The 115,343-nt window shown below is 54.2% G+C and carries 101 protein-coding genes, 1 tRNA gene and 1 pseudogene (1 of these 103 running past the window's edge); 37 read left to right on the top strand and 66 right to left on the bottom strand.

What is annotated here, in order from left to right; translation table 11 throughout:
• Positions 1-713, top strand: partial view of a LysR family transcriptional regulator gene (locus tag ACT3UM_RS19760; protein WP_498901688.1) — the 3' portion only. It extends 166 nt beyond the left edge of the window; 713 of the gene's 879 nt are visible here — the last part of the coding sequence; its start codon lies off the left edge, out of view; its stop codon occupies positions 711-713.
• A gap of 193 nt (positions 714-906) precedes the next feature.
• Here the strand turns inward: ACT3UM_RS19760 and ACT3UM_RS19755 are convergent, their stop codons facing one another.
• The 4 genes from ACT3UM_RS19755 to ACT3UM_RS19740 all read right to left on the bottom strand — a co-directional run bounded on the left by ACT3UM_RS19755 (position 907) and on the right by ACT3UM_RS19740 (position 6,634).
• Complete coding sequence (locus ACT3UM_RS19755) at positions 907-1,674, bottom strand: hypothetical protein (RefSeq protein ID WP_498901687.1); 768 nt, start codon at positions 1,672-1,674, stop codon at positions 907-909.
• A gap of 94 nt (positions 1,675-1,768) precedes the next feature.
• Positions 1,769-3,121 carry a nucleotide-binding domain-containing protein gene (locus ACT3UM_RS19750; RefSeq protein WP_498901685.1) on the bottom strand — a complete coding sequence of 451 codons (1,353 nt, stop codon included), beginning with the start codon at positions 3,119-3,121 and terminating at the stop codon, positions 1,769-1,771.
• Positions 3,122-3,123: 2 nt separating this feature from the next.
• Entirely contained in the window at positions 3,124-3,663 is a 540-nt protein-coding gene (locus ACT3UM_RS19745) for a Pycsar system effector family protein (protein ID WP_498901683.1), read from the bottom strand.
• Between the two features lie 358 nt (positions 3,664-4,021).
• A complete protein-coding gene (locus ACT3UM_RS19740; RefSeq protein WP_498901681.1) occupies positions 4,022-6,634 on the bottom strand; it encodes an AAA family ATPase in 2,613 nt (870 codons plus the stop codon).
• Between the two features lie 337 nt (positions 6,635-6,971).
• Here ACT3UM_RS19740 and ACT3UM_RS19735 point away from each other — a divergent pair, with 337 nt between their 5' ends.
• Positions 6,972-7,169 (top strand): helix-turn-helix domain-containing protein, encoded by a 198-nt coding sequence (locus ACT3UM_RS19735; protein WP_498901679.1) that lies wholly within the window; start codon positions 6,972-6,974, stop codon positions 7,167-7,169.
• A gap of 176 nt (positions 7,170-7,345) precedes the next feature.
• On the opposite strand, the gene ACT3UM_RS19730 is transcribed toward ACT3UM_RS19735, so the two are convergent.
• Together ACT3UM_RS19730 and ACT3UM_RS19725 are read right to left on the bottom strand one after the other, a co-directional pair.
• Positions 7,346-7,436, bottom strand: a tRNA-Ser gene (locus ACT3UM_RS19730).
• Positions 7,437-7,485: 49 nt separating this feature from the next.
• A complete protein-coding gene (locus ACT3UM_RS19725) occupies positions 7,486-9,192 on the bottom strand; it encodes a potassium/proton antiporter (RefSeq protein WP_498901677.1) in 1,707 nt (568 codons plus the stop codon).
• A gap of 152 nt (positions 9,193-9,344) precedes the next feature.
• On the opposite strand from ACT3UM_RS19725, the gene ACT3UM_RS19720 reads away from it, so the two are divergent.
• The gene (locus tag ACT3UM_RS19720) at positions 9,345-10,511 is read left to right on the top strand and encodes an ABC transporter substrate-binding protein (protein ID WP_498901675.1); all 1,167 of its coding nucleotides are present in this window, start codon (positions 9,345-9,347) and stop codon (positions 10,509-10,511) included.
• A 40-nt stretch (positions 10,512-10,551) separates the two neighbouring features.
• Positions 10,552-11,937, top strand: coding sequence for a 3'-5' exonuclease family protein (locus ACT3UM_RS19715; protein WP_498901673.1), 1,386 nt, complete (start codon positions 10,552-10,554; stop codon positions 11,935-11,937).
• A gap of 35 nt (positions 11,938-11,972) precedes the next feature.
• On the opposite strand, the gene ACT3UM_RS19710 is transcribed toward ACT3UM_RS19715, so the two are convergent.
• The 3 genes from ACT3UM_RS19710 to ACT3UM_RS19700 all read right to left on the bottom strand — a co-directional run bounded on the left by ACT3UM_RS19710 (position 11,973) and on the right by ACT3UM_RS19700 (position 15,598).
• Entirely contained in the window at positions 11,973-12,776 is an 804-nt protein-coding gene (locus ACT3UM_RS19710) for an alpha/beta fold hydrolase (RefSeq protein WP_498901671.1), read from the bottom strand.
• Between the two features lie 41 nt (positions 12,777-12,817).
• The gene (locus tag ACT3UM_RS19705) at positions 12,818-13,486 is read right to left on the bottom strand and encodes a 7-cyano-7-deazaguanine/7-aminomethyl-7-deazaguanine transporter (protein WP_498901669.1); all 669 of its coding nucleotides are present in this window, start codon (positions 13,484-13,486) and stop codon (positions 12,818-12,820) included.
• Positions 13,487-13,672: 186 nt separating this feature from the next.
• The gene (locus tag ACT3UM_RS19700; protein WP_498901667.1) at positions 13,673-15,598 is read right to left on the bottom strand and encodes a propionyl-CoA synthetase; all 1,926 of its coding nucleotides are present in this window, start codon (positions 15,596-15,598) and stop codon (positions 13,673-13,675) included.
• 298 nt (positions 15,599-15,896) lie between these two features.
• Here ACT3UM_RS19700 and ACT3UM_RS19695 point away from each other — a divergent pair, with 298 nt between their 5' ends.
• Entirely contained in the window at positions 15,897-16,217 is a 321-nt protein-coding gene (locus ACT3UM_RS19695; protein ID WP_008956925.1) for an ArsR/SmtB family transcription factor, read from the top strand.
• Between the two features lie 16 nt (positions 16,218-16,233).
• Here ACT3UM_RS19695 and sohB read toward each other — a convergent pair whose 3' ends face one another.
• Complete coding sequence (gene sohB / locus ACT3UM_RS19690) at positions 16,234-17,277, bottom strand: protease SohB (protein ID WP_035579424.1); 1,044 nt, start codon at positions 17,275-17,277, stop codon at positions 16,234-16,236.
• 203 nt (positions 17,278-17,480) lie between these two features.
• Between sohB and ACT3UM_RS19685 the strand changes: the two genes are divergently transcribed.
• Positions 17,481-17,792, top strand: coding sequence for an SCP2 sterol-binding domain-containing protein (locus ACT3UM_RS19685; protein WP_035579427.1), 312 nt, complete (start codon positions 17,481-17,483; stop codon positions 17,790-17,792).
• 25 nt (positions 17,793-17,817) lie between these two features.
• Here the strand turns inward: ACT3UM_RS19685 and nudC are convergent, their stop codons facing one another.
• Genes nudC through ACT3UM_RS19665 form a run of 4 tightly spaced genes read right to left on the bottom strand, consistent with a single transcriptional unit; the run spans position 17,818 to position 20,680 of the window.
• Entirely contained in the window at positions 17,818-18,600 is a 783-nt protein-coding gene (nudC, locus tag ACT3UM_RS19680; RefSeq protein ID WP_498901664.1) for an NAD(+) diphosphatase, read from the bottom strand.
• Positions 18,593-19,330, bottom strand: coding sequence for a DNA polymerase III subunit epsilon (dnaQ, locus tag ACT3UM_RS19675; RefSeq protein WP_144812751.1), 738 nt, complete (start codon positions 19,328-19,330; stop codon positions 18,593-18,595). Before dnaQ ends, nudC begins: the two co-directional genes overlap by 8 nt.
• Positions 19,330-19,800: a ribonuclease HI gene (rnhA, locus tag ACT3UM_RS19670; protein ID WP_035579432.1), complete on the bottom strand. Its 471-nt coding sequence runs from the start codon at positions 19,798-19,800 to the stop codon at positions 19,330-19,332. Before rnhA ends, dnaQ begins: the two co-directional genes overlap by 1 nt.
• Positions 19,793-20,680, bottom strand: coding sequence for a class I SAM-dependent methyltransferase (locus tag ACT3UM_RS19665; RefSeq protein WP_498901662.1), 888 nt, complete (start codon positions 20,678-20,680; stop codon positions 19,793-19,795). The genes rnhA and ACT3UM_RS19665 overlap by 8 nt, the downstream gene beginning before the upstream one ends.
• 111 nt (positions 20,681-20,791) lie before the next feature.
• On the opposite strand from ACT3UM_RS19665, the gene gloB reads away from it, so the two are divergent.
• The 6 genes from gloB to ACT3UM_RS19635 all read left to right on the top strand — a co-directional run bounded on the left by gloB (position 20,792) and on the right by ACT3UM_RS19635 (position 28,632).
• Positions 20,792-21,559: a hydroxyacylglutathione hydrolase gene (gloB, locus tag ACT3UM_RS19660; protein ID WP_498901661.1), complete on the top strand. Its 768-nt coding sequence runs from the start codon at positions 20,792-20,794 to the stop codon at positions 21,557-21,559.
• 30 nt (positions 21,560-21,589) lie between these two features.
• The gene (locus ACT3UM_RS19655) at positions 21,590-22,789 is read left to right on the top strand and encodes a transglycosylase SLT domain-containing protein (protein ID WP_498901659.1); all 1,200 of its coding nucleotides are present in this window, start codon (positions 21,590-21,592) and stop codon (positions 22,787-22,789) included.
• A 43-nt stretch (positions 22,790-22,832) separates the two neighbouring features.
• Positions 22,833-24,827, top strand: coding sequence for an extracellular solute-binding protein (locus tag ACT3UM_RS19650; RefSeq protein ID WP_498901657.1), 1,995 nt, complete (start codon positions 22,833-22,835; stop codon positions 24,825-24,827).
• Between the two features lie 76 nt (positions 24,828-24,903).
• Entirely contained in the window at positions 24,904-25,977 is a 1,074-nt protein-coding gene (locus ACT3UM_RS19645; protein ID WP_498901655.1) for a microcin C ABC transporter permease YejB, read from the top strand.
• Between the two features lie 2 nt (positions 25,978-25,979).
• Positions 25,980-27,056: an ABC transporter permease gene (locus ACT3UM_RS19640; RefSeq protein WP_498901653.1), complete on the top strand. Its 1,077-nt coding sequence runs from the start codon at positions 25,980-25,982 to the stop codon at positions 27,054-27,056.
• A complete protein-coding gene (locus tag ACT3UM_RS19635) occupies positions 27,049-28,632 on the top strand; it encodes an ABC transporter ATP-binding protein (protein ID WP_498901651.1) in 1,584 nt (527 codons plus the stop codon). Before ACT3UM_RS19640 ends, ACT3UM_RS19635 begins: the two co-directional genes overlap by 8 nt.
• 182 nt (positions 28,633-28,814) lie before the next feature.
• Here the strand turns inward: ACT3UM_RS19635 and ACT3UM_RS19630 are convergent, their stop codons facing one another.
• Positions 28,815-29,519 (bottom strand): pseudouridine synthase, encoded by a 705-nt coding sequence (locus ACT3UM_RS19630; RefSeq protein ID WP_035583370.1) that lies wholly within the window; start codon positions 29,517-29,519, stop codon positions 28,815-28,817.
• 2 nt (positions 29,520-29,521) lie between these two features.
• Positions 29,522-30,349, bottom strand: coding sequence for an amidohydrolase (locus tag ACT3UM_RS19625; protein ID WP_498901649.1), 828 nt, complete (start codon positions 30,347-30,349; stop codon positions 29,522-29,524).
• A gap of 72 nt (positions 30,350-30,421) precedes the next feature.
• Here ACT3UM_RS19625 and rarD point away from each other — a divergent pair, with 72 nt between their 5' ends.
• Positions 30,422-31,330: an EamA family transporter RarD gene (gene rarD, locus ACT3UM_RS19620; RefSeq protein WP_498901647.1), complete on the top strand. Its 909-nt coding sequence runs from the start codon at positions 30,422-30,424 to the stop codon at positions 31,328-31,330.
• Here rarD and ACT3UM_RS19615 read toward each other — a convergent pair.
• Complete coding sequence (locus tag ACT3UM_RS19615; RefSeq protein WP_498901645.1) at positions 31,301-32,968, bottom strand: methyl-accepting chemotaxis protein; 1,668 nt, start codon at positions 32,966-32,968, stop codon at positions 31,301-31,303. The two genes, rarD and ACT3UM_RS19615, sit on opposite strands and share 30 nt — an antisense overlap.
• Before the next feature lie 246 nt (positions 32,969-33,214).
• Between ACT3UM_RS19615 and ACT3UM_RS19610 the strand changes: the two genes are divergently transcribed.
• The 7 genes from ACT3UM_RS19610 to ACT3UM_RS19580 all read left to right on the top strand — a co-directional run bounded on the left by ACT3UM_RS19610 (position 33,215) and on the right by ACT3UM_RS19580 (position 42,979).
• A complete protein-coding gene (locus tag ACT3UM_RS19610) occupies positions 33,215-34,915 on the top strand; it encodes a SulP family inorganic anion transporter (protein ID WP_498901643.1) in 1,701 nt (566 codons plus the stop codon).
• Positions 34,916-35,139: 224 nt separating this feature from the next.
• A complete protein-coding gene (locus tag ACT3UM_RS19605) occupies positions 35,140-36,300 on the top strand; it encodes a TAXI family TRAP transporter solute-binding subunit (RefSeq protein WP_498901641.1) in 1,161 nt (386 codons plus the stop codon).
• Between the two features lie 50 nt (positions 36,301-36,350).
• Positions 36,351-38,360 (top strand): TRAP transporter permease, encoded by a 2,010-nt coding sequence (locus ACT3UM_RS19600; protein WP_498901639.1) that lies wholly within the window; start codon positions 36,351-36,353, stop codon positions 38,358-38,360.
• Positions 38,361-38,422: 62 nt separating this feature from the next.
• Positions 38,423-39,835, top strand: a complete 1,413-nt coding sequence (locus ACT3UM_RS19595; RefSeq protein ID WP_498901637.1) for an enoyl-CoA hydratase/isomerase family protein — start codon at positions 38,423-38,425, stop codon at positions 39,833-39,835.
• Complete coding sequence (locus ACT3UM_RS19590) at positions 39,832-41,025, top strand: acyl-CoA dehydrogenase family protein (RefSeq protein WP_498901635.1); 1,194 nt, start codon at positions 39,832-39,834, stop codon at positions 41,023-41,025. Before ACT3UM_RS19595 ends, ACT3UM_RS19590 begins: the two co-directional genes overlap by 4 nt.
• Positions 41,026-41,032: 7 nt before the next feature.
• Positions 41,033-42,151, top strand: coding sequence for an acyl-CoA dehydrogenase family protein (locus ACT3UM_RS19585; RefSeq protein WP_498901633.1), 1,119 nt, complete (start codon positions 41,033-41,035; stop codon positions 42,149-42,151).
• A 48-nt stretch (positions 42,152-42,199) separates the two neighbouring features.
• Positions 42,200-42,979: an enoyl-CoA hydratase/isomerase family protein gene (locus ACT3UM_RS19580; RefSeq protein ID WP_498901631.1), complete on the top strand. Its 780-nt coding sequence runs from the start codon at positions 42,200-42,202 to the stop codon at positions 42,977-42,979.
• Here ACT3UM_RS19580 and ACT3UM_RS19575 read toward each other — a convergent pair.
• The 7 genes from ACT3UM_RS19575 to ACT3UM_RS19545 all read right to left on the bottom strand — a co-directional run bounded on the left by ACT3UM_RS19575 (position 42,961) and on the right by ACT3UM_RS19545 (position 50,629).
• Positions 42,961-43,920, bottom strand: coding sequence for an NAD(P)H-dependent flavin oxidoreductase (locus ACT3UM_RS19575; RefSeq protein ID WP_498901629.1), 960 nt, complete (start codon positions 43,918-43,920; stop codon positions 42,961-42,963). The genes ACT3UM_RS19580 and ACT3UM_RS19575 overlap by 19 nt on opposite strands.
• A 256-nt stretch (positions 43,921-44,176) precedes the next feature.
• Positions 44,177-45,103: an electron transfer flavoprotein subunit alpha/FixB family protein gene (locus tag ACT3UM_RS19570; RefSeq protein ID WP_498901627.1), complete on the bottom strand. Its 927-nt coding sequence runs from the start codon at positions 45,101-45,103 to the stop codon at positions 44,177-44,179.
• Positions 45,104-45,131: 28 nt separating this feature from the next.
• Positions 45,132-45,881, bottom strand: coding sequence for an electron transfer flavoprotein subunit beta/FixA family protein (locus ACT3UM_RS19565; RefSeq protein WP_035555646.1), 750 nt, complete (start codon positions 45,879-45,881; stop codon positions 45,132-45,134).
• A 143-nt stretch (positions 45,882-46,024) separates the two neighbouring features.
• Complete coding sequence (locus ACT3UM_RS19560; RefSeq protein ID WP_339934530.1) at positions 46,025-47,413, bottom strand: hypothetical protein; 1,389 nt, start codon at positions 47,411-47,413, stop codon at positions 46,025-46,027.
• The gene (locus ACT3UM_RS19555) at positions 47,410-47,880 is read right to left on the bottom strand and encodes a PaaI family thioesterase (protein ID WP_498901624.1); all 471 of its coding nucleotides are present in this window, start codon (positions 47,878-47,880) and stop codon (positions 47,410-47,412) included. Before ACT3UM_RS19555 ends, ACT3UM_RS19560 begins: the two co-directional genes overlap by 4 nt.
• Positions 47,877-49,478 carry a class I adenylate-forming enzyme family protein gene (locus ACT3UM_RS19550; RefSeq protein ID WP_498901622.1) on the bottom strand — a complete coding sequence of 534 codons (1,602 nt, stop codon included), beginning with the start codon at positions 49,476-49,478 and terminating at the stop codon, positions 47,877-47,879. The genes ACT3UM_RS19555 and ACT3UM_RS19550 overlap by 4 nt, the downstream gene beginning before the upstream one ends.
• A complete protein-coding gene (locus tag ACT3UM_RS19545; protein WP_498901620.1) occupies positions 49,478-50,629 on the bottom strand; it encodes an acyl-CoA dehydrogenase family protein in 1,152 nt (383 codons plus the stop codon). Before ACT3UM_RS19545 ends, ACT3UM_RS19550 begins: the two co-directional genes overlap by 1 nt.
• 216 nt (positions 50,630-50,845) lie before the next feature.
• On the opposite strand from ACT3UM_RS19545, the gene ACT3UM_RS19540 reads away from it, so the two are divergent.
• From ACT3UM_RS19540 to ACT3UM_RS19510, 7 genes are all read left to right on the top strand, one after another.
• Positions 50,846-52,369 carry a 3-hydroxyacyl-CoA dehydrogenase gene (locus tag ACT3UM_RS19540; protein ID WP_498901619.1) on the top strand — a complete coding sequence of 508 codons (1,524 nt, stop codon included), beginning with the start codon at positions 50,846-50,848 and terminating at the stop codon, positions 52,367-52,369.
• A 30-nt stretch (positions 52,370-52,399) separates the two neighbouring features.
• Positions 52,400-53,608, top strand: a complete 1,209-nt coding sequence (locus tag ACT3UM_RS19535; protein ID WP_498901617.1) for a 3-oxoadipyl-CoA thiolase — start codon at positions 52,400-52,402, stop codon at positions 53,606-53,608.
• Positions 53,609-53,711: 103 nt separating this feature from the next.
• Positions 53,712-54,533 (top strand): IclR family transcriptional regulator, encoded by an 822-nt coding sequence (locus ACT3UM_RS19530; RefSeq protein ID WP_035579488.1) that lies wholly within the window; start codon positions 53,712-53,714, stop codon positions 54,531-54,533.
• A gap of 93 nt (positions 54,534-54,626) precedes the next feature.
• Positions 54,627-55,745, top strand: coding sequence for an MlaE family ABC transporter permease (locus ACT3UM_RS19525; RefSeq protein ID WP_498901614.1), 1,119 nt, complete (start codon positions 54,627-54,629; stop codon positions 55,743-55,745).
• Positions 55,745-56,569: an ABC transporter ATP-binding protein gene (locus ACT3UM_RS19520; protein WP_498901696.1), complete on the top strand. Its 825-nt coding sequence runs from the start codon at positions 55,745-55,747 to the stop codon at positions 56,567-56,569. Before ACT3UM_RS19525 ends, ACT3UM_RS19520 begins: the two co-directional genes overlap by 1 nt.
• Positions 56,570-56,575: 6 nt before the next feature.
• Positions 56,576-57,517 carry an MlaD family protein gene (locus ACT3UM_RS19515; protein WP_498901612.1) on the top strand — a complete coding sequence of 314 codons (942 nt, stop codon included), beginning with the start codon at positions 56,576-56,578 and terminating at the stop codon, positions 57,515-57,517.
• Positions 57,514-58,134 carry an ABC-type transport auxiliary lipoprotein family protein gene (locus ACT3UM_RS19510; RefSeq protein ID WP_498901610.1) on the top strand — a complete coding sequence of 207 codons (621 nt, stop codon included), beginning with the start codon at positions 57,514-57,516 and terminating at the stop codon, positions 58,132-58,134. Before ACT3UM_RS19515 ends, ACT3UM_RS19510 begins: the two co-directional genes overlap by 4 nt.
• A gap of 29 nt (positions 58,135-58,163) precedes the next feature.
• On the opposite strand, the gene ACT3UM_RS19505 is transcribed toward ACT3UM_RS19510, so the two are convergent.
• From ACT3UM_RS19505 to ACT3UM_RS19490, 4 genes are all read right to left on the bottom strand, one after another.
• Positions 58,164-59,339: an HNH endonuclease signature motif containing protein gene (locus tag ACT3UM_RS19505; protein ID WP_498901608.1), complete on the bottom strand. Its 1,176-nt coding sequence runs from the start codon at positions 59,337-59,339 to the stop codon at positions 58,164-58,166.
• Positions 59,336-60,061 (bottom strand): OmpA/MotB family protein, encoded by a 726-nt coding sequence (locus tag ACT3UM_RS19500; RefSeq protein ID WP_498901606.1) that lies wholly within the window; start codon positions 60,059-60,061, stop codon positions 59,336-59,338. The genes ACT3UM_RS19505 and ACT3UM_RS19500 overlap by 4 nt, the downstream gene beginning before the upstream one ends.
• On the bottom strand, positions 60,061-62,040 hold the full coding sequence (locus ACT3UM_RS19495) for a hypothetical protein (protein ID WP_498901604.1): 1,980 nt from the start codon (positions 62,038-62,040) through the stop codon (positions 60,061-60,063). Before ACT3UM_RS19495 ends, ACT3UM_RS19500 begins: the two co-directional genes overlap by 1 nt.
• A gap of 930 nt (positions 62,041-62,970) precedes the next feature.
• Positions 62,971-63,102, bottom strand: coding sequence for a hypothetical protein (locus ACT3UM_RS19490; RefSeq protein WP_498901602.1), 132 nt, complete (start codon positions 63,100-63,102; stop codon positions 62,971-62,973).
• Between the two features lie 125 nt (positions 63,103-63,227).
• Here ACT3UM_RS19490 and ACT3UM_RS19485 point away from each other — a divergent pair.
• Positions 63,228-63,425: pseudogene (locus ACT3UM_RS19485) on the top strand (IS30 family transposase); the annotation flags it as partial.
• 135 nt (positions 63,426-63,560) lie between these two features.
• On the opposite strand, the gene ACT3UM_RS19480 reads toward ACT3UM_RS19485, so the two are convergent.
• The 10 genes from ACT3UM_RS19480 to ACT3UM_RS19435 form a co-directional block, all read right to left on the bottom strand.
• A complete protein-coding gene (locus ACT3UM_RS19480; RefSeq protein ID WP_498901694.1) occupies positions 63,561-65,399 on the bottom strand; it encodes a protein kinase domain-containing protein in 1,839 nt (612 codons plus the stop codon).
• A 65-nt stretch (positions 65,400-65,464) separates the two neighbouring features.
• Positions 65,465-66,739, bottom strand: coding sequence for a 2-oxo acid dehydrogenase subunit E2 (locus tag ACT3UM_RS19475; protein WP_498901600.1), 1,275 nt, complete (start codon positions 66,737-66,739; stop codon positions 65,465-65,467).
• Positions 66,740-66,777: 38 nt separating this feature from the next.
• Positions 66,778-67,755 carry an alpha-ketoacid dehydrogenase subunit beta gene (locus tag ACT3UM_RS19470; RefSeq protein ID WP_009287805.1) on the bottom strand — a complete coding sequence of 326 codons (978 nt, stop codon included), beginning with the start codon at positions 67,753-67,755 and terminating at the stop codon, positions 66,778-66,780.
• 1 nt (position 67,756) lies between these two features.
• Complete coding sequence (locus ACT3UM_RS19465) at positions 67,757-68,959, bottom strand: thiamine pyrophosphate-dependent dehydrogenase E1 component subunit alpha (RefSeq protein ID WP_498901598.1); 1,203 nt, start codon at positions 68,957-68,959, stop codon at positions 67,757-67,759.
• Between the two features lie 182 nt (positions 68,960-69,141).
• Positions 69,142-69,927: an ABC transporter permease gene (locus ACT3UM_RS19460; protein WP_498901596.1), complete on the bottom strand. Its 786-nt coding sequence runs from the start codon at positions 69,925-69,927 to the stop codon at positions 69,142-69,144.
• Positions 69,908-70,870, bottom strand: a complete 963-nt coding sequence (locus tag ACT3UM_RS19455) for an ABC transporter ATP-binding protein (protein WP_498901593.1) — start codon at positions 70,868-70,870, stop codon at positions 69,908-69,910. Before ACT3UM_RS19455 ends, ACT3UM_RS19460 begins: the two co-directional genes overlap by 20 nt.
• Positions 70,867-72,066, bottom strand: a complete 1,200-nt coding sequence (locus ACT3UM_RS19450; protein ID WP_498901591.1) for an ABC transporter permease — start codon at positions 72,064-72,066, stop codon at positions 70,867-70,869. The genes ACT3UM_RS19455 and ACT3UM_RS19450 overlap by 4 nt, the downstream gene beginning before the upstream one ends.
• A 19-nt stretch (positions 72,067-72,085) precedes the next feature.
• The gene (gene osmF / locus ACT3UM_RS19445; RefSeq protein WP_498901589.1) at positions 72,086-73,003 is read right to left on the bottom strand and encodes a glycine betaine ABC transporter substrate-binding protein OsmF; all 918 of its coding nucleotides are present in this window, start codon (positions 73,001-73,003) and stop codon (positions 72,086-72,088) included.
• A 201-nt stretch (positions 73,004-73,204) separates the two neighbouring features.
• On the bottom strand, positions 73,205-74,608 hold the full coding sequence (gene cysS, locus ACT3UM_RS19440) for a cysteine--tRNA ligase (RefSeq protein ID WP_498901587.1): 1,404 nt from the start codon (positions 74,606-74,608) through the stop codon (positions 73,205-73,207).
• A 26-nt stretch (positions 74,609-74,634) separates the two neighbouring features.
• Positions 74,635-76,314: a glutamine--tRNA ligase/YqeY domain fusion protein gene (locus ACT3UM_RS19435; RefSeq protein ID WP_498901692.1), complete on the bottom strand. Its 1,680-nt coding sequence runs from the start codon at positions 76,312-76,314 to the stop codon at positions 74,635-74,637.
• Between the two features lie 181 nt (positions 76,315-76,495).
• Here ACT3UM_RS19435 and ACT3UM_RS19430 point away from each other — a divergent pair, with 181 nt between their 5' ends.
• Positions 76,496-76,996 carry a peptidylprolyl isomerase gene (locus tag ACT3UM_RS19430; protein ID WP_498901585.1) on the top strand — a complete coding sequence of 167 codons (501 nt, stop codon included), beginning with the start codon at positions 76,496-76,498 and terminating at the stop codon, positions 76,994-76,996.
• Positions 76,997-77,009: 13 nt separating this feature from the next.
• Positions 77,010-77,783 (top strand): UDP-2,3-diacylglucosamine diphosphatase, encoded by a 774-nt coding sequence (locus ACT3UM_RS19425; RefSeq protein ID WP_498901583.1) that lies wholly within the window; start codon positions 77,010-77,012, stop codon positions 77,781-77,783.
• Positions 77,784-77,878: 95 nt separating this feature from the next.
• Here ACT3UM_RS19425 and ACT3UM_RS19420 read toward each other — a convergent pair whose 3' ends face one another.
• The 8 genes from ACT3UM_RS19420 to ACT3UM_RS19385 form a co-directional block, all read right to left on the bottom strand.
• Positions 77,879-79,699 carry a SurA N-terminal domain-containing protein gene (locus tag ACT3UM_RS19420; protein WP_498901581.1) on the bottom strand — a complete coding sequence of 607 codons (1,821 nt, stop codon included), beginning with the start codon at positions 79,697-79,699 and terminating at the stop codon, positions 77,879-77,881.
• Between the two features lie 126 nt (positions 79,700-79,825).
• Complete coding sequence (locus ACT3UM_RS19415) at positions 79,826-80,098, bottom strand: non-specific DNA-binding protein Hbs (protein ID WP_035579518.1); 273 nt, start codon at positions 80,096-80,098, stop codon at positions 79,826-79,828.
• Between the two features lie 193 nt (positions 80,099-80,291).
• The gene (gene lon, locus ACT3UM_RS19410) at positions 80,292-82,703 is read right to left on the bottom strand and encodes an endopeptidase La (protein ID WP_498901579.1); all 2,412 of its coding nucleotides are present in this window, start codon (positions 82,701-82,703) and stop codon (positions 80,292-80,294) included.
• A gap of 308 nt (positions 82,704-83,011) precedes the next feature.
• The gene (clpX, locus tag ACT3UM_RS19405; RefSeq protein ID WP_035579522.1) at positions 83,012-84,292 is read right to left on the bottom strand and encodes an ATP-dependent Clp protease ATP-binding subunit ClpX; all 1,281 of its coding nucleotides are present in this window, start codon (positions 84,290-84,292) and stop codon (positions 83,012-83,014) included.
• Positions 84,293-84,366: 74 nt separating this feature from the next.
• A complete protein-coding gene (clpP, locus tag ACT3UM_RS19400) occupies positions 84,367-84,984 on the bottom strand; it encodes an ATP-dependent Clp endopeptidase proteolytic subunit ClpP (RefSeq protein WP_088700269.1) in 618 nt (205 codons plus the stop codon).
• Positions 84,985-85,052: 68 nt separating this feature from the next.
• Positions 85,053-86,405 (bottom strand): trigger factor, encoded by a 1,353-nt coding sequence (gene tig, locus ACT3UM_RS19395; RefSeq protein ID WP_498901576.1) that lies wholly within the window; start codon positions 86,403-86,405, stop codon positions 85,053-85,055.
• Between the two features lie 278 nt (positions 86,406-86,683).
• The gene (locus ACT3UM_RS19390) at positions 86,684-87,061 is read right to left on the bottom strand and encodes a hypothetical protein (protein WP_498901574.1); all 378 of its coding nucleotides are present in this window, start codon (positions 87,059-87,061) and stop codon (positions 86,684-86,686) included.
• A 3-nt stretch (positions 87,062-87,064) separates the two neighbouring features.
• A complete protein-coding gene (locus tag ACT3UM_RS19385) occupies positions 87,065-87,529 on the bottom strand; it encodes a flavodoxin (RefSeq protein ID WP_498901572.1) in 465 nt (154 codons plus the stop codon).
• Between the two features lie 143 nt (positions 87,530-87,672).
• Here ACT3UM_RS19385 and ACT3UM_RS19380 point away from each other — a divergent pair, with 143 nt between their 5' ends.
• Positions 87,673-87,879 (top strand): DUF2788 domain-containing protein, encoded by a 207-nt coding sequence (locus ACT3UM_RS19380; RefSeq protein ID WP_035579531.1) that lies wholly within the window; start codon positions 87,673-87,675, stop codon positions 87,877-87,879.
• A 176-nt stretch (positions 87,880-88,055) separates the two neighbouring features.
• Here ACT3UM_RS19380 and ACT3UM_RS19375 read toward each other — a convergent pair whose 3' ends face one another.
• The 13 genes from ACT3UM_RS19375 to ACT3UM_RS19315 all read right to left on the bottom strand — a co-directional run bounded on the left by ACT3UM_RS19375 (position 88,056) and on the right by ACT3UM_RS19315 (position 100,516).
• Positions 88,056-88,355 (bottom strand): integration host factor subunit alpha, encoded by a 300-nt coding sequence (locus ACT3UM_RS19375; RefSeq protein WP_035579533.1) that lies wholly within the window; start codon positions 88,353-88,355, stop codon positions 88,056-88,058.
• 129 nt (positions 88,356-88,484) lie between these two features.
• The gene (gene pheT, locus ACT3UM_RS19370; RefSeq protein ID WP_498901569.1) at positions 88,485-90,866 is read right to left on the bottom strand and encodes a phenylalanine--tRNA ligase subunit beta; all 2,382 of its coding nucleotides are present in this window, start codon (positions 90,864-90,866) and stop codon (positions 88,485-88,487) included.
• A 26-nt stretch (positions 90,867-90,892) separates the two neighbouring features.
• On the bottom strand, positions 90,893-91,912 hold the full coding sequence (pheS, locus tag ACT3UM_RS19365) for a phenylalanine--tRNA ligase subunit alpha (protein WP_498901567.1): 1,020 nt from the start codon (positions 91,910-91,912) through the stop codon (positions 90,893-90,895).
• A 159-nt stretch (positions 91,913-92,071) separates the two neighbouring features.
• On the bottom strand, positions 92,072-92,425 hold the full coding sequence (gene rplT, locus ACT3UM_RS19360) for a 50S ribosomal protein L20 (RefSeq protein ID WP_007114344.1): 354 nt from the start codon (positions 92,423-92,425) through the stop codon (positions 92,072-92,074).
• Positions 92,426-92,489: 64 nt separating this feature from the next.
• Positions 92,490-92,684 (bottom strand): 50S ribosomal protein L35, encoded by a 195-nt coding sequence (gene rpmI / locus ACT3UM_RS19355; RefSeq protein WP_007114345.1) that lies wholly within the window; start codon positions 92,682-92,684, stop codon positions 92,490-92,492.
• Between the two features lie 82 nt (positions 92,685-92,766).
• Complete coding sequence (infC, locus tag ACT3UM_RS19350) at positions 92,767-93,258, bottom strand: translation initiation factor IF-3 (RefSeq protein ID WP_498901564.1); 492 nt, start codon at positions 93,256-93,258, stop codon at positions 92,767-92,769.
• 60 nt (positions 93,259-93,318) lie between these two features.
• The gene (gene thrS, locus ACT3UM_RS19345) at positions 93,319-95,241 is read right to left on the bottom strand and encodes a threonine--tRNA ligase (protein WP_498901562.1); all 1,923 of its coding nucleotides are present in this window, start codon (positions 95,239-95,241) and stop codon (positions 93,319-93,321) included.
• Positions 95,242-95,461: 220 nt separating this feature from the next.
• A complete protein-coding gene (locus ACT3UM_RS19340; RefSeq protein ID WP_498901560.1) occupies positions 95,462-96,331 on the bottom strand; it encodes an OmpA family protein in 870 nt (289 codons plus the stop codon).
• 334 nt (positions 96,332-96,665) lie between these two features.
• Positions 96,666-97,133 carry a DUF2489 domain-containing protein gene (locus ACT3UM_RS19335; RefSeq protein ID WP_498901558.1) on the bottom strand — a complete coding sequence of 156 codons (468 nt, stop codon included), beginning with the start codon at positions 97,131-97,133 and terminating at the stop codon, positions 96,666-96,668.
• Positions 97,134-97,265: 132 nt separating this feature from the next.
• Complete coding sequence (gene cyoE, locus ACT3UM_RS19330; RefSeq protein ID WP_498901556.1) at positions 97,266-98,183, bottom strand: heme o synthase; 918 nt, start codon at positions 98,181-98,183, stop codon at positions 97,266-97,268.
• A gap of 14 nt (positions 98,184-98,197) precedes the next feature.
• Positions 98,198-99,250 carry a COX15/CtaA family protein gene (locus ACT3UM_RS19325; RefSeq protein WP_498901554.1) on the bottom strand — a complete coding sequence of 351 codons (1,053 nt, stop codon included), beginning with the start codon at positions 99,248-99,250 and terminating at the stop codon, positions 98,198-98,200.
• 32 nt (positions 99,251-99,282) lie between these two features.
• Positions 99,283-99,792, bottom strand: a complete 510-nt coding sequence (locus tag ACT3UM_RS19320) for a redox-active disulfide-containing membrane protein (protein ID WP_498901552.1) — start codon at positions 99,790-99,792, stop codon at positions 99,283-99,285.
• Between the two features lie 4 nt (positions 99,793-99,796).
• Positions 99,797-100,516: an SURF1 family protein gene (locus tag ACT3UM_RS19315; protein WP_498901550.1), complete on the bottom strand. Its 720-nt coding sequence runs from the start codon at positions 100,514-100,516 to the stop codon at positions 99,797-99,799.
• Between ACT3UM_RS19315 and ACT3UM_RS19310 the strand changes: the two genes are divergently transcribed.
• Positions 100,515-100,706 carry a DUF2909 domain-containing protein gene (locus tag ACT3UM_RS19310; protein WP_498901548.1) on the top strand — a complete coding sequence of 64 codons (192 nt, stop codon included), beginning with the start codon at positions 100,515-100,517 and terminating at the stop codon, positions 100,704-100,706. The two genes, ACT3UM_RS19315 and ACT3UM_RS19310, sit on opposite strands and share 2 nt — an antisense overlap.
• Positions 100,707-100,711: 5 nt before the next feature.
• Here ACT3UM_RS19310 and ACT3UM_RS19305 read toward each other — a convergent pair whose 3' ends face one another.
• From ACT3UM_RS19305 to ACT3UM_RS19285, 5 genes are all read right to left on the bottom strand, one after another.
• Positions 100,712-101,572, bottom strand: a complete 861-nt coding sequence (locus ACT3UM_RS19305) for a cytochrome c oxidase subunit 3 (RefSeq protein ID WP_498901546.1) — start codon at positions 101,570-101,572, stop codon at positions 100,712-100,714.
• The gene (locus tag ACT3UM_RS19300) at positions 101,569-102,231 is read right to left on the bottom strand and encodes a cytochrome c oxidase assembly protein (RefSeq protein ID WP_498901544.1); all 663 of its coding nucleotides are present in this window, start codon (positions 102,229-102,231) and stop codon (positions 101,569-101,571) included. Before ACT3UM_RS19300 ends, ACT3UM_RS19305 begins: the two co-directional genes overlap by 4 nt.
• A gap of 40 nt (positions 102,232-102,271) precedes the next feature.
• Positions 102,272-103,906, bottom strand: a complete 1,635-nt coding sequence (gene ctaD, locus ACT3UM_RS19295) for a cytochrome c oxidase subunit I (RefSeq protein WP_498901542.1) — start codon at positions 103,904-103,906, stop codon at positions 102,272-102,274.
• 48 nt (positions 103,907-103,954) lie between these two features.
• Positions 103,955-105,067, bottom strand: a complete 1,113-nt coding sequence (coxB, locus tag ACT3UM_RS19290; RefSeq protein ID WP_498901540.1) for a cytochrome c oxidase subunit II — start codon at positions 105,065-105,067, stop codon at positions 103,955-103,957.
• A gap of 124 nt (positions 105,068-105,191) precedes the next feature.
• Positions 105,192-105,365 carry a DUF2970 domain-containing protein gene (locus ACT3UM_RS19285; RefSeq protein ID WP_498901538.1) on the bottom strand — a complete coding sequence of 58 codons (174 nt, stop codon included), beginning with the start codon at positions 105,363-105,365 and terminating at the stop codon, positions 105,192-105,194.
• 192 nt (positions 105,366-105,557) lie between these two features.
• Here ACT3UM_RS19285 and ACT3UM_RS19280 point away from each other — a divergent pair, with 192 nt between their 5' ends.
• Positions 105,558-105,785, top strand: a complete 228-nt coding sequence (locus ACT3UM_RS19280) for a hypothetical protein (RefSeq protein ID WP_498901536.1) — start codon at positions 105,558-105,560, stop codon at positions 105,783-105,785.
• Positions 105,786-105,825: 40 nt separating this feature from the next.
• On the opposite strand, the gene hrpB is transcribed toward ACT3UM_RS19280, so the two are convergent.
• Both hrpB and ACT3UM_RS19270 read right to left on the bottom strand, forming a co-directional pair.
• Positions 105,826-108,264 carry an ATP-dependent helicase HrpB gene (hrpB, locus tag ACT3UM_RS19275; RefSeq protein WP_498901534.1) on the bottom strand — a complete coding sequence of 813 codons (2,439 nt, stop codon included), beginning with the start codon at positions 108,262-108,264 and terminating at the stop codon, positions 105,826-105,828.
• Between the two features lie 7 nt (positions 108,265-108,271).
• Positions 108,272-108,934 carry a TetR/AcrR family transcriptional regulator gene (locus ACT3UM_RS19270; RefSeq protein WP_498901532.1) on the bottom strand — a complete coding sequence of 221 codons (663 nt, stop codon included), beginning with the start codon at positions 108,932-108,934 and terminating at the stop codon, positions 108,272-108,274.
• A gap of 189 nt (positions 108,935-109,123) precedes the next feature.
• On the opposite strand from ACT3UM_RS19270, the gene xdhA reads away from it, so the two are divergent.
• Genes xdhA through guaD form a run of 4 tightly spaced genes read left to right on the top strand, consistent with a single transcriptional unit; the run spans position 109,124 to position 115,181 of the window.
• Positions 109,124-110,581 carry a xanthine dehydrogenase small subunit gene (gene xdhA / locus ACT3UM_RS19265; RefSeq protein WP_498901530.1) on the top strand — a complete coding sequence of 486 codons (1,458 nt, stop codon included), beginning with the start codon at positions 109,124-109,126 and terminating at the stop codon, positions 110,579-110,581.
• Positions 110,565-112,988: a xanthine dehydrogenase molybdopterin binding subunit gene (gene xdhB, locus ACT3UM_RS19260; RefSeq protein ID WP_498901528.1), complete on the top strand. Its 2,424-nt coding sequence runs from the start codon at positions 110,565-110,567 to the stop codon at positions 112,986-112,988. Before xdhA ends, xdhB begins: the two co-directional genes overlap by 17 nt.
• Entirely contained in the window at positions 112,985-113,860 is an 876-nt protein-coding gene (xdhC, locus tag ACT3UM_RS19255) for a xanthine dehydrogenase accessory protein XdhC (protein WP_498901526.1), read from the top strand. The genes xdhB and xdhC overlap by 4 nt, the downstream gene beginning before the upstream one ends.
• A gap of 1 nt (position 113,861) precedes the next feature.
• Positions 113,862-115,181, top strand: a complete 1,320-nt coding sequence (gene guaD / locus ACT3UM_RS19250) for a guanine deaminase (RefSeq protein ID WP_498901524.1) — start codon at positions 113,862-113,864, stop codon at positions 115,179-115,181.
• Positions 115,182-115,343: the final 162 nt, after the last annotated feature.

The following is a 115,343-nucleotide window of genomic DNA, read 5'->3' as shown; positions in this document are numbered from 1 at the left end:
GTGGAGTCATTCCCACCCCAGCGGGCGAGCGTCTCCTACCCTACGCTCGGCGTACTGCCGAGGCCCTTTATGATGCCTCTACCCTCTTCGAGGCTCCCGAACTGTCATCGGGACCATTGCGAGTCGGCATTCCTGAAGAATACTCCGGCACCGAACTTCCCAGGCTACTGAGCCGCTTTCAACGCAGCCAACCCAAGGTCGAATTATTCGTGCAGTGTGCCAGCAGTGATCGGCTTGAGTCGGCCATCAAAAAAGGTGCTTTGGATCTCGGACTCATTGTCGCGGACGATGAACGGCGACGCGGTGACGCGCTACTTTACGATCCGACTTGGTGGGTTATGGCAGAGGATTTTGAGTTGCCGGTCAGTGAGTCCTTGCCCCTAGTGCTTTTCGATCAAGCTTGTTGGTGGCGACAATGGGCCTTGGATCGAATGAGCGAAATCAGGCGAGAGTGGCGCATCGCTTATACCAGCGACAGCATCGCTGGCGTCGCCGCAGCGGTCCAGGCCGGGCTCGGTATCGGTGTGCTAGGGTTCAGTACGATGCCAGATGGCGTATGTCAGGTGCCTAAGAGCTTAGGGTTACCTAACCTGCCAGGATCTCATCTAGTATTGCAGCTAGCAGATGGCAATGCACCTAGGTCAGTAGAGATGGCGCGACTAATACAGCAGCATTTCACTTCAAAAGATTACTCAATAGGTGGCCGCTATTAACTTATTTCTTTGACGACTGTTTGGAATAATCGAGCAGACGGAAATTTGGTATGGTGAAACGACGGACTGGGCTAAGCCGTCGTTATCCGGCCAAAAGCGGTATTTAAGGAAGTTCTGATTAACGTTTGATTAAGGGGCGGACTTCAGCCCGTCCCAGAAAGCGAAGCGAACGATTTGAACCAGTTGTTATGTGTTACCGAGAGTAGTTGACATATCCAAAGCTATATTTATTGAGCATTTCGGTAGCTTTCTTGGCGCGCTCAGGCAGAGGGTTCAACTGCCTTTCAATATCGGTTATAAATTTTTTCGTTGCAGTCATGAAATGCTCAGGAACAGCGTGCTCTGCTAAATTTTCGAAGAAGCTATCGTGCCCAAATGTTGTTTTAAGATAAACATGTGCTCGCTGCGTTTTTCTCTGCCAAGTATATGGATAAACGTCTTTCATTTCTTCGTCCATTGCCTCGCTTGGTTGGATGATTGCAGTGCCATGAGCGAGGATGTTTCTTAGCACAAAAAGGGCGTTTACACCTTCTCGTGTGCATTTATCAGTAGCTTTTTCTAATGATATGTCAAAATAGAAAGAGTATTGATTTTTTAGATTTTCCCAGCCGCCCTGAAGCTCTACTTCGTCGCGGAATTTATACAGAAGCTGCTCAGATTTTGACGGAGCTGTTCTTCCTAACCTCTTGCCTTGCTCTACTTCTTCATTGATATCGGCAGAAAGCTTTTCGGAAATTATGCTTCTTAATGTACCCTCTAGAATTGACGCGTTAAGTACTAGCAAGGCCAAAGATTGATTGTAATTTGCGTAGTCGTGCTTGGGTGATTCTGCTTTTTTTAATTCATTGTCTTCATCGAAAACTAACGGTGTGCGGATGGATTTTGATTTCTTGTAGCCTAAAGCTAGGACTTCGTAGGCAATTAATAGTGAAGCACTTGTCTCCCATACTCGATATTTCAAGGTTAACTCCTTGTTTACACATAACGACTTGCAACATAAGACAATTTTTAGCGCAGCAAAAAATTGTTCCGCGTGCTTGCGATTGCTATATCCGTCACTTAATCATTACTCCGATCCAGTCACGAAAGAGCAATACCCCATGAGAGTCATACACTTCACATTTCATCGTATGGAGGCCTCGGTATAGTGTCGACTCTGGTATCTCGACCGCGGATACGGGGCGAAAAGATCGATTATATTTGCTTACTCTTTCTTTTTTGAGATATCTAACAATTCCCTCTTGCTCAACGTCCCTTTCATCCTCAGGTGTTTTCGGGCCGTGGTTGGTTTTTCTAAATATTACTTTAAGTGGAAACATCATCCTGTTGTTTGTTCTTGAACGAACAACGAAAGCTAAAGAAGTACTTGGCTCTAAAAACCTCGAAGCAGATATATATTCCTGTCTGCTGCTATTCTCTATCGAATAGCATTTATAAGCTATTTCCGCATGATTCTTTACGGAGCCGTTACAAATTTTCTCCCTAAAACTTCTGGGAAGAGCAGAGAACTCTAAACTCTTATCGTAAGATAACTGCCTCATTTTGTAATTCAGCGGATTACCGTCGGTATCCGTAATATTTGGACTTACTACCGGCAAACTCTCTTTGTCGCCTCCACGGCCACGAGTTTTTATCTTAGAATATTTCTCTGGCCAGTAGACAAAATCCAACAAACCCTGCCCAAGCATTGTTTGGTTCTTTCCTGCCAATCCTTGGAGTTTGGATGCCATATCGACCGGAAGCCCAGTCGCCGAAACCTCACCTACATTCCTGTATCCAAAACTTCCCCATAAGACCTCTTCATCATCTCCAAAATCACAGCCTACCCTAAAGCCAAAATCTTTCGCATCCAATCCTTCTCTTTCCATCCAAGGCTTAATGCTGCCTTCCAAGATTGCCCTTAAAGTTATTGAACAGTTTATTGCATCTGCTACGGCATCTTCTTTTTCTGTAGAGCTACCGCCAAAAAATGCCATGACGGCGTCACCCATCAGTCTATGTATGTGTCCGTCAAAAGACCTAATAGTTTCAACGCAGGTTTGAATTACAGCATTTTTAAATTGGTAGACAAACTCCAATGGGTACAGTAGCGACAGTCTTGTTGACCCTTTAATATCAACAAAAATTGTGCAGGTATAATGTCTCTGCGTGATCTTTGTGCCCTCAAGAGATATAAAATCTGGGTGACTCCCAATTGGTGAATTATTTACATCGGGTTTGCCAAAAATTGGTCTGATTTTCGCCTGAAGCAGAAATTCTTCTTGCGGCCCAGAGGGTAAGCTAGAGAACTCTTCACTTATTTGCCTCGAGTCCAGTGCCTCCATAGATTCTGATTTAGCAACAGCGATAGTTGAGCGATTTTCAACCGACTTAAATATCTGGTCAAACGTATTCTCGAGATTAACCATGTTCAGTTAACTCCATTCAATATCAACAATAACAATGAAACAGTAAGCGTGGGTACAACACCATAAACAGAGATATTCACTGCGATCTTCAATACCCTAAACTTCTCATTTACAATTTCCGCAACCATAAAGGTCTGCTTAGATAAATCCTCAAGAATCTCCTCAGGTGTTGCCTCTTTGATTTTCTTAGCATATCCATCAGCTCCGTTATCAGTAGCAAGGACATCACCAAAGAAGATCATAGATTTGTAACTTTTATCTGTATTGGTATTTGGAAAAACCACCCGAAGTAGATTTATTGCTGTGAAAATTGATAATAATATTGTCAATACAGAAGACGCAGATGCAATGTGATATAAATAATGACAATCAGACTCGGATTTTTCTGTGAGAATTATTCGTATCGATAAACCAAGTATGATCGCAGCAATGAATGACATCAGCAGGCCGACCTTAAAGTTAGTAGTCCCAATATAATGGTCATACCTTTTTATGATGTCGAATAAAAACGAGCACTTGTCGTCAAAAGCATCTTCTTTCAATTCAACCTCCTTAATCTATGGTGAGCGAAGATATAACAGTTTTATTCATGCGCATGCGCGTTAACATTATCACCAGTCTCTAAAAATTGCGCATAAGCATATAAGTTATGACTATAAAGAATTGTTTTATATGTATTTGCAAGATTACCCTTCGGAAATACAAGTCTTCACGTTGCAGAACTTACCAGTAAAAACGCATTGTGAGCCAGGAACTCCTATTCTGCAGATGGCCGCTTTGGGTCGCTAGCAGCGACAGTCGGCCAGAAGCGGCCCGATCCCAGCAGGCCAAGAGGCAGCACTTTTAGGAGCGATTAGTCTGTATCCCAAGCTGCCTGCGTGGCAGTGTCCAGGTTACAGTTCAGCTGGCGGCAGCCTCCTTGGCACGTTTATCGAAAGCTTTGATCCAGTCCAACATAGCTTGGACATCCACCAACAGTTCATCCGGATCGGGTAGCCAAGTCGGGGTCTCCGTTGGTTGAGAGTGCTCGAACGCGGAGTATTTGGTCATCATCCCGTTGATCATGGCGCAATCTTCAGAGGTGATGGCGTTCAAGCTTTTCAGCTTACCAAAGGTGTGGATCTCACGACGGTAGCGATTGATGATGCCGGAGCAGAGGTGATCCTCGACTGATCGCTCAACGAGGATACGGAAGTTGCTGCATGCATCCTTCAAGGCGAGCGCTCTTAGTGGGGCATCATACTTTTTGATAGCCCCGATACTGCTGATCATTTGGCCAAATCCAGCCTTTGGCTTGAGTGAGAACACGTCGATGGTTGCAGGCATGCCAGTGCTAGCGCCGTCACGCCCGATAGACTCAACGTGGACATCCACGGGCGAGAGCCCGACTGCTGGCCTTTGCGCAGCAGCGTTTCCAAGGAGCACCATCAACGACAGACGATGGGTGAACACGATCACCTGACGGTCTTTGGCTAGGTCTACTAGACGTTTCGCGACGGCCTCCTCATAGCGTTGGTCCAGCGACGAAATCGGGTCGTCAAAGATGACTGGCAGTCCTCGATCCGAACCGGTAGCATCGGCTAGAAACGCGGCCAGCGCCACGATCCGTTGCTCGCCTTCACTCAGGATCTCGCGGTTTTTCACGGGTGTAATTGCGCCTTTCAGCTCGATGTAGAAACTGTAGACTCCTTTACCTGCAGCCCGGTGGTTCATTCGCACTGGAAGCACACTGCCCCCAAGTGCTTGAAGCTCTGCGTTGAATCGGTCGCAAAAGCCCTTCGCCAACTCCGTTTCGCCGATCGCATTGCTTTTTATCGTGAGCGCTCTGGTCTGGGTAAGCTGGATAGCGGCTTCGATCGTCGCCACGCGCTTGAGGCGCACAACTTCGGCTTTGACCGCTTCGATCTGACCGGCAAGCCATTCCTGGGCTCGAAGCTCGCGCAAACGGGTCTCCTTCTGGGATCGCCCTCCAGGATCCAACAGGGTTGCTAGCGCATCACGTTGGGACGTTGTTGTTGCCACAGCATGGCCAAGCGCGTCCGTCCAAACCGACCAAGTTACAGGTGGGACGTCAGCCAGATCCGTGGCGCTACTCATTGCCTTGAGCCTGGCGTCTATCTCATTGGCAAGCGCGCTGGCTTGCTGGGTGTCGAGACCGACGGCACTACACTGCGATTGCCATGCTGGCTCGGCGATTTTGTTAGGGAGTGACTTCGTCAATGTGACCAGGGCATCTTCAGCGGCTTTTGCCTCCGTCTGCAGAGTATCGTTGAGATACTGCTCGAAGCTTGTCAGCCGTTCTTTTCCTTCGGGTTCGAGCGGTTGCTGGCATAGCACGCAGCGCGCACCCTCTCCCACATGCGGATAGGCGTGATCCGGGTAAGCCGAGGCGGTTGAATACGCCTTTGCTGCTTCCCACAAGGTCTGCCAGACCGAGTCTCCGACGCCCACCAAAGGCAAACCGTTTATGAAGGACGTCGCGTATGCGGTGGCCGCTTGGCGCTTTCTAATCGAGATCTTGCGTGCCAAGATGAGGGCTTCTGCTCGCTCGTTGCCCAAACTTTCCATCATGCCCGAAACGCTCTCGCTCAGCTTATCCAATCGATCTAAATCACCCACGGTCTTGGCATGGGCTACCGCAGGGTTTGGCTGAGCGAGTGCTGTCTCTAGCGCGAGGCGTTCCTGAAGAAATGCGTCGGAAAAGACACAAGCCTTCCCGATCTCGTCATCGCTAAGGTTCGGCTTTAGTCTTTGAAGATAAGTGGCCGCCGATGTCTGCGCATAGTCTGGTGGAACTACCGGAAGCTGGCTGATGAGCTTGTCAGCACGAGCCTTCAGGCGATCATTGACGCTATCAGAAATCCTAATTAGTACGCCGACAAAGCGCATAGCGCGGGGAAGGTGGGTGGCGGTGCTTGCAGTGTCCCCAAGTTCCAGTGCGGTGGCAGAATCGAAGACCGGCACCGCGTTGAGTTTGGGGTGTGGCCCGGCGACAGCCTCCCACTGGAGTTCACTCGATATCGGGCTGTCTTCGTTCGAACTGAGTGTGGTGACCCTCACCTTAGTAGAGGCGATCTCGGTTACATCATCGAAAACGTTGCTGTGTATTGTCCCTTTCGCACGCGCGCCACAAATATGCTTCATCAGCCGCGCATAGCCTGACTTGCCTGATCCATTAGCACCGTAAACGACGGCCATGTGTCCTTTGGAAAGATCCAAAGAAGCATCCGCGCCGATGGCGTTCACCCCGCGGATGGTCGTCAAGGAATCGATCCGCAACGCACCAGCGCCAGTGGTTCCGAGAATAACGCCGGGGGCCAAAGCAGGATGCGTTGCATCCAAGGTCTTGGCTGCCTCTGCCATACAGTGGGTGGTGAGGGCTTTGAGCTCATCTTCTGTAGGCATGCGCCTGTTCTTGATGAGCCCATCCGCTGCCATGCGCAACCAACTGGCGCGAGTATTCAGCCAATCTTCCAGCTTAATGGGCACAGCCGCAGTGTCTTTCTTACTCATAAATGACATGCTCCATGTTCGGCTATGTGCCAGAAAGGCAGCGCGCCCCCTTCTCATATGAAACTTGGTCACACTCAAGGGTAAGGGAACGCTAGTGGAATTTGCCCTCAAAACCTGAGAGATATTTACAGGCCGAACTAATAACCAGGATGCCTCGACTGCAAACGCCCACCGGTACTGCACGGTAACAACCAACAATTTGGGCAGTCGTGGAACGGATTAACTTTGGCGGTGCGACTTCCGCTATGGGTCGTTTCCAGCCAAATCCAAGCACTCACAATTCTTAAGATAACAGTATCTGAAGGAATAGCGGCTGTCACCACTCATGTGCATAGGCATGAAAAATCCATTGAAAAAGGCGGCTGAAAATCTCCATCGCGTGGGCATCTCTCAAGGTGAGTTTGCTAAGCTGCTGAGCGTAAGCTTTTGCAAGCTTCACGGCTGGGAACACGGCCGCCGTGTGCCTACTGGCGCTGCACAGACACTGCTACACGTCGATGAAAAACATCCTGAAGCGTTGGCTGACCTCTTTTAATGAGATTAGGAAATCGCAGTATGCGCAACCCAAGGGCAGAGGTGGTTCAGAATTCCCAGACACACTCTGGACACAGTGGAAGACCCATACATTTAGTAGAGGGGCTAATAGGAAGAAAACGCAGTGCCTAGAACGAAAAAAGCCCCTGACAGAATCAGGGGCTTTTCGAGATAAGGTGGCGGAGGGACAGGGATTCGAACCCTGGATAGGCTATTAACCTATGCCGGTTTTCAAGACCGGTGCATTCAACCGCTCTGCCATCCCTCCGGCTTATGGGTGCGTATACTAACAGCTTTTCCTTGGAAGTCAACGCCTTTTAGTACAAACGTAACCCGACGCGGGTAATCTTTCCGCCTTCCATATCGCTGACTACCCAATGGATGCCGTGCCAGTCTACGTCGTCCCCGACCACCGGGTGGCCGCCCACGCGCAGGGCAATAAACTCCGCCAGGGTCATGCCTTGCTCACCGGGGCTGAGCGTTAGGCCATAGGCTTGGGCGATATCCTGCATTTGCGCGCTGCCATCCAGAGTAAAGGTACCGAAGAAGGCGCGCTCCTGCTTGAGCTTGGCATCGCCATTAAATAGTCGGTTAAGCGCGTACAAGTCCTCTGAGCGGCCGATCACACAAATCACATCGCCCAGCTTTAAGCGCGTGCTGCCCTTGGGGTGCAACATGGCGTGGTCGCGGAACAGCGCCGAAATCAAAGCACCTGATGGAAAACGCAGCAGCCGGATGGGCACATCCTCTAAATCCTGGTTCTCGACCCCGTACACAAACAGCTCAAAGTCGTTTTCCGGCAAGATGCCCAACGGGCCGCGTCGGTTAGGCACGGTGCCTACCGGCACTTCCACCTTCAACCATTTGGCCATCAGTGTCAGCGAGCCGCCCTGGATCAGCAGCGACATCAACACCACAGCGAAGGCCACGTTAAAGTAGAGCGAGGCGTTTTCGACCCCACCGATAACCGGGAAAATCGCCAGTACGATAGGCACCGCCCCTCTCAAGCCAACCCAGGCGATAAAGAAGGTTTCCCGCCAGCGGAATTTGAAGAACGGTTTGATGGTGATCAGTACGGCCAGCGGGCGGGCAATAAAGATCAGCGCCAGCGCCACTAAACCCGCGGGCAGCGCCACGTCCCATAGCTCACTGGGGGTGACCAGCAGGCCAAGCACCAGGAACAGGCCGATTTGACTTAGCCATGCCAAGCCATCGTGCACTGGCAGAATAAAGTTGAGGTGGCGCCCGGGTTGGTTACCAATCATTAAGCCGGCAAGGTAAATCGCCAAAAAGCCACTACCGCCCAGTACGCTGGTTAAACCGAACACGCTGAACCCCAGTGCCAGCGCTAACATGGCGTAAAGGCCCGGCGCTAAATCGAGCCAGCGAAGCAGCTTGGCACTCAGCCAACCGCCCCCCAAGCCAACAACCAAACCAATACCAAACTGGGAAATGAAAAACAGTAGGGTTTGAACGGGGCCACCAATATCCCCCACTAACAGCTCGACCAGCATCAGGGTTAAGAAAATTGCCATCGGGTCGTTGGTACCCGACTCAATCTCCAGCGTTGCTCCTACCCGCTCGTTGAGATTAACGCCGCGACCGCTAAGCATGGAGAAAACAGCCGCGGCATCGGTGGAACCTACAATGGCGCCAACCAGCAGGCCCTGAATGATGGTTAGGTCAAAAATCCACATTGCGATAACGCCAACAATGGCGCTAGTGATAAAGACCCCAAAGGTGGCAAGAGAGAGCGCGGGTTTGAAACCTACCCGGAAGGTTTTGAGGCGGGTACGTAAGCCACCGTCTAACAAAATCATGGCAAGCGCGAGGTGGCCAATGGCAAAGGCCATGGAGTAGTCGTCAAACACGACGCCCAACACGCCCTCTTCCCCTGCCAGCATGCCTAGCCCAAGGAAGATCAGCAGCAGCGGCACACCCATCATCGACGATAAACGGCTGGCCAGAATACTGAGCGCCATTAGCGAACCGCCTACCAAAAAGAACATATAAATTGCGTCCATGACTCTCCGTCTCTACATCAATACAGCGCTATTATTGCATGTAACCGTTGAATTTACTGTCTCTTCTCCGCGCCCTCTTATTGTCAAAGGGCTGGTCAGAAGCTTTCCCAGGCGGCTACACTTCGCCGTTACGACCTCTGGAGTTACTGACTATGTTGCGTTGCCTATCACGCTGGTGGCACCCTATTCTATTGAGTCTCATCGTTACCTTACTGTTTTCTAATTCAGTTACTTACGCTAATGAAGAGCGCGAAGAAAGCCCTCAACAAGAGAGCTCTGAACAAGAGACTCCTCAAGAAACGAACCCGCTGACGCTGGATACAGACGTCGAGGTGCCGGAAGCGTTTTGGCGAAACATTGACAGCGAAAGCGAAGAGGAAGTGCCCACCATGGCGCAAACTCCAGCACCGCCGCTTGAGCCTCCCCCGGTTAAACGCGTGACGCTGATGCTGGATTGGTACTTGAGCCCGCAGCATGCGGCCTTGGTGATCGCTAAAGAGCGAGGGCTTTATGCTGCCCAGGGGCTTGAGGTGGACATTCAGTCACCGGCCGACCCTTCTATCGCCATCAAGCTGCTAACCGCAGGCGAAGTCGATTTGGCGTTAACCCGTCAGCCGCTGCTTCACCTGCAAGTCCATAATGGCGCGCACATCACCCGGATCGCGACATTGATTGAAACGTCGTTAACAGCGGTGATCGTGACCGGTGAAGAGCAGGCAGAAACAGACAGTACCCTGGCGGGGTTACACTACGGTTATACCACCGGTGAAGGCCGCGATCTGAGCATTCCGCGTTTACTGCCCCGCTCGGTGCAGCAAACCGATGATTTTACGCCACCGGTCAACCTGCACTTTGATCCCATCCGGGCGATACGTGAAGGCCAAATTGACGCCGTCGCCGATGGCTTTTACCACTACCTTCCCCAGCAGTTGGCGACTGAGGGTATTAACACCCACGTCATTCGCTTCGATGAGTTAGATATTCCACGCAATGACGGCTTGGTGGTGCTGGCGAATAGCGATACGCTTGCCCGCCGCGCTGATACTTGGTCTCGCTTCGTGCTGGCCCTTGAGCAGGCGAGCCACTGGATTATTGACAACCCTGACGCCGCCTGGGATCTACTGGTTCGCGCGCACCCTGTACTCGACAATGACATTAACGCCAACGCCTGGGAGGATATTCTACGCCGTATGGCATTGAGCCCTGCAGCGCTGGACAGCCGACGCTATGCTGGCTTTGAAACCTTTTTGCAACAAGCGGGCATTATTGAAGACACGCTGCCAGTATCGCGCCTGGCGGTAAATCCCCACACTCTATAACCACGTATTGATAGCTCTTTATCCACGAACATGGCGGCCCATGAGCGAAACAGCTTTAATTTTTGTTGATGTTGAGACTACTGGCACCCGCGCGACGCGGGATCGAATCACCGAAATAGCCGCCCTTAAAGTCATCAATGGCGAGCTGATTGACCGCTGGTCGAGCTTGATCTATCCGGAGTGCAAGGTACCCGCGCAGATCACCCAGCTGACCGGGATTCGCGACGACATGCTTGTTGATGCGCCACGCTTTGCGCAGATAGCCGAGTCGCTTCGAGAGTGGTTGGGCGACGGGCAATTAGTGGCCCACAATGCGCGCTTTGATTACAGCTTTCTGCGCAACGAATTTAAGCGTGCCGGGCAGGATTTCCGTACGTCGTTGATATGCACACTACGGTTATCAAGACGGATAGCGCCCCAACAGCGTCAGCACAATCTGAAAGCGCTGCTTAACCGCTACAGCATTACACCCACCCGCCACCACCGTGCCGGAGACGATGTGGATGCACTGTGGTCGCTGTGGAAAGCATGGCAGGCAGAACACAGCGACGAAGCGTGGCAGCGCCTGCTGGGCGATGAACGCCGCCACCGCACGCTACCTGCCCATCTGGATAGCGCCCAGTTGCAAGATTTGCCCGCCCGCCCTGGCGTCTACCTGTTTTATGGGCACAACCGGCTGCCCCTGTATGTGGGCAAAAGCGTCAACTTGCGCAGCCGTGTACTAGGGCATTTTCAACGCGACCACCAGGACGACAAAGAGATGCGCCTCGCCCAGCAGGTGCAGCATATCGAGTGGGAAGAGACCGCTGGCGATTTAGGCGCTCAGTTGCGTGAGGCGCAGCTGGTTAAAACGTTAATGCCGATTATGAACCGGCAGCTACGCAAACAGCGCAAGTTAACTACCTGGCACTGGGCGGAGGAAGCCGACCACCCTGAGTTGCTTAGCGGTAACGCCCTGACCCAGCCTCTAGGCGGCACGCTGTATGGCTTGTTTCGTAATGCGCGGGAGGCCAAGAACGCATTGCGCGCCATTGCTGAAGAGCAGCAGCTCTGCCCTCGGGTGCTGGGGCTTGAAAAAGGTAAGGGGCGCTGTTTTGCCAATCAGGTGGGCAAGTGCCGTGGGGCGTGCAATGGCCAGGAGTCGATAGCAGCGCATACCCAGCGGGCGCAGGCAGCGCTAACCCAGCTTCAGGTCAACGTGTGGCCCTGGCCGGGCAGTATTGCTATTGAGGAGAAGTCAGTAGGCGCTACAGCGTCTGCATGGCATGTCGTTCGCCAATGGTGCTATCTGGGCAGCGCGACCAGTTTTAACAACGCGCAAATGCTTGCGGAAACGTCCGCAAGCTTCGATGTGGATAGCTACCGAATTTTGAACCGTTTCTTGCGTTATCCAGAGCAGCACGGCTTAACGGTCACTCCGCTCTGATAAGGCAGCGCTTGTTTGTATGACTGTGCGTGCATCTACTGGGCGTCGACGAACGCCTCGACCGCCTGCTGAAAGGCATCCGGCTGATCGGCGTGTAGCCAGTGACCGGCATTTTTAAGCGTTACCACACGCGCTCGGGGCAGCACCTCGCGTAGTGCAGGCAACATGTCGTCAGCCACGTAGTGGGAATCGCTGCCACGCAGCACCAGCGCTGGGCCATCGTAGGGCTGCTCGCCATCCGGCACGCCGATAATGTCGCCATACCCACGCTTGATCTCATCTAAACCTACCCGAAGCGCCATCACGTTATCGTCATTGCGCACCAGATTGGTGGCTAAGAACAGCCTTGTGGGCCGGAAATCCACATGCTCGGCCAGCAGATCGTCTGCGTCACGACGATTTTTGGGCTGCCCCTCCCGCACGTTTTCCAGCGCGGCAAACACATCATCGTGGCCGTGCTCATAAGCGACCGGAGCAATATCAGCCACAATCAGTGATGCGACCCGCTCGGGCGCAAGGCGCGCCAAGCTGATCGCGACTTTGCCACCCATGGAGTGCCCTAGCACGTGAGCGCGCTCAATCGAGAGCTTATCAAGTAGCGCTATAACGTCATCCGCCATGGTCGCGTAACGCATCCCTTCTGCATGGGGCGAGCGGCCATGGTTACGCAGATCCAGCGCAATCACCCGGCGGCTGCGCTGCCACACTTTCAAGTGCGAACGCCAATTATCGGCACTTCCCAGCAAGCCATGAATCACCACCAGCGGGGTGGTATCTACGGCGGCTTCTTCGGCGGGCATATCGATAAAATGGAGATCAACGGTGGCAACGTCAGTCATGCTAGCTCCTAAGCTTTGCGGTCTCTGTGATGTTTACGCGATTACGCCGTGCGGGGCTCGGCGTCCACCTGGCCTGTCCAAACCACCAATCGGCGGGTTAACCAGGCAAGCAGCAAGCCATACAGCGGGAGGAAAAACAGCAGGCTGATAGCGAGCTTGATCGCATAGTCGACGGCGGCAATTTCGATCCAGTTGGCGGCCATAAACGGGTCTGGGCTGTTATAGAACGCCGCCGAGAAGAATGCAAAGGTATCGGCCAGGTTACCCAGCACCGTTGAGCAGACCGGCGCCACCCACCATGCCCACTGGCGCAAGCGGTCAAACACCTGAACATCCAACAACTGGCCGATCACATAGGCCAAGAAACTAGCCAGTGCGATACGGGCAACAAACAGATTCCACTCCGACAGCGCTTCAATACCGGCAAAGCTGCCACGGGGAAACACCACTGAGACCACATAAGAGACCAGCAGCGCGGGTAGCATCACGCGCAGAATAATCGACCGCGCGGGCCCTTTACCAAACAGACGCACGGTTAGATCGGTCGCTAGAAAAATAAACGGAAAGCTGAACGCACCCCAGGTGGTGTGAAAACCAAACAGCGTAAACGGCAGCTGAACGAGATAGTTACTGGCGGCAATAATGCCGATATGGAAAGCCACCATCAACATTAGGCAACGGCGGTGCTGAGTTTCACTCAATGCAAACATACGGGTAGACCTTTTTTTAATAGCGAAGAGGGGTTAGGGAACCCTCGGGGTAGTAAGCGCATCGCTACATCAACGTTGATAAAGCTGGCGCTGTTCTGGGGAGCGCATTATACGGCTTCTGTGGGGTATTAAAAGTCGGCTAATGAAAGCCGCCCTCAATCTCGGGCGGCTTGGGCCTGCCAAACGTCAATCCAGCGGAGTGGCTCTGTTCGCCGCGCCTACCGAGCGCTCACGCATGGCGGCGTGAACATCCGCCAAGCTGGTGGGGTCATCAATAGTGGAGGGAATAGCAAACTCTTTGCCGTCGGCAATCGTGCGCAGCAGCTTGCGCAAAATCTTACCCGAACGGGTTTTGGGCAAACGATCTACCACTAACACCTGCTTGAAGCAGGCAATCGGGCCAATGTGTTCGCGAACCCGCGCAATCAGTTCGGCTTCTAGTGTGGCTTCATCACCATCAAAGCCATCTTTGGGAATCACCAAGCCGATTGGCAGCTGCCCTTTCAGATCATCATGAATCCCAATTACAGCGCACTCGGCCACCGCTGGGTGGGCACCGACCACCTCTTCCATTTCCCCTGTTGAAAGCCGATGACCCGCGACGTTAATCACATCATCGGTGCGGCCCATAATAAACAGATAGCCCTGCTCATCAAAATAACCGCCATCGCCGGTTAAGTAGTAACCGGGGAACGCTGCCATATAGGCGCTATGAAAGCGCTTTTCGTCCCGCCAAACGCCGGTCAAGCAACCCGGAGGCATGGGCTGTTTGATCACCACACTGCCCTGCTCCATGGGTTTGGCCTGCTCACCGTCGCGATTAAGCACCTGTACATTAAAGCCGGGAACCGGGAATGTCGCTGACCCCGCCTTGGTCGGCGTTGACTCAATGCCCGGTAAATTAGCGGCAATCGGCCAGCCGGTTTCGGTTTGCCACCAGTGATCTATCACCGGCACATCCAAAAGGTCATCCAGCCAATGAAATGTAGGAGGATCAAGGCGTTCACCGGCCACGTAAAGGTGCTTCAAGCTGCTGATATCATAGCTCTGCAGCAATTTGGCATCGGGGTCCTCTTTCTTAATCGCGCGAAAGGCGGTGGGCGCGGTAAAGAAGCTCTTAACCCGGTACTCTTCAATCAACCGCCAAAAGCTGCCTGCATCAGGAGTTTTTACCGGTTTTCCTTCGTACACTACGGTGGTGCAACCCACTAACAAAGGCGCATAAACAATATACGAGTGCCCGACGACCCATCCCACGTCAGAGGCGGTAAAGAATACGTCGCCGGGCTCCATGGCGTAGATCGCCTGCATCGAATAAGCCAGCGCCACCGCGTAGCCACCCGTATCGCGCATAACCCCCTTGGGCTTTCCAGTGGTACCCGAGGTATAAAGGATATACAGCGGGTCGGTGCCCTTTACCGGGACACACTCTGCAAACGGCGCCTTGGCGACCAGCGTTTCCCAGTCATGATCGCCTGCCCCCAGTTCAGCACGGTGTGCTGCGCGTTGATAAACCACACAGGCATCCGGCTTATGGGCGCTTAATGCAACGGCTTGGTCTACCATTGGCTTATAGGGCAACACCTTGCCCAATTCGATACCGCAGGAAGCGGCAACCACCACTTTAGGTTCGGCGTCTTCGATGCGTGCCGCCAGTTCATGGGGGGCAAAGCCCCCAAACACCACCGAGTGAATGGCGCCAAGACGAGCGCAGGCGTACATAGCCACCAGGGCTTCGGGGATCATCGGCATATAGATGATCACACGATCCCCCTTGGTGACGCCTAGCTGGGCCAGCGCCCCCGCGAAGTACGCCACTTTGTCGCGCATTTCGCGGTAGGTAATGGTCTGCTTGGCCTGTGCAGCAGGCGAGTCCCAGAAGATCGCCGCCTGGTCACCGCGCCCGTTTTCGACGTGGTAATCCAGCGCAGCGTAGCTAAGATTCATTTCACCGTCGCTAAACCAGCGTGCATGTTTTTGTGCAGGGTGCTGGCCATCAAAACTGAGTATGGTTTGCGGCGGCGTGTACCAGGGAATACGTTTGGCCTGCTCGGCCCAAAACGATTCCGGGTGTTCGATGGAGCGTTGGAAGGTGTGTTGGTAGCGGCTCATGGTGTCCCTATCTTTTTTGTAGTAGCAATCAAAAAGGATTGTTGACACTTTACAAAGGAAACCGACGCCTCACCCTCATACTATGGGCTAAATAGCGACTAAAGCGCTAGACAGCCCCGGACATTGTCGACAAGATGGCGAACAACTACCATTGATTAATCGTTAAACAGCAGCTTGGACAAAACTCGCTAAATTACTGATCATTAAACAACTTAATCCTCGCGACGCGACGATGCCTCGACAACGTATAACAATGCTTATAAAACGCTGATGTAACAGTGTAGGCAAGGAGAACTTTATGTCTGCTTCTACAAGCGCCGCTACACGCCTGCTTGAACATAACTGTCGCGCGATTGAAGCGGGAACCAACCTGCTTAAAGCGTTGGCCAACGAGAAACGGCTGCAAATACTCTGCCTTCTTGCCGAGAAAGAACTGTCAGTAACGCAAATTAATCAACAACTTGCGTTAAGCCAGTCGGCACTTTCTCAACATCTGGCTATTTTGCGGCGTGATGAGCTTGTCGATACCCGGCGGGAGTCACAAACGATCTATTACTCATTAAGCAGTGAAAGTGCCAAGGCAGTAATCGCCACCTTGGCACACCATTACGCTGCCTGATGTTTTAAGGTTAATCTCAGCGCCGCTGCCACCCAGCGGCGTCGATGACACCCAGCGCTTTCAGCGCCGCTTTTTCGATCCCTTCCGACACGGCCAAGCCCAGTTTCCGACTGACGGTTTTAGGTGCTTCTAGTTTCACTAGGAAGACTTGCGCCTCGGTCATGCGTTCAACTAAATAGGCTTCGCTGGTACCTACGCTGTCAACCAGCTGTTGGGGCAATGCCTCGCTGCCGTACCAAATCTCGCCCGTAGCGAGTGTATCGATATCCATGGTGGGACGCCGTTCTGCCACATAGCTTTTAAATAAGCGGTGAGTATTCTCTAAATCCTCTAAGAACTTTGCTTTGCCCTCTTCGGTATTTTCACCCAGCACGGTCAATGTGCGCTTGTATTTACCGGCGGTAAGCAGCTCAACGTCAACATCGTGGCGCTTGAGCAGGCGGTGAATATTGGGGACTTGTGCCACCACGCCGATAGAGCCAATCACCGCAAAGGGCGCGGCCTTAATATGCTGTGCGGTACACGCCATCAAGTAGCCACCGCTTGCTGCCACCTTATCGATACACACCGTGGTGGTCAGCCCTGCCGTGCGCAGCCGGTCTAACTGGGCGGCTGCCAGGCCGTAGGCATGCACTAGCCCACCCGCAGACTCAAGGCGCACCACTACCTCATCCTGTTTAGCGGCAACGTCGATAATAGCGGACACCTCTTGCGCAAAATGCTCGGTTTGGGAGGCTTTCAGGTCGCCGTGGAAGTCGAGCACCCAAACCTGCGACGCTGGGGCAGCATCTTGCTCCGATTTATGCCCCTTTTGGCGCTTTTTATCTTCGCTACGAAATACTTTCAGCAGCTTTTTACGCGCCCCCGGCAAGGTAGCAGCCAGCCGTAAACGCCGACCACGGCGGCGGCGCTGATCGTTTAGCGGCTCGATAGTGAGCTTCAGGTCACTCTCTTTGTCTTGCTTGGTGCGCGCAATCAGCAGCAAGCCAACGCCTATCAGCGCCATCACGATAGTGGTTTGCACAACAAAGGTGCCTATTTCTGCTACCCATTCACTCATTGACGTTCTCCATTTAGAGGGTTGATTCCTTTATGACGTGTACTTTGGCATATACCTGATCGGGACAGTGCTTGATTGGAACGCACGTATGAAATAACCTCGCTTGCCTTTGCGATTGCTTATAGTGGCGGCGGTCGCTAGCCTTAGTCCCATCGACTTAAGATCATCTGCCTAAGCTCATCTACCTAACTGAGAGATATGTTATGTCAAACACTACCCTTGAGAAGCTAAAAGCGCGTTTCAGTCCGCAAGCAGCAAAGGGCATGAATGAAGTTTTCCAGTTTCACTTTACCGATGCTGGCAGCTACTACTTAAACATCCAAGATGGCACGCTGGACGTACAAGAGGGTGAGCACGACGATCCTTCTGTCAGCTTAAGCCTAACCACTGACACGCTGAAAGGCATTATGAGTGGCGAGATCAATGGCATGACGGCCTTCATGACCGGCAAGCTAAAAGCCACCGGCAATGTCATGTTGGCCACAAAGCTCACAAGCCTATTCCCTAGCGAGTAATGGCGATATCGGCACGCGGCGCCGTTTACTCGCGCCAGCGTGCCAAATGCGTTTCGATCAACTCGCGGGATATCGAGTAAGGCGGCGGCAGAGAGGGCAACTGACGGGGTGAAAACCACGCCGCATCGCTAATCTCTACCCCGTCGATACGAATGCGCCGAGTGGTCGCTTCAGCAAAATAGCCAAACATCAGCGAGTGCGGAAATGGCCACGCCTGACTTTGGTGATAACGCAGTTGATCGATATGCACGCCCACTTCCTCAAACACCTCGCGGTGCACCGCCTCTTCCGCTGACTCCCCTGGCTCGATAAAACCTGCCAAGGTGGAGTAGCGCCCGGGTGGAAAGCGCGGGCCACGGGCAAGCAGCATCGCTTCCCCGCTGGTTACCAGGGTGATAATGCACGGGGAAATACGCGGATAGTTGCGGTGCCCGCAGGCGTGGCAGTGCATCGCGAATTCCGCTGTGAGTTTGGTGGCCGGTGCACCACAGCGTCCGCAGAAACGATGGTTCTCTAACCAAGCACCTACCTGTAGCGCCGTAGAGAGCAGGCTAAACCAGGCGGTGGAGAGCTCGCTCATCCACTGGCGACCGTCAATCCAACCGCTTCCGGCCTGGGGCTCAACGAGCAGCGCCACCGGCTCGTCATCCCAGTAGCAAAGTGGTTGCATCTGCTCTGTCCAGGGTTGGTAGGGTTGCAACGGCGTTAACGCCTCGCTGCCGTTTAGCGGTGCAGGCGCCAACAGGCTGCGCGATAGACGAATCACCCGCCCGGCTTGTTCATGATGGGGAATTTCTCGCCTAAGCATCGCTCGCCGCACCCTCAAACCAATGCAGCTTATGCGCCTCGCACTTGGCCTTATGGGCCGCTTGTTCTTCGTCGGTTGGGCGCACCACGCGCAGTTGGCCAGGCGTTAGGGAGACACGCTGAATCGACAGCCCTTCATTGGAGGTATCCGCCTGCTCTTGTTCCGCGGCACTGGCCGCGTCTAAGGTCAGCGCGGTTTGCCCACCGGTCATCGCCAGGTAGACCTCAGCGAGAATCTCAGAGTCTAACAGGGCGCCGTGCAGCACCCGGTGGCCATTGTCGATATCGTAGCGTTTACATAATGCGTCAAGACTGTTGCGCTGGCCGGGGTGCATTTTGCGCGCCATAGTCAGCGTATCGAGTATTCTACAATGATCGCTGACGGGCCCCAACAGAGGGGATTTACGCTGCCGATTCAACATGCCCAGCTCGTGGTCAATAAAGCCCACATCGAAGGGGGCGTTATGAATCACCAGCTCTGCGCCTTCGATAAATGCCCAAAACTCATCGGCAATTGCAGCGAATACCGGCTCGTTAGCGACTCTGGCGTCATCAATCCCGTGAACGTCGACAACTTCAGCGTCAATGTGCCGCTCGGGGTTGATGTATTGGTGATAAGTGCGACCAGTGAAGCGTCGATTGACCATTTCAATGGCACCAATCTCGACCAGGCGATGGCCATCTTTGGGGTCGATACCCGTGGTTTCAGTATCTAAGATCACCTGACGCATCATGCTCTCCTCTTTTGGTGCTCATCAATCGCTTCGTTGGCCAACGAGTCAGCGCGCTCGTTGCCTGGATGGCCGCTATGCCCTTTTACCCAGTGCCACTCGACTTTATGGCGCTGGGTCTCTTCGTGCAGGGTTTTCCACAGCTCGGCATTTTTGACCGGCTGCTTGGCAGCGGTTTTCCAGCCGCGCTTGATCCAGTTATGAATCCACTGGGTGATACCCTGGCGAACATACTGGGAGTCCGTCCATAGCGCCACTTCACACGGGGTATTAAGGGTGCGCAGTGCCATGATCGCCGCCATTAACTCCATGCGGTTATTAGTGGTATCCGCCTCATAACCTTTCAAGGTTTTCTCATGCTCGCCACTCGCCAGCACGACACCCCAACCGCCGGGGCCTGGATTGCCACGGCACGCTCCATCGGTATACACCGTTACCCGGGGTAGATCTCCGGCCGCCTCTTTAGTCAAACTCTTGATCCCCTGGTTGAAATGAAACAGTTTTGCGTGACTTAGTTTTAAATGGCCCGGTTTTTTGCGACTCAGGTTCATGCCTTTTAGCGGGAGCCACTTGAGTCGGATACTCTTGATAAGACGAGTAATGGGCAGATGTGCCTGAGCGGGTAACACCCAACGACGCCGGGGATGCCGGTGCCTTCAAGCCAAATTTCAGGCGCTGCACCGGCGCTTGGCGCTGCTGTCGGCGTGCCTGAATCATATAACTTTCGCCCAACGGCAGGTTATGCCGCCGCCCTAACGACTCCCAATATTCACCGCACTTGGCATTCATCCGCCCCCGAAAGCAGCAATAGTCTACCCGCTCCACCTCAAAGTCGACAAACGCCAACCAGTCGCGCAGGCGGCTAGCGGAGCGCCAGCTACCGTTCCAGGGAAACGCCTGCTGCCCCTTTCGCAATTGCCGGGCAAGCCCGCTCACACCGATAGGGTTAAAACCAAACAGCACCATAATGCCGTTATCGGCGGTCACCCGTGCGGCCTCCTGAAGCGTGAAGTGGGCATCGGCTAAATGCTCAAGCCAGTGGTGAATGACCATTACGTCCAAACAGCGATCCGGCACCGCAAGCTGATCCGGCGGACATATTAAGGTGCTATCGGTATCGGCTAACTGACGCGTAGGCGACCAGCGTATGGGGTGTGGAATGGCCGACATGGTCATCAGTGTCGGCCCCATGCTCATTTCCAAGCTGTGGCCGCCCACCCGCGATTCCACCACGGGCCCTAAGCAGGCGCGCTGAGTTTCCCAAAGCGAACGCCCCGCCTCTGTTTGCCAATAAGGCTGGCTACTTTGTAAGCGCTTAGCCAGTGTCGTGGCCGTCGTCGAATTTGACATGAACAGCGCTTCCCTCCACAGTAACGGCTTTTTAACGTCTTTTACGCACCGATTTAGCGCTGATAAGCGCAAAGTTTGATGTGTTTTTTCGTAACTTAAAGGATCTCGTCGATGATGAGCGTGACACCGATCCCCGCCCTTAGCGACAACTATATTTGGCTATTAAGACAAGATAATAGTCAAAGCGTTTGCGTGGTGGATCCCGGTGAAGCTGCCCCGGTGATCGAGTTTCTTGAGCGTGAGTCGCTAACCCTAAACTGTATTCTGATTACCCACCATCATCATGATCATACCGGTGGTTTAGCGGAATTAATTAAACGCTACTCACCCCACGTGATCGGCCCAGCCAATCCTAACATTGCAGGCATTGATGAAACCGTGGGCGACGGCGACGAAGTTCGCATTATGGGCCGTTTGTTTGACGTTATAGAGACACCCGGCCACACGCTGGATCATATCAGCTACTTCACCGCCGGTATCCCTGCGCTACTGTTCTGCGGTGACACACTTTTCTGCGCCGGTTGCGGTCGTTTATTCGAGGGTACGCCGGAGCAAATGTATACCGCGCTGAAAAAATTTGCGGAACTCCCTGAAGATACACTGGTCTTTGCAGCCCATGAGTACACTCAGGCAAACCTAACGTTTGCTCGTGCTGCGGATCCTGAAAACGAAGACGTCAAACACGCTTTGCAGGAGTGTGAGAAGGCGCGGGCATTGGATCGCCCCACCTTACCCAGCACGATAGGACGCGAGCTGAAGATTAATCCCTACCTCCGCGTGGGCACTGATAGCGTGCGCCAGGCGGCAGGTACCCAGGGTGTTAATAATGATGATCTCGCTACGTTCACCACTCTACGCGAGTGGAAGAACCGTTTTTAAGAACGCTATCGAAACCAAACGAATGCCACTATGACCTATCGAACGATTCGCCAGCGCTTAATGCTGAGCGCTGGCAGTACCGTAATTATGGGCCTAATGTTAGCCGCTGCGGCAAGCTCTCAAGCCTCTGCCACAGCCTATGAAAGACCAACTGCATCAACAGGCACCTCAGTAGACGCTACAAAGCCGCGCCCCACGCCGTTCCAGATCCACTTCTGGGAAGCGCTGGAACTGGAACCTCAAGACGCCTGGACAACGCTGCGTAAAAGCTTTCAGTGGCAAGAGAAGTCACTACCCGCTGAGGCCCAAGCGCGAGTAGATGAGTGGATTGAGTACTACCGTTCAAGCCCCGAAAATATTGCCACTATCACCGAACGCGCTACCCCTTGGCTCGCCTGGATTACCCAGCAGGTTAGTGAGCGCGGTCTACCCGGTGAAGTGGCATTAATGCCTTTTGTAGAGAGCTCCTTTGACCCAGGCGCGCGGAGCCACCGCGGTGCCGCTGGGCTATGGCAGTTTATGCCCGGTACCGGGGATGCATTGGGTTTGGTACGTAATAGAAACTACGATGGCCGGTTAGACGTTTTGACCTCCACCGAGGCAGCGCTGGACTACTTGGAAATGCAGGCTGATCAGTGGTACGAAGGTGATCTGATGCTGTCATTAGCCGCTTATAACGCAGGCGCCGGAACCGTTAACCGTGCTCAGCATCAGGCCCAGGCTCAAGGTTTAAACGGCGATTATTGGGATCTCTCGCTGCCCTACGAAACCATGCAGTATGTGCCTAAGCTGAAAGCCATCGCGACGATCATTAACGATCCTCAGGAGTACGGCGTCAGCTTACCGGAAATACACGTTGACCCAGCCTTCGCGAAAGTGAAGCTGACCCACGCGGTGACGCTCTCGGAAGCCTCGCAACTGCTGAATGTCAGTCAGACGGCGTTAGTCGAGCTAAATCCAGGCCTGCTGAATGGCAGTATCGACCCACGCAGTGCTCAGACCCTGCTGGTACCTGAAGAGGTCGACACGCAGATGCTCGCGCAACTCTCACAGGATGGTCGTCAAGCACAAAATGGCAGCGCCGATACCCACCGCGTTGAAAGTGGCGATAGCCTCTCGGCGATTGCAGCCCGGTATAATGTCAACCAGCAAGACCTTATCCGCTGGAATGCGATTGACCGCCCCAGCGCTTTACAACCAGGCCAACTGCTGACACTTTCAGGGCGTTAAATCGGGTTAACATAGTTGGCTTTGTTCACATGGGATGTCACCAATGCCGCGTGGTTTGTTTTTTGCGAAATCGCTTCTACTCATCAGTGGCCTGCTCTTCAACGTATCGGTACTGGCTTCAGAGAGCATCGCTTCAGAGAACGCTGTTTCAGAGGCTATCGTTTCAGAGGCCAGCGCTTCAGAAACAGCGACTAATAGCGATGCGTCTGACACCACCTCCAGCGCCAACGTGGTGGGTGATTTAAATACCGACGCGCATAACGTGGTGCCGGTTGAAACCGTTCACGCGCTATCGCTGTACGATAGCCCCGAGCTACCAGCAGATTTCCCCTACTTCCCTCACGTAAACCCGCAGGCCCCCAAAGGCGGCACCATTACCCATACCGCCGTGGGCAGCAGCTTTGACTCGACAAACCCGTTTATTATTCGCGGTACGCCGGTTACCGGCATTTCACAAATCTACGACACCCTAATGGCCAGCAACCCCAATGAGCCCTTTAGCCTCTACGGCTTACTGGCTGAGGGTGTACGCCTTGATCCAGATAGGCAGTGGATTGAGTTCGACCTGCGCCCTGAAGCACGTTTCCAGGATGGTGAGCCGGTTACGGCCTATGATGTGGTGTTCTCGCTTAACTTGCTCCGCGAAGAAGGCAACCCGTTTTACGCCAGCTACTACGCTGGGGTGGAAGAAGCCATCGCGCTAAACGAGCATCAGGTGCGTTTTACGTTTAACGATACCGAGTCCCGAGAGCTGCCGTTAATCGTTGCCCAGCTACCCATACTCCCCCGCCACTATTGGGAGCCCCGGGAATTCACCTCACCCACCCTAGTCGCGCACCCAGGCTCCGGGCCCTACCGTATTAGCGAAGTCGACCCTGGTCGGCGAATTGTTTATCAGCGCGATGAGAACTATTGGGGTAAAGACTTACCGGTCAACGTGGGTCGTTACAATATCGATCGCATCATTTACGACTACTACCGTGACCGCGACATTGCCTGGGAAGCGTTTAAAGCCGGTCTGACCGATTTTCGTACCGATGCCCGCGCCGCCACCTGGGCAATTGGCTACGACTTTCCTGCCTACGAAGAGGGCTTGGTCAAGCGACTTACCGTGCCGGACGTTAATCCATCCATGATGCAGGCGTTTGTCTTCAACCTGCAGAAGGAGAAGTTTCAAGACCCGCGGGTACGAGAAGCATTGAGCCTTACCTTCGATTTCCCGTGGCTTAATACCAATATTTTTTACGGTACTTACCAGCGCACCGAGAGTTTTTTCCAAAATTCTGAAATGGAAGCCACCGGGCTGCCTTCAGAGGCAGAACTAGCGCTGCTGGAGCCCTTCCGTGAGGAGTTGATAGCCTCCCATGGCTCTGATCGCCTGTTTACCGAGCCGCTGCCTATCGATGAGCCCATCGAGCTACGCGAACGGCTGCGTAAAGCGCTTGATTTACTCCGTGAGGCAGGTTACCGGGTTGAGGACGGCGTGCTGGTCAACCAAGACAGCGGACGACCTTTAAGCCTGGAAGTCTTACTTTACGATTCAGGACTTGAACGGGTGGTTCAACCCATGCTGCGCAATATGGCCCGCCTAGGGGTGCAGACATCGCTGCGTATCGTTGATATTAATCAATATTTAAACCGGCAGCGCAATTACGACTATGACATAGTGATTAGCCATTTCCCTCAGTCGAACAATCCAGGCAATGAGCAGCGCGACTTCTGGACCAGCGCCGCCGCCGAGGCACCGCAAAGTCGCAACCGGATGGCGCTGGCACACCCAGCGGTCGATGCCCTGGTGGAAACGATCATTAGTGCCGATGGCCGTGAAGAGCTGGATACCGCCACCCGCGCGCTGGATCGGGTGCTGCGCTGGGGATTTTATGTGATTCCCCACTACCACTCTGGGGAGACCCGCATCGCCATTTGGGATAAGTTTGGCTACCCCGAGCCGTTCCCAGAGTACGCCATGGATCTGGATGCCTGGTGGGTAGACAGCGACCGTGAAGCAGCACTACAGCGCCGTCAACGCGGACGCTAACACGGCCGCGATGACAACGACTGATTGCAACGGCTTATCCTTAACGGTTTCATCGTCATAAACCTCGGAGTGCTCTGTGGCCCGCTATACCTTACGCCGACTGCTGCTAATGATTCCGACCCTGTTCGGCATCATGCTACTCAATTTTATGATTGTTCAGGCGGCGCCGGGCGGGCCAATTGATCAGATGTTGGCACGTTTTGAAGGCGCTGATGCCATGGCCAGCACCCGCCTGGACATGGGCGGCGCCGACGTTCAGGTCAGCGACGACTCCCGGGGTGCCCGGGGCATTGATCCGCGCTTTATCGAGCAGCTAGAGCAGCAGTTTGGTTTTGACAAACCCGCCCACGAGCGCTTTATCGGCATGATGGCGGACTACCTCACCCTCGATTTTGGTACCAGTTTCTTCCGTGACCGTCCGGTCATCGAGCTGATGATCGAGCGGTTGCCGGTCTCTATATCATTGGGACTTTGGACGACGCTACTGGTCTATTTAATCTCCATCCCGTTAGGCATCAAAAAGGCACTGCGTCACGGTTCCCGGTTTGACGTCTGGTCATCCGGACTAGTGATTGTCGGCTATGCCATTCCGGGCTTCCTGTTTGCCATCCTGCTGATCGTGCTGTTTGCCGGGGGCACCTACTGGGACTTATTCCCTTTACGCGGATTAACCTCGCCTGACTTCGACCAGCTCACTGTCTGGGGTAAGGTCAAAGACTATTTTTGGCATATTACACTGCCGGTTATCGCCGCATCGATTGGCAGCTTTGCCACCCTGACAATGCTGACCAAAAACAGCTTCCTTGATGAGATTCACAAGCAGTATGTGATTACCGCCCGCGCCAAGGGCGCCGACGAGCGGCGCGTGCTTTACGGCCATGTGTTTCGCAACGCCATGCTGATTATTATCGCCGGCCTACCCGCTGCGATGATCGGCATTTTCTTCACCGGGGCGCTGCTCATCGAAGTCATTTTTTCCCTGGATGGACTGGGTCTGCTCGGTTTTGAAGCGGTGATGCAGCGGGATTATCCGGTAATTTTCGGCACCCTGTTTCTATATACCGTGATCGGCTTAATCCTCAAGCTGATTTCCGATTTGACCTACGTGTGGGTAGACCCGCGTATCGACTTTTCGACTCGGGAGTCGTGATAATGGCCGCTTTATCGTCACGCTTATCACCTATCACTCGCCGTCGGCTGGCCGCATTTAAAGCCAATCGTCGTGCCCGGGTGTCACTCTGGTTATTTGCCACGCTGTTTATCGTTAGCCTGTTTGCCGAACTGATTGCCAACGACAAACCGATCATTATGCAGTACGAAGGCCAGTGGTACTTTCCCATGCAGGTGGACTACCCAGAAACCGAGTTTGGCGGCTTCCTGCCGACCCGGACGGACTATCTGGATCCCTTTGTTCAGCAGCAAATTGAAGATCACGGCTGGGCACTGTGGCCTATCATTCCGTTTTCGTATCAGACTCTGGATATGAATATGACCCGCCCTTCCCCGGCTCCACCGGATAGCCGCCACTGGCTGGGCACCGACGACCAGGGGCGGGATGTATCGGCACGGGTCATTTATGGTTTTCGTCTTTCGGTGGCCTTTGCCCTGGTACTCACCGCAGGGTCGTTAGTCATCGGCGTTGTGGTGGGCGGCGTGCAGGGCTACTTTGGCGGCAAAATTGATTTGATTGGGCAGCGCTTCACCGAAATTTGGTCCGGCTTGCCGGTGCTGTTCCTGCTGATTATTTTGGCCAGCTTTGTTCAGCCAGGTTTTTGGTGGTTACTGGGGATTATGCTGCTTTTCTCATGGTTGGGCTTGGTGGATATCGTGCGCGCCGAGTTCCTGCGCGCGCGCAATCTTGAGTACGTGCGCGCGGCCAAAGCCATGGGCTTGCCGTCACGCCTGATCATGTGGCGCCACGTGCTGCCCAACGCCATGGTCGCGACGCTGACATTTATTCCGTTTCTGTTTACCGGTGCCATTGGCACGCTCACTGCACTGGATTTCCTCGGTTTCGGCTTGCCCCCCGGCGCTCCCTCACTAGGTGAACTGGCAGCCCAGGGTAAAAATAATCTTCACGCTCCTTGGCTGGGTATCACGGCGTTTATGACCCTGGCGATCATGCTCTCGCTGCTGGTCTTTATCGGCGAAGGCTTGCGCGATGCCTTTGATCCTCGTCACGTACAGCAGCGCCAAGCTGGGCCTGCCCAGGAGACTCAGCATGCCTAATCCCCTGCTGCGCATTGAACACCTTGATGTCGCCTTTGATGGCAACCCGGTAGTGCATTCACTCTCGCTCACTCTTAATGCGGGTGAAACCCTGGCAATTGTCGGTGAGTCCGGCTCGGGTAAATCGGTATTGGCGCTGGGTATGGTAAATCTGCTGCCCAGTAACGCTAGCGTTCAGGGCGAACGCTGGCTGGGTGATACCAATCTGGCCACTTTAACGGAAACTGAGTGGAACGCTATACGCGGTAATCGCGTCGGTTTTATCTTCCAGGAGCCGATGACCTCGCTCAACCCGCTACATCGCGTGGGCAAGCAGATCGGTGAAGCGTTACGGCTGCATCAAGGACTGCGCGGCCAGGCGGCCCGTGAGCGCAGCAAAGAGCTGTTAGAACAAGTAAAACTACCGCGCCCGGACGAACTGCTGGACGCCTGGCCCCACCAGCTCTCGGGTGGGCAGCGCCAGCGGGTAATGATCGCCATGGCGATTGCCAACAACCCCTCACTGCTCATTGCCGACGAACCCACCACCGCCCTGGACGTGACGGTACAGCAAGAGATTCTGGCTCTACTGCGTGAACTGCGCGATCACCATGGCATGGGTATGCTGTTTATCAGCCACGACTTAAACCTGGTGCGCCGTTACGCAGATCGCATCTGCGTAATGTACCAGGGCCGTATTCAGGAGATCGGCCCGGTGGAGCAGGTCTTTCAGCATCCGCAGAGTGATTACACCAAAGCGTTACTGGCTGCCGAGCCGGAGGGTCGGCCCCAAGCCATTGAGCAAACAGCGCCGCTATTAACCGCTCGTCAGTTAAGCGTCAGCTTTAAGCGCCCTAAAACCGGCTTATTTAAGCGCCAGCCGCCCGCTTTTGTAGCCGTTCAACCAACCGATTTCCATATTGCGCCGGGAGAGACTCTGGGCATTGTGGGCGAGTCCGGTTCGGGTAAAACCACGCTGGCCTCGGCGGTCATGCGACTGGTTACCAGCCATGGCGAGGTTAGCCTTGGTACCGATAAGCTAAGTTCCCTGACCGGCGATGCGTTGCGCCGTCAGCGCCACAGGCTGCAGATGGTGTTCCAAGACCCCTATGGCGCCCTCTCACCCCGTATGCCGGTGTTCGATATCGTTAGTGAGGGCCTGCGCTTTCACTACCCTCACCTCACCACTGAAGAAGTCGCCCAGCGGGTTAATCAAACCCTGCACGAGGTAGGTTTGCCCGAAAGCTGTGCCGCCCGCTATCCCCACGAGTTCTCCGGTGGTCAGCGCCAGCGCATTGCAGTAGCCAGAGCGATTATCCTAGAGCCGGAGCTGCTGGTACTTGATGAGCCGACCTCAGCGCTAGATCGTACCGTGCAGAAGCAGTTAGTCGCGCTACTGCGTGACCTACAGGCGAGGCGGCAGCTTAGCTATCTGTTTATAAGCCATGATTTAGCCGTTGTCCGCGCCATGGCACACCGCATTATGGTGCTCAAGGATGGCGAAGTGGTCGAACAAGGCCCCTGCTTAGAGGTGCTTTCAGCGCCCCAGCACGCTTATACCCAAGCGCTGATTGCCGCTGCCCACCTAGCCCCTTAAGACGAAGCAACGGCTAACGGAACTGCTGTAAGGCAGTTTCCGCTCACGACTTTCCACCTGATTCGCACAATCTCCAGGCAATAACGTGGGGCGAAAACATAAGATAACGGTATAAATATTAAATTAAAAATAAAGCCGCTCACCCATTGAGGAAGCGGCTAAAGCAGACCTTAAACCGGCACTCAGAAAAGCGCGATTTCGTCGCTGGTTAATTCCCGCCACTCGCCAGGCGCCAGGTTCTCATCCAGCGCTAAATCGCCGATGGAACTTCGGTGCAGTGAGTTCACATGGTTTCCCAGGGCGGCAAACATCCGCTTCACCTGGTGATAGCGCCCTTCGGTAATGGTGAGCTCCGCCTGGGTAGGCGAAAGAAGTCTTAACGTTGCAGGTTGGGTCGGTGTCTCTTCCCCATCCAGCATCAGGCCATCGGCGACCTGGCCAATCGCCCACTCCGCCGCGGCGCCTTCCATGGGTTCCGCTAGCTCGGCGATATACACCTTGGCGCAGCGATGGCGCGGAGATGTGACGCGGTGAGACCACTGACCATCATCGGTTAATAGCAGTAAGCCCGTGGTATCTACATCTAACCGCCCTACCGGCTGCAACCGATCCGCTTTGGGTAGATCAATTAGATCGATTGCTCTTTGGTAGAGACCGCGGCGGGCGTTACATTCAACGTCGACGGGCTTGTGCAGCATAATGTAGCGAACGCCTACCAGCGCTAGCCGCTCGCCGTTGAGTACCACCACATCATTATCGGTATCGATTTGGGTCGCCGACTGTTTGATCGGCTCACCGTTCAGGGTCACTTCGCCATTTTTGAGTGCCCGCTTGGCGAGGCTGCGGGTTAACGGTGAGGTTTCACTCAAAAAGCGATCAAGGCGCATCATTAACCCACTCCTGGCAGCAGCTTAAAATGGTCGGCATCTTGCCAGGCAGGAAATTTTTCACGAAAAGCATCAAGGGCAGTTTTATCCAGCGTGCCCGTCTCTATAAACGGGGTATGGGCAGGTTTATCAATTAACGCTTCGCCTTTGAAGTCGACCAATAAGGAGTCACCGCTGTAGGCAAGTCCTTTGGCATCCTCTCCAACGCGATTAACGCCAATCACATAGCTTAGGTTCTCTACCGCACGGGCCTGTAGCAGCGTGCGCCAAGGGTGACGACGCGGTGCTGGCCAGTTGGCAATACACAGCAGCGCATCATACTCGAAATGCTCTCCCTCTGCTGGCTGCTGGCGCATCCACACAGGAAAACGCAGGTCATAGCAAACGCTGAGCAGCAGTTTAAAGCCGTTGAGTTCCACCACTTTGCGCTCACTACCCATGCCATAGCGCTCATGCTCACCGGCCATACGGAACAGGTGGCGCTTGTCGTAGTGGGTTAAGTCGCCCTCTGGGGTGGCCCAGATCAAGCGATTATAAAACTCGCCTTGCTCTTCAATCGCCACGCTGCCCGTCATCACGCAGTTACGCGCCTTCGCCTGGGCCTGTAGCCAAGCAACGCTTTGGCTCTCTGCCATCGGCTGGGCCATCTCGCGGGAGTTCATGGTAAAGCCAGTGGCAAACATTTCCGGCAATACAATCAAATCCGTATCGCGGCCATCCAGTTCGCCTAGCAACTGTTCAAGATGGGCGTGGTTGGCCTGGGGGTCTTCCCAGCGCAGGTCGCACTGCACTAGTGTGCTGCTAAGTTGGCTGTTCCCAGAGTCACTCATTGAACACCTCCATTCCGCCAGTGTGATTGCAAAGTTTATGCTAGATTAGCATCTTTAAATAATGAGGCTGCTATGCTTCCTACTCCAACACGCGATCCCGCTGCCGTCAAAGGCGTTATGTTTGGGCTAACCGCCTACACTATGTGGGGCTGCTTTCCGCTCTTTTTTGCCCTGTTTGACGGCGTTCCCGCCTTTGAAATATTGATTCACCGTATCATTTGGGCGTGTCTTTTCTTGGTCGGCTTGATTACCTTACTGCGCCGCTGGCCGCCGGTGGTCACTGCACTGGGTGAACCCAAGCGGCTTGGCCGCGTGTTGGCCTGCGCGCTATTGATTGCGTTTAACTGGGGTATCTATATTTATGCAGTGGAGTCTAAGCAGGTACTGCAGGCAAGTTTGGGCTACTTCTTAACGCCGCTAGTGAATGTCGCCCTGGGCATGCTGGTGCTGCGGGAAGTGATGGCAAAGTTGCAGTTGGTCGCCTTGGGGCTGGCCAGCGTGGCCATTGCCATCCAGTTTGTGATGCTGGGTGAACTGCCTTGGATTAGCCTGATGCTGGCGTTAAGCTTCGGCAGTTATGGGCTGTTTCGTAAGCAAGTGCCGCTGGACGGCCTATCGGGGCTGTTTGTGGAGACCCTGCTGCTCTTCCCCCTCGCCCTAATTGCCTTGGCCTGGTTAAGCTTGAACGATAATTCACATTTTTTACAGAACACTTCAACCACCAGCTTACTCATCGCCAGCGGTGCCTTGACCGCGCTACCACTTATGGCTTTTGCAGGCGCGGCCCGCCGACTACGTTTGGCTACCCTGGGGTTTTTGATGTACATCAACCCCAGCATTCAGTTTCTGATTGCCTTAACCGTGTTCGGCGAGCCCTTGGGCCTTATCCAGTTGGCCACTTTTGTGCTGATTTGGATCGGGCTCGCGCTTTATTCCTGGTCGGCGTGGCAATCACGCCCGCGCTACTCGGCGACCAGCTAACGCAAGCGCTGGCGTTGCGCTAGTAGCGGCGCCTGCTTCAAGTGCAGGCGCCGCTACAGTCTCCCGTTCAGGCTGGTAGCCAACCCGGAAACCGCCCCAGTGCTTACCCTGTACATACACCGGTACCGAGAGGTCGTGCATGATCTCGCCGGTGTCGCGCTTGTAGGTTTGCAGCAGTAACGGCTTTTCATGAGCGCCACAGCGGCTGCCGGTAGGGTCATCGAAAATGCGTTTGTTGCGGCAGAATTTTAGATCGTGGGCGTAATCACCGGTTGGCGCGAGGCTAACTGCCTTGTTATGGGTAGGCACATAGCCTTTACGGTCACAGGCAATGGCGTAGCTCAAACCTAACTGAGTGAGCAAAGGCTCCTGCAGATCAGGTAGATACCTGTCGGTGAAACTATCAAAGCCGGTTGTATACTGTGGCGGCTGCGTACCCGGAATCTGTTCATACTGGGGCTGGAACAGGTGGGTATCTGAAAGCTCCCCGTTGGCTATCGCTTTTTCCAGCAACTTGCCCAATTTATTGGCCGTTGAGCGTGCCGCGCGGAACACCTGCTGGTGGCGCCCTTCTAAATGCTGTTGAGCCAGTTCCCCATCGACGCCTTCTGCGGCTTCCATCAGCGCCCGCGCCTGCTCGGCCAAATCGTGCATATTGCGGTTGCCTTCATCCACATCATCTTCTAGCTGGCTAAGACCATCCGCCACGGTTTGGCTATGCTGGCGTGTGTTCTCCATCGCATCCGCAACCCGGGTAATTTCGCTCTGCACCTGATCGAATTCCTGGGTCATTGTCCCCAGGCTATTGCCGACCACTTGCAGTCCTTTGGAACGCTCGCTGATGCGGGTCATTAACTGGCTCATGGTAGCGACCACCGATTGACCACTCTGGTGCATATCCTTAACTAATTCATCGACGCTCTGGGTCGCGGTTGAGGTCTTTAGCGCCAGATTACGCACTTCACCCGCGACTACCGCAAACCCTCGCCCGTGCTCCCCCGCACGTGCTGCTTCAATTGACGCATTGAGCGATAGCAGATGGGTCTGCTCGGCGATATCCTCGATCATGGAGGTGACGCTGCGCACGCGCTCAATTTTATCGTTCAGCGCAGTCAGCATTTCCAATGCTTGGTTGGAACGGTCGGCCACGTCGCTCATATCCTGGATAATATCGTCCAGCTCAGCATGGTTGTGATGGCTAGCTTCTCGGGCGCTCTCTGCCAGTGCCGCCACTTGGCTGGCGCTGGCACTGACCTGCATAATGGCCGCATTAATCGCCGTCATGCTCGATGAAGCCTCACGGGCCATGGCCTCTTGCTTGGAAAGGCGCTGATCCATCAGGTCGGCATAGTGTGACACTTCTGCCGAGGCAATCGCGGTACTGCTGGCGCGATTCATTAACCGGTACGCCATACCACGTAACGAACGGTAGTCACGAAGGGGCTTAAAACCACGCTTGCGCTGCTCAAGGCGACGTTGGTCGGCCCGATACACGCCTTCAAACCCACTGAGCATTACAGCGCCGCCCCCCAGTGCGGCGAAGAGGAGCGCAAGATAAATCCAGACACCGCCCTGTACGACAAGACCTACGGACAGCGCCAACAAAATCCCCGGAACTAACAATCGCAGCAAGCGCATGAGCAGTACTCTTTTTATTGACGTTATTGAGTATCGACAACCCTATTTGAGGGGGCTTAACTCCCCTTTGTGGCTAAGCTTAGCGTGTTACGCTAATGAAAGAAGTAGCACTTTGGGGGCAGAACGAAAGTGTATAAGCGCTGGTTCATCATCGGCTTACCGCAGTAGAAATGAATATAAGCACTGCAATAAAATGGAATATCCCTTACTCTCTTTATTCTGCCACTCCGATAACACCTGGAACCCATGCTAAAGCGCTATTTGCCGATCCTGACGTGGCTACCCCACTACCATAAACGCCTGTTTGGGGCCGATCTCTTGGCGGGCTTGATCGTCACGGTGATGGTCATTCCCCAGTCGCTGGCCTATTCGCTGCTAGCCGGACTGCCTGCAGTGGTGGGCCTCTACGCCAGCATCCTGCCGCAACTGGTCTATACCCTGTTTGGCACCAGCAAGACCCTTGCCGTCGGGCCAGTCGCCATCATCGCGTTGATGACCGGTGCCGCACTCTCCTCCGTGGCGGTCACAGGCACAGAGACTTATTTACAGGCAGCGCTCATCCTGTCCCTGCTTTCCGGTGGCATGCTGGTGGTCATGGGGCTGCTAAAGATGGGCTTTTTCAGCAATTTTCTCAGTCACCCGGTTATTTCCGGCTTCTTAACGGCGTCGGGCATATTGATCGCCGCTAGCCAGTTGGGCAGCTTGCTGGGGGTTGAGAGTAGTGGCTTTACCCTAGTGGAACGCCTTGTCACCCTGGTGCCCAATTTAGCCACTTTCAACTTACCCACCTTACTGATCGGCAGTGGAACGCTGCTGTTTTTGATCGTTATGCGACGCCATGGTAAAGCCGCCCTGCACTCAATGGGCTTGCCACGCACCCTGGCAGACTTGATTGCCAAAGCAGGGCCGGTGTTTGCCGTCGTGATTACCACCCTGGTTACCTGGTACTGGCAGTTGGGCGATAAAGGCGTCAGCGTTGTGGGACAAATTCCAGGCGGGTTACCCGCACTGAGCTTTCCTTTGGGAGACTACTCACTGTGGCGGGCACTTGTGATCCCCGCGCTGCTGATTAGCCTGGTCGGCTTTGTGGAGTCGGTTTCCATGGGCCAGATGTTGGCCGCGAAGCGGCGCCAGCGTATCTCTCCCAATCAGGAGCTTGTGGGCCTTGGTGCCAGCAATTTAGCCGCCGGGCTTTCCAGCGGCATGCCGGTCACTGGGGGGTTATCCCGCACGGTCATCAACTACGATGCAGGCGCACAAACGCCTGCGGCAGGTGCCTTTGCGGCGCTAGGTATTGCGCTGGTCACCATGTCATTCACTGGCTGGCTCTACTACCTGCCTATTGCGACCCTGGCCGCAACGATCACCGTTTCGATTTTGACGCTTGTGGACATCCCCATGCTGCGGCAAACCTGGCGCTACTCCCGCAGCGACTTTGCCGCCATGGCGGTGACGATTTTGCTGACACTGTGCGAAGGCGTTGAGGCGGGCATCATCAGCGGGGTAACGCTCTCTATTGCGCTATTTTTGTACCGCACCAGCCGCCCTCATAGCGCCTTGGTAGGCCGCGTCCCCGGCACCGAACACTTTAGAAATACTACCCGCCACGATGTCGAGACGGTCAATACCGTTGCCCTGCTGCGCATTGATGAGAGCCTCTATTTTGCCAATGCCCGCTACCTGGAAGACACCGTCTATAACTTGGTAGCGAGCCACCCCGAGCTTGAGCACGTTGTATTGATCTGTTCGGCGGTTAACCTGATTGATGCCTCGGCGCTAGAAAGCCTGGATGCCATCAACGCCCGCTTAAAAGACTCCGATGTAAAACTGCATCTATCCGAGGTCAAAGGCCCGGTAATGGATCAACTCAAGAAGAGCGACTTCCTGGATGCACTTACCGGACGGGTATTTCTAAGCACTTACGCCGCTTGGCGCGAATTTTCTTAACCGCACAGCACTCGCTACCACGCTGAAAAACCAGGCAATTGCCTGGTTTTTTTATACCTGTCTATCGGTACTAAGAGCCGCTACTGATAACGGCATTGACAGCCACCCAGCGGCTTCTCTACTATCAGCCGACCACTTAGCAAAACCAAGTACCGCATAGCAAAACACTATGTAGCAAAACGTAACTAAATCCTTAAGCACAACCACAATAAAGGAGCATCCCAATGCATCCATTTGCTCACCGCCTACTCATCGCCGCCTTACCTTTATCGCTACTCGGCGCCGCAGTCAGCCATGCCAGTGACATTGAACTCCCCGGCACCATGGCCTGGACGGCCTACGGCACTAACTCAAGTGGCTATGCCCAAGCCGTCGCCATCGGCAATATGCTGCAGAACAAATACGATTCATCAGTGCGTATCCTGCCGGGGGACAACGATGTTTCACGGATGACGCCGCTGAAGCAGGGGCGCGTTGACCTTTGCGCCTGCGGGATCGCCAGCTACTACGGCGCTGAAGGGGTAATGATGTTTGCCGACCGCGACTGGGGTCCTCAGCCACTACGCGTCATTACCACTTCCACTGCCTCTTTTGGTCTTTCTCTTGCGGTTGCGGGCGACCTGGACGTTGAAACGCCCGCTGACCTGGCCGGCAAGCGCATCGCCTATATCCGCGGTGACGATGCGCTCAATAAAGGCACCGAAGCTTACCTTGCCTTTGGTGGCTTGACCTGGGATGACGTAGAGCGGGTTGATTACCCCGGCTACGGGCGCTCGTTCGACGGCATTATCGCTGGCGATGTGGATGCCTCCTTTACCACCACGGTGACCCCGCCAGCCCAGCAGCTGGCCAGTAGTCCGCGCGGCATTAGCTGGCCAGTGCTAGACCCCAACGACGAAGCAGGCTGGGAGCGCATGGCCGCCGTTGCGCCCTACTTCCGCCCGCACGAAGTCACGTCTGGGGCTGGTGGCATCAGCGCCGAAAACCCGGTGCCCAGCGCTAGCTACCCATACCCCATTGTGGTCGCCAACAAAGACCTGGATGACAACGTCGCTTATGGCCTAATCAAGGCCATGCAGGAAAATTTCGACGACTACAAAGATAACGCCCCAGGGGCGCTTGGCTACGCCTTGGAACAGCAAGATCTTCAATGGGTAGTGCCGTTCCACGATGCGGTCGTGGAGTACTACAAAGAGATCGACGTATGGACTGATGAAATGCAGGCCCATCAGGATAAGCTGGTTGAACGTCAGGATGTACTGCTAAGCGCCTGGGAAAGCTTTATGCAAGACGCCCCCAGTGATGACGAGGCGTTTACTGCCGACTGGATGGAAGCCCGAGCCACCGCGCTTAGCGATGCCGGTTTCGAACCGATCTTCGAGTAATACGCCACGGGGCGGCACTTGCCGCCCCCTGCTGATTGACGGATGCCCTCATGACCACAGATACCTCACCTGCCAATAATCAGCAGGTTAAAGAAAAAATCAGCCAAATTCGTCAGCTTCCCCCTGCGCTGCGCTGGATCCCCGCCACGATCACCGTCATCTTGATGGCGATGACGCTGGATTATCTTTTCAACATAGGCTTACTGACGTTCGTAACCGGCTTGGAAACGCAGTTCTACTATGCCGTTGTGGCACTACTGCTACCGCTGGTTTTCTTGCTTTGGCCCATGCGCAGTCGCCAACAAGAACAGCCTATCCCTTGGTACGACTACCTATTGAGCGCTATAACGCTAATCGTTGGCGGCTATTTTGTTTATAACGCAGTCCCTATTTTAGAGCGCGGCTGGGCGTTTTCTGCGCCTGAGATCGCTATTTATGCCAGCTATGCCTACTGGCTGCTCATTATCGAAGCGGCCCGCCGGGCAGGCGGTTTACCGATTGCTATCATTGCGGGGGTCTTCTCTCTTTACCCGCTGGTGGCGGATATCGTCCCCGGCCCTATCCAGGCGTTTCCTTCGACTCTAGAACAGACTGCTATGTACCACACCATGAGCACCGAAAGCATCATGGGGGTGCCGCTGCAGGCGTTCGCGGGCCTGGTGATCGGCTTTTTGGTCTTTGGTGTCGTGCTGCAAAAAAGCGGCGGCGGTAAGTTTTTTATCAACCTGGCATTTGCGCTGCTGGGCCATGTGCGCGGCGGCCCCGCGAAGGTGTCGATTTTCTCCAGCGGCCTGATGGGTTCCATGAGCGGTAGCGTGATCAGTAACGTGCTGACTACCGGCGTGCTCTCAATTCCGGCGATGCGCCGTATTGGCATGAGCCGCTCTTTTGCCGGAGGTGTGGAAGCCTGCGCTTCAACCGGCGGTGTGTTAATGCCACCGGTGATGGGCGCAACCGCTTTTGTTATGGCCATGTTTCTCGACATTCCCTACTCCGCGGTAGCGCTGGCTGCCGTGATTCCATCAATTCTGTATTTCCTGGGTCTGTTTATTCAGATCGATGCCTATGCAGCTCGCCACGACATTAAAGGCCTACCCGCCGTTGAGCTGCCTTCGCTTTGGCAAACCCTCAAAGAGGGTTGGTACTTTATTTTTGTCTTTGCTTTATTAGTTTGGATGCTGCTGATTATGCAGCGCGAAGCCGTGGCACCTTTCTACGCCACCGCGCTGCTGTTGGTGCTCAACCAGCTTTCCAAACATAACCGCTGGGGCTGGAAGGACGTGGCCGATACGCTTTCCTCTGCCGCCAAGCTATTTGCCGAGCTGATCGCTATTTTGGCCGGTGTGGGCATGCTGGTGGGTGCGCTTTCGATGACTGGTCTTTCTGGCACCATCGCTAACGACTTTATCAATATTGCCGGCGGCAGCGTTCCGCTGCTGCTGATTATGGGAGCGGTTACCAGTTTTGTGCTGGGTATTGGCATGACCGTTACCGCCGCCTATATCTTCCTGGCAGTGGCGCTCGCACCTGCGCTGATTCAAGGCGGCGGCCTTGATCCCATGGCAGTCCATATGTTCATTCTCTATTGGGGCATGCTGAGCTTTATTACCCCGCCGGTAGCGCTAGGTGCCTTTGCCGCCGCGACCGTGGCCGGTGCACGCCCCATGGAAACGGGCCTGCAGGCGATGCGTCTGGGTAGCGTGATCTACTTTATTCCCTTCCTATTCGTACTCAACCCCGCGCTGATTATGCAGGGCGCGCCGCTGATGATCGTGGCTGTCTTTATCCAGGCGGTCATCGGCATCATCCTGTTTGCCTCTGCCATGCAGGGCTACCTGATGGGGGTTGGTCGACTGGGCTATGGCGCACTGCAAGAGATCGTGATTCGTGCCCTGATACTGATCGCTGGCCTACTACTGGCGCTACCGGGTGGTGGGATGGTGCCGCTTAGCCAGTGGGAATTGATCGGTCTGGCCGCAGCCGCGCTGGTACCCGGTGTTTTGATGGCACGCTTAAGCCAGCGCCACCATCGGCGTTCGCAAAGCGCCTCTGTTGCGTAACAGATGGGGCGCCAAGCGTACTCTTTTCAATTCACTATCATGCGAAATACGAGAGCCTAACTATGTCCGTTCATTATCAGCGTCACGGCGATGTAGGCGTTATTCAAATAGCCAACCCGCCGGTCAATGCCTTAAGTCACGCGGTACGCGGTGGCTTAGTCGATGCGCTTAAAGAGGGTGTTGCTGACACAGATGCTAAAGCGCTGGTCGTGCTCGCCGATGGCCGCACCTTTATTGCCGGGGCAGATATTCGTGAGTTTGGTCAGCCGCCTCAAGCCCCTCTGCTGCCCGATGTGATTAACCAACTGGAAGCCTGCCCAAAACCGCTGATTGCCGCCCTGCACGGCACAGCCCTGGGCGGTGGATTGGAAGTGGCTTTGGGCTGCCACTATCGAGTGGCACTGGCGGGAACCCGGGTGGGTCTTCCGGAGGTTAAGCTGGGTCTACTGCCCGGCGCTGGTGGCACCCAACGTTTGCCGCGTTTAGTAGGCGTTGAGCGCGCCTTAGAGATGATCACCAGCGGGCGTTTTGTGGAAGCAGAAGAAGCACTTGAGGCAGGCATTATCGACGCCATTAGCAGTGCTGAAACACCGCTTGAAGCGGGTTTAGCTGTGGCCCAAGCAGTGCTTGCAGACAACTCAATGGCACGTGTTACGGGCCAACTGCCAGCGCCAGCGGCTAATCCCCAGGCAATCTCCGCTATGTTGGAACGGCTGCATCAAGACGCTGCCGAGCTCTTCTCACCGTTTCGCATTGTGGAAGCTGTGGAGGCCTCTGTGACGGTTGAATCACTCCAAGACGGCCTGTGCCGTGAGCGGGAGCTGTTTTTGGCCTGTATGGACTCCCCTCAACGCGCCGGACTGATTCATCTCTTTTTCGCTGCGCGTAGCCCCCATATGGTGCCTGAGGTTGAGAGAGCCGACGCGTTTAAACACGTTGCGCTAATCGGCGAAGATCCACTGTTTGAGCGCCTGCAAAAAGCTGCACAAAAGGCGGGCATTACCCTAACCAGTGAACCAGACAATGCAACTGAGCTTTGCCTGCTGGCGCCAACTGCAGACAGGGATTCAGTCCCAGCACTCCCTACCATCGCACTAGAAAACATTGGCATCAGCCGCGGCAGCGATAGCGCGCTAAGCCTTATCGTTGCTGAAAACGGCAGCATGGTAGAGCTGGTCAACTTAAGCGCAGAGCCTCTTATTCAACAGCGAGCGGCACTCACTCTTAAAGCATTGCGGTTAAGCGTCGTGGTCAGCCGACAGCAAAGCCTTCTGAATACGCTGCAACTTGCTAACCAGCAGGCGACAGCGAGCGACAGACAAACTGCCCTTGAACAGGCGAGCGTCAGCATCGCGAAGAAGGGCTTCTGCTACCGCGAGAGCGATATCGATTTGTTGGCGGTGGAAGTACTGGGATACCCGCGTCACTTAGGTGGGCCTCACCGTCAATCAACCCTTAAGGACACCCCCCTATGAACCTCACCTTTAGCCCCGAAGAGCAGGCCTTTCGCGCAGAGGTTCGCCATTTTCTAGCCGATGCGCTGCCCAGCGATATTAGTGAACGCGTGCGCCTAGGGCGCCACCTGCGTGCCGATGATCACCTGCGCTGGCAGAACCTCCTCAGCGAACAGGGCTGGCTAGCCTCTAACTGGCCTAAACAGCATGGCGGCCCAGGCTGGGGGCCCGTGCAGCGGCATATATTTGATGAAGAGTGCGCCGCGGCCCACGCGCCTACGGTCGTGCCCTTTGGCGTTAATATGGTGGCGCCGGTGATTATGAAATTCGGTAGCGCTGAGCAAAAGGAGCATTACCTGCCGCGTATTTTGAGCAACCAGGATTGGTGGTGCCAAGGCTACTCTGAGCCCGGCGCAGGGTCTGATTTGGCGGGACTGAATACACGCGCGGTGCGCGATGGCGACCACTATATCGTGAATGGCCAGAAGACGTGGACGACCCTAGGCCAGCACGCCAACATGCTGTTTTGCTTAGTACGTACCGACCCAGAGGCGAAAAAGCCGGCAGGCATTAGTTTTCTGCTGATTGATATGCAAACCCCTGGCATTACCGTGCGGCCCATTATTACCCTGGATGGCGCCCATGAGGTTAATGAAGTCTTTTTAGATAACGTTCGAGTGCCGGTTGAAAACCGTGTCGGTGAAGAGGGCCAGGGCTGGACCTGCGCCAAATTCCTGCTCACCCACGAACGCACCGGCATTGCAGGGCTTGGCCACGCCAAGCAGGCGCTGCGTCACTTAAAATCACTGGCCAGCCGAATCGAGCATCGCGGCAAGCCGCTGCTGGCGCTGCCCAGCTTTCGCCACCGTGTCGTCAAAGCCGAGCTTGAATTGATGGCGCTGGAAGTCACCAACCTACGCGTGATTGCCGCGGCCCGGGATGGCGGCGTACCCGGTGCAGAAAGCTCGCTACTCAAAGTACGTGGCTCAGAGCTTCGCCAGGAGCTAAGCGAACTCACCCGCCGTGCCCTTGGCCCCGCCGCACTGCCATTCTTCCCCGACTTCCTGCATGGCGAAGGCAGCCTGGATGACGAGCGCGCCCAAAGCGCGGCTGCCAGCGCCCAGTACTTCAACCGTCGCAAGCTGTCGATTTATGGCGGTGCCAACGAGATACAGAAAAGTATCGTCGCCAAAACCATTTTAAACATGTGAGGTCACCATGGATTTTGCTTTAACCGACGAGCAGCGCATGCTCGAAGAGACGCTCACCCGTTTGGTGGCCGACCAGGTTTCTCCCGAACAGCGCCGTACTATGCTTGCCGCTGCTCCCAATGGTGCTTCTGCGCTATGGCGCACTTTTGCCGAGCTGGGCCTGCTGCATATGCCCTTTGGCGAAGACGTCGGCGGATTAGGCGGCGACGGCACCGACCTGATGATTATCATGCAGGCGCTGGGACGCGGCTTGGTGCCAGAAGCCTATCTGGCCGGTCTGGTGCTGCCAGGTCAACTGCTGGCGTTAACTGCCAATAGCGATCAGCAAACCCAGTGGCTAACCCCGCTGCTTGAAGGCGAACACCAGCTAGCCCTTGCATGGCAAGAGCACAACGCCCGTTACGACGCCTTGGCGATCGCTACCCAAGCGACCCAGCAAGATGGGCAATGGCAGTTAAGCGGCAGAAAAGATGTCGTTCTGAACCTTGAAGCAGCAGCGGCTAGTCTGGTTACCGCTCGATTGGATAACGACAAGCTAGGTCTATTTATCGTCCCTGCGAATGCACCGGGCGCATCGTCGCACTTTTATCGCACTATCGACGATCAGCCCGCCGGTGATTTGACCCTGGACAGCGTCACGCTGCCGCCAGCCAACTGCCTGAGTGACGATGTCGGCGATGCGCTGGCCGAGGTTTTCGCCCTTGGTCGTGCCGCACTGTGTGCCCAAGCTATCGGTGCAATGGAAGAGGCCTGCGATCAGACCCTGGCCTACCTAAAAGAGCGCAAGCAGTTTGGCCTGCCGCTATCTACCTTCCAGGCGCTTCAGCACCGCATGGTGGATATGCATCTGCACCTGGAACAGTCGCGCTCAATGGCGATTTTAGCTGCCACTAGCCTGACCCTGCCAGCCAGTGAGCGGGATTATAAAATTGCCGCGGCCAAGGCGTACTGCGGCGAATCGGCGCGTTTTATTGCCGAACAGGCGATCCAACTCCACGGAGGCATGGGTATGTCCCAAGAGTGCTATGTCGCCAGCTACGCCAAGCATCTGGTAATGTTCGATCACTATTTGGGCGACAGCGACTACCATCTTGAGACGGTCAGTGAACTATTAAAGGTTGCCTAACGATATTGCCTAACAATATTGCCTTGAAAAGTTAAAGTGGAGCGCTATATGCCAGACCTTCTCAGCGAGTTAGTCACTGTCAACGCTATTGATGATGGCATCGTCGAAGTAGCGATTGCGCGCCCAGAGGTACGTAATGCCCTCAATGAAGCCACCGCCTTGGCACTCAATGAGGCACTGGCGGCGGTGGCAATTGATGAGCAGGTTCGCTGCGTGATTCTGCGTGGGGAAGGCAGCGCGTTTTGCGCTGGCGCTGATCTGGCGGAGTTTGAGAAAGCCACGGCTGAGCCCGCCAGCGAGCGGCTGGAAACGCTCTTTCTACCCGCCCTGCGCAGTTTAATGACGATGGATAAGCCGGTGATAGCGGCCGTTAACGGAGCTGCTGCAGGTATAGGCGTTTCTTATGTGCTCGCCAGCGATATGGTGGTGATGGGCAGCTCTGCTTATCTCAAGCTTGCCTTTATCAATATTGGTTTGATTCCCGATGGGGGCGCCTGCTGGCATCTGGTACGCAAGCTTGGCCATGCTCAGGCGTTTGAAATGGCTGCCTTGGCAACCCCCATTGCGGGTGAGCGCTGCGTCGCACTCGGCTTGGCTAACCGCGTCGTCGAAGATAACCAGGTGCTAGCGGAGGCGCGTTCGCTGGCCCAAGCGCTAGTGAGTCAATCGCCCCAGGCACTCAGCGCCACCAAACACGCCTTGCGGGAAGCGGCCCAACGCTCGCTGGATGAGACGATGGTGTTGGAAGGCGAGTTGCAAGATCAGTGCAAAGCCTCTGAAGATTTTCAGGTGCGCGTGGCGGCATTTCGTCAAAGCCGCCGTAAATGATTCAGCGCCTGCTGATAATTTGTGCTTAGCGTGGCGACCTCGTCTGCCACGCTATTCTGCGTAGCAATACTACCCACGCCCTGCCCTGCGCCCCAAATATCCCGCCACGCTTTAGCTTTACTGCTGCCGCTTGAGCCATAGCGCATTGAGGCTTTATCGCCCTTAGGTAGCGCGTCAGGGTCGAGCCCAGCATTCTCAATACTTTGTCGTAAATAGTTACCGTGCACTCCGGTAAACAGGTTGGTATAAACGATGTCGCCTGCCGCTGCGTCCAGCACCATCTGTTTATAGGCCGTGTGGGCGTTTGCCTCTTGAGTGGCAATAAAGCGCGTGCCCATATACACCAAGTCAACGCCTAGCGCTTGAGCGGCAACGATCTGTTCGCCTTGGGTAATCGCCCCCGCCAGCACCAGCGGGCCATCGTAAAAGCGTCTCACCTCAGCTACAAACGCAAAGGGGTTTAATCGCCCGGCATGGCCGCCCGCGCCGTGGCAGACCAGTATCAGCCCATCAACTCCCGCCTCGATCGCTTTCTTGGCATGCCGCAACGTGGTCACATCATGAAACACCAGCCCGCCATAGGCGTGCACCTTTTCCACCACTTGGTTAGGCGCGTGCAGACTAGTGATGACCAGCGGCACCTTGAACTCGGCACATAGCGCGACATCGTGCTCTAGGCGATCATTGGTGGGGTGCACGATTTGGTTCACCGCAAAGGGCGCTGAGGGTTGTTCGGGGTTCTGTTCGTCGTAGTCTGCCAGGTTTTGAGTGATCTGCTGTAGCCACTCACGTAATACGTCAGCAGGTCGGGCGTTGAGCGCGGGGAAAGCACCCAGAATGCCCGCTTGGCACTGGGCAATCACCAGTTCTGGCCCGGAGACGATAAACATGGGTGAACCGATCACCGGCAGGGTTAATGAAGCGGTTAGGCGCGTTAGCATGGGAAACTCGCTGGTTGTTATTGTGAGGCAATACTGCAAAAGGCCCCACTGGGCCTTTCAAGAAGATGTCACACTGCAATGGCATGGTCGGAACAACCCTACGCGGGGGCGCTGTGAACCCATCCATGGGCGCTACTTTCGCCATCTGACCGCCATGGATGGCGGAAATGCCGGAAACGTCGGGAACTTATTTCCGGCCCTGGCGAAAGCCCCCCGCTACGGGTTGTTCCGACCAATACGTGGATGCCAGAAGCATTTACAGCTTGCTCTCAAGCTCCGGCAGGATCTCAAACAGATCCCCCACTAGGCCGTAATCCGCCACCTGGAAAATCGGTGCTTCGTCGTCCTTGTTGATCGCGACGATCACCTTGGAATCCTTCATGCCCGCCAGGTGCTGGATGGCACCGGAGATACCTACAGCGATATACAGATCCGGGGCGACGATCTTACCGGTCTGACCCACCTGCATATCGTTGGGTACAAAGCCTGCGTCTACCGCGGCACGGGAAGCGCCAATGGCCGCGCCTAGTTTGTCGGCAATGCCGTCAAGCAGCTTGAAGTTTTCGCCGTTGCCCATGCCGCGACCACCGGAGATCACCACCTTGGCACCGCCCAGCTCAGGCCGATCAGACTTCGCCAGCTCCTCTTTTACAAAGCTGGACTGGGTGTTTTCCACCACGGTGTCGACCGCTTCAATCGGTGCACTGCCGCTAGCGCCTACCGCGTCAAAGCCGGTGGTGCGGATGGTGATGACCTTCAGCGCGTCGTCGCTTTTAACCGTGGCGATGGCGTTACCGGCATAGATCGGCCGCAAGAAAGTGTCGGCACTCTCCACACCAAGCACATCCGACAGCTGGCTAACATCTTTCAGGGCCGCCAGGCGTGGCAGCACGTTTTTGCCGGTGGTGGAGGCGCTGGCAAGCACGTGGGTGTAATCACCAGCCAGCGCAACCAGTAACGCACCCATGGGCTCGGCCAGTTGGTGGGCGTAAACGGCGTTATCGGCGACGCGCACTTTGCTCACGGCGTCGAGCTTGGCGGCAGACTCGGCCGCGGCTTGCACCCCTTCACCGGCAACGAGAACGTCGATATCGCCGCCGATGGCTTGGGCGGCCGCCACAACGTGTGCGGTGGTGCCAGCCAGTTGGCCTTCGTGTAGATCAGCAAGTACCAGAATGCTCATGGAATCAGCTCCTCTTTAAAGCACCTTTTCAAAGTACTTTGGCTTCGTTTTTGAGTTTATCGATCAGCTCGTCTACCGAGGCGACTTTAACGCCACCCTTGCGCTCGGCGGGCGATTCGACTTTTAGCAGGCTCACCTTGGAGGCAACCTCGACGCCGTAATCGGCGGGGGTTTTCACATCCAGCGGCTTTTTCTTGGCCTTCATGATATCGGGGAGCTTGGCGTAGCGTGGCTCATTCAAACGCAGGTCGGTGGTCACAATCGCCGGTAGTGTCAGGGCAATGGTTTGCAGACCGCCGTCGATTTCACGGGTCACATGCACCTTGTCACCGTCGACCGCCACTTCTGAAGCAAACGTGCCCTGGGGCAGACCCGTCAACGCAGCAAGCATCTGGCCGGTCTGGTTGTTGTCGGTGTCGATGGCCTGTTTGCCGAGAATCACTAAGCCCGGCTGCTCTTCCTCAACCACTTTAGCCAGTAGCTTGGCCACGGCCAGGGATTCGGCGCGCTCATCGGTTTCGATATGAACGGCACGATCCGCGCCGAGCGCCAGTGCCGTACGCAGCTGCTCTTGGGCGGTTTTGGGGCCAACGGTGACGGCAACCACTTCTGTGGCCACACCCTTCTCTTTCAGGCGTACCGCTTCTTCCACGGCAATTTCGCAGAACGGGTTCATGGCCATTTTGACGTTAGTGAGATCCACGTCCGAGTGATCCGCTTTAACGCGAATTTTGACGTTGTAGTCGATGACGCGTTTAACCGCGACGAGAATTTTCATAAGGCGTGCTCCAGGCGATTAATAAATACTTCATGCGATTAACAAACATACAGTTTCGCATAGCAGAATATTATTTCACTTTATAACAAGAACAATAAAAAAACGCCGGACAAAGGTCAAGCGCTTCTTTATTGTGGCGCCCCTTAAAAAGGTGACCAGACAAACCACCCCGCTAACAGTGGAATCGAGGTTACCAGAAATCGGCCGTTCCAACGGTAGCCAATGCGCGTGGCGGGCACCCCGGTAAACCGCGATAAAATCAGCATGGATGCCGTCATCGGCGACGACATTAGCGCCAGCGCCCAACCTACCATGAGTGACGCGCCAATTAGCGGCGGCGTCAGGCCCTCAATAGCTAATTGTGGCAGTAAGCCCACCAATAGCGTCACCGTTACAATCGGATTAACGCCTATTTGGGCAAGCCCCACCACCATTAGCATGGCCAGCACGGCATTAAAGGCGCCCCACTGATTTAACACGGTTAATAGCGGTGCCAACTGTTGTGTATCCACTAGTCCAACGCATAAGTGGCCTAAATAGCCCGCTGCTCCCAACACCACGATTTCATTGGTACTGGGCGACAGCAACCAAGGTAGCTGACGATGCACCACCGTCATTGCCGCAGGTAGCCCGCCATAGCCGAGCCTGCGTCGCTGCCAGGCAAGCCATAGACATGCACCGGTAGGTGCGCCCAACAGCGCGGCAATAGGCAGCCGTAAATCAAGCAGCCAGGCAATAGAGAATACCAGCGCGACAATACCGACAAGCAACACGCTAAACTGCGCCAGCGGGCGTAAAGAAGGTGAAGTTGCCTGTGCTTTATTGGCAGGCGGATGCGGACCGGTTAAGTAATCCACTGCCCAACCCGCTAGAAAAATCAGCATTGCGGCGCCCAAAATATACGGCGCAAGCTCAAGCCAGGTGACTTGAGGAAGGCTCGACAGTACGACGGCGACGCCGATACCCATGGGCGAAATAAGTGGCGCCAGGGAGAACCCACGCAGCAGCGCCAGCATCATGCGCCGCTGGCGAGCTTCGCGAACCCAGGCGCGCCCTTGGGCGGCACCTAGCGTGTTGCTTTTTTCGATCATGGCGGCGAACAGATTAAGCACGCCAATATTAAGGATAATTCCAAACAGTGCCGAACCTAACGACAAAATGGGGTAACGGCGGCTGGGGGGTTGATGCAACATACTCTGACCGCATCGGCGCACCAAACGGGAACGATAGGCAGGTAAGCGCAGCATACTCAGCGCCACCACAAAGGTGGCAAAAAAAGCAAAACGCCCGCTGGCCTCAAACAGCAGTTGAGCGGGGTTTGGCGATCGCCACAACGCGACTAGCGTCAACACGCCCGCCACCAGCAGCAACCCTTTGGCCATACGGGTAAGCTGCCCCGCCAGCGTTGCTAAATAGAGCAGCAATGCGCCAATGCCAACGGCCTGCCAGAATAGGTTGCCGACCACCAGATGGTATAGCGTTGCCAGAGTGACTAGCAGCAGTAGCGAGACCCGCAGACGGGCTGGGCTCACTCAGCAAGCTCCCCGGGGTTGTTATCCGCAAAGCCCTCAGGCGATTCGCTACCCCTGCGACGCCGAAATGAACCTTCACCCATGGCCACTAAAGTGCCCTGTTCATCGACGATCTCGCCGCTGCTCATATAAGTTTTCTGACCGCCACCGCGCACACTGCCTGTTGCCCTTAACACGCCCTGCCGAGCGGGTCCAACAAAGGTGGTAGTCAGTGATAGCGTCATTCCCCGGCGAATATTACCGGGTACGTCACAGTGCAGACCTGCCAAGCTCAGCGCACTATCCAGCATCGAGGCCAATACGCCACCGTGCACATTACCACTACGGTTTAGATGTTTGGGCTCGATAGTGAGTTCTACCACGGCGCGGCCTGGCTGCCACTCAACCACCTGCATGCCCAGCAGTTCGTGATAGCCCATCAGCGCTTGTTGAGACGTATCTGGCGTATGTATTTGCGAAGGGCTCATAACCCGCTCTCCTGCTGTGCTAAATCCCGCAACCGCCCTTTAAGAATTTTGCCGCTGGCGGTGGAAGGTAGCGTATCCATCAATACAATTTGAGTAGGCCGTTTGTAAGGCGCCAACCGTTCGGCGATAAACGCCTTGAGTTCCGCCATATCAACGTCAACGCCCGGCTCGCACTGCACAAAGGCCACGACTTCTTCGTTACCGGCGATCTGGCGCCCTACCACGGCAGTCAGTGTTACTGCCGGGTGCTCGTTGATCACCGCTTCCACGTCCGGTGGGTAGATATTGAAGCCCGAGCGGATAATCAGCTCTTTGCTACGCCCCACGATATACAGCTGGTCATCATGATCGAGCTTGGCAATGTCGCCGGTGTTGAGCCAACCCTCTTCGGTCAGAGTAGCGCGGGTGGCTTCCGGTTGGCGAAAGTAGCCTTTCATAATATTGGGGCCGCGCACCCACAGTTCACCCACTTCATCACCGGGCTGCTCGGCAGTGCCGCTATCGCTTAGCGGCTCCAGACGATACTCCAACAGGGGCAATACACGACCAACAGTGCTGTTGGTATGGCGATCATCAATACGGGTTTGACTGATGGTGGGGCTGGCCTCGGTTAATCCGTAGCCATTATGTAGCGTTAGGCCAAAGGCTGCCTCCACCCGCACTTTGGTGTCGCTATCCAGCGGCGAACCGCCCGCAGACATGTAAATCAGCTCAGGCGCTTCCAGGGTGCGCTGCTCGCGTTTTAAATACTCTAACGCCCGGGCATACATCGCAGGCACGCCCTGGAGCACGGTAATTCGCTCCTGTTTTAACGTCTCAAGCATATGCGCTGCATCGAAACGCGGCACGGTATATAAGCATGCGCCATTATAGAGCGACCCCATACAGACCGATGAGAGACCGAACACGTGAGACATTGGCAGCACGCCATACACCCGTTGGCCTTCGCTTAAGTGACGCATGCCGCCTGAGATTGAGGCGATATAGAGAATGCCACGATGAGTCAGCATGACGCCTTTAGGGGTGCCGGTCGTGCCCGAGGTGTAGATCATTGCGGCCACCTGTTCGGCACCGCTAGCGCAAACCGGCTCGGGTTCGCTCTCGTATAGAGAAGAAATCGCCAGCCCACCCAACTGGGGGTGCTGATAGCGGTCGGCGGCGTGGCGCTCGGCGTGCTGGCACGCCTCTGGCGACGCATCGCAGGTATAGAACACGCGCCGGGGCAAGCAGTTGCCCTGGATCAGGTCAACTTCCTGAGCTGAGAGGCGCGAATTCACAATCGCTACCCACACATCCATCTCGCTGGCGGCCAGCAATAGCACGACCAGGGCGCGGCAGTTTTCGCTCACCGTCATAATCCGGTCACCTGGGCGAATATCCAGCGCGCTTAACCAGTCGCAGGCGGCGTGTATTTCTTCACCCAGCTCTGCATAACTCCAACGCACACTGCCATCCACAATGGCGGGCTGACCACCCATACGTTTGGCATTTTCAAGCACGCGGGTGCTGAGCCGCTCGGGAAGCTCAGCCACTAGTTCGCTAGCGAGACGTCCAAAAATACTTTCATCAGGCGCTTGGTAAGGTACCGACAAAGCCATTAGGACGCCTCCCGCACCATATTCCGAGCAATCACGATCTGCTGAATTTGCGTAGTACCTTCGTAAATACGGAATAGCCGTACATCACGGTAGAAGCGCTCAACGGCGTACTCGGACATATAGCCAGCGCCGCCGTGCACCTGCACGGCGCGGTCGGCCACACGGCCTACCATTTCGGCGCAGAACAGTTTGCAACAGGAGGCCAGTGTCGAAACATTTTCGCCGTCATCTTTGCGCCGTGCAGCGTCCATTACCATGGTTTTGCCTGCGTAGGCTTCGGTTTTGCTGTCTGCCAGCATGGCTTGAATCAACTGGTGCTCGGCAAGGGCAGCACCAAACTGCTTACGCTCCATGGTGTAGCGTAAAGACTCTTCCACTAAGCGTTCAGCCACACCGACACAGACTGCAGAAATGTGCAGCCGTCCGCGGTCCAGTACTTTCATAGCCGTTTTAAAACCTTGCCCCTCTTTACCGCCAATAATGTTTTCGGCGGGGACCCGGCAGTTATCAAAAATAATATCGCAGGTGTGAGCCCCCTTTTGGCCCATCTTGCTATCCGCCGCGCCGCGCACTAAGCCAGGGGTGTCGCCTTCAACAATAAACGCAGAAATACCGCCCGCGCCTTTATTCTCCGGGTTGGTGCGTGCCATCACAGTGAACAGGTCAGCTTCGGGGCCATTGGTGATATAGCGCTTGGTGCCGTTCAAGATGTAATGGTCGCCGTCGCGCACCGCGGTCGTCCGCAGGCTGGCCGCGTCGGAGCCTGAATCCGGCTCGGTCAAACAGAACGAGCTAAGAATCTCCCCCGTTGCCAAACGCGGCACATACTTGGCTTTCTGCTCGTCGGTGCCATCAATCAAAATGCCCTGGGCACCAATGCCGTTGTTAGTACCAAACACCGAGCGGAAGGCGGGCGACGTTTTACCTATCTCCATCGCCACCAACGCTTCTTCTTCCATGGTCAGCCCCAGGCCGCCGTACTCATCTGGAATCGAAAGCCCAAACAGCCCCATCTCTTTCATTTCGGCAAGGATTTCCGGCGGTACCGCGTCCTCCTCTGCCAGTCTCGCCTCATTGGGAATTAGGCGTTCACGGACAAAACGGGCGATGGTATCGACAAGCTGGTTAATCAGTTCGGGATCGCGAATCATGACGGCTCCTGGTGGCAACGGGTTTTATAGTTAGCGTTATCATTAGAAGTAGCGCTGAGCATGGACAATGCGCATATTTTGCATAGCAAAACTATTGTTCACTATTCTTGTCAGGCACTTTTGCATAGCCTAGGATGGCAGTCAATAATTGAAACACAGTTCTGCAATGCAGAATCAAAATCTATAAAGTACTCACTTGCAGCGAGGATTTGGCGTATGGCTAGCGAATCAACACCTTCCCCCTTCACCACGCTTGGCATTGTCGGCACTGGCGCCATGGGCCGTGGAATCGCTCAACTGGCGGCCCAAGCAGGCCTAAAGGTCATACTGTTCGATGTTAAGGAGGGTGCTGTAAAAGAAGCCAAAACGTTTATTAACGGCCTATGGGAGAGAAGTGCTGATAAGCAGCGCATCACTAAAGAGCAGGCGCAGCATTATAGTGAGCAGTTGACAGAGGCAAGCGAACTCGCCGCGCTGGCCCCCTGCGATATCGTCGTAGAAGCCATTGTCGAGAAGCTTGAGGCCAAGCAGGGTCTGTTCAGTGATTTAGAAACGATTGTCAGCCAGCAGGCCGTGTTAGCGACCAATACCTCTTCACTATCCGTCACCGCCATTGCCACTACCTGCCAACACCCTGAGCGAGTGATTGGTTTCCACTTCTTTAATCCCGTCCCACTGATGAAGATTGCCGAGGTCATTCCTGGTTTACGCACCGCCGATGAGGTCACCCAGCGGGTGAATGCTCTGGGCAAAGCCATGGGCCACTTTACTGCCCAGGCTACTGATACGCCTGGATTTCTAGTCAACCACGCCGGGCGCGCCTTCGGCACCGAAGCGCTGCGTATTCTAGGCGAAAGCGTTACCGACCCAGCCACCATTGATCGCATTATGGTTGATCAGGGTGGTTTCCGAATGGGTCCGTTTACGTTGCTGGATCTTACCGGGCTGGATGTCTCCCACGCGGTGATGGAATCGGTGTATCACCAGTATTATGAGGAAGCGCGCTTCCGCCCTTCACCGCTAACGCGGCAGCGCTTGGCTGCAGGCCTGCTGGGGCGTAAAACCGGCGAAGGCTTTTACCGCTATGTGGAAGGCAAGCAACAAATGGCGGATGAGCCCGCTATCGCGGCGGTGTCTCCTTGCCCGGTGTGGATCAGTCAAGACGACCCCGAATCCGCCGCAGCGCTCGCTGAATTGGTCAACACGGCGGGCTGGCCATTAGAGACCAGCCCTCAGCCCACTGAGCAAGCGCTCTGCCTGCTGACGCCTTTTGGTGAAGACGCTACTAGCTGTGCGCTGCGCCAAGGGCTGGACGCCAAACAGTGCGTGGCGGTGGATATGCTCGCGGGGCTAGATAAACGCCGCAGCATGATGACCACACCGATAACTCAGCACACCTTCATTCAAGCAGCGCAAAGCCTACTCAACCACGACGGCACCCCGGTGAGCACGCTTCAAGACAGTAACGGCTTTGTTCTTCAACGCGTTGTTGCCTGCATCGTTAACGTTGGTGCCGAGATTGCCCAGCAAAGCGTCGCGGAACCCGCCACTATCGACCGCGCAGTTGAGCTGGGTTTGGGCTACCCCTTGGGCCCGCTACGTATGGGTGACCATTACGGCGCCACGCGCATTATGACGATACTCAATAACCTGCTCGAGGCCACCGGTGACCCACGCTATCGCCCTAGCCCATGGCTGCGCCGTCGTGCCGCTCTGCAAATGTCGCTAACGACTGCTTAACAACAACTTAACAACAACAGGAAAACCATCATGCAAGACGCCTATATTTACGACGGTTTACGCACCCCTTTTGGCCGCCACGGTGGCAGCTTGGCGGCTATTCGCCCCGATGAACTGCTGGGGCTGACGCTGAAAGCGCTGGTAGCCCGCAACCCCTTTGCGCCGGAAAGCTATGAAGAGGTGTTGGCAGGCTGCACCAACCAGGCAGGTGAAGACTCCCGTAACGTGGCCCGCCACGGTGCATTGTTGGCAGGCCTGCCTATTGAAGTGGCGGGCCAAACCGTCAACCGGCTTTGTGGTAGTGGCTTGGCGGCGATGATGGATGCTGCCCGGGCAGCTCGACTGGGTGAAGGCGAGCTGTTTTTGGCCGGTGGCGTTGAGTCCATGTCCCGCGCACCTTATGTATTGGGTAAAGCAGACTCCCCTTTTGCCCGCAACCAGCCGATGTTCGACACGGTGATAGGTTCACGCTTCCCCAACCCCTGGATTGCCAAAGAGTACGGCAGCCACAGCATGCCGGAAACCGCCGATAACATTGCCCATGATCTCAACATTGGCCGCGATGCCAGCGATGCGTTTGCCGCCCGCTCCCAGGTGCGCTACGCCCAGTCACTGGCAGCCGGCTTCTACGACGGCGAAATGTTGGGTGTTGAGGTTCCTCAAGGGCGCAAACAGCCGCCACTGCTGGTAGATAAAGACGAGCATCCACGTCCGCAAAGCACGGAAGATAAATTGGCCAAGTTAGCCGCACTGTTTGAGGGCGGCGTGGTGACCGCAGGCAACGCCTCAGGCCTTAACGACGGTGCCGCCGCCCTGATTGTGGGCACCCAGGCTGCCGGTGAGCGTGTAGGCTTAACCCCACGCGCGCGCATTGTCGCCAGCGCCGTTGCCGGTGTTGCGCCGAGGGTGATGGGTTTGGGCCCCGTTCCCGCTTCGCAAAAGGCCCTTGCCCGCGCAGGGCTGACCCTTGAGCAAATGGACGTGATTGAAATTAACGAAGCCTTTGCCGTTCAGGTACTCGGCTGCGTTCAGCAGTTGGGGCTTTCCTGTGACGATACGCGCTTAAATGCCAACGGCGGCGCAATTGCTATCGGGCACCCGCTGGGTGCCTCTGGCGCGCGCTTGGCATTGACGGCCTTACGTCAGTTAGAAGCCACTGGCGGACGCTTCGCGCTGGTCACCATGTGCATCGGTGTCGGCCAGGGCATCGCCACGATTATTGAGCGTCTGGATGGGTGAGATAGTTTTATAACCAACGCCTTTTCGTTGATGGGCATAACAGCTGCGTCTAAGTAGATATGCGATACTGGGCGCCATAAGCCACCTATTGTTGGGATACTCAATGCACCCCACCGACACTGATGCTGACGACCCGCAGCTGCCAGGAAAAGATCGTAATTTTGTGACCGCGCTAGCGCGCGGTTTAGAGCTACTGCGCGCCTTTGGCACGGGTGAAGAGTATTTAGGCAACGCCGAACTCTCCAACCGTACCAATATCCCCCGCCCGACGGTGTCACGGTTAACCTACACCCTGACCCAGCTTGGCTATTTGCAGCACAACACGCATTTAGAGAAGTATCGCCTCGGCCCCGGTGTTTTGGCGCTGGGGTATCGCTTTCTCGCCAATATGGGCATTCGTGAAATTGCCCGCCCACATCTACAGAAATTCGCCGATGCCACGGACTGCAACGTTAGCCTGGGCGGCGCTGATCGCAGCGATATGGTCTATCTGGAAACCTGCCACGGCCATGGCCCCCTCATCATTCGCCTGGATACTGGTTCACGACTGCCGATCGTCACCTCCGCCATTGGTCGCGCTTGGCTCTGCGGTTTATCCGACGAACGCCGTCAGCAGGTGCTTCAAGAGTTGGCAAGCGAATACGGTGACGACTGGCCGCAGCATGAAGCGGGCATTCAACAGAGCCTTAAAGACTATGCGCAGTATGGCTTTTGTCTTTCAGAACAGGATTGGCAGCGTGATATTAGCGCGGTAGCCATGCCGCTGATCCTCGAAGATGGCGCAGAGGTCATGGCCATTAACTGCGGTGGCTCCAGCCTGCGCTTGGACCATGACCGCTTGGTCAACAATCTAGGCCCAAGGCTCAAAGAAGTCGCTAACCAGATAAAGCAAGAATTGGCGCCAAGGAACCCTTCTGCTCGATAACTTAGACCTAGGAAGACTTTAACTAACACTCGTTTGAATGCATCATAGCCTGCTAAACAAGCGCATAGATACCCAGAGCGCCAAGGAGCTAGGATGCCAAGCGAGTGGATTGCGCGTCATGATCAAACGTTAGCGCTACAAGGCGAGTGGACGCTTGCCCATTACCACGATATTAAATCAGCGCTTACCCAGAGTGATATTGGCCAGGCAACACATGAAACTGTTTCCTTAGACGCGATCACTCGGCTAGATACAGCGGGTGCCGTACTGATTATTGAGCTGATTGGTGTTGAAAAAGCCACATCGGTCACCGAATGGGCAAGCGAACTGCCGAAGGAGCAGCAGGCGCTGCTGATCCGCATTGCCGAGGCCATGAACGCGCCGCTAGACGTAGATAAACCTTCCCACTCACGGATTAATCAAGCACTTGCCAGCATTGGTCAGCAAATGGTGGGGCTGTGGTCTCAACAGCGCCAGCTGCTGGCCTTTATTGGTCTCGTCATGGCCACCCTCTTCCATCTGGTATTGCGGCCAAGCCACTGGCGCCTAACGGCCACCGTCGCCCACATTCAGCAGAGCGGCCTTAATGCGGTGCCTATCGTCGCCCTACTCACCTTTATGGTGGGTGCTGTCGTCGCCTTCCTTGGGGCCACTGTTTTGCAGGACTTTGGCGCGACGATTTATACCATTGATCTTGTGGCGTTCTCGTTCTTACGCGAGTTCGGTGTTCTGCTGGCCGCGATTCTATTAGCAGGGCGCACCGCCAGCGCCTTTACCGCCCAAATTGGCGCCATGAAATCCAACGAAGAGATTGATGCCCTGCAAGCCCAAGGGCTAGACCCGATCGAGCTATTGGTGCTGCCTCGGGTAATGGCGATGTTAATTAGCCTGCCCATGCTCGCCTTTGTGGGTATGCTCAGCGGCTTAGCCGGTGGCGCTATGGTCACCTCCCTGTCACTGGATATTTCACTCACCCAGTTTATGGCCACGCTGCAAAAAGACGTGTCGGTGATGCACTTTTTAGTAGGGCTTAGCAAAGCACCGGTATTTGCCTTTGTGATCGCCGTGATCGGCTGCCTTGAAGGCTTTAAGGTCAGCGGTAGCGCACAATCTGTGGGCGAACACACCACCTCAAGCGTGGTTCAGTCGATTTTTATGGTGATTCTGATTGATGCCGTCGCCGCGCTGTTCTTTATGGAGATGGGCTGGTGATGGATTCAGCTAAATCGACAGAACAACCCGATCAACCGGTAATTCAGGTAAAGGGATTAGTTAACCGTTTCGGCGCCCATGTCGTTCATGAAAACCTGGATTTAACCCTTAAGCGCGGAGAAATTCTTGGCGTTGTGGGCGGTTCAGGTACCGGTAAATCAGTGCTTTTGCGTAGTATCGTTGGTTTGAAACGTCCCAATGGCGGCACGGTTGAAGTGCTTGGCAATACGCTTAACGAGCTAGACGACCAACAGCGCAGCCAAATAGAGCGGCGCTTTGGCGTGCTGTTTCAGCGCGGAGCCCTGTTTAGTTCGCTGAACCTGCAAGAGAATATTGCGCTAACGCTGATTGAACATGCCAAGCTACCCCGTGAAGATGCCGAACATCTTGCCAGAGTTAAGCTCTCGCTGGTCGGTTTACCGCCCCAGGCTGCGCTTCAGTTCCCTGAATCGCTGTCTGGCGGCATGGTGAAGCGCGCGGCGCTGGCCCGGGCTTTAGCACTGGACCCCGACATTCTATTTCTTGATGAACCGACGGCAGGGCTTGACCCTATTGGCGCGGCGGCTTTTGACCAGTTGCTGGTCACCCTTCGCAATGCTTTAGGATTCAGTGTTTTTCTGGTCACCCATGATCTGGATACGCTTTACGCCGCCTGCGATCGGGTCGCCGTGCTCTCGCAGAAGCGCGTGTTGGTGGTGGATACCATCGACAAGGTCGCGGAGACCGACGATGAATGGGTTCAAGATTACTTTCATGGGCCACGTGGTCGAGCCGCGCAAAGTGCTCATACTGCCTCTTCAACGAATGCTTACACACAGGAGTGAGGGTAGATGGAAACCCGCGCGCATCACGTGTTAATCGGTTTATTCACGCTGGGCACCGCCGCCGCGGCGCTGCTGTTTGCGCTATGGATGAGCTATGCAGCAGGCGAACGTAGCTATCAGCCTTACCGTATTCTATTTGAGCGCAGCGTGAGCGGTTTATCAGTCGGCAGTCGTGTGCAGTATAACGGTATTGAGGTAGGTGACGTCACCGAGCTTAACCTCAATCCTGACGATCCTCGGCAAGTGATTGCCAATATCCGCGTCTACGATGACGCACCGATCAAGACAGATACCCGGGCAAAACTTGCCTTTGCCAGCATCACCGGCAGCATGTCTGTTCAGCTCCATGGCGGCACCCCTGAAGCCCCACTGCTCATTGACCAAACCAATATCGAAGCACCGTTTATAAACGCAGACCCTTCGCCCATCGCTACGCTGTTTGATGAGGGCGAAGATATGATCGAAAACATCAATTCAATCCTGCAAAACGTCAACGAACTGTTTGACGATAACAACCGTGAGCAGGCAGGCAGTATTTTAACCAATATTGCTCAGATCACCGAAATGCTTGCCACCCAGCAGGACGCTCTAGACCAAAATATGGCGCTTTTCGGCGAGGCGACCCGTCAGGCGACGACCACACTCAGCAGCATTGATGCACTTAGCCAGGAAGCCACCCAGTTGCTGCGTCAGGATGGACGTCTGGTGATGGAGAGCGCTGCCGATGCAAGCCGCGATGTGGCACGTGCGGCACAGCGCATCGAGCAGTTAGTGGAGACTAACGCTGGAGCCATCGAAGGTAGCTTACAGGGTGCGCAAGATATTGCCCCGGCGCTCTCTTCGCTGCGCTCCACGCTCGATACGCTAGATCGTATTACCCGCCAGCTAGAGGAGAGCCCAACGGACTTTTTCCTCGGTCGTGATCAGGTAGAGGAGTTCCGCCCATGACATTACGCTCCACCGCCATCGCTTTAGTTAGCGCTGCGCTGCTACTCAGCAGTGGCTGCTCAATATTGCCCGAAAGTGAGCCAGCGACCCTGTATCGTTTGCCCAGTGCCGATATACAGCCCGTTACCCCCTCACCCAATTCGCTGACGACCAGACAACGTCTCGCGGTGGCTGCCCCACAAGCGGGCCATTTACTCGGCAGCAACCGCATTGTGGTCTACCCAGAGGGAAATACCGTTAATGTGTATGAAGGCGCTCGCTGGCAGGAGAATGCCCCCGACTTACTCCAGACGCGCTTGATCGCAGGGTTACAGCAGAGTCGCCTCTTTGCCAGTGTGGGAAGCGACAGCCTGCCTTCCGAGCTTCTGCTACTCAGCGAACTACGCCACTTCCAGAGCGATTATGTGACCCAGCCGCCCACGGTGAAAGTACAGCTCGATGTACAGCTTGTCAGCGCTCAAAACCGCACGCCTATTGCCACTCAGAGCTTCACCACCAGCGCTCAAGCTATAAGCACCAATATACCTGATGTGGTTCATGCGTTTGGCGCTGCTAGTGACGATCTTACTGAACAGCTGGTCAACTGGCTGGCCAATCAGCAGGAAGCCATTATTTGAAAACATAATACAGATTAACAATATACTGGTTAATCTTTGGCCTTTAGCTGTAATAGAGAGACTAGCTTTTCAGGTTGTTCCAGACATCGTTCGACATTGTAGATACGCCAGTTTTGAGACTTCGCAGCTATAGCATCTTCTTCACTGATGGCAATTCCTATTCTGACGCTAGGCCAAGCCAGTTCGATGTTAGCTACAACACCCTCGAGCTCGTCTTTAACATCTAGCCCCACCTTGGGCAAAGGTGCATTTAGAGTTTTAAGATGGTAAAGCAATCCATTGAGGCCGGGATCAGCTAGGCTGAAGACTTCTTGCCACTTTTCAATATTAGCTTTTTGTTGAACGTGACGCAGATGCGCAATTTCCTGGCGCATACTGTGCGAAACGACCATATGGTGATGATTTGGCTGCTTGCTATGGCAATCAACGCATAAAGCCTTTAAATTTTGCCCATCGTTGTCACTACGCACGCCGTTGATGTGGTGTGTATGCAGTAGGTAGTGTCGTCTCGACAGGTCGACATCACAATTTTCGCAAATGTGTTGTCGTGATTCTCGATAATGACGAGAGACGTTTTGCCAGTCTTGTGTGTAGTTTTCCGCTGCACCTGTCTCGCGGGAGGGATGATAAGGAAAGAAAGATTCATACTGCTCAAAGAATTTCACGAAAGAAAATTCTGAGAAGGCTACTTTGTTACCTGGAACAGCATACCCTCCGAAGTTTAGCTTGCGTAGACAATGCTTACAGACCCTTAGATCAGTAGTATCGGACTCTTCATGCCAACCATGACTTCGTCCGGTAATACGGAAAAATTCACTATGATCTCGCGTAACCACATAGCGCTCGAAGCGACCAGAGTCACGCATTTCTTCAAGTGTCTTACAAAAGGAAATATGCACCCTATTTCCTTTTGCTCCATCTAAACGGGCGGCATCAAAGCGTGAGCGGTGATCCTGGATGTAAAGCAGCACTTGCTGACCCTGCCAGGTCAACAGGTTGTTCTCGGTGACTAATTGGCCTAGGTCTGTAAGTTCTACCCCACCCTCAGGAATCTCAAGTTCTGGAGGCGGTGTGGTAACTTCTTTGATCTCTTTCCTTGCTAATGGTGGATTAGCATTGTGGAAATCAAATGGTTCAACCTCTACAGGTGGGCCCATGCGACTGGCTGCAGCGCGCAAAGCACTGAGGTCAATCTCAAACTTCATGAATCCGTCTCAGAAAGAATTTCACGAATTTGGCTTTCTGCATTGGTCAGGATGCGGAAGCTGACCCTGCGGGAGCGTTCATGATCTTCTTGGCCTACATCGTTCATCACTAAGTGCGAGGAGGAGAATCCTACGGCAGCAGTGGTCTGCTTAACCCAAGCTTTCTGTGACTGAGTTTCTGGTAATCGATAAAGATAGCTCAGTACTGATCGAGTCCGGTCTTGGGAAAGCTGCATATTACTGAAATAAGCCTCATCCTCGCTCACACTACTGTTCCAAAGGCTAGAGGTATGCCCTTCGATACGTACTTCATCAATGAATTCCTGAAATGGCTTTAGCACTCCAAGATAACGTGGGTAAAAATCGCTCAAAATACTCTCAAATCTGGAGCGCAAACGTGCTGACCCTGTGGCAAATAGAACCTCTGGCGACTTAAAGGTCAGTGCCAGTGTATCTGCATTAATTTCTGCCTCCCAGGTTTCGAGATCATTGCCAAACTCATCCATCAAGGCCTGATATATCGCTACCTGGGTTTCTTGATAAGCCTCAGCCACCGCTGTGACCCGATCACGCTCTTCAAGTGCATGACGCATCAAAGCAATCGAGATCAAAAGAAATACCATCATCAAACCGGCCATAAGGTCGGAGACGCTAAGCCAGTGATGCTCTTCTTCACTCCCAGCTGCACTACCACTTCCGAATAGTGTATTTAGACGACTCATCAGTAAGCACCGGTTTTAGAGGACTGCACCACCTGCTGCATTTCGTTAGTAAGCTTTTGATAGTCTTGTGTGAAGCGACCACTAATCTGACCCAGTGCATTACCCATTTCTGTCATCACGCGTTGTAACTCTTGCTGCATGCTTTCATCGATTCGTTCCATTTGAGCATTGATATGCTCGCCGGTACGGTTAACCGCCTGCTTCATGGCTGCTTCAACCTGCTGATAAGCGTTGCTGAGCTGAGTTTGGTACTGTTGGCTAGCATCTTCCAGTGCCTTGCGATGCTGGGTCTGCAGGAGTTCAAGAGCTTCGCTGGTAGAAGTTTGCGTCTTACGCAGATGGTTTTGAGTTTCCTCACTTGCCTCACTCAATGTACGGGTCATCTGCTGGTGTTCCCGGGTAATCTGCTCAATCAGCGTTTGAACTTGCTTTTCAGCACTTTCAATCCCTTTTCGATATTCTTCGCTCAGATGCAGAGCACCGTCTTTCAGTGTATTGGAATTCCCTTCAAGTGTTTCTTGCATATCGCTAAAGCGTTTACCAAGGCTATCTGCGCCCTCTTGCATCTTCATTTCAATGCGCTCTGAGCCTTCTTGCATGCGGCTCCCCATCTGCTCGCTACCTTGCGTAAGCTTCTCGACAAGGTTTCTGACATGACTGTTCACTTCCTCGTGAGTCTCACGGAAATGCCTGGCAATCTGCTCAGACTGTGTCGAGAGCTGGTCAGAGGTTCCTTGCAGAGATTCATGTACACGGTTGTAACGCTCATTTAGGCCGCTTGCGCCTTCAATCATTTCCTCATTAATACGCGCGCTACCTTGAAGCAGTTCGTCCTTCATGCGGGTACTTCCAGTCACCAACTCCTGGGCAGCACTCTTAGCGGCTTGATTTATTTCGCTGACAGTTTCCTCAACCTGTCGACGAATCTCCGGCACAGCTTCAACAGCGCGGTCACGCATATCTTTGAAGGCGGCCAGATGCGAATCAAGGTCGTTAAGTTGACGTTGAGTGGCGGTAAGTAACGTTTCGAGGCCACTCATAGTTTCGGGAATGGCCTTAGACTTTTCACTGATGACTGCCACACTGGCTTCTGTCTGTGTAATGGCGGTAACACCCTGAGCATACTGGTCACGCATCTCACCTAGTTGCTGGCGGTAATTTTCTTGCCATTCGACCAGAGACTTCACAGAGGCATCCAAGGCTTTAAAGTTCTCGCCGAACTGTTCGGTCAGTTGATTGTTGAAGTCTTGAATGACTTCCTTGAGGGCATTAATTACTTGTTCAGTCGCAGATTTTGACATCATCTCAGCAAAGTCATGCATCTGTTTCGAAAGCTCGCGAGCGAAGTCATCAAAACGTTCACGTTGGACTTCAGCATATTTACCCAGTGCTTCGGTGGCCTCGGCCTGACGACTAGTTTCTTTTACAAGCGCTTTTTGATTATCGTCCTGATGCTGTCGAAGAAGCCGAATCTGTCCTGTCAGCGTATCGCTGTCATCACCGGCAATTGCATGATGCAGTTTGGATAGATTTTCGTTCTGTTCGCGCAGTAACTGATGGATGTGTTCTGGGCCGATTTCGTCTGGGCCACTAGCAAAATCTACCTTTGGCTGTAGCCAGGGAAGACCGGTAATGATTTTGTAAAATATGGTCATTGCCATGCCAAAGAGACTGGTCATAAAGGCTGTCTGCAACCCACCGAGCAGTAAGCTTATGCTTCCATCGATATCTTCAGGGTCAAAATGCAATAAGCCTATGACGATACCTGTAAAGGTACCCAACATCCCCAACGAGGTAAGAAGGTTAGGTGTATAGTGGGTTAGGCTTCTGAGTTTATCTTTCTTGTAACAGACCAGCGCTGTTATGAAGAAACCCGCGATCAGTACAAAAAATATGTCTGTTACTGTACCAGCGTCGACAGCACGCAGAATAAACTCCATTCCTGTGGGGCCGCTCAGTAGTGCCTTGACGAATTCCATACTTCAGTTCCCTCATGAGCCCCTTAGAGCCACGTATCATTTTGATTTAATTTAATTTTAATAGAGCAAAGCCATGTCCTAAATTAATAGATGGCTGTCGTACAGAATATCACCATGGTGATACATACTAAGGCGTGCTTTAGGGCCTTCAAGCTGAAAACAATTTTTACTGGCAGTTTCGATAAAATAGTAAAAATCGCTATCAAACCCCTCTCCCGAGCTTTGCTAGGCATTTTCTGAGATCGAAAATTTTACTGATGTCAACGGAAACTCTATTGTTAAGTCGGGTATCAAGATAAAGGAAATTTTCCCGACAGCTCATTATCAGGTACGATGTAAAGCAAAATTAATTTTTCATGCGATCTGCTTCGTTCTCATGCTCAGCAAAAGAATTACCAGAGCAACACCATAGCTGGCTTGGTTAGGTTCCTTCACATTTCATGCAACGTTATGGCTTTCCACAGGTAGCTTATCGGGACAAGCTGCTGATACTGGCCTATACCACGTTACATTTAATTCCTGTATTGGAAACCGCAATAAGCAAATTCTTTCTAATTGTATTGAGCTTAACAAAAACGTACCTGCCTGTCTCTCGTTCTTAAGTCCGCGAGGGTTTCGGGGGAATTGCTGTATGACTACGAATAGGGTATGCCGTAGAGCCTGGATTCACAGAATAAGTGCAGTCAGCACTATGGAGCACTAGGTAGAGGGCCGTAGGGCCAGCGCCGACATACCGCTTGGAAAGGGACGAAGCGACTGCCCAACCTGATTCGCTTGGTCACGGGTCAATTGATGGACGAATGTAGACCCTCAGCAAATCAGTGGCTTCATGGCCAATGTCAACGTTGTTTGCGTAAGCCGTCAGTGTAACTATGCGTTAATCTAGAACGAAAAAAGCACGATGAAACATTATGGAAACAGCTCCAACTATCACGCCAGCGGCGCTATCATCGCCAATTGGCTAAGCGGACAGGATTGGGCAAGATCGAGCAGCGTCCAGCCGAGGCAGAAGAACGGTGGCATATCGGCCATTGAGAAGACGACACGGTACTCAAGGGCCATAAAAAAATCCAGATTGGTGACGCTGGCCTAAAGGATCAGAGGCTGCCTCCTGGCAGCGCTCATGCCAACGATCACCGTCAACAGAGCGGCTCAGGCGATGACGCGTGGCACCACGCTGAGGGGCAACTTTCACCTTGGATAACGGGTCGGAGTTCGCAGAGCACAGGTAAGTGACCAAGGCTTTCTTGATAACAACCTATTTTTGCGACCCGCATCTTTCAAGTCAGCGTGGCACCAATGAAAACACCAATGGCCTGATTCGCCAATATTTCCCGAAAGGGACTGACTTCCGAAACGTGTCCGAAACAGAACTAGAAAGGGTTTTAGCTGTGCAATTTCCCGCACACCTTTTAGGCTAATTGCGCCCCATTTTATATCTCCAGTTATAATGAGATGTACAACGACACAAAATACATACAGCAACGCTCGAACATGTAAAAACCATAATATACAATCACTTAAATTCTAGGATTTCTTGGATAGTACCGTTCCGGTTGGCTTGCCAGGTGGGTAAAGTAGCGGGTGTCTTTATAGGGCATTTTCATGTAGCCCGAAACGCCGAGGCCCTCGATTTGGTCTACCGAGGCGAGAATGCGCGCCAGCAGCGTGCGGAACTCGCCCTCTCGGGCTGGATCCAGCAGGCGGTAGTAGCTATGTATTTTAAGGTGCTGGGGCAACGCCTCAAAAATGATCATGCCGGTATGGTGAATATCATTGAGCTGCTGCAGCACGCGCATTATCGATTCAGGCAGTATGAGTAGCTCTTCGGGATCGGGCCCATCTTCAAAATAGCTGTGCTGACGGGTGCGATCTTCAAGCTCCGGCACCGCACTCAGCTCGTAGCCAATGGACATGCTGGATTCGCTGACAAACGCCTCATCGACAGAAGCACGTTCTAAATGAAGCGTCTGGCGGGCATTAAACAGGCAGCTTTTAAATACCCCTTGGCGATGAATTGCCCGCGCCAGATGCACCATATTATTAACCGCCTCGATAAAGGCAGGCTTGAGTGCCGGGTCGTGTAAATTTAACGACGAGTCGATATACACACCCTCCCGCTCCCAGCGTACCGCCAAGCCTCCTACCACAGGATATTTCCCCAGTCGGCTCACCGATGCCAAAAAGGCCTTTTCGGTCTCCCCCATCCCCTGCATAAACTGCTTGTAGTAGCGGTCAAGCTGCACATCGTTAACGTCATTCAGGGTTTCTTGGGCATGCTCTTCCTGTGAAAAGACTTCGCGTAGAAAGGCCTTGCGCGAGCTGTACACCACGGTATCGATCTCCTGATGCGCGGGTCGCGCCCATACAGGCACCAGCGGTACATTCAGCGATGCAGGCAGATCAATCATCACCACCCTGGCCATTCGCGGCATGTTGTTTAAAAAGTAGTCGCCGGCTTTGCGCCGCACCTGAGGGTCGGGGTCGAGCATGCCATCCAGGGTTCGGGCAAACTCCATCGGCAGACCCAGCGAACTGGCGGGAATCGCCCGATGGCCGAAGCGACACGACTGCGCTGACGCCAGCGCATACAGGGTTCCCGCCGCTCCCTGCTCATCGAACCGCGGCGATGAGAGTGCGCCGTTTAACTGCTCTTCGCCGATAAAGTAGACATCGCCCAGTCGGGCATTGGTTTGCTGCAAATTATCCGACATCAGCTCCATCACATTAGCGCCCACAAACTGCAGCTGCGCATCTAGCTGGGCAAATACCGATGAACCCCAGTCGATTAGCGCGATAGACTCGTGCTCGTTGTCATACACCAGGTTGGAAGGCTTTATATCGCCATGCACGACCGGACGAGCCTGAGGGCCTGACTCACGCCGAAGGGCGGCAAGAATATCAGCCAACTGGGCGGCGATACGCACGATCAGTCTAGGCGACAAACGTCCCCGCTTAAGCGATACCTGCTCTAAATTCCAGCCAGGGGCACGCTCCATGACTAAAATGGATTGGCCCCGGGAGCGCTGGTAGGCGATCAGGCCAGGTATTCGCGGGTGCGAGACCTGATCGAGCATGAACGCCTCCTCTTCGAGGCGCTCCTGCAAATGGGTAGGTAGGGTAATGCGCGAGAACTTAAACACGTAGTGGGCAGTAGCGCCTTGGTGGACGGTGCTTCCGGCAAATACAAAGCCGTAGGCGCCCTTGCCAATTAACTCGATGCCTTGATAGCCCAACTGGGTGAGCTGCGCCTGACACAGCGCCACCCAGTCTTTCAGCTTACGGGCATCGTGATGACTCAGCAGGTAGACCGACTGCTCTTCGGGTATATAGAACTGCTGAAGCGGTGCCTGAGAGATCATCTCTTTTCCAATGGCTATTCCAGAGGCTATTCCAAAAACTATGCCAAAAACTATGCCAAAAGCTATGCCAAATGGAGCAGCATACTGTCTGGCGCTTCCAGAAAACCTTTCCAGGTATTGCAGAAGCGTGCGATGGTCCCACCGTCGATAAAGCGGTGATCGCCCGCCCAGGTGATGGTCATAATCGCGCGGCGCTGCACGGCGCCTTGTTCATCAAAACGCGGTAGCCACTGGGTTTTACCAATCGCCACAATAGCGGCTTCCGGGGCGTTAATAATCGGTGCGGCGTAGGTGCCTCCCAGCGCACCGATATTGGAAATACTGATGGTGCCGCCTTTTAGATCCGCTTGATCGACCCGCCCTTCTCGTGCCGCCGTGGTTAACCGGCCGACTTCCCGCGCAATCTCCAGCAGGGTTAGGCGCTCAACGTTTTTAACATTGGGCACCATCAGGCCCGCTTTGCTATCGACAGCCATACCGATATTACACTGGGGATAATAATGCAGTTCATCCCCGGCGGCATTTAATTGGGCATTAACGATGGGTTCTTCGGCGACCGCCAGTGCCATAGCTTTCATAAACAACGGCATTAGCGTCAGCCGTTCACCCTGGGCTTCTGCCAATGGCTTTAAGCGCTCCCGCAGCGCCAGCAGTGCGGTCACGTCGATCTCTTCGCCGTAGTGAAAATGGGGAATGGTGCTCGCCGCTTCCACCATACGCTTGGCCATCACTGCACGCACGCCGCGCAGTGGCTCTACCCTGGGCGCGCTGCTTTCGGCTTGGGTTTTAACCGCTGCTTGGCTGGATGGGGTAGCGGTTTGCGATGCTTGGTCAAGATGCGTTAGCACATCCTCTTTTAGCACTCGGCCATCTTTTCCGCTACCCGCGATCTCCGTGAGCTGTAAGGCGTGTTCACGCACCAGGCGTCTAACGGCGGGGCTGGCGGGAACCTTGTTATATAAGCGGCCAGCAGCCGGTGTAGCTGTAGCGGTGGAGGGTTCTGCCGGCCGTTCGCTCGGCTTTTCACTGGCGGCCGATTGGGCCGTTTCTGTCTCGGCCTCACTCTTATTGTTGCTAGTCGGGTCGCTGGTCTGGCTTTCCCCCTCCACCTGATAAGCAAATAGCGGCGCATGCACTTTGGCAATCTGCCCCTGGGCCACATACAGCTTGGTGACAACACCCGCTTCGGGGGCGGTAATCTCCACCAGCGCCTTGTCGGTCATCACTTCAACGATAGGCTGGTCTTCTTCAATTTGATCGCCTTCCGCGACGCGCCACTCAACCACTTCGCACTCGACGATGCCTTCGCCAATATCCGGCAGTAAAAAATCGCTCATTGTTTTTCTCCCAATGCGTACTTAGGCATTAATAGGCGCTAAAAGTTGACGCTTTCGCGAATCGCTTCAAAAATTTTCAGGTGATCAGGCAGATACTCTTTTTCCAACACCAGCGGAAAAGGCGTATCCAGCCCTGTCACCCGGGCAATGGGCGATTCCAGGTAGAGAAAACAACGCTCTTGAATAGTCGCGGCAATTTCACCGGCAAAGCCGCCGGTTAAGGGGGCTTCATGACTCACCACGAGCCGGCCGGTTTTCAGCACCGACTCAGCCACCGTATCCGCATCCCAGGGCAACAGTGAGCGCAGGTCGATCACTTCACAGGCGATGCCCTGCTCTTCGGCTAGCTCGACCGCTTTGCCGATCACCTCCATCTGCGCGCCCCAGCCCACCACGGTAATATCCGTGCCCTCTTTGGTGATTTCGGCTTCGCCAATGGGTAGCTGGTAATCCTCTTCGGGTACTTCACCGACTGAAGCGCGATAAAGACGCTTCGGCTCCAGAAAAAGCACCGGATCCGGATCGCGAATAGCCGCAAGCAGTAGCCCTTTGGCCTGATAGGGGTTGCGCGGCACCACCACTTTCAGACCGGGCGTATGGGTGAAATAAGCTTCGGGTGATTGAGAGTGATACAGGCCACCGGCGATACCGCCGCCGTACGGGGTGCGAATGGTCAATCCGCCGACGTTGAATAGATCCCCTGAGCGGTAGCGAAACTTAGCCGTTTCGTTAACGATTTGGTCAAACGCCGGAAAGATATAGTCGGCAAACTGTATTTCTGCCACAGGCACCGAGCCTTGGGCTGCCAAGCCGTTGGCAAAGCCGATAATGCCCTGCTCGACAAGTGGCGTATTGAAACAGCGCGCTTTGCCGTACTTCTCCTGCAGGTGGCTGGTGGCCCGAAATACACCGCCAAAAATACCCACGTCTTCACCAAAGCAGATGACTTTTTCATCCTCTGCCATGGCGATATCCAGGGCGTTATTGATCGCCTGGAGCATATTCATTGTGGCCATGTTACGCCTCCCCCTGGGTATCAGTGTCGGTACCTACATCCAAGTCCAACGACTTTGCCCCACGGGGGTAAGCCTCAGGATAGCGGCGAATATGCTGTTTTAACTGATCGAATTGGCGCTGCAACGCTGGGGTTATATCCGCGTACACATCGCTTATCAGGCTCTCAAGCGGCGGGGATGAACGCTTTTCTGCACGCTTCATGGTTTCCAGCACTTCACGACGCAGGGTTTCCTGCTGGGAAGCCTCTTCTTCCTCACTCCACCACTGTTTCTTCAATAGCCACTTTTGTAGCCGCAGCAACGGATCTTTGGCGCGCCACACCTCCTCTTCATCTTTCGAGCGATAGCCAGAAGGGTCATCGGAAGAGGAGTGTGCGGCAAGGCGATAGCTCATGGCCTCAATCAATACCGGCTGATTTTGCTCAACGGCGATCTTGCGTGCCTGCCGAGTTGCTTCGTAAACAGCCAGCACGTCGTTGCCATCTACCCGGATCACATGCATGTGGTAACCAAAGGCACGCGGAGCGATACCGTCGGCGGCAAACTGCTCGACGGCAGGCGTGGAAATGGCATAGCCATTGTTACGGCAGAAGAAAATCACCGGCACCTGATGCACCGAGGCCATATTCAGCGCGGCGTGGAAATCACCTTCGGAGGCAGCGCCTTCCCCAAAAAAAGTTAACGTGCAATGACCTTGGCCTGCGAGTTTTTGTCCGTAGGCATAACCCGTCGCTTGGGGAATTTGGGTGGCTAAGGGCGACGAGATGGTCATGTAGTGCAGCTTGCGCGACCCATAGTGAATCGGCATTTGACGGCCTTTGCCGTAGTCCAGCTCGTTGCCGAACAGCTGATTCATAAATTCGTCGATGGAGAAGCCGCGATACATCAAAGCGCCCTGCTCGCGGTACTGCGCCATAATCATATCGGCGTCATTTAGCGCAGCGGTGGCGCCCACTACAGCGGCCTCTTCGCCGGTACACTGCATGTAGAAGCTCAACCGCCCCTGGCGCTGAGCGGCCATCATGCGTTCATCTAGAATACGCGTGGCCAGCATTGCCTGATAGATACGCCGGGCGTGATCACGCTCAAGCGCAGGCTCTTCAGCGCCACTATAGAGCTCACCCTCGGGATTAAGCAGGCTAAAGGTGGGAATCGAGAATTCGTCGCCGGTCATGAAGTCCGGCTGGTGTACGTACTGTGTCATCATTATTGTCCTTGTTTTACCCCTTTTGAGGGCAGTGTTGTTGGTATTGACCGTTTATGCCAGTGGATTTATCTGTCATAAGCCAACGCAACACCAAGCTACTACAACACTTGAGACAGTACCGCAGCACAAGAACTTTAGGGATACAACTTAAGGCGCAGAGAGGCTAATACGTAAATAGATTAAGACGCAGATAGGCGGGAACGTAGTTGACGCTGCAGCAGTTCAAACAGGCTATCGATCGTCAGAGCCAATAGCGCAATGGTCAGCGCCCCCTGAACCACATAAGCCATATTGCCGTTGACGATACCAGAGATAATCGGGTCGCCCAGATTACTGGCGCCTACGGTCGCCCCGAGCGCTGCGGTGGCAATATTAATCGTCACCGAAGTACGGATGCCCGCCAAAATGACCGGTGCTGCCAGCGGCAGTTCGACTTGGCGTAGGATTTGCGCTGGCGTCATGCCCATGGCATGGGCAGCGGTTTTAATATCGCCTTCCACTCCGTGCAGACCGGCAAGGGTATTGCGCACGATAGGCAGTAGCCCGTAGAGCATTAAGGCGACAATAATCGGTAAGGTGCCAAAACCCAGCACGGGTACCGCCAGCGCTAAAACGGCCACCGGCGGAAACGTTTGCCCCAGCGATGCCAGTTGAGCCACCAGCGGTAGAAAATCGCGGCCCCACCTGCGGGTCACCGCGATGCCCGCGGCTACTCCCACGATAATGGTCACGACCGCAGCGATACCGACCACGAAGAGATGACGGCCTAGCAGAACGTAAAACTCGGCGCGGTTGTAAATAACTTGTCGTGCTTCAGGCTCTATCCAGCGAAACAGCGGTTCGGCAGCAGACATGCCCACGACGCTAACCAGCAGTAGCGCACTCCACAGCAGTGGCCATAGCCACTGGGGGGCTTTTTTATCGGGCTGGGCAACGCTTAGGGAGTTACTCACGTGGTTGTCCATTATCCAGTTGAGCCTCCTTGATAATTCTACGCAACGAGAGTTCGCCGACAGGCACATCCTGTTGGTCGACGACGGTCAGCCGGTCGGTATGGTCGCGAAGCATCATGGAGAGCGCCTGACGTAGCGAGAATACCCCAGGGATCCGCGACTGCGCGGGCAAGGTAGGCCCCATGGAGGTCATGTGATCTTTTACCCGGGTTAATGCTGCCTGTTTGAGTCCCCTTTCCAGCCCACCCAACATCGACTCGACAAACGGGTCGGCGGGGTTTTGTAATAGCGCCAGCGGTGAACCTTGCTGCACAATTCGACCTTCACGCATGACCACCAAGTGATCCGCCAGCTTAAGTGCTTCATCCATATCGTGGGTCACGAACAGCACGGTTTTGTGCAGCCGTGACTGTAGCTTGGCCAGCTCATCCTGCAGCTTTTCACGGGTAATAGGATCAAGCGCGCCGAACGGCTCATCCATCAGCAGAATGTCTGGGTCTGCCGCCAGGGCACGCGCAACGCCCACGCGCTGGGCCTGCCCCCCGGAAAGCTGATGGGGATATTTATGCCCAAACTCATCAACCGGTAAACCGAGTAAATGCATTAGCTCCGCAACCCGCGACTGAACGTCGGTTGTTGACCACTTCAATAACCGCGGAACCAGTCCAATGTTGCGCGCAACGTTCCAGTGAGGAAACAGTCCAGTGTGTTGAATCACATAGCCAATTCGACGGCGCAGCTTCACCGGGTCGTAGACGTCAATCGCCTGTCCATCGAGGAGGATGTCGCCTTCGCTGTGCGTAATTAAGCGATTGATCATGCGCAAGGTGGTCGATTTCCCACAGCCCGAGGTGCCTACTAATGCACAAAACTTACCCTTTGGCACCCGTAGTGAAATATCGTCCACCGCAGTTTCATCCCCAAACCGCTTGGATACATGGGACAGCTCAATCATCTCATTCCTCCGGGGCGCAGCGCTTCTGCAAGAGCACCTAAGCTCGCATCCACCACCAGAGCCAGCATTAAAATCGGCAGTGCGCCAAGTAACACCATATCCATGGCGGCCTGGCCTAAGCCTTGAAAAATAAAGGTGCCCAGCCCACCGGCACCAATCAGGGCGGCAACGGCGGTGAGCCCAATAGCTTGAACAGTGGTAATCCGCACCCCTTCCAACAACACCGGTAGCGCCAGCGGTAGCCGCACCTGCCAAAACCGCTGGCCGGCACGCATACCCATTCCTTTTGCAGCTTCCAAGGTATCGGCACTCACTTGCTCTAGCGCCGTGTAAGTATTGCGGACAATGGGCAGCAGGCTGTAAGCGATCAGTGCGATTAAGGCGGGGGTCGTGCCAATACCGCTAACGCCAAGCTGGCCTAACACCGGCACGCTGGCGGCAAGCCAGGCAAGCGGCACCAGCAGTAGTCCGAATAGCGCCAGGCTAGGTATCGTCTGTAGAAAATTGAGTAGCGCAAAAGCACCTTTTTGTAGTCGGGCATAGCGGCGCATTAACATGGCGAGTGCCATCCCGAGCACAATACTGACGCTAACGGCGAGGCTTACCAGCTTAATGTGCTGCACGACGGCGCGTAAAAACTGTTGGTCACGCGCTCTAAACTCTTGAACAAGCGCGAGCGTCTCCAAGCCAAAAGCCGCACATAGCCACCACACCAGCGCGACACCACACAGCAACAGCGTGGGCCATATTCGCGTTAGGTTTAAACGCAAACGTAGTTCTACCAAGCACAGCAGCAGTACGAATAACACTACCCAATACGCCGCGCCTAAGCCTAAACGCGCCTGGGGCAACTCAGGGTCAATCAGTAAGTAGCTGCTCGCCATCAACCCCACCGGCATCAGCGCCATGATGACCACTACCGCCGCAAGTAGCGCCCGGTAGTGACGATGGCTCGGTTGCCAGGCGAGAATACCGATGCAAGAGAGCAGCAGGGTCACCAATAGCGCGCCGGGCCAACCAAAGGCTTCCAGTGCGCCATGCCCCGTCCCCAACACAATCCGGTTGGGGGCCATGCTAACCACGTCAAACGTCCAGAATGAGGCCAGCATGAGAAAGCTAAGGCTAACGAGCACAATGTTAGGGTGCCGCCCCTCCCAACGAAGCCGCGGGGTAGGCAGTGCATCCATTAACGACATTAATTAGTTATCCCTAGCATTAATTATTAAGCGTATCGAGGTAGTCGCTGGCCACTTGAGATGGCGACAGGCCGTTTACGGCGACATCGGCATTGAGCGTTTGCAGGGTGACCAAATCGAGAGTGGTAAACACCTCATTGAGCAGCGCTTCAATTTCTGGGTACGTTTCCAGTACGCTTTCACGCACCACGGGAGCTGGCTGATACACCGGCTGCACGCCCTTCGTGTCTTCCAGCACGACCAAACCCAGCGCACTTAAGCCACCGTCTGTGCCATAGGTCATGGCGCCATTAACGCCGCTGGTCTGCTGAGCGGCGGCCCGCATGGTGGCAGCGGTATTACCACCGGAGAGCACCAACAGTTGATCGTCGCTGAGCTCAAAACCGTAGGCTTCCTGGAACGCGGGCAGTGCTTGAGCAGACTCAACAAATTCAGCGCTTGCGGCAAATTTAAACTCACCGCCATCGGCTAAATAAGCTGCAAGGTCGTCCAGGCTTACCAGCTCGTTTTCAGCGGCAACATCTTCCCGGATGCTCATTGCCCAGGTGTTATTAGCGCTGGCGGGCTGCAGCCATATCAAGCCTTGCTGCGCATCACGCTCGCGTACTGTTTCATAAGCCTGATCGGCATTATTCCATACCGGACTATCGGCCATATCGAAAAAGAACGCCCCATTACCCGTGTATTCTGGGTAAAGGTCAATTTCACCAGCTTCTAAAGCCGTGCGCACGACGCTGGTGCCACCCAGCTGTAAACGGTTTTCAGTAGCAATATCGTGGCGTTCCAGGGTTTGAATAATCAGTTCGCCCAATACCGACCCTTCCGTGTCGATTTTGGATGACACGACGACAGGCTCATTGGCGCTGGCCTGGGAAAGGGAAAGGGAAATAGCAGAGACGGCACAGGCAGCAATTAAAGCATTAGCTGAAAAGCGCATTTTGAGTTCCTTTTACGTTGGTATTGGCGTCTGAGGCTCTTATTCAGTATAAGAGCCTTCAGCTTGTCAGCATAAGAGCCTTCAGCTTGTCAGCATAAGAGCCTTCAGCTTGTCGGCATAAGAGCCTTCAGCGTTTCAGGATAAAAGCCTCCAACGTTTAAGTTAGCGCATAAGCTACCAACGAGTGATTAAGGTTCCTTATTAAGGCGCTTCAAACACCCAAGACGTGCCCTCACGGGAATCCTTGAGCATGATGCCCATCGCAGCAAGTTCATCGCGGATCGCGTCCGCCTGGGCGAAGTCTTTATTGGCTTTAGCCGCTATACGCTGAGCAATTTTGGCTTCGACCTCGCTCTCACTTAGCGGCATCCCCTGCTGCTGGGTGCCTTTTAGGAACGTTTGCGGCGCTTGCTGGAGAAGCCCCAAAACAGACCCTAGCTGCTTTAACTCACCCGCAAGCTTGGCGGCATCATCAGGCTGCTCTTGCTTGGCGCGATTAACCTCCCGTGCCAATTCAAACATCACCGCCAGGGCTTCAGGGGTATTGAAGTCATCGTCCATTACCTGGGTAAAGCGCTCACGGTACGCTGACGCATGATCGCTTGCGCCACCCTTTGCCTCGTCCAGTTCAAGACCTTCCAGCGCCGTATACAAACGCGTAAGCGATTTACGCGCCTCGCTCAGTGAATCGACCGAGTAGTTGATGGGGCTACGGTAGTGACTGGCCACCAGCAGAAAACGCACCACTTCGGGGTCGTGCTCGGCCAGCACATCGCGGATGGTGAAAAAGTTGCCCAATGACTTGGACATCTTCTCCTGATTCACCCGCACGGCGCCTGCATGCATCCAGGTGTTGACGTAGGTTTTACCCGTGGCGGCCTCTGATTGAGCGATCTCATTTTCATGGTGCGGAAAGGTTAAATCCGGCCCACCGCCATGAATATCAAAGGTATCACCTAAGCAGCAAGTTGACATTGCCGAGCACTCAATATGCCAACCTGGGCGGCCGTTACCCCAGGGAGACGGCCAGTGCGCCTCCCCTGGTTTAGCGGCTTTCCAGAGCACAAAATCGAGCGGGTCTTCTTTATGAACATCCACATCAACCCGGCTGCCTGCGCGCATATCGTCGAGCTGGCGATTATTGAGCTTGCCGTAATCGGCAAATTTACGTACCCGATAGTAGACGTCACCGTTATCTGCCGCGTAAGCAAAGCCTTTCTCAATCAACGTTTCAATCATCGCCACAATATCGTCGATATGGCCGGTGGCGCGGGGCTCATGACTGGGCGGCAAAACAAACAAGCGTTGTTCGTCTTCGTGCATGGCGTCAATCATGCGCTCAGTCAGCGCCGTAATACTTTCGCCATTCTCGTCGGCGCGCTTGAGTATCTTGTCGTCAATATCGGTGATGTTGCGCACGTAGTTAACGTCATAGCCACGTTCACGCAAGTAGCGGGTAATAACGTCAAAGGCGACCATGACACGGGCGTGCCCCAGGTGGCAGTAGTCATACACCGTCATGCCGCAGACATACATGCTCACTTTACCCGCTTCCAGCGGGGTGAAAGGTTCTTTGCGGCGCGTCAGCGTATTGTAAATATGCATATGGCTATCCATGTTGTTTCTGGGCATTAGCCCTTCTGCTTGATTTTCGCCCAGCTGTCTTTTAAGCCTACGGTACGGTTAAACACCAAATGCTCTGGTGTGGTGTCATGGCGATCCGCACAGAAGTAGCCGACGCGCTCAAACTGGAAGCGTGACTCGGGGGTCGCTTCGGCAAGGCTAGGCTCACCAATTGCCTGGCAAACGACCAAAGACTCCGGATTCAGATGCTCCAGAAAATCGACGTCTTTATCGCGGTCGGGCTGTTCAACGGTGAACAGGTTGTCGTAAAGACGCACTTCCATCGGCACGCCGTGGCTAGCGCTAACCCAGTGAATAACGCCCTTCACCTTACGTCCTTCGGGATTTTTACCCAGCGTATCGAAGTCGACCGAGCAGTGCAGTTCGCTGATCTCACCGGCGGCGTCTTTGATCACCTCGTCACAGCGAATCACGTAGCTATTGCGCAGGCGTACTTCCTTGCCCGGCGCCAGGCGGAAGAATTTTTTGGGCGCATCTTCCATAAAGTCGTCTTGATCGATATACAGCTCGCGGCTAAACGGCACTTTGCGCATGGTCATATCGTCTCGGGCGGGGTGGCCCGCCACTTCGTACACCTCTTCGTGGTCTTCCGGCACGTTGGTGAGCACGACTTTTAACGGTTTTAACACACACATGGCGCGGGGCGCGTTGTCTTCCAGATCCGAGCGAATAGCGTGGGTCAGCATGGCGATATCCACTAAGCCACCGTCGGCGCGGGTGACACCAATCATCTCGCAGAATTTACGAATCGACGCTGGCGTGTAGCCACGGCGACGCATGCCCGAGATCGTTGGCATACGCGGATCATCCCAACCATCCACGATTTGCTCATCCACCAGCAACTTCAGTTTGCGCTTGGAGGTCAGGGTATAATCAAGATTCAGCCGCGCGAACTCAATCTGGCGCGGTTTCGCAGGTACCGGCAGATTATTTAAAAACCACTCGTACAGCGGGCGGTGATCTTCAAACTCCAGGGTGCAGATCGAGTGGGTAATGCCCTCAATGGCGTCTGATTGTCCGTGGGTAAAGTCGTAAGAGGGGTAAATTTTCCACTTATCACCGGTTTGGTGATGGGTGGCGTGGCGAATGCGATAAATAATGGGGTCGCGTAGATTGATATTGGGTGACGCCATATCAATCTTGGCCCGCACGACTTTCTCGCTCTCGCCAAACTCACCTTTACTCATACGCTCAAGCAGATCAAGGTTTTCATCGACGCTGCGCTCGCGGTAGGGACTGGGTTTACCCGGTGCCGTTAGGGTGCCGCGATACTCACGAATTTCATCCGGCGATAGGTCGTCGACATAGGCTTTGCCTTCACGCATTAAGTGCTGCGCCCAGGCGTAGAGCTGGTCGAAGTAGTCAGAGGCAAAGCGCACTGGGCCTGCCCACTCAAAGCCTAGCCAGCTGACGTCCTCTTTGATCGCATCGATGTAGGCCTGTTCTTCTTTGGCCGGGTTGGTGTCGTCAAAGCGTAGATGACACTCGCCACCCAGTTGCTTCGCCAACCCGAAATTTAGACAGATAGACTTCGCATGGCCGATATGCAGAAAGCCATTGGGCTCCGGGGGGAAGCGCGTCACAATTTTAGTGACCTGGCCGCCCTCGATTTCGTCGCGTACTTGGTTGCGAATGAAGTTCGGCGCTGGGGTGGTCTCGTTGGTCATGATGGTGTTGATAACCTCGTGGTGGATGGCGTACTGAGCCGTGAAGACATGCTGTGAAAACATGCTGTGAAAACATAGGATACGCCTATGGCCCTTCGCGGTGCAGGTCAAAACCGCTATTATAACGTGACGCCGATGCACAGCGCCAAGGCGAACGCCTTTATTGAACAGGAATTTATCTATGATCGTATTACAGACCAACCATGGTGACATCACCATCGCCCTTAACCACGAAAAAGCGCCGATTAGCGCAGCGAATTTTGAGCAGTATGTTCGCGACGGATTCTACGACGGCACCCTGTTTCACCGCGTCATCGATGGTTTTATGGTTCAAGGCGGTGGTTTCGACAAAGACTTCGAGCAAAAGCCGACCCGAGACCCTATCGACAACGAAGCTGACAATGGCTTGAAAAACACCATTGGCACGCTGGCAATGGCTCGCACCCAAGACCCACACTCGGCGACTGCCCAGTTTTTTATCAATGTGGGCGATAATAGTTTTCTTGATCACAGCGGTAAAAGCCTGCAAGGCTGGGGCTATGCGGTCTTTGGCGAAGTCGTCGACGGCATGGATGTGGTCAACGAGATTAAAAACGTAGCGACGACCCGCCGCGGCATGCACGCCGACGTGCCCGCTGAAGATGTCATTATCGAGCGCGCGTACGTCAAAGACGCAGAATAACGCCGGGAGCCTTATGCGCACACTGCTTGTTGCCGATCTTCATCTGAGTGGCGATACCCCCGAGATCAACCAGGGGTTTTACCGCTACTTAGAGCACACCGCTCCAGGAGCCGACGCGCTGTATATTCTTGGTGATCTTTTTGATGCCTGGATTGGCGATGATCTACTCGACGCCAATACGCACCCACTTTGCGGTGTTGCCCAAGAGGTTATCAAGCATTTACGCAAGCTTAGCAGCGATGGCACCGCTGTGTATTTAATGCACGGCAACCGTGATTTTCTGCTCGGCGAGCGCTTTATCAATGCCTGTCAGGCGTTTCTACTACCGGATATTGAGGAAGTGGAAATTCAGGGCGTACCGATGGTGCTGTTACACGGCGACAGCCTGTGTACTCGGGATGAAGCCTATATGGCTTTTCGCCAGCAGTCGCGCAACCCTGAATGGCAGGCACAAATGCTTGCGCTACCTTTGGAGCAGCGCGTAGCGCTTGCCCAGAGTTTGCGCACGCAATCGGGTGAAGCCAATGCCAATAAGGCTGAGGCGATCATGGATGTCACTCACCAGGAGGTCATCCATGTCATGGAGCGCCACGGTGTGAGCACCATGATTCATGGCCACACCCACCGCCCCCATGTCCATGACTTGACGGTAGAAGATGTGCCGGCCAAACGCTATGTACTAGGCGACTGGGATGCTCAGCACGGCTGGGATATTATTATCGAGCGCAGCGACCACACGGCGCCACGTCTGCGTCAGTTTTCTTTAACGCAACTGCCTGACGCCTAAGCTCGCCTTAAGCATTAACCCTTTAAGCATTAAAAAGCCGATCGTGAGATCGGCTTTTTTGTCTTGCTGTTTTCAACTCGGACTTAAGCGAGATCCTACCGCTGTATATCCGCATCGCTGCGCAGGTCATCAATTAATCCCTGCAGCACCGATTGAGCACGCAACTGCTCGGCCATTTGGGCAACAAACGCCTCCATCTGTTCATCGACCTCACCCTCTCTGACGCTATCCAGAGCCACCACAGCAACACCTTGCGGGAGTTCAACCGTGCGGTAGACGCTCTCGCCCTCTTCGGGGCGCGCCATGCGGAAGGCTTCCTGAACAATCAACTGAGGCACAGAGGTGTCAGCTTGACGGCTTACGTTATTGGCTTCGAGCCAATCAACATCCAGCTGCTGGTCTTCTCGCAGGTTGGCGACCAGCGCCTGCGCCTCTTCACGCAGCGCTTGTTGCTGCTGCTCGGCGGCTACCGATACTTCAACCTCTTCACGTACTTCATCAAGCGGCAGCAATGTCGAATCGCGCTGTTCGGCAACTCGAAGCACCAAGCGACGATCCTGATCCAACTCGATCACTTCGCTGTTGTAACCCTCTTCAAGCACATCGCTGCTAAACGCCGCCGACATTACACCCGGCTCAGATAACACGCCTTCAGCCTCATCATCACGGGCGAGCCAGTCGCTCTTCTGCAGGGTCAGATCAAGATCATCGGCAACGCTCTGCAAGTCATCGGCAGCGAAGCTCTCATCGATTAATTGCTGAACCCGCTGATTAAACTCATCATCTACATCACGTAGTGCGACTTCACGCGCCAATTCATCGCGCTGCTCTTCAAAGGTGGGCCCCTGAATATCCGTCACTTGGATGATATGGAAAGCGCTATCCAGCTCAACCGGCTGGGAAACATCGCCCTCTTCAAGGCCAAAGGCTGCTTCATCAAAGCTGTCGCCAAAGAAGCCACGGCTGATCACACCCAGATCACCACCCTCTTCTGCGCTGGCGGTATCATCAGAGTAGCGAACGGCTGTATCGGCAAACGATTCACCGTTGTCCAATGCCTCTCGGGCGGTCTCGGCTAACTGCTGCGCTTCATCCCGGCTGCGCTCATCACCAAAGGTGATCATGATATGGGATACACGGCGATCGGCATCACGGTTTTGCTCACGCCATGCGTCACGCAGTGTCTCTTCGTCTACGTCACGCCCCTCCGCCATGGCTTGGCGGTCAATTAACACATATTCAAGGCGCACCTGTTCAGGACGCTCATAGCGCTCCTGGTGGGCATCATAATAAGCCTGGAGATCGTCCTCGCTAACATCGACATCAGCCTCGACATCGTCGCTATCCAGGATCAGGTAGCGAAAGCTACGTTGCTGGCGCTGTAGCTCGGCAAGGCGCTCTTGTTCGTTCGGCAGGCTAAAATCGCTGAAGGCTAAGCCTTGCTGTAAATGCTGCCGCTGAATATCGACACGTAACTCTTCACGGAAGGCAACCGGCGTATAGCCTGCACTGGCGAGGCGATTGCGGAATACCTCGGCGGAGAAGCGGCCATCTTGGTCGTGAAACTCCGGCAGGCTGACAATTAACTGATCTAATTGCTGTTCAGAAACGGCAAAACCACCCTCCTCAGCATACTGGGATAGCAGCTGCTGGGTGATCAACTGATCGAGCATATCGCGGCGCAGAGCGCGCTCTTGCTCTGGCGGTACTTGACCGGAACGCAGCGCACGCTGAACCTCAAGCTCAAGCTGCTGGCGCATAATCGGCTGACCGTTAACACTCGCTACTTCGTTTGGATCATCGCCAAAAAGCCCAAACAGTGACTCAATCCCGAAAAGTGCCATGGCCGCGACCATAACACCGATAATAATTTTGGCACCCCAGCTCCTGGAGCCATCTCGAATACTTTGCAGCATGCTAGCCTCAGATAGTCACAGCCAAACAGATCGGCCCGCTAACCCCTAATAAATAGTGGGTTAGAAAATAACATGGGCGCATCGCCAATGCGATGCGCCCATTAGGTTACAGCAAACGCGGTCAAATTAGTTGACGGCGTCTTTCAGCGCTTTACCTGCTTTGAAGCTGGGTACTTTGGCAGCACTGATCTGAATTGGCTCACCCGTTTGTGGGTTGCGGCCAGTACGAGCAGCACGCTCTTTGATCGCGAAGGTACCAAAACCTACCAGAGATACGCTTTCGCCCTTCTTAAGGCTATCGGTGACAGACTCCACCATGGCATCCAATGCGCGGGTTGCCGCTGCTTTGGGAATATCTGCAGACGCGGCAATGGCTTCAATCAGCTCGGACTTATTCACTCTTCACCCCTTGACTGTTTCAAAAAATGGCTCTGAACGGCATGGTCACCGATGGGTACGACGATCAAAGCATAGCTGCGTTTTATAGCAATGCCTTGAAACATCTGTCAAGCAACCATACTGCGAGATACCCGCCACAAAAGCGGCGGGCAAATATTAAGTAAAATTAAAGACCAGCGAGGACTTTAACAGCTTAATGGGTACTAGCAACAACGGTATTACTAAACGATGCTTCGGTGCTTTTCAATGGCGCACCGTCTTCTACCTTATCAGCTAGCGCTACGGCTAAGACATCATCTATCCAGCGTACCGGACGAATATCCAATGCACCTTTGATATTGTCAGGTACTTCCTTGAGATCACGACGGTTTTCTTCAGGAATTAGCACTGTCTTTATACCACCGCGGCGAGCTGCCAGCAATTTCTCCTTCAACCCGCCGATCGGCAACACTTCTCCGCGCAGATTGACTTCACCGGTCATTGCCACATCACAGCGTACCGCACGCTGGGTGTAAGCGGAAACGATCGCCGTCACCATGGCAATACCCGCGCTGGGGCCATCTTTCGGCGTTGCCCCTTCCGGCACGTGAATATGCAGGTCCTCTTTTTCAAACCGCTCGGGGTCAATGCCATAAGCTTTAGCCCTGGCGCGCACCACCGTGTGGGCGGCACTCACTGACTCTTTCATCACATCGCCCAGCGATCCGGTCTTGTTGATCCGCCCTTTACCCGGCGTCACCACTGACTCGATGTTGAGCAGTTCACCCCCCACCGATGTCCAGGCAAGCCCTGTTACTCGGCCGATCTGGTCGTCCTGTTCCGCTAAGCCATAACTGTAGCGGCGCACGCCCGCGTAGTGCTCAATTTGCTCAGCCGTTAAGCTCTGCCCCGCTTGGGCGGCTTGCGGGTCGCGCTCTTTCTCAAGCCGTTCACGCAACACCTTGCGCGATACTTTGGCAATCTGCCGCTCCAGCTCGCGCACACCCGCTTCGCGGGTATAGTAGCGAATAAGCTCTAAAAGCGCGCTGTCTTCCAGCGTTAACTCATCGCCTTTTAAACCGTTCGCTGCTAGTTGCTTGGGCAATAAGTAGCGCTTAGCGATAGCCAACTTCTCATCTTCGGTGTAACCCGGCAGACGAATAATCTCCATACGGTCAAGCAAGGCGCTGGGAATATTCATCGAGTTAGCGGTACAGATGAACAGCGTCTCGGAGAGATCGTAGTCAAGCTCAAGGTAGTGATCACTGAAGCTGTTGTTCTGCTCGGGATCGAGCACTTCGAGCAGTGCAGACGCCGGGTCACCGCGGTGATCCATGCCTAGCTTGTCGACCTCATCCAACAGGAACAACGGATTTTTAACCCCAGCTCGACTCATCCGCTGCATCAATTTACCTGGCAACGAGCCAATATAGGTACGCCGATGACCACGGATTTCCGACTCATCACGAACACCACCCAGCGCCAAACGCACATATTTACGGTTGGTGGCACGGGCGATGGACTGGCCAAGCGACGTTTTGCCCACCCCAGGCGGCCCAACGAGACATAGCACTGGGCCTTTCATCTTGCGCACGCGCTTCTGCACGGCAAGATATTCCAGGATGCGCGCTTTAACCTCTTCCAGCCCGTAATGATCTTCATCCAGCACCTGCTGCGCTTTGACAAGATCGTGTTTGACGCGGGTACGCTTTTTCCACGGGACGGCGACTAACCAATCCAGGTAAGAGCGCACCACGGTTGCTTCGGCGGAGTTTGAGGCCATCATTTTGAGCTTATTGAGCTCTTGCGTGGCTTTCTCAGACGCCTCCTTCGGCATACCGGACTCTTTAATCGCCAGCTCGTACTTCTCGGCCTCATTGGGCACATTATCCAGCTCACCCATCTCTTTCTGGATGGCTTTCATTTGCTCGTTGAGATAGTACTCGCGCTGAGTCTTCTCCATCTGCTCTTTAACCCGCGAGCGGATGCGCTTCTCTACCTGAAGCAGGTCGATTTCTGACTCAATCAGCGCCATCAGGTGCTCAATACGATCACGCACGCGATCCATCTCAAGCAGCTCTTGTTTGTCGCCAATCTTAAGCGACAGATGGGCACAAATGGTGTCCACCAAACGGCTTGGATCTTCAATCCCCGACAACGAATTAAGCACTTCGTTAGGGACTTTTTTGGAGAGCTTAACGTACTGCTCGAACTGGTTGAGTAGCACACGAACCAGCGCTTCCTGCTCACGGCTGGTCAGCGGCTCACTCTCCCGGGGCGTTAAATGGGCTTGAGTGTAGCCTGCGGCGTTCTCTTCCACATTTAGAACATCCGCCCGGAAATTGCCCTCAATAAGGACTTTGACCGTACCATCAGGCAACTTAAGTAGTTGCATGATATCGGCCACGGTGCCCATTGCGTAAAGATCCGCGTTGTCAGGCTCATCTTGAGACGCTTCACGCTGAGCCACCAGTAGCACACGCTTATCAGCCTCCATCGCCGCTTCGAGCGCCTGGATAGACTTTTCACGACCTACAAAAAGGGGGATGACCATTTGCGGATAAACAACTACATCACGCAATGGTAACAGGGGTAGACATTGTGTCTGTTCGGCGTTCTGCTGCATCGCAGACGTTCCTCGACAAATCGGATGAGTACTTAAAGGAGTACTTGGAAAAGTACTGCACACTTTTCAAAATGCTGACGTTTAAAAACGTTAACATTGAATCGGCTAGGCAGTAACACTTCACGAATTAGGCTTTGTAGCTTTCTAGCTGGATAACTAGATTTCTTCACACGCTTTATAAGAGCCTTCTACACCAGAACTCTCTACACCAAAGCTCTGCGATAACTCTGCAAGAACAAGGGGTCGCCTAGGCGACCCCTTGGTTTAGCGCAAGCGGTTGAAGCTGGGCCGCGATACTCGACTAACCACTAACCATCAGTGCCGTCGACGCGTGCTTCTTCCTGCTGAGAGTAGATCAACAGGGGCTCACTCTCTCCAGCGATAACTGAAGCGTCGATAACGACCTTACTGACACCGTCAAGTGATGGAATTTCGTACATGGTATCCAGCAGCACCGACTCTAAAATAGAGCGCAACCCACGGGCACCTGTCTTACGCTCCATGGCTTTTTCAGCCACCGCACGTAACGCTTCATCTCTGAACTCAAGCGTTACGTCTTCCATCTCAAACAGCTTGGCATACTGCTTAACCAGCGAGTTTTTGGGCTCGGTAAGAATCTGCACCAGGGCATCTTCGGTGAGCTCCATCAACGTCGCGATGATCGGCAAGCGACCCACAAACTCTGGAATCAAACCAAATTTAACCAGATCATCAGGCTCTACGTCGGCCAGCAGCTCACCCACCCCGCGGGAGGACTCCTTGCTTTTTACCGCTGCATTGAAACCGATGCCGCCCTTCTCAGCGCGATCGCGAATAACTTTATCCAGCCCCGCAAAAGCACCGCCGACGATAAACAGAATATTGCCCGTATTAACTTGGACAAACTCCTGCTGCGGGTGTTTGCGTCCGCCCTGAGGCGGCACAGAAGCCGTCGTGCCTTCAATCAGCTTCAGCAATGCTTGCTGAACACCTTCACCCGACACATCGCGAGTGATTGAAGGGTTATCCGATTTGCGTGAAATCTTGTCGATTTCATCGATATAGACGATACCGCGCTCGGCTTTCTCGACGTCGTAATCACACTTCTGCAACAGCTTCTGGATGATGTTTTCAACATCTTCACCGACATAGCCGGCTTCCGTCAGCGTGGTTGCGTCCGCAATGGTAAAAGGTACATTCAGTAGCCGTGCCATGGTTTCCGCCAGCAGCGTTTTACCGCTACCAGTGGGACCAATCAGCAGGATGTTTGATTTACCTAGTTCTACATCACCGTCACGCACATCTGTTTTCAGACGCTTGTAGTGGTTATAGACCGCTACGGAAAGCACCATTTTGGCGCGATCCTGTCCGATAACATAGTCATCAAGCGTATGACGTATTTCGCGAGGCGTAGGTAAACGCTCCTCATCGCTCTCGGCATCGGCTTCGAGAACTTCCTCGCGAATGATGTCATTACATAAGTCGACACACTCATCGCAGATATAAACGGACGGGCCCGCAATCAGCTTACGCACTTCGTTTTGATTTTTGCCACAAAACGAGCAGTAGAGCAGTTTGCCACCTTCGTCCTTGCCTTTGCCGTCGGCCATTCGCATACCTCTATCACTGCGGCGGCTTTCGCCGCCGGAAAAGCTCGTTAGAAAAGCAGAATCCTATCACGCTATCAGGATGTAGGCCGCTTATCCAGCACTGCATCAATCAAACCATACTCTTTGGCTTTATTGGCGCTCATAAAATTATCCCGGTCGGTATCACGCGAAACGGCTTCAATATCCTGTCCCGTATGATGGGCAAGAATTTGATTCAGTTTCTCACGAATACCCAGAATTTCACGGGTATGAATTTCGATGTCAGACGCTTGGCCCTGATAACCGCCCAACGGCTGGTGAATCATCACCCGCGAGTTAGGCAAGCAGTAGCGTTTACCAGCCGCGCCTGCTGTCAACAACAGCGCGCCCATGCTGGCCGCCTGACCAATACACACCGTAGAGACATCTGGTTTCACAAACTGCATCGTGTCGTAAATCGACATACCCGCGGTGACCGACCCACCCGGCGAGTTGATATACAGGTGAATATCTTTATCGGGGTTTTCCGATTCCAGAAACAGCAACTGGGCAACAACCAGATTAGCCATGTAGTCTTCTACAGGGCCTACCAAAAAGATCACACGCTCTTTTAACAGGCGTGAGTAAATGTCGTAGGCTCTTTCCCCTTTGGCGCTCTGCTCAACCACCATGGGTACTAGACCGCCGGCGTTTTGAATATCAAACTCACTCATTCAGGTGATTCCTTGCGTCCGGGAAGGGAAAGGCGCACCGACATAAAGGTGCGCCACGTTCCAAGGTGTTAGGCGCTAGCTTGCTCGCCTTCTTCAGCACCCTCACCTTGCTCTGCCTGCTGTTGCGCAGCAGCAAGGGCTTGCTGGTAAGACATTTCAACGTCTTTAATGTTCGTTTGCTCAAGTAGCTTAGCAACCGCTTTCTCTTCGAGAATGGCAGATTTAACCTGGGTTTTGAGCTCTTCATTACCCATGTAGTAGCTGACCACTTCATCAGGATCCTGGTACTGCTCAGCCAACTCGGTCACTTTAGCTTTGATAGCGTCATCGTCAGCATCGAGTTCGTTAGCTTTGATTACTTCAGCTAGCAATAGACCAACCTGAACGCGGCCTTTGGCCTGCTCTTCGAACAGTTCGTTGGGCAACTGGCTGACATCAAAATCTTCGCCCAGACCAAATTGCTGCGCCGCTTGGCGCTTCATGCCATCAGTCTCTTGCTGAACCAGGGCACTTGGCACAGGAATTTCGTTAACCTTTTTCAGCGCATCAAGCACTTGCTGCTTAATCCGATTATCAACGGCTTGTGACGCCTCACGGGTCATGTTTTTCTTGATTTCAGCGCGAAATTTTTCCTGGTCGCCGCCTTCAACACCAAAGCGCTCAATGAACTCAGCGTCGACTTCGGGCAGCTTCTGGCTGCTGACTTTATGCACCGTGACTTTAAAGGTGGCGTCTTTACCGGCCAAATGCTCGGCTTGGTAATCTGCCGGGAACGTGACGTTCAGCGTCTTCTCTTCGCCCGCCTTAGCGCCAATCAACTGTTCTTCAAAACCAGGAATAAAGCTATTGGAGCCAATGACCAGCGTGTGACCTTCTGCGCTACCGCCTTCAAACGGCTCATCATCAATGTAGCCTTGGAAGTCGATAGTGACTTGATCACCGTCGGCTGCAGCAGCGTCTACTTCTCCCCAGGCGGCGTTTTGCTTACGCAGCGTATCGATCATTTCGTCGACATCGGCATCGCTAACCGAAACCACCGGGCGCTCAACCTCAGTCCCTTCGATGGAGGTCAGCTCAACCTGCGGATAAATTTCCATGACCGCCACGAACTCAAGGTCTTTGCCTGATTCGTTAACGGAAGGTTCAATTTGCGGGAAGCCAGCGGGGTTCAGGCCTTCTTCGGTAATAGCGCGCACGTATCGCTCGCGCATTACTTCGCTGACCACCTCGTTACGTACGTCTTGGCCGTAGCGCTGCTGGACTACTGCCATTGGCACCCGGCCCTGGCGAAAACCATTCAAGCGAACATTCTTCGCGGTGTCTTTCAAGCGAGCGCTAACGGCCTCGTCAATTTCGGCAGCCGGCACCTGAATGGTAATGCGGCGTTCGATCTGGGAGGTCGTCTCGACAGAAACTTGCATGAATTGTCCTCTAACGGCTGGGCGTTGTGTTGATTGCATGTAATTGTGCTGATTGCGTCTAAAAAGATCAAAGGGGCAATTTTAAGAACCCCAACGCATAGTGGCAAGCACCATGCTCGCAACATGGGGGCAGTGATTATAAAAACAAGGCAATAAGCGAGCAATTAACCGTTTTAGGGTGTGTTTGGCTTCATTATTGGCCCCCACACTGCATTACTGTTGCCATTCTACTGTTTTGTGCGTCTTGCAGCGACTTTTTCAATCGCTGCAGAAAAATCCTAGCCAGCTTGACGCTCACCTGACCACCATAGGCTTAGCGCATGCATCAGCACGCCAAGGGTTGCCCCGTGGGAGATGAATACCTGCCAGCTAATCCAGTCCGTAAACAGCGCGTGCCAACCACCCATGACAACCATTCCTAGCAGCAGCATGGCCACTAACCGTTTGCACAGTTGTGGCAACCGCCTACGCGCCTCTAAGGCCAATAAGCGCCACTGTATAACGGCTACAAAGGCAACTAACGCCAGAGCAATGATAATCAGCGTCTGGCGGGTTTCATGCCCGCCCGCAACGTAGCGAGGCAGCGTCGCCAGCATAACGATACATAAGCCCAGCGCAACGCTAATGCGCTCAGGTGAAGTAGGCGCTCGCTGCATCGCTTAAGCTACCTCTAATTGCTGGGCAACGATCCACTCTTCCACCCAGGGCACGGCAGCATCGTCGGCCATAAAGGTTTCCATGGCATCAATCTCTAGCCGCTCACCTAAACGGGTCGCACCGTGGTCCGCCAGCAGTTCGTCAAGCGCGCGACCTGCGCCACAAAAGGTATCGCCATAAGAGCTGTCACCCAGCGCGATGAGCCCGTAACGAAGCGCGGTAAGCGAGGGGCTTTGATCGCGCAAATTGCGTACAAAGGGCACGAAACCGCCGGGGAAATCGCCGCTGCCCGTGGTCGACACACAAAACAGCACCAAGTCAGCATCGCCACCGACAATATCATCGACAGCAGGCTGCTCAAGAATCGCCACAGCGTAACCCGCCTGCTCAAATAGGGGCTTCACCTGCTCTGCCACATCTAGGGCACCACCATACATGGTGCCCACCAAAATATTCAGCTTCGGCATCGTCACTCCCCTGTCAAAGTGTCACAGTGCCAACCGTCAAGTCGACAAATACCCGATGAATTTGCTCAAATATTAACATGGCTGGTTAGAATGAGACACATCACCCGCAACGGGTGACTCACACGCAGCACACAGGAGTGGCTATGCAGCAAACCTTCGAGGCTTGGATCACCCCGCTAATGATTGGCGGTTTAATCATATTTATGTGTTTTATTATTTGGGATCTGGCTAAAAAGTCGAACGCTGGCAAGTTTGGCACCATCATGCTGTTTGTGGTGCTGGGCGCAGGCATGCTGGGCTACGTCATTAAAGTGGTGATTACTTGGCTGATTGAAAGTGGTGGCATTTAAACGCATCAATGAATTCACACTACAAAGGCGCTCTGATCCCAGCGCCCATCACAAGAAGAAAAGGAGCGCCCTAAGGCACTCCTTTTACAAAGCATGAGTCTGATTAGCTATGAGCATTGATGGCGATGAGCACAGCCCACCACCTTGGAATCAATACCACCTCATAGACGAATAGACTACTCACCGCCTACATAGTGCTCAACCTGCTGTTTGAGCTTTTGGCCTGGACGAAACGTTACGACTCGACGAGCAGAAATAGGTATTTCTTCCCCGGTTTTGGGGTTACGTCCTGGTCGCTCGCGCTTATCACGCAAATCAAAGTTACCAAACCCCGACAGCTTAACCTGTTCGTTTTCACGCAAACAGGCTCGAATCTCTTCAAAAAAAGCTTCGACCATGGCCTTCGCTTCTCGTTTAGACAACGCTAGCTCCGCATGCAAATGTTCAGCTAGCTCTGCTTTGGTCAACGCACCCATAAGGCTTCTCCTTATCCTTGCAGCAAACACAGCAACAAACGCCCTGTAGTCAACATACAGTGGCAAACGCATTGCCAAGAACGTGATAAGCATCGTGGCGTGGCCCAGGTACTAATTCTAGCTACTTACTTAGCCGCGCAGCTCCGCATCCAGCTTGACACGCACTTGTGTCACAATTGAATCGACCAACTGATTGATTTCCTCGTCGTTTAGCGTGCGCGATGGATGCTGCCAGGTCAAGCCCAATGCAATACTCTTGCACCCTTCGGCGACACCTTTGCCGGCATAAACATCAAAAAGCTTAATATCCTGCAGATATTCGCCTGCTTGTTGCTTGGCACAATCCAGTAGCGCCTGCACAGGTGTCGCCTCTTTGAGTATAAACGCTAGATCACGGCGCACTTCAGGGAAGCGTGATAGCGGCTCAAAAGCAGGAATCCGACCTTGACTCAGTGCATCCAGCCGCACTTCAAACAGCACCGCATCCATTTTTAAGCCCAGCGTTGCACGCACTTGCGGATGCAGGGTGCCAATCCAGCCAGCGGGCTCTCCATTGTGCAGCAGCTGGGCACTTTGACCAGGATGCAGCGCTGGGTGCTCAGCTGGCTCAAAGCGCCACGCGTCAGCGTCACCGCCCAAGGCCAGGAGACTTTCTAAATCACCCTTTAGATCGTAAAAGTCGACTCGGCCTTTAGCATCACTCCAGCCCTCGGCTTCCCTTGGGCCACATACCAGGGCGCCGAGCATCGGCACTTGTGACAATGCATCCAGCTCGCCGTTAAAGACCAGACCGGTCTCAAACAGACGAACGCGGGTTTGCTGGCGGTTAAGGTTGTACTCCATGGTGCGCACTAAGCCGGGAAACAGGCTAGCGCGCATCACCGACAGATCAGCCGAGATAGGGTTAGCGAGCGCGGGGCTTAAGGCATCAGGCAGCATGACCGCTTGCATCTCGGGCGCCACAAAACTGTAGGTAATCGCCTCCTGAAAACCGCGGGCCACCATTTGGCGGCGTAAGCGAGCTTGGGTGAGCGTTGCCTCATCGGCAGAGCGCAGCGCCAAGCGCGCCGCAGGGCGGCGTACCGGCAAATTATTGTAGCCGTGGATACGCGCCACTTCTTCGATAAGATCTTCTTCGATGGCTAGATCAAAACGCCAGCTTGGCGCGGTGACTGCCCAACCGGCATCCTGTACGCTGACATCAAGTCCTAGGCGTTGCAAAATATCGGTCACGTCATCGCTATCGAGGGCCTTGGAAAGCGCCTGCTCTAAACGCGCACTGCGCAACAGAATCGCGCGCTCTACGGGCATATGCTCGGCACTTTGTGCTTCCACAACAGGCCCAGCCTGACCGCCGCAGATCTCAATCAACAGCTGTGTGGCCCGCTCGACGGCCACTGGCGTCAGCTGCGGATCAACACCGCGCTCAAAGCGATGCGATGCATCGGTGTGCAGCCCGTAAGAGCGCGCCTGCCCGGCAATGGCAAGCGGCGTAAAGAAGGCTGATTCAAGGAAAATAGTCTGGGTATGTTGATTAACGCCGGAGTTTTCACCCCCCATCACCCCTGCCATGGCTAGCGGGCCGGAATGATCGGCAATCACCAGCGTTTCAGGACGCAGCGCCACGTCATTACCATCAAGCAGCGTTAGCCGCTCACCTGGCTTGGCCATGCGCACAACCATCCCCCCTTGCAGGTTGTCACGATCAAAGGCGTGCATCGGCTGGCCCAACTCCAGCATGACGTAATTGGTGATATCCACTACGGGGTCAATGGAGCGCACGCCACTGCGGCGCAAGCGCTCCACCATCCACAGGGGTGTTTCAGCCTGAACATTGACGCCTTTAATGACACGACCGAGATAGCGTGGGCACTGCTCTGGCGCCTCTATGCTTATCGCAAAGCTATCTTCAACCTCCGCCGCCACCGGTGCTATTGCGGGACCGCGAACCGGCAAGCGGTTAAGCACGCCAACTTCACGAGCCAACCCTTTAACACTTAGGCAGTCACCGCGATTGGGCGTCAGATCGACCTCAATCGTCATGTCATTAAGATGCATGAACTCTCTGAAGTCGATTCCCACCGGTGCGGATGACGACAGCACCAGAATGCCGGGCGAGGTCTCTTCTTCAAGACCCAGCTCCGACGCTGAACAGATCATTCCGCGAGACTCAACGCCGCGCAGCTTGGCTTTTTTGATCTTAAAGTCACCCGGCAGCACACCACCCACCTGGGCAAAGGGTACTTTCTGGCCAACATCGACATTAGGCGCCCCGCAGACAACCTGAACAGGCTCGCCACTACCGTCATTAACGGTGCAGACATTTAGCTTATCGGCGTCAGGATGCTTCTCTTTACTCAACACCTCAGCCACCACCACGCCGCTAAAGACGGCGGCTACCGCTTCAACAGCGTCGACTTCCAAGCCCGCCATGGTGATCTGGTCGGCCATTGCCTGCGTTTCAAGCTGCGGGGAAACCCACTCACGCAGCCACTGTTCTGAAAATTTCATGGTTGATCCTGTATTCGGCGGCGGTCTTAAGCGAATTGACGTAAAAAACGCAGATCGTTTTCAAAGAACAGGCGTAAGTCATTCACGCCGTAGCGCAGCATTGCCAAACGCTCAGCCCCCATTCCGAAGGCAAAACCGGTATAGCGCTCGGTATCAATGCCCGAGTGGCGGAAGACTTCAGGGTGAACCATGCCGCAGCCCATCACTTCCAGCCAGCCGCTATGGGAACAGACGCGACAGCCTGCCCCGCTACACATCACGCACTGAATATCCACTTCGGCGGAAGGCTCAGTGAATGGGAAGTAGGAGGGTCGGAAACGCACCGAAAGATCGTCGCGCTCAAAAAATGCCTGCAGAAAGTCTTCGATGGTACCTTTAAGGTCAGCAAAGCTAACCCCCTCATCGACCAACAGCCCTTCAACCTGATGAAACATCGGCGTGTGGGTCAGATCAGAGTCACTGCGATAGACGCGCCCTGGGCAGACGATACGGATGGGCGGCTCGCTACTCTTCATGGTGCGCACTTGCACCGGCGAGGTGTGAGTTCGCAGCAAGCGGGTGGCGTCAAAATAGAAAGTATCTGCCATGCCACGCGCGGGATGGTGTGCGGGAATATTGAGAGCTTCAAAATTGTGATAGTCGTCCTCAATCTCTGGCCCTATCGCCACGTCATAACCAATACGGGTGAACAGACCCTCTATACGCTCGAGGGTACGCGTCACGGGATGCAACCCACCACTGGCCTGGCCACGCCCCGGCAAGGTGACATCAATACTTTCAGCGGCCAAACGAGCACTCAGCGCAGCACTTTCAAGCTGTTCGCGCTTGGCATCAATTTCGTCAGCCAGTGTTTGCTTGGCTTGATTAATACGCTCGCCCGCCGCCGGGCGTTCTTCGGCTGAGAGCTTCCCCAGGCCTTTCAGCAAGGCAGTTACCTCACCTTTCTTACCTAAGTAGCGTACTCGTAACTCGTCTAGTGCGGCGACACTCTGCGCAGCCTGAATGGCGTCGCGCGCCTCAGATACCAGAGTAGGAAGGTGATCCATCCGTTTCACTCCGAATTAAGCGGTGTCCATCGGTAAAGATGGCGTGGCAAGTTGAAGGTGACAAAAAAACAGGGGAAGAGCGGCTGCTCTTCCCCTGGATGGGTCACTCTGAAATGACCTCAGGCACGTAACACGGGCAAAAGCCCCGTGCATACTACCTTATTGGGCAGCCTTGGCTTTTTCCACGATGGCAGCAAATGCAGCCTTCTCGTGCACCGCCAAATCGGCCAATACTTTACGGTCGATTTCGATACCGGCTTTCTTAAGTCCGCCTACAAAACGGCTGTATGACATACCGTTGACGCGTGCACCAGCGTTAATACGCTGGATCCATAGCGCGCGGAACTGGCGCTTACGGTTGCGACGGTCACGGTAGGCATACTGGCCTGCTTTGATAACGGCTTGCTTGGCAACACGGAAAACGCGCGAACGGGCACCGTAGTAACCTTTGGCAAGCTTCAATACTTTTTTATGGCGACGACGCGCTACTACGCCACGTTTAACTCGAGTCATAACACACTCCTGACTTTAAGGCTGAGGCAACAAATTTGTGCGCTCAGAAAAACGAAAACCCGACTTATAGATTCGGCAGCATACGCTGGATAAGTGCTTTGTCAGACGCGTGAATTTGCTTCATTCCACGCAGTTGACGCTTACGCTTGGTCGTTTTCTTGGTCAAGATGTGGCTACGGTGAGACTGCTTGTGCTTAAAGCCATTAGCAGTCTTCTTGAAGCGCTTGGCAGCGCCGCTGTTGCTTTTGATTTTCGGCATGAGGAAAACTCCGCTCGATATTTTTTAGAAAACCCAGGGCCGACCACCGGTTTAACGGTGGTCCGTTGACATCGCCGTTGGATCACTTCTTCTTCGGGGCAATAATCATGATCATCTGGCGGCCTTCCATTTTAGGAAAGGCCTCTACCACTCCGATCTCTTCCAGGTCTGCCGCGATCCTTTCCATCAGCTTACGGCCGATATCCTGGTGCGCCATTTCACGACCACGGAAGCGCAGTGTGACTTTGCCCTTGTCACCACCTTCCAAAAAGCGCGTCAGGTTTTTAAGTTTGACCTGATAATCGCCTTCATCGGTGCCAGGACGGAATTTAACTTCCTTAACCTGGATTTGCTTCTGCTTCTTCTTTTGAGCCGCTTTCTGCTTCTTGGCCTCAAAAACGAACTTGCCGTAATCCATAATCTTACAGACGATGGGATCGGCATTCGAAATTTGCACGAGATCTAAGCTTTCAGACTCAGCACGCTCTAGCGCTTCGGTGGTGGGTACAACACCCAATTGCTCACCGTCGCTACCAATAAGACGCACTTCTTCTTCGACAATTCGCTCGTTCATTGGTGGGCGTTTGTCTGCTGGACGCCCGCGCTGGTTGCTTCTCTTGATCGTTCCGTCTCCTTAGGCAATTGACGATGTCGCCAGGGCTGCTCTCTCGGCAGTATGGCGTTCAATAAATTCATCGACCGTCATTGTACCGAGGTTTTCGCCGCTGCGTGTTCGCACGGCCACTGAGTCAGCTTCGACTTCCTTATCTCCTACCACAAGGAGATAGGGAACTTTCTGTAACGTATGCTCACGGATTTTAAAGCCGATCTTCTCGTTCCTCAAGTCCGCTTTAACACGTAAGCCACTTTTTTGCAGACGTTTCTCCAAATCAAGCGCATATTCACGCTGTGAATCGGTGATAGTCATGACAACCGCCTGCTGAGGCGCCAGCCATAATGGCATAGCGCCCGCATAGTGCTCAATCAGAATCCCCAAGAAACGCTCGAAGGAGCCCAAAATCGCGCGGTGAAGCATCACTGGGGTCTTGCGTACGCCATCTTCATCAACGTACTGAGCCCCTAAACGCCCTGGCAAGTTAAAATCGAGCTGTAGGGTACCACACTGCCAGACACGATTCAGACAATCACGCAGTGCGAATTCAATTTTAGGACCGTAAAAAGCCCCCTCGCCAGGCTGCAGATCCCACTCCAAGCCCGTCGCATTCAATGCAGCCTCCAGCCCCTGTTCGGCCTGATCCCACATTTCAGCTTCGCCAAGGAAGTCTTCTGGGCGCGTTGAAAGCTTTAACTCCACGTCTTCGAAGCCAAGCGTCTTATAGACTTGCAGCGTTAACGCTATAAAATCTTCTGCCTCAGCCTGTATTTGGCCTTCGGTACAGAAAATATGCGCATCATCTTGGGTAAAGCCGCGCACGCGCATCAGACCATGCAGCGAACCAGAAGGTTCATTACGGTGACAGCTGCCAAACTCGGCTAAACGCAGAGGTAAATCACGGTAGCTTTTCAGACCCTGATTAAACACCTGCACATGGCAAGGGCAGTTCATGGGCTTGACCGCGTATTCGCGCTTTTCAGACTCGGTGGTGAACATCAGCTCACTGTAATGACCCCAGTGCCCGGATTTCTTCCACAGAGAGAGGTCAACCACCTGAGGCGTTTTGATTTCCTGGTAGCCATGCTCGCGCTGAATATTGCGCATGTACTCTTCCAAGGCTTGATACATCGTCCAGCCATTGGGGTGCCAAAACACCATGCCCGGCGCTTCTTCCTGAATATGGAATAAGTCCATCTTGCGGGCGAGCTTACGGTGGTCGCGCTTCTCGGCTTCCTCAAGACGCTTGAGATACGCTTTAAGCTGCTTTTTATCGCCCCATGCGGTGCCGTAGATGCGCGTTAGCATGGTGTTTGCAGCGTCGCCACGCCAATAGGCACCGGCTAGCTTTGTCAGCTTGAAGGCTTTTAGGTGACGGGTATTCGGCACGTGCGGCCCGCGGCACATGTCGGTGTACTCTTCGTGATGATAAAGCCGGATCTTCGCGTCATCGGGAATATCGCGAACAATTTCCTGCTTATAGGGTTCATCACGATGCAAGAAGGTCAACATTGCCTGATCGCGATTAACGTATTCGCGTACGACATCGTACTCGCGCTCAATCAGTGACTGCATACGCTTTTCTATCGCTTCCAGGTCTTCCGGCGTTACGGATTGACCAAACTCGATATCGTAGTAAAAACCGTCATCAATGACCGGCCCGATCGCCATTTTGGCCTCGGGGTACATCTGCTTGACCGCATGACCAATGAGATGGGCGCAGGAGTGACGGATAATTTCCAGACCCTCATCGTCACGCGCGGTAATAATGGCCGCTTTCGCGTCTTGTTCAATCAGGTCAGCAGCATCTACCAACACACCATCGATTTTCCCAGCAATACAGGCCTTAGCCAAACCAGGGCCAATGGATTCTGCGAGCTGCATAATGGTCAGCGGTGCTTCAAACGTTCTTTGACTGCCGTCAGGCAGAGTAACAATAGGCATTCAGGTTCCTTGAGCGCAGTGGTGATCCATACCAAGGATCACATTTCGCTATCAATGGTCTTGGGAGGTGCAAAGTGTACCGCTATAAAGCAGCGGCAAGCCTAGCAGACTTACCTACCGCTTAAAATAAAAACGGGAGGCATAAGCCCCCCGTTTCTTTACCTGTGGATTGCAACTAGCCGTTTATAGGCAATCAACAACCCTCAGAAGATAAGTGAACTTAGTTCCACTCATCCAATTCAACGCGACGGTTCTGGAAGCGGCCTTCTTCAGTCTCGTTAGACGCGACCGGACGCTCTTCACCGTAACCTACTGCACGCATACGGTTAGCTTGTACGCCGCGGCTTGCTAAGTAGTTAGCAACAGATTGAGCACGCTCTTGTGACAAGTTTTTGTTGTACTCGTCAGAACCGCGTGAATCAGTGTGGCCTTCGATGCTTACACGCACATCAGGGTTGCTAACCAAACGCTCAGCAACACCGTTCAGGACATTCTGAGCGTTAGGAGTCAACTGAGCAGAGTCAAACTCGAAGTTAACATCTTGAAGAACAACGCTATCCGGGCAACCAAGTGCGTTAACTTCTACGCCTGCGGGTGTGCCTGGGCACTGATCACGGTAGTCCGGCACGCCGTCGTTATCGGAGTCAAGCGGGCAACCATTGGCATTCACTTCTACGCCTGCGGGTGTGCCTGGGCACTGATCACGGTAGTCCGGCACGCCGTCGCCATCAGAATCCAGCGGGCAGCCTTCGGCGTCAACTGCAACACCAGCGGGCACTTCACCATAGCTCGGGCACTGCGGTGCAACCGGCTCAGGCGTACGATCGGCGCATAGCAGTCCGCCGATCGCAGCACCAGCTGCGGCACCAGTAGCAGCACCGCTCTCTTCATCAGAACTACTGCTGGTGGCGTAGCCAATGCTGCCACCAATCAAACCGCCGGCTAAACCACATACCGCAGGATGTTGGTACCAGCTACGGTCGCTGCTAGCGCTTGCTTGGCCGGAAGACTGTGAGGCCGAGCTGGCGCAGCCAGAAAGGCCAACTACCAGTGCGGAACCGATTAACAAGCCAGTCGTTGATTTTTTCATGCAAGACTCCTTCTTGATCCAATGCTGAAGTGGTCATAAGTGACCAAATCTATCCAATGCTTCTTATTGCGAGAGCATCCATTTTTCGCCTGTCCTGAACCACTGGTTAATACACCAAGCTCTCAGTACTAATGACGACGTACTCATTACCTAGAACCCAGTCAATACAGAACGGTATACCTATCATTAACGCTTAAGCGCTAGAAGGCAACAATGCCAAGATATCAACTTCTTGCCAATACCGACATCCTTCAGCATAGCAAAATTGCCGCGATGGGCACTAAAAATTAGTTTGCTATGCTTTTTGGCGGCCAAAACCGCTCAAAACCAGTAATCAATGCAGCGCATTTTTACCTTGGGCACGCCATTTCAGCACCGCCCTAGCGGCTTCCAACACATGCTCGCGCATATCATTTTCCACCATTAGCCGCTCTTTGTCTTCCTGCATGCGCTCTCGAGCGGTCAGCTGCTGACGCGCGGAGTGCGTATTCAGGTGCTGAGTACGGTTGTAATGCTCTGCAAACGCCTGAAATTCTGTTCGTTCCGTCAAACTAGGATCAATGATCTCCAGAAGCACCTTGCAGCGCCAAGCGCCCTCGGTAATATCGACCTGCTCCTGGACCAGCGCGCTGGCGACATAATCAAGGTTTTCTAAGCTATTTTGTTGAGCGCGAGCGTCCTCATCGCGCCGATAAGCCTCTCGGCGACTTACCTCTTTACGTAACGACCATGCGTAGAAACATAACCCTACAATGACTGCAATCGCCACGGCGAGTAATACCAGCGCTACCGTTGGGCTCATGAAACTCCTCATTAAGCGGATAAATTTCTTGACGGAAATTGTACACCCTTATACCACCATTCGGCCAATGGCATCCAGGCTTGAGTTCCAGCTAGCTAAACATATGCCCCTCTGGCCACTTGCTACACGGGCTTACCAAATAAGCGCGGCAGCGTAATGATCAAGTAATAGCGCACCGAAAACACCCAATAGGTAGCGAATCGAGAACCAGAACGCGTTAATGGGGGCGGCGGGATCCTGCCCACGCCACACTCGCCAGTTCCACACCATAAAACGTGCATTAAGGCACAGCACAACGAATAGGTATAGTGCGCCACTCATGCCGATCATCACCGGCATTAATGTCGCTAACACGGTTAACCACCCGTATAGCCAAATTTGTAGCCGTGTAAAAGGAATGCCATGCGTAACAGGCAGCATGGGAATCCCTGCCCGTGCATAATCATCGCGCTTATGAATGGCCAATGCCCAGAAATGTGGTGGCGTCCAGGCAAAAATAATCAGCATCAGCAGCAGCGGTTCAGGGGTGATTTGCCCTGTGATAGCGACCCAGCCTAGAAGTGGCGGCGCCGCGCCTGCCACCCCACCAATAACAATGTTTTGTGGCGTAGCACGCTTTAAAAAAGCAGTATAAATCAGCGCATAGCCAATCAGGGAGGCAAAGGTGAGCGCAGCTGTTAAGTGGTTAACCTGCCATGCCAATAGCCCAACACCCGCGACAGAAAGCATGCACGCCCACGCCAACGCGATCGCCACGGGGAGTCGCTTACTGGCCACTGGACGACGAGCAGTTCGCGTCATTACCGCATCCAAGCGGCGGTCGATTACATGATTAAAAGCCGCCGCCCCGCAAGCAGCCAAGCCGATACCGGCCAGACCAATAATGACGTTCTGCAGCGGTGGTAGGCCTGGGGATGCTAATGCCATCCCAACGGCGGTACACACCAGCATAACGGCCACTACTTTCAACTTACAAAGGCCCAACAACTCTCTCCAGCCCCACAGCATGGAAGGCACTGTCGTGGGTAGCGTCATTGTTATATTGCGCATGGCATGCTTCCCTTTTATTGAGCGATTACGTTGTTATAAGCTGAATGCGGGGTCGTTGAGTAAACGCTGGCTTCCTGGTACCGCCAACGCCACCAAGCCCAAACGAGTCCGGCGGCCAATCCAATGGCGCCAGCGGTGTGTAGTAGCGCAAGCCACAGCGGTAGCCAAAGCAAAACATTAGCAATCCCTAATGCAACCTGCAGCCCGTACAAACCGACAATGATTGCTAGCGGCCTTGTGACACTCTGCCAATGCCGATAACGCCACCAGAGCGCTATTAGGATGACACCGAGCAACAGCGCCCCCAAACGATGAACCATTTGAATAGCGGTACGCGCATCAGCATGCAACTGCCCATGGAGGTAATTGGGCCCCACAGTCTGGGTGAAATGAAAACCCTCGCTAATCTCCATGGCGGGCACCCACTGCCCATTGCAAGTAGGGAATCCTTGGCAAGCAAGACCGGCATAGTTGCTGGTAACCCAGCCGCCTAGCGCCAATTGCAAAACCAGTAAACACGCTGCAACCCACCACCACGCATTTGCGCGCCGAGGCTCACTGTTTGGTTTTGAAGCCACGGCGAGGCGTAAGCGAAGATGTACCCACAAGAACAGCAACAGTACGCTCAACCCGCCCAGCAGATGAAGGGTAACGACTTGTGGCCACAACTTAAGCGTAACGGTGAAGGCACCAAAGGCGCCCTGGAGCAAAATAACGACTAGCAAAATCAAGCTCAGATGCCATGGATAATCGCGACGATGACGCAGCGGCCAGCCCAGCGCGACAACGCTGAGCACCACCAGCCCCAGTAATGTCGCGATATAGCGATGAATCATTTCCACCCACGCCTTATGGGGCTCCAATGGCACATCAGGATGACGTAGCGTGGCCAATTCACTATCAGGGACTAGCAGCTTTCCATAGCACCCAGGCCAATCAGGGCAACCTAAACCAGCATCGACTAAACGCGTCCAGGCGCCTACCAACATGACCACTGCGGTAAACAGAGTCCCTACCAGCGTTAATCTCACTAACCACCGCAAGCGGCGCTCACATGAATCGTGCATGGCGGTTCCTTAACAGCAGTCATTAGCGGGCTTTATTGAGGGTTCACTTTAAGCAAATGCTGGATATCCTCGAGTACATATTTAGTGGCCACATTGGCCTCAAAGGCCAACGCAGGGCGCCCCATAGGATCGAGCACCCACACTGAGTTGTCTTCACGCCATGGGGGCAAATGCTGCCACTCACTGGTCATCTCGCCCGGAAGCGGTTCTGGATCCCCACCAATCCGTAAACGAGTTAATCTCGGTGCTTCGCGACCTAAAGCGCGGTGTAGCCGCCAAAATTCATCCATGCGCTGTTCGCACTGCTGGGCGCAGTCAAACGCCAATATCCACTCTTCCTGGTCATTAACTGCCGCCGTCGTTAACGGCCATTCATCAAGCATGGGTAATTTCAGGTCAACCTTGCCGTGAGCCGTATGTCGATCTGGAATTCCAATGCGTAACTCGACCATTCCCCACGCAGCGACCATAGGCGCCGCGAATATGACAAAAATAAGGATTAACTTGAGCCGCTGGCGGCGAATGTGTTTGGCGTCCTGCATACTTTCACCTCTGTTTATTTTTATGACTTAAAAGCTTTTGCTGAGCCCCATCGCGACGTAATCGTTGGCCGCCGAGAAACATAATCACCAAGGCCGCTAAGGCTAACCCCCACCATTGAAAGGCATATCCCATATGCCGACTGGGTGGCATGACATTGGCTTCCCACCAAGGAGTGAGAACTCCATCGCCTTCGGAAGCATGCAACCAGCCAGCGTAGCTGAAGGCACCTAGCGAAGCGCGCCAAGGCTCAAGGCTGAGTTGCTGAAGCCTTGCCCCCTCTCTGTTTTCCCCATAAAGCGGACCACCCGCCTGCACCTCCTGCCACTCACCGGTCAGTTCAACTGTGCCGCTAGGGGTAGCGGCCTGGGGTGTTTCGCGACGGGGCCCAGTGGCTAAGAAGCCTCGCTGCACCAGCCAAAGCTGCCCATAAATATCACGTAGTGGCGTTAGTACCGCCACGCCGACACTTCCGTCTACAATACGATTATCCAAATAGAGTGTTTGCTCCGCCAAGTACTCTCCCCGCAGCGTCACCTGGGCGCCTTGGGCTGGCTGTGCTGTCGGTTGCAGCAAAGCGGGGGCTGCATCGCGCATGGCTATTGCTAACCGCTTGTCATCTGCCCGCTCCCACTGCCATAGTCCTAAACAGGCGCCTAACACCACCAGCACACTCCAGAACAGACACCAACTAAAAAAACGCCATTGCCGAGAGGGTTTCATCATGTGGTTACAATTACTCATTGCCGCCGTATTTATCGCGATGGTCATCAGCCTGGCCATGGGCGCCGTTTTTCTGATTCGAGATAACGCCTCTTCTCACCGCCTATTACGTTCTCTCAAATGGAGAATTGGTTTAGCCTGTTTGCTTGCAGCCCTTATTATTTTCGGCTATTGGTCGGGCCAGTTAGGCTAATGCGCCTATAAGACATAGACAAAAATAAACAGCCCCACCCAAACCACATCGACAAAGTGCCAATACCAGCAAGAAGCTTCAAAACCAAAGTGGTTTTCGTCGGCGAAGTGCCCCTTAATAATACGCACCAGCATGGTGGCTAATATCAGCGTGCCAATAATGACGTGCACGCCATGAAATCCCGTCAAAATAAAGAACGTCGCACCAAAAATACCGGCTTCCAAGGTAATGCCGTAATGCGCGTAGGCCTCGTAATACTCAATGCCCTGAATCATGATAAAGCAGAACCCCAACAGCACGGTGCCCGTTAGCCAGTTGCGGCATGTCTGCCTGTCGCCTAACTTTAGCGCTTCGTGGGCAACGGTTAATGTGATGCTGGAGGTAATTAAAATCAGCGTATTAACGAGCGGCAACTGCCACGGACTAAAGACTTGTTGGGGACCAGCGATAGATGAGTCCGGTGGGTTCAGCAGCGGCCATGTAGCTACAAAGTCAGGCCACAGCAACGCGGAAACGCCTTTTGCCCCTTCCCCCCCTAACCAGGGGATGGCAAACATACGTACGTAAAACAGCGCGCCGAAAAAAGCAGCGAAAAACATCACTTCCGAAAAAATAAACCAGCCCATACCCCAACGAAATGAGCGGTCCATCTGCGCATCGTAGAGTCCTCCCCGAGACTCACTAATCACGTCACGGAACCAGAGAGCCATCACCGCAATAACGCCGACTACGCCAATTAACACCAGCGGCAATCCCGTATCGTAGACGAGCTTAATACCGGTACCGACCATCATGGCGCCTAGCGCAACCGAGCCAAGAACAGGCCACCGACTGTTCGCCGGAACGTAATAGCTACCACTGCTCATATCGCTTCTCCCGCCGCTTTATTGTTTTTTGGCTCGTTGTTACCGAGATTGTTGTTAGTGTCGTTCTCTAGATCACTGTTGGCGCTGTTCCTAAGCGTATTATCCAATCCAGCGTTTTGAATCGCATGCTCTACCGGGTAGAGGGTATACACCAGCGTAATGGTATTAATATCGTCAGGCAGATCACGTGATAGTTGGAATACCAACGGGATCGTTAACCGCTCGTTACCCTGCAACTGCTGCTCTTGAAAGCAGAAACAGCTGATTTTACGTAGATGCGTCGTAGCCGTAGAGGGAGATACACTGGGCACTGCTCTCCCCCAGCTTTCGCTATGGCTATTATTAGTGAAGGTGAAATCGACTTCCGCCATTTGCCCGGGATGCACGCTCATCTGGCGCATTTCAACGCTCATCTGCCATGGCAGGCCGGGGCTGCCACGCGTGATAAATTGCACGTTGATATAACGCGACTCATCCACCTCTTCATGCACGATACTTTGCGCCGTGGCATCCACTTTGCCGTTAAGACCGGTGATTTGACAAAAAACGTCATACAGCGGCACTAATGCAAAGGCAAACCCAAACATACCGACCAGTACGGCAACTGTCCTGATAACCGTGCGTCGCACCCCCACTTGTGTCTGTTCTTGACTATTCATAACACCTCATTAGGCCAGAGGCCCGTGTGGTTTATGTCTTTTAGTGAGAGGCACGATGAAACACTGGCGGCGTTTCAAACGTATGCAGTGGCGCTGGGCTAGGGACTGTCCACTCTAAGTCAACCGCTCCCTCCCAGGCTTTGGCTGGCGCTTTTTTGCCACCGCGGATGCATAAGATGACGCCTAACACGAACAGCAGCTGCGACGCACCGAAGAAGAAGGCGCCAATACTCGAGAGTAAGTTAAAATCTGCAAACTGAAGGGCGTAGTCAGGGATTCGCCGCGGCATACCCGCCAAACCAGCAAAGTGCATGGGGAAGAAGGTGAGGTTGACGCCAATAACCGAGAACCAAAAATGCCATTGGGCCAGCCGCTCGTTGGGATAGTGACCCGTCCATTTCGGCAACCAGTAGTACACCCCTGCCATAATGGCGAATATCGCCCCCGGGACTAACACATAGTGGAAGTGGGCGACGACGAAGTAGGTATCGTGATACTGAAAATCCGCTGGCGCGATGGCCAACATCAGGCCTGAGAAGCCGCCGATGGTGAATAGCACCACAAAAGCCAGGGCAAATAGCATCGGTGATTCAAAACTAATTGAGCCGCGAAACAGTGTAGTTATCCAGTTAAATACCTTAACCCCAGTTGGCACGGCGATCAGCATGGTGGAGTACATAAAAAACAGCTCGGCCACCAGAGGGAGCCCCACTATAAACATATGGTGAGCCCAGACTAAAAACGACAGCAATGCAATGGCGGACGTGGCATACACCATCGATGCGTAACCGAACAGAGGCTTACGCGCAAAGGTAGGGATGATCGCGGAGACAATCCCAAAGGCAGGCAGAATCATAATGTACACTTCGGGGTGACCGAAGAACCAGAATAGATGCTGAAACAACACCGGATCACCACCGCCTGCTGCATCAAAGAAACTGGTGCCAAAGTTAATATCCATAAGCATCATGGTGATCACACCCGCCAAAACCGGCATCACGGCAATCAGCAGAAAAGCAGTAATCAGCCATGTCCAGACAAATAGCGGCATATCCATCAAACGCATATCCGGCGCACGCATATTTAAAATGGTCGCAATAATGTTGATGGCACCGAGAATAGAGCTAATACCGGCAATATGCAGGGCGAGAATAAAGAAAGTTGTCGAGGGTGGCGCAAAGTTAGTCGACAGTGGCGCATAGAATGTCCACCCGAAATTTGGCCCTCCACCGGGCATAAGCAACGTTGAAAGTAACAGTGTGAAGGAAACCGGAAGCAGCCAAAAACTGAAGTTATTCAGTCGAGGCAAGGCCATATCAGGCGCGCCAATTTGCAGCGGTATCATCCAGTTGGCTAACCCGGTAAAAGCGGGCATCACCGCGGCGAACACCATAATCAGACCATGCATGGTGGTCATCTGGTTAAAAAACTCAGGTTCAACCAGTTGTAAGCCTGGCTGGAAAAGCTCTGCCCTGACCACCAGGGCAAACATGCCGCCAATGAAAAACATTGTCAGCGAAAAAATCAGGTAAAGAGAGCCGATCTCTTTGTGATTGGTGGTCAATAGCCAGCGCAAAATACCTTTTGGTGGCGCAGCATGTCCATGGGACTGACCATCTGCGACGGCTGTTGTGCTATGTTGCAGCGGCGGTTGAGGGGGTAGTTTAGGCGCCATGAAACTCTCCGAAAAATTGTTGTTGTCCGATTGCGTGGCAAACCAACGTCATTGGGCGATCAACTCAGCCACTGCAGAAGGCTGCACCACCTCTCCCGTATCATTACCCCAGGCATTACGTGTATAGGTGACCACAGCCGCTATCTCTACCGGATTTAAGGTATTACGAAAAGCAGGCATCGCAGCACCCGATACGCCGTTGATGACCTTATTAAGGTGCCAATCCACATCGCTGATAAGCTGCTCATTATTCGCCAGCGCCGGAAAGGCGGGCGGAGAGCCTTGCCCTTCAGCCTGGTGACACGAGGAGCAGATCGATTGATAAACAGATTCACCGCGCTCTACTAGTTCTGCCATTTCCCATTCACGGTCAACGCCCATAGCCTCTTGTTCGGCGGCCTCTTTCCGCTCTGCCAGCCAGCTTTCAAACTCTTCTTCTTCTACGGCATGCACTACCACCGGCATAAAGCCGTGATCGATACCACACAGCTCGGCGCACTGCCCACGGTAAATACCCGGCTCGTTTATTTTCACCCAGTTCTCATTAATAAAGCCGGGAATTGCATCCTGCTTGACCGCCAAGTCCGGCACCCACCATGAGTGAATGACGTCGTCGGAGGTCATTAGAAAGCGAACTTTACGGTTAATCGGCAGCACCAGGGGTTCGTCAACCTCTAATAAGTAGTGCTCACCGCGGGCTTCTTCACCACTGATTTGTGTTCTCGGCGTACTCATATTGGAGGTAAAGGCGACATCCTCGCCAAGATACTCATAGCGCCAGCGCCACTGCTGGCCTGTGATCATGACGTCCAACTCAGCGTCTGATGCGTCGTACATATTTTTTAAGGTGGCAGTGGCGGGAACCGCCATACCAACCAGGATTAGAATGGGGATGGCGGTCCACAACACTTCCACACTGGTGTGTTCATGAAAGTTGGCGGCCTTTGCGCCTTTTGAGTGGCGGTAACGAAACAGGGAGTAGAACATTGCCCCAAAAACCACAACGCCAATCACGACACATATCCAAAAAATGGTCATGTGCAGGCCATAAATATCGCTGCTTACATCAGTTACCCCAACGGGCATGTTCCAGCCATTGGACTGAGCCTGCGACTCACTTACAGTAAGGAATATGGCCATTAGCCACCACCGTGAATGCATAGATACCTCCAATTTTATTGTTATTACTTATCGTTAGATTAGGGCAGGATGAAATGAGGTATTAGCAGTATAGAAAATATGCGCCATTCGTCACGTTTTGCTTATTTAACACTGTCAACGCTTTTCAGCGGGCCGCCATTATGGCCAAAAAAATTAGCAGCAAAACAAACAGCAGTGTAATCACCACACCAGTGACAAGATAGGCTGCTGGCCTGCCACTACTAAAGTCTTCCTCCCGCTTTTGGTTGCTCTGAACGCCTATCAAGGCTGCCAGCACTGACTTCACCACCGACCACATAGAACCTCCGAGGGGAATTGACGCTCTTGCATTTATTCAGCCCTGAATGAGTTAATCACTATTATCATAGGCATATATAAGCATTACGTCAGGGTAAAGTGTCGAAATCTAAGCATTTACAGCTAGGCAAATGACTCCCTATAGTTTCTTAATGTGAGATACTCAACTTATTCACAGGATCAGCGCCACCCAATGGAGTGCCTTATGCTCAAGCGCCGCCTCGCATTACCCATCAATGCGCTATTTGTTATTGTCCCGCTGCTGTTAGCTGGTTGTACGACTTATACATGGCCGGACGGCTCTCAGGAAACCGTCATTGGGGTTGTGCCCGACGAGGAGAATCAACGCTACGAAGAAGAGCGGGTAGAGGGTGTGCGCTACCGGATTCCAGACGAGATCCCGGAAAAGCGCAGCGAGTAGCCACCAGCTGTTACCACCTGCGCGGCGGATGCCAAAACAGTCACATCTTACGCTTGGTATGCGCGGTGGCGAAGGCTGTCAGCGGGTCTTCTGGCCAAGGGTGCTTGGGATAACGACCGCGCATCTCTTTGCGCACTTCAGGGTAGCCATTTTGCCAAAAGCTAACTAAATCCTGGGTTACCTGCAGCGGCCGACGCGCCGGTGAAAGCAGATGAATCATCACCGCAACAGCGCCATTCACAACGGTTGGGGTTACCCGCCAGCCGAAGGCTTCCTGTAGTTTCAACGCTAAAATAGGTGGGCGTTGGGAAAGACATGGCAGGTAGTCTAAGCCAACCTGCTTGCCACTAGGCACTTCAAGCGTTAATGGCGTTAACTGCTCAAATTCACCTTGCGCCTCCCAGGGCAGTGAGTTGAGCAGATAGTGCTCTAGCGGCAATTTCTCAATTTGACTCAGCCGATTGACCCCAATCAGATAGGGAGCTAACCAACGGTCTAAGGTGGCTAGCAATGCCTCTTCTGACCAGTCGGGCCAAGCCTCTCCCTGATATTCACGCAGCAGCGCCATTCGCCCGCGTAACTGCTGTAGCTTATCGCCAAATAACGTTTCAGGCTGCTGGCGTAAGGCGCTCAATAGCGCCTCTTTCACCGCCTCTTCCGGCAGATGCGCTAAAGGGCGTTTGGCAACAGCGAGGCTGCCATGCGCCTGCACCTCTTCACCGACTAAACGCCCCTCTTCCTGCGACCATGTTATCCGCGGCTGCCATTGTTGAATACTGGGGTAGAGCGAAAGCAGCGATTCAAGTGACAGCGGCTCTCCCGCGGCAATACGTGCCTGACCACTTGCCGCGCTATTTAACGCCACGGCCACTAAATAGGGTTGATGCGCCAATGTATCGTTTAACGACAGCGTGGCGGTTTTACCATTGGCAAGCCGAAAGTTACCAGGGCTTACTTGCTGGCCAATGCGTTCAGGGTAAGCCAGTGCTAAGAGTGGCCCCAGTGGTTCTAGCGCAGCGGCACTAAGCGCTACCCCTGCTCTCTTTGCCAGCCTAAGCGCCTCGCGCTGCCAACTGGGGAACCGTTTTGGCTGGCGAAGCCGCAGGGCTAACGCATCGTGAAGCGAGCGCTCATTGCTGTCACGCTCCTCTAGCAGTGCCGCGACCCCACAGGCCAGAGGCACAGCATTGAAATCTGCTGCTCGCTCCAGCATCACGGCAATTCTCGGCTCCACTGGCCAACGGGCACAGCGGCTACCCAGAGGGGTTAGTGTGTACTGCTCGTCTAATACCCCCAGTTGCACCAGCAGCGCTTGGCCACTTCGCCAGGCGCCCTCCGGCGGTGGTGTTACCCAACTTAGCGCTTGGGGCGATGCAACACCCCAGCACGCCAGTTCCAGCGCCAGCGATGAGAGATCCGCCTGTTGTATTTCCGGCTCACCGTAAGGCACCAACGTCTGATCCTGGGCCCAAAGCCGAAAACAGCTGCCTTCTCGCTGACGCCCTGCCCGCCCCCGCCGCTGATCAGCGCTGGCGCGGTTAATGCGTCGCGTGGTTAAACGGGTTAGCCCGGTGCGCGGCTGAAAAAGCGGCACGCGCTCTAGACCACCGTCAATCACCACATTCACGCCATCCACGGTAATACTCGACTCAGTGATCGCGGTGGACACAATAATTCGCTGTTTTGATGTATTCGCTGCCAGGGCTGCCTGCTGTTCAGCGATACTCATTCTGCCGTGCAATGGTCTGACCGCCAGAGTGGGCAAGGCTCTTTCCAACGCCTGTACTAGACGATTGATCTCCGCCACACCGGGCAAAATCACTAATATATCCTGACTATCAGGCATGCAAAGCACTTCATTGACCACTCTAAGTGCGTGATTCAAGCTCTCCTCGCCGTTTTGAGCAGGACGATAAACCGTCTCCACCGGAAATTGGCGTCCATGGCACTCAATAACCGGCACCTGCTCGCCCAACACGCGCTTGAGCGCCGCGATATCCAGGGTTGCCGACATCACCAGTAAGCGCAAATCGTCGCGGATACTGGTTTGCACATCCAGCGTTAGCGCCAAGCCTACATCGGCTTCTAGGCTGCGCTCATGGAATTCATCAAAAATAATCCCGGCAACGCCCTCTAACAGCGGGTCATCTTGTAGCATGCGGGTGAGTACACCCTGGGTCACTACCTCCAAGCGGGTTTGTGCACTGACACAGCTATCTCCGCGCATGCGATAGCCCACCGTTTGGCCAACGTTCTCACCCAACTGCTGGGCCATAAACGTAGCGGCCAAACGAGCAGCGACTCGGCGTGGCTCTAACAGCAGTAGTTTTTGACCCTCGGCCCAGTGGCTCGCCAATAAGCTCAGCGGAATGCGGGTTGTCTTACCCGCCCCTGGCTGAGCAATCAGCACCAGACGATTGTGGGCAGCTAAGCTATCTTTTAAATGATCAAGATGCTGGTCAATTGGGAGCACACTCATTCTCGTTTCACTTTTCCAGCGGGCGTGCTTTAGCAACAGGCTGAGTTATGCCACAGCCTTTAAGGATAACGTGCTCAAGAAAAGCCGATATAGACTCAAGGTCATCGTCGCTTAATGCATCGCGGCCTAGAATACCGGACACTTGGGCACTATATTCAGTGTAGTGCTGCGTCGCAGACCAAATCAGGAAGATTAGCCAGCGCGGATCGACATCGTCCATTTTGCCCTGTGCCGACCACTGGCGCATGATTGCCGCGCGAGAAGCCACCCAATCGCGTAACTCACCCGCCAGATACTCACTTAAAAAGGGAGCACCGGCTAAAATTTCTGCAGCAAAGAGTTTTGAGCCTTCGGGATAGCGCTGACCAAGCACCATTTTAGTGCGAATAAAATCACTGAGCACCGTCGCTGGATCGCTTTCTGGGGTAATGTCTTCAAGCACTTCATTCCAGCGACGCATCATGCGGTTAAGCAACCGCACGTAAAGCGCCTGTTTACTGCCCATATAGTACAAAATATTGGCTTTGGGGAGACCTGCTCGGTCAGCGATCACTTGCAAGCTTGCCCCGCGGTAACCGTGCTGAGAAAACACCTGCTCCGCGGCCATCAGGATACTTGTCTCTATTTTTTCCCGGCTTGGGCTTTCAGAAGGGACGGATACGGCGGTCATTAACAGTGTTCCTTGATAAGAGTCGGTGGATAGGCTAATCGCCCCAAATAGTGGCATTTAGCATAAGCTTGCCCCACTCCTGTGCAGCGAGCAAATACTTGCAAGAGAGGACGTTTTGTCCCAAGCTCAACTCATATTGACCGATCGGTCAGCACAATCCCGATCTATACGATCACAGTGGAGTTCGGCATGGCAACGATTGCGTTCCTGCTCAATGGTACCCCCCAGCGGTGTGACGTTTCACCCGACACCAGCATTCTAACCCTTTTGCGCGAGCATTTGGCCCAAACGGGCACCAAAGAGGGCTGCGCTTCAGGTGACTGTGGCGCCTGTACCGTGGCGATTAGCGAGCCAACGTCAGGCACACACAGATATACCAGCGCTAATGCCTGCATTACGCCTGCTCACCAACTGCAGGGCAGGCACTTGGTGACCGTTGAAGGGTTGTCGGAACAGGGGCACTTGCACCCCGCCCAGGAAGCGATGATCGAATGCCATGGTAGCCAGTGTGGCTTTTGTACGCCGGGTATTGTCATGTCGCTTTTCACTCTGCATAGCGACCTTATCCAGCGCCCCTCTCCGCTAACCCCCGAGCGACTTGAAGCCGCGCTAGGCGGTAACTTGTGCCGCTGCACCGGCTATCGGCCGATTCGGGATGCAGCGCTGAGTATGAATGCTATTCCTTACCAGCGCCCTCAGTGGTTCGACGCTACGTTGCCAAATTCGGAAAGCGATGCGCAGATCACAGACTTACCGGAAACGGCTGCATTTTTTGCCCAACCGACGTCTTTGGTCGCGCTAGCGCAGCTACGCCAAGCATTCCCCCAGGCGCGCTTGGTGGCCGGCGGCACGGATCTCTGGTTGGAGAGCACTCAGCGTTTGGCCCCCCTTGATCAGTTGATCGACGTTTCTCGCGTTGCCGAGCTACTCACCATTGAAGAGGCCCTGTTTGAAAATCAAACCGGCTGGTGGATAGGCGCCGGTGTGACTTATACCCAGCTCGAACCCCTGTTTAATGCACACTTCCCAGCGTTTGCACATCTGTTGCACCGGCTGGGCTCCCAGCAAATTCGTAACCGGGGGACCCTGGGCGGCAATATCGCCAATGCTTCCCCTATTGGCGATACGCCCCCCGTGCTACTGGCCTTGAGTGCCCAGGTAGAGCTTGCCAGCGTAAACGGCAAGCGTTGCTTAGCGCTTGAGGATTTCTTCCTAGATTATAAAAAGACCGCCTTGGCGACCGATGAAGTTGTTTCACGCGTTTTCATCCCGCAACCGGCTAAAGACAGTCAACTGCGCGTCTGGAAGCTCTCCAAGCGTCGCGAAGATGATATCTCTGCGCTACTCGGTGCATTTTGCTACCGCGTTGAGCAGGGTGTTATGCGTGATGTACGGATCGCCTTTGGCGGTATGGCCGCTACACCTAAGCGAGCGTTAGCAGCCGAAGCAGCGCTTGAGGGCAGCGCTATTACCCCAGAGGCGTTTCGCGTCGCTCAGCAGGCACTTGAAGATGATTTCCAACCTATGAGTGACGTGCGGGGTAGCCAACATTATCGCCAGCAAGCTGCCCAGAATCTAATTGAACGGCTCTACCTTTCTCTCTCAGTGCCCGACCAAGAGGTGATGCTCCATGCGTACGCTCACTAAACTGGACGGCGATAGCAGCCGTGCCCGCCGTGAACTGCACGACCACATTCAAGGCTCTGGCCCCTTGGCGCGCCATACGGTCGACAGTACTGGCCAACGCCAGGCGGGTAGCGCAAGTTTTCATGAGAGTGCAGAAAAGCACGTCACCGGCAAGGCGGCTTATATTGACGACTTAGCCGTACCGGCCGATACGCTACATGTGGCGCTGGGCCTATCGCCTGTCGCCCACGGCACCTTGACGCAGCTTGATCTCAGCAAGGTGAAAGAGGCGCCAGGGGTGGTCGATGTGATCACCTTTCATGAGGTGCCGGGGCATACCGACATCGGGCCGGTCTTTCCGGGCGATCCCATTTTTGTCGATCATGAGATCAGCTATGCAGGCCAGTGCCTGTTCGCCGTGGCGGCAACGTCGTTGCAGGCAGCTCGCCGGGCCGTCAAATTAGCCACTATCAGCATCGATGAGCAACCAGCTAGTTTAGACCCGGTGGCCGCAACAGAGCGGGAAGAGTTTGTTCGCCCCACTCATGTGCAGACCCGAGGTGATTGGCAACAGGCCCTCGACCAGGCGGAACAGAAGGTTGAAGGTGAGCTGTTCGTTGGCGGTCAAGAGCACTTCTATCTGGAAGGCCAGGCCTGCGTGGTTCACCCTACCGAGGATGAGGGTGTTATTGTTCACACCTCCAACCAGCACCCCAGCGAAACCCAAAAGTTGGTGGCGGAGGTGCTCGATATCCCTTTTCATGCGGTGACCGTCGAAGTCCGTCGTATGGGCGGTGGCTTTGGTGGCAAAGAGACTCAGGCGTCTCCCTGGGCGTGTATTGCCGCAATTATTGCTCGCCGCACCGGCAAGACGGTTCGCCTGCGCTTACCACGCAGCGACGATATGCACGTCACGGGGAAACGCCACCCCTTCCATAATCGCTACCGGCTCGCCATCGACGCTGAAGGCGTTATTCAGGGTGGTGAGATCACCGTCATCGGTGACTGCGGCTACTCGCCAGATCTTTCCGATGCCATCGTTGATCGCGCCATGTTTCATGCCGACAACGCCTACTCGCTGGGGGATGCCCAGGTAGTCGGGCATCGAGCCAAAACCCATACCGCCTCCAATACCGCATTCCGGGGCTTCGGCGGCCCCCAAGGGATGATGATCATTGAAGCGGCCATGGATGATATTGCCCGCCAGATTGGCGAAGATCCGCTCACCGTGCGTAAGCGCAATTTCTACCGCGAGGGTCGCGACGTCACCCACTACGGCCAGCAGGTCGATCAGTTGCAGCTGTTGCACACACTCGCTGAAAAGCTAGAAAGTGACAGCGAATACTGGTCGCGGCGCAAAGCGGTGAGTGACTTCAATGCCACGAACTCAGTGATAAAAAAAGGCCTGGCACTTACGCCGGTCAAATTTGGCATTTCATTTACCGCCCAGCATCTGAATCAGGCGGGCGCCCTTCTGCATGTTTACACCGACGGCAGCGTGATGATTAATCACGGCGGTACCGAGATGGGCCAAGGGCTGCATACCAAGATTTGTCAGGTAGTCGCCAGGGAGCTGGGGCTGGATTTAGACAAAGTGCGCATTACCGCTACGCGAACCGATAAAGTCCCCAATACGTCCCCGACCGCCGCTTCCAGCGGTGCTGACTTAAACGGCATGGCTGCCCGGGATGCGGCCAGCAAACTACGTGAACGTCTGTTCGATTTTGCCGCCGAGCACTATCCCGAGGGTTTGGATCGGGAAGGCATGCGCCTGGAAGACGGCATGTTAGTGGCCGGGTTCGGCGAAAGCGAGCGCAGTATTCCTTGGGGAGAATTGGTACAAACGGCCTATCTGCATCGGATATCGCTGTCTGAAAAAGGCTTCTATGCTACACCGCTGATTCACTATGACCGCTCAGTCGGCCAGGGTCGCCCCTTTTATTACTATGCATTTGGCGCGGCCGTGGCAGAAGTGAGCGTGGATACCCTGAGCGGAGAGTATCAGGTTGACCGCGTCGATATTTTGCACGATGTAGGTGATTCGCTTAATCCCGCTATCGATATTGGCCAAGTGGAGGGGGGCTTTATTCAGGGAATGGGCTGGTTGACCAGCGAAGAGCTGAAGTGGAACGATAAAGGCGTGCTGGTCAGCGATGGGCCGGCGACCTATAAAATCCCCACCTTTGGCGACCTACCGCCTATCTTCAATATTGCGCTATTGGAAGGCCATCCCAACTCCATGGCCAGTCTTTACCGTTCAAAAGCTGTGGGCGAGCCCCCTTTTATGCTAGGCATTTGTGTCTGGTCAGCGCTGCGTGACGCCCTTTCGAGCCTTACCGATTACGCCATATCACCGCACTTAGACACACCGGCCACGCCTGAGCGGGTTATGCTCGCGGCCAATGCCATCAGGAAGAGAGCGCTGTGAGTGAACTTCAAGTACCGGAAACCTGGCATGCGGCACTGCATCGTTTACAGCGCGACGGCATCCCCCATGTGCTAGCCACCCAGGTGACCAGCGCAGGCTCAACGCCCCGCGAGCCTGGCGCTCGCATGGTGATCACTGATGATGCCATTTTTGATACGCTGGGAGGCGGTACCTTTGAGTGGCAAACCATTTCCGCCGCGCGTGCCTGTTTGGCTGAACAACGCTACGGACTCAGCTTAGAAGCCTTCTCTCTAGGCGGACGAAGCGGCCAGTGCTGTGGTGGCTTCGTGAATATTCTCCTGGAAGCCTTTCCCGGCGCGACGCACCACATCGCTATCTTTGGTGCAGGCCACATCGGTCAAGAGATCGTCAAGCTAGGCGCCCCGCTTCCCTGGCAACTGCACTGGTACGATAGCCGTCGTGATGCGTTTGTCGTCGGGCAGCAGCAACCGCGACTTCACTGTTATTCGCTTCACGATGCAGCGCAAAGCGTCGCAGACTTACCTGCCAACAGCCATACACTGGTATTGACGCACAATCATGACGAAGACTACATGCTGATCAAAGCGCTGATTGAGCGCGATGATGTAGCGTCGATTGGGCTAATTGGTTCAGACAGCAAATGGGCAAGCTTTTCAGGCCGGCTGAAACGCGACGGCTACTCTGATGATGAGCAAATGGCTCGAGTGCGAAGCCCCATTGGGCGCATTCACGCCACCAAGCTCAATAATAAAACGCCCTATGCGATTGCGCTAACGGTAGTGGCTGAGCTGCTTTGGCTAACGGACACGCCCACTTCTCAAGATAATCGCGGGCTGGACTCCCAGTCTCTGCGAACGCTATTGACCGATTCTCCGACGACCACGAGTTAATATGACGACTTCTTCTACCGATACGTTTATTCGTGCCGAACTGATCAGTTTTGCCCGCGACCCTGGAGATGGCGATACGCCCCAACCGGGCAGTTTAGAGCACTACGGTGATGGCTTACTTTGGTTGAAAGGCCAGCATATTCATGCCGTCGGCCACTTTCCTGAATTGGCGCCGTCGCTGCCCAAAGGTGCGGATGTTCTCGATTATCGTGACAAACTAATTATGCCGGGGTTTATTGACACCCATGTGCACTACGTTCAATTGGATATCATGGCGTCGTATGGCCGTCAGCTACTTGACTGGCTAAACGACTATACCTTTCCGGAAGAGTGTCGTTTTGCGAGTCACGCCCATGCAGAAGCGCTGTCTAACACGTTTTTGGATGAGATGCTACGCGCAGGGACTACAACGGCTCAGGTATTTGGCTCTAGCCACCCTGGTTCCGTGGATGCCTTTTTCACCGCCTGTGAAAAGCGCCAGTTGCGTATGCTGGTGGGTAAGGTATTGATGGATCGTAACGCGCCAGAGGCCCTAATGGACGGTGCTTCGGGCATTGCCGATAGCGAGCGGCTAATTGAAGATTGGCACGGCAAGCAGCGGCTCGGCTACAGCGTCACCCCGCGCTTTGCCCCTACGTCGACCAAAATACAGATGGATGCAGCAGGCGCCCTTCTACGTAATGACCCAAGTCTCTGGTTACAGACCCATTTGGCTGAAAACAGCGGTGAACTAGACTGGGTAGCCGAACTGTTTCCAGGTAGCCGCGACTACTTGGCCGTTTATGAGCAAGCAGGCCTCGTTGGCCCACGCAGTACCTTTGCCCACGGTATTCATCTCGATAACGGTATGCGTAAGCGTTTGGCGGATCGAGGCGCCAATATCGCTTTTTGTCCTAGCTCAAACCTTTTCCTTGGCAGCGGTCTTTTTGACCGAGAGGCCGCTAAAGAGACTGGGATGGCATTTACCTATGCTAGCGATATCGGCGCAGGCACCGATCTGTCGGGCTTTGGCACGCTAAAAGCGGCCTATCAAGTGGGTCAATTGGGTGGCCAACCGCTTACCGCCTGGCAGGGGTTTTATGGTTTAACCCTGGGCAATGCAAAAGCCCTCTCCCTTGAGAGCCATATTGGCCAGTTGGCACCTAGCCTTGAGGCTGACTTTGTCGTGATCGATACTCAGGCGACATCACTGCTATCTCGACGCATCAACCACTGCACAACCCTCGGCGAGCGCCTCTTTGCGCTAATGATGCTGGCGGATGACCGCGCGATTTATGAAACCTGGGCCGGTGGTATCTGCCAACACCGTCGGGATGTATAAAAGTGAGGTGTGAGGTGTGAGGTGTGAGGTGTGAGGTGTGAGGTGTGAGGTGTGAGGTGTGAGGTGTTGAAGTTTACCCCTCACTCCTCACTATTTACCCCTCACAGCCTAATCCTCACGCAAAAAAAATCCCCCAAGGCGCAAGCCCTGGGGGATTTTTCA

This window comes from Halomonas sp. AOP13-D3-9, assembly GCF_052379125.1.
Classification (GTDB): Bacteria; Pseudomonadota; Gammaproteobacteria; order Pseudomonadales; family Halomonadaceae; genus Vreelandella.
The sequence above is the reverse complement of the archived record's forward strand: the minus strand, read 5'-3'. Positions and strand labels throughout refer to the sequence as shown.

What these genes read in the sequence shown, in the direction of transcription:
- ACT3UM_RS19750 (WP_498901685.1), bottom strand. Translation starts at nt 3,121, where the DNA reads ATGGTTAATCTCGAGAATACGTTTGACCAGATATTTAAGTCGGTTGAA.
- ACT3UM_RS19740 (WP_498901681.1), bottom strand. Translation starts at nt 6,634, where the DNA reads ATGAGTAAGAAAGACACTGCGGCTGTGCCCATTAAGCTGGAAGATTGG.
- ACT3UM_RS19735 (WP_498901679.1), top strand. Translation starts at nt 6,972, where the DNA reads ATGAAAAATCCATTGAAAAAGGCGGCTGAAAATCTCCATCGCGTGGGC.
- ACT3UM_RS19725 (WP_498901677.1), bottom strand. Translation starts at nt 9,192, where the DNA reads ATGGACGCAATTTATATGTTCTTTTTGGTAGGCGGTTCGCTAATGGCG.
- ACT3UM_RS19720 (WP_498901675.1), top strand. Translation starts at nt 9,345, where the DNA reads ATGTTGCGTTGCCTATCACGCTGGTGGCACCCTATTCTATTGAGTCTC.
- ACT3UM_RS19715 (WP_498901673.1), top strand. Translation starts at nt 10,552, where the DNA reads ATGAGCGAAACAGCTTTAATTTTTGTTGATGTTGAGACTACTGGCACC.
- ACT3UM_RS19710 (WP_498901671.1), bottom strand. Translation starts at nt 12,776, where the DNA reads ATGACTGACGTTGCCACCGTTGATCTCCATTTTATCGATATGCCCGCC.
- ACT3UM_RS19705 (WP_498901669.1), bottom strand. Translation starts at nt 13,486, where the DNA reads ATGTTTGCATTGAGTGAAACTCAGCACCGCCGTTGCCTAATGTTGATG.
- ACT3UM_RS19700 (WP_498901667.1), bottom strand. Translation starts at nt 15,598, where the DNA reads ATGAGCCGCTACCAACACACCTTCCAACGCTCCATCGAACACCCGGAA.
- ACT3UM_RS19695 (WP_008956925.1), top strand. Translation starts at nt 15,897, where the DNA reads ATGTCTGCTTCTACAAGCGCCGCTACACGCCTGCTTGAACATAACTGT.
- sohB (WP_035579424.1), bottom strand. Translation starts at nt 17,277, where the DNA reads ATGAGTGAATGGGTAGCAGAAATAGGCACCTTTGTTGTGCAAACCACT.
- ACT3UM_RS19685 (WP_035579427.1), top strand. Translation starts at nt 17,481, where the DNA reads ATGTCAAACACTACCCTTGAGAAGCTAAAAGCGCGTTTCAGTCCGCAA.
- nudC (WP_498901664.1), bottom strand. Translation starts at nt 18,600, where the DNA reads ATGCTTAGGCGAGAAATTCCCCATCATGAACAAGCCGGGCGGGTGATT.
- dnaQ (WP_144812751.1), bottom strand. Translation starts at nt 19,330, where the DNA reads ATGCGTCAGGTGATCTTAGATACTGAAACCACGGGTATCGACCCCAAA.
- ACT3UM_RS19665 (WP_498901662.1), bottom strand. Translation starts at nt 20,680, where the DNA reads ATGTCAAATTCGACGACGGCCACGACACTGGCTAAGCGCTTACAAAGT.
- gloB (WP_498901661.1), top strand. Translation starts at nt 20,792, where the DNA reads ATGATGAGCGTGACACCGATCCCCGCCCTTAGCGACAACTATATTTGG.
- ACT3UM_RS19655 (WP_498901659.1), top strand. Translation starts at nt 21,590, where the DNA reads ATGACCTATCGAACGATTCGCCAGCGCTTAATGCTGAGCGCTGGCAGT.
- ACT3UM_RS19650 (WP_498901657.1), top strand. Translation starts at nt 22,833, where the DNA reads ATGCCGCGTGGTTTGTTTTTTGCGAAATCGCTTCTACTCATCAGTGGC.
- ACT3UM_RS19640 (WP_498901653.1), top strand. Translation starts at nt 25,980, where the DNA reads ATGGCCGCTTTATCGTCACGCTTATCACCTATCACTCGCCGTCGGCTG.
- ACT3UM_RS19635 (WP_498901651.1), top strand. Translation starts at nt 27,049, where the DNA reads ATGCCTAATCCCCTGCTGCGCATTGAACACCTTGATGTCGCCTTTGAT.
- ACT3UM_RS19630 (WP_035583370.1), bottom strand. Translation starts at nt 29,519, where the DNA reads ATGCGCCTTGATCGCTTTTTGAGTGAAACCTCACCGTTAACCCGCAGC.
- ACT3UM_RS19625 (WP_498901649.1), bottom strand. Translation starts at nt 30,349, where the DNA reads ATGAGTGACTCTGGGAACAGCCAACTTAGCAGCACACTAGTGCAGTGC.
- rarD (WP_498901647.1), top strand. Translation starts at nt 30,422, where the DNA reads ATGCTTCCTACTCCAACACGCGATCCCGCTGCCGTCAAAGGCGTTATG.
- ACT3UM_RS19615 (WP_498901645.1), bottom strand. Translation starts at nt 32,968, where the DNA reads ATGCGCTTGCTGCGATTGTTAGTTCCGGGGATTTTGTTGGCGCTGTCC.
- ACT3UM_RS19610 (WP_498901643.1), top strand. Translation starts at nt 33,215, where the DNA reads ATGCTAAAGCGCTATTTGCCGATCCTGACGTGGCTACCCCACTACCAT.
- ACT3UM_RS19605 (WP_498901641.1), top strand. Translation starts at nt 35,140, where the DNA reads ATGCATCCATTTGCTCACCGCCTACTCATCGCCGCCTTACCTTTATCG.
- ACT3UM_RS19600 (WP_498901639.1), top strand. Translation starts at nt 36,351, where the DNA reads ATGACCACAGATACCTCACCTGCCAATAATCAGCAGGTTAAAGAAAAA.
- ACT3UM_RS19595 (WP_498901637.1), top strand. Translation starts at nt 38,423, where the DNA reads ATGTCCGTTCATTATCAGCGTCACGGCGATGTAGGCGTTATTCAAATA.
- ACT3UM_RS19590 (WP_498901635.1), top strand. Translation starts at nt 39,832, where the DNA reads ATGAACCTCACCTTTAGCCCCGAAGAGCAGGCCTTTCGCGCAGAGGTT.
- ACT3UM_RS19585 (WP_498901633.1), top strand. Translation starts at nt 41,033, where the DNA reads ATGGATTTTGCTTTAACCGACGAGCAGCGCATGCTCGAAGAGACGCTC.
- ACT3UM_RS19580 (WP_498901631.1), top strand. Translation starts at nt 42,200, where the DNA reads ATGCCAGACCTTCTCAGCGAGTTAGTCACTGTCAACGCTATTGATGAT.
- ACT3UM_RS19575 (WP_498901629.1), bottom strand. Translation starts at nt 43,920, where the DNA reads ATGCTAACGCGCCTAACCGCTTCATTAACCCTGCCGGTGATCGGTTCA.
- ACT3UM_RS19570 (WP_498901627.1), bottom strand. Translation starts at nt 45,103, where the DNA reads ATGAGCATTCTGGTACTTGCTGATCTACACGAAGGCCAACTGGCTGGC.
- ACT3UM_RS19565 (WP_035555646.1), bottom strand. Translation starts at nt 45,881, where the DNA reads ATGAAAATTCTCGTCGCGGTTAAACGCGTCATCGACTACAACGTCAAA.
- ACT3UM_RS19555 (WP_498901624.1), bottom strand. Translation starts at nt 47,880, where the DNA reads ATGAGCCCTTCGCAAATACATACGCCAGATACGTCTCAACAAGCGCTG.
- ACT3UM_RS19550 (WP_498901622.1), bottom strand. Translation starts at nt 49,478, where the DNA reads ATGGCTTTGTCGGTACCTTACCAAGCGCCTGATGAAAGTATTTTTGGA.
- ACT3UM_RS19545 (WP_498901620.1), bottom strand. Translation starts at nt 50,629, where the DNA reads ATGATTCGCGATCCCGAACTGATTAACCAGCTTGTCGATACCATCGCC.
- ACT3UM_RS19540 (WP_498901619.1), top strand. Translation starts at nt 50,846, where the DNA reads ATGGCTAGCGAATCAACACCTTCCCCCTTCACCACGCTTGGCATTGTC.
- ACT3UM_RS19535 (WP_498901617.1), top strand. Translation starts at nt 52,400, where the DNA reads ATGCAAGACGCCTATATTTACGACGGTTTACGCACCCCTTTTGGCCGC.
- ACT3UM_RS19530 (WP_035579488.1), top strand. Translation starts at nt 53,712, where the DNA reads ATGCACCCCACCGACACTGATGCTGACGACCCGCAGCTGCCAGGAAAA.
- ACT3UM_RS19525 (WP_498901614.1), top strand. Translation starts at nt 54,627, where the DNA reads ATGCCAAGCGAGTGGATTGCGCGTCATGATCAAACGTTAGCGCTACAA.
- ACT3UM_RS19520 (WP_498901696.1), top strand. Translation starts at nt 55,745, where the DNA reads ATGGATTCAGCTAAATCGACAGAACAACCCGATCAACCGGTAATTCAG.
- ACT3UM_RS19515 (WP_498901612.1), top strand. Translation starts at nt 56,576, where the DNA reads ATGGAAACCCGCGCGCATCACGTGTTAATCGGTTTATTCACGCTGGGC.
- ACT3UM_RS19510 (WP_498901610.1), top strand. Translation starts at nt 57,514, where the DNA reads ATGACATTACGCTCCACCGCCATCGCTTTAGTTAGCGCTGCGCTGCTA.
- ACT3UM_RS19505 (WP_498901608.1), bottom strand. Translation starts at nt 59,339, where the DNA reads ATGAAGTTTGAGATTGACCTCAGTGCTTTGCGCGCTGCAGCCAGTCGC.
- ACT3UM_RS19500 (WP_498901606.1), bottom strand. Translation starts at nt 60,061, where the DNA reads ATGAGTCGTCTAAATACACTATTCGGAAGTGGTAGTGCAGCTGGGAGT.
- ACT3UM_RS19495 (WP_498901604.1), bottom strand. Translation starts at nt 62,040, where the DNA reads ATGGAATTCGTCAAGGCACTACTGAGCGGCCCCACAGGAATGGAGTTT.
- ACT3UM_RS19490 (WP_498901602.1), bottom strand. Translation starts at nt 63,102, where the DNA reads ATGGCCCTTGAGTACCGTGTCGTCTTCTCAATGGCCGATATGCCACCG.
- ACT3UM_RS19475 (WP_498901600.1), bottom strand. Translation starts at nt 66,739, where the DNA reads ATGAGCGATTTTTTACTGCCGGATATTGGCGAAGGCATCGTCGAGTGC.
- ACT3UM_RS19470 (WP_009287805.1), bottom strand. Translation starts at nt 67,755, where the DNA reads ATGGCCACAATGAATATGCTCCAGGCGATCAATAACGCCCTGGATATC.
- ACT3UM_RS19465 (WP_498901598.1), bottom strand. Translation starts at nt 68,959, where the DNA reads ATGACACAGTACGTACACCAGCCGGACTTCATGACCGGCGACGAATTC.
- ACT3UM_RS19460 (WP_498901596.1), bottom strand. Translation starts at nt 69,927, where the DNA reads ATGGACAACCACGTGAGTAACTCCCTAAGCGTTGCCCAGCCCGATAAA.
- ACT3UM_RS19455 (WP_498901593.1), bottom strand. Translation starts at nt 70,870, where the DNA reads ATGATTGAGCTGTCCCATGTATCCAAGCGGTTTGGGGATGAAACTGCG.
- ACT3UM_RS19450 (WP_498901591.1), bottom strand. Translation starts at nt 72,066, where the DNA reads ATGTCGTTAATGGATGCACTGCCTACCCCGCGGCTTCGTTGGGAGGGG.
- osmF (WP_498901589.1), bottom strand. Translation starts at nt 73,003, where the DNA reads ATGCGCTTTTCAGCTAATGCTTTAATTGCTGCCTGTGCCGTCTCTGCT.
- cysS (WP_498901587.1), bottom strand. Translation starts at nt 74,608, where the DNA reads ATGCATATTTACAATACGCTGACGCGCCGCAAAGAACCTTTCACCCCG.
- ACT3UM_RS19435 (WP_498901692.1), bottom strand. Translation starts at nt 76,314, where the DNA reads ATGACCAACGAGACCACCCCAGCGCCGAACTTCATTCGCAACCAAGTA.
- ACT3UM_RS19430 (WP_498901585.1), top strand. Translation starts at nt 76,496, where the DNA reads ATGATCGTATTACAGACCAACCATGGTGACATCACCATCGCCCTTAAC.
- ACT3UM_RS19425 (WP_498901583.1), top strand. Translation starts at nt 77,010, where the DNA reads ATGCGCACACTGCTTGTTGCCGATCTTCATCTGAGTGGCGATACCCCC.
- ACT3UM_RS19420 (WP_498901581.1), bottom strand. Translation starts at nt 79,699, where the DNA reads ATGCTGCAAAGTATTCGAGATGGCTCCAGGAGCTGGGGTGCCAAAATT.
- lon (WP_498901579.1), bottom strand. Translation starts at nt 82,703, where the DNA reads ATGCAGCAGAACGCCGAACAGACACAATGTCTACCCCTGTTACCATTG.
- clpX (WP_035579522.1), bottom strand. Translation starts at nt 84,292, where the DNA reads ATGGCCGACGGCAAAGGCAAGGACGAAGGTGGCAAACTGCTCTACTGC.
- clpP (WP_088700269.1), bottom strand. Translation starts at nt 84,984, where the DNA reads ATGAGTGAGTTTGATATTCAAAACGCCGGCGGTCTAGTACCCATGGTG.
- tig (WP_498901576.1), bottom strand. Translation starts at nt 86,405, where the DNA reads ATGCAAGTTTCTGTCGAGACGACCTCCCAGATCGAACGCCGCATTACC.
- ACT3UM_RS19390 (WP_498901574.1), bottom strand. Translation starts at nt 87,061, where the DNA reads ATGCAGCGAGCGCCTACTTCACCTGAGCGCATTAGCGTTGCGCTGGGC.
- ACT3UM_RS19385 (WP_498901572.1), bottom strand. Translation starts at nt 87,529, where the DNA reads ATGCCGAAGCTGAATATTTTGGTGGGCACCATGTATGGTGGTGCCCTA.
- ACT3UM_RS19380 (WP_035579531.1), top strand. Translation starts at nt 87,673, where the DNA reads ATGCAGCAAACCTTCGAGGCTTGGATCACCCCGCTAATGATTGGCGGT.
- ACT3UM_RS19375 (WP_035579533.1), bottom strand. Translation starts at nt 88,355, where the DNA reads ATGGGTGCGTTGACCAAAGCAGAGCTAGCTGAACATTTGCATGCGGAG.
- pheT (WP_498901569.1), bottom strand. Translation starts at nt 90,866, where the DNA reads ATGAAATTTTCAGAACAGTGGCTGCGTGAGTGGGTTTCCCCGCAGCTT.
- pheS (WP_498901567.1), bottom strand. Translation starts at nt 91,912, where the DNA reads ATGGATCACCTTCCTACTCTGGTATCTGAGGCGCGCGACGCCATTCAG.
- rplT (WP_007114344.1), bottom strand. Translation starts at nt 92,425, where the DNA reads ATGACTCGAGTTAAACGTGGCGTAGTAGCGCGTCGTCGCCATAAAAAA.
- rpmI (WP_007114345.1), bottom strand. Translation starts at nt 92,684, where the DNA reads ATGCCGAAAATCAAAAGCAACAGCGGCGCTGCCAAGCGCTTCAAGAAG.
- infC (WP_498901564.1), bottom strand. Translation starts at nt 93,258, where the DNA reads ATGAACGAGCGAATTGTCGAAGAAGAAGTGCGTCTTATTGGTAGCGAC.
- thrS (WP_498901562.1), bottom strand. Translation starts at nt 95,241, where the DNA reads ATGCCTATTGTTACTCTGCCTGACGGCAGTCAAAGAACGTTTGAAGCA.
- ACT3UM_RS19340 (WP_498901560.1), bottom strand. Translation starts at nt 96,331, where the DNA reads ATGAAAAAATCAACGACTGGCTTGTTAATCGGTTCCGCACTGGTAGTT.
- ACT3UM_RS19335 (WP_498901558.1), bottom strand. Translation starts at nt 97,133, where the DNA reads ATGAGCCCAACGGTAGCGCTGGTATTACTCGCCGTGGCGATTGCAGTC.
- cyoE (WP_498901556.1), bottom strand. Translation starts at nt 98,183, where the DNA reads ATGCGCAATATAACAATGACGCTACCCACGACAGTGCCTTCCATGCTG.
- ACT3UM_RS19325 (WP_498901554.1), bottom strand. Translation starts at nt 99,250, where the DNA reads ATGCACGATTCATGTGAGCGCCGCTTGCGGTGGTTAGTGAGATTAACG.
- ACT3UM_RS19320 (WP_498901552.1), bottom strand. Translation starts at nt 99,792, where the DNA reads ATGCAGGACGCCAAACACATTCGCCGCCAGCGGCTCAAGTTAATCCTT.
- ACT3UM_RS19310 (WP_498901548.1), top strand. Translation starts at nt 100,515, where the DNA reads ATGTGGTTACAATTACTCATTGCCGCCGTATTTATCGCGATGGTCATC.
- ACT3UM_RS19315 (WP_498901550.1), bottom strand. Translation starts at nt 100,516, where the DNA reads ATGATGAAACCCTCTCGGCAATGGCGTTTTTTTAGTTGGTGTCTGTTC.
- ACT3UM_RS19305 (WP_498901546.1), bottom strand. Translation starts at nt 101,572, where the DNA reads ATGAGCAGTGGTAGCTATTACGTTCCGGCGAACAGTCGGTGGCCTGTT.
- ACT3UM_RS19300 (WP_498901544.1), bottom strand. Translation starts at nt 102,231, where the DNA reads ATGAATAGTCAAGAACAGACACAAGTGGGGGTGCGACGCACGGTTATC.
- ctaD (WP_498901542.1), bottom strand. Translation starts at nt 103,906, where the DNA reads ATGGCGCCTAAACTACCCCCTCAACCGCCGCTGCAACATAGCACAACA.
- coxB (WP_498901540.1), bottom strand. Translation starts at nt 105,067, where the DNA reads ATGCATTCACGGTGGTGGCTAATGGCCATATTCCTTACTGTAAGTGAG.
- ACT3UM_RS19285 (WP_498901538.1), bottom strand. Translation starts at nt 105,365, where the DNA reads ATGTGGTCGGTGGTGAAGTCAGTGCTGGCAGCCTTGATAGGCGTTCAG.
- ACT3UM_RS19280 (WP_498901536.1), top strand. Translation starts at nt 105,558, where the DNA reads ATGGAGTGCCTTATGCTCAAGCGCCGCCTCGCATTACCCATCAATGCG.
- hrpB (WP_498901534.1), bottom strand. Translation starts at nt 108,264, where the DNA reads ATGAGTGTGCTCCCAATTGACCAGCATCTTGATCATTTAAAAGATAGC.
- ACT3UM_RS19270 (WP_498901532.1), bottom strand. Translation starts at nt 108,934, where the DNA reads ATGACCGCCGTATCCGTCCCTTCTGAAAGCCCAAGCCGGGAAAAAATA.
- xdhA (WP_498901530.1), top strand. Translation starts at nt 109,124, where the DNA reads ATGGCAACGATTGCGTTCCTGCTCAATGGTACCCCCCAGCGGTGTGAC.
- xdhB (WP_498901528.1), top strand. Translation starts at nt 110,565, where the DNA reads ATGCGTACGCTCACTAAACTGGACGGCGATAGCAGCCGTGCCCGCCGT.
- guaD (WP_498901524.1), top strand. Translation starts at nt 113,862, where the DNA reads ATGACGACTTCTTCTACCGATACGTTTATTCGTGCCGAACTGATCAGT.